The organism is Flavobacterium lindanitolerans, from assembly GCF_002846575.1.
Taxonomy (GTDB): Bacteria; Bacteroidota; Bacteroidia; order Flavobacteriales; family Flavobacteriaceae; genus Flavobacterium; species Flavobacterium lindanitolerans.
The window spans coordinates 1-109,693 of the sequence record NZ_PJND01000011.1; the positions used below are offsets into that span (position 1 = coordinate 1).

The following is a 109,693-nucleotide window of genomic DNA, read 5'->3' on the forward strand; positions in this document are numbered from 1 at the left end:
CGCGGAGCGGCTGCAAAGGTAACACTCTTTTCGAGTCCCGCAAGCCTTTTCGGAAAAAAAATTTTATTTTTTTTGCCGGAGGCCTTACCGTTTTTACGGACGGCAAAGATATGGACCTTTTCCGTTTCACGCAAGCTTTTCGGGAAAATTTTTTTCCTGAAAGCCGGTATCGCATTTTCCCTATGAACGTTGCCCTGATTGCGGGTGCAAAAGTAAAAACCTTTTTTGAAACTCGCAAATTTATTTTTGGAAAAATTTATCCCTTTTTTAAACCTGCTTCCTGCCAGTATTTACCTATGAACTTCGCCTTTATTGCGGGTGCAAAAGTAGCACCTTTTATTCGTTTTGCAAGTTTTTTGGTAACTTTTTTTTGATATTTTCTTAACCCAAAAGCTAACTCCCTGCGAAACACTACTTTGAGTTAAAACTTTTTTTTTGACCGTCGCCTCCAATCCTTAACAAAACCTTATTCAACCATTACTTTCGCCCCTTAATCTCAAAAAACATATCGCACCTATTATATATACGTATATATATTGTATGTATTTTGAGAAACTTCTATATTTGCGGACATAAATTTTATACGATGATAAAGATTACGTTACCCGATGGGTCAGTTAAGGAGTTTGCACAAGGTGTAACTCCGATGGATGTTGCGAAAAGCATTAGTGAAGGATTAGCCAGAAATGTTATTTCTGCTTCTTTTAACGGAACTACTGTTGAAACGACGACATCACTAACGACGGACGGGTCACTCATATTATATACATGGAATGACATAGAAGGCAAAAAAGCGTTCTGGCATTCTACATCCCACGTTATGGCTCAAGCCCTAGAGGAGTTATTCCCTGGAATCAAACTAACTTTAGGACCGGCTATTGATAACGGGTTTTATTATGATGTAGATTTTGGGGACCAAAAGATTACCGATGCTGATTTTAAAAGAATCGAGGATCGTGTTCTTGAAATTTCCCGTGAAAAGCATGAATTCAAAATGCGTTCTGTTTCAAAAGCAGAAGCATTGGCTATATATAAGGACAACGAATACAAGACTGAATTAATCCAGAATCTTGAAGACGGAACAATTACATTCTGCGACCATGCAACTTTCAGCGATTTATGCCGAGGTGGACATATTCCAAATACAGGAATCATCAAGGCCATGAAAATCATGAGCATTGCCGGTGCTTATTGGAGAGGAGACGAGAAAAATAAGCAATTGACCCGCGTTTATGGAATTTCATTCCCTAAACAGAAAGACCTGACTGATTATCTTGAATTGTTAGAAGAAGCCAAAAGACGTGACCATAGAAAACTAGGAAAAGAATTGGAATTGTTTGCTTTTTCACAAAAAGTAGGACAAGGTCTTCCATTGTGGCTACCAAAAGGCGCTGCTTTGAGAGACCGTTTGGAACAGTTCCTGAAAAAGGCACAAAAGAAAGCGGGTTACGAACAAGTAGTAACACCACATATCGGACAAAAAGAATTGTATGTAACTTCAGGCCACTATGAAAAGTATGGCGCTGATAGTTTCCAGCCCATCCACACCCCTGCTGAAGGAGAGGAATTTTTATTGAAACCGATGAACTGCCCTCACCACTGCGAAATCTTCAATGCAAGACCCTGGTCATACAAAGATTTACCTAAGCGTTATGCAGAATTTGGTACAGTATATAGATATGAGCAGTCGGGTGAGCTTCACGGCTTGACTCGTGTTCGCGGGTTTACTCAAGATGATGCGCATATTTTCTGTACTCCGGAGCAATTGGATGAAGAGTTCAAAAAAGTAATCGACCTGGTACTTTATGTATTTGGTTCTTTAGGATTCGAAAACTTTACCGCCCAGATATCTTTAAGAGACAAGGAGAACAGGTCTAAATATATAGGTACGGAAGAAAACTGGGAAAAGGCAGAAAACGCGATTATCAATGCAGCAAGAGACAAAGGGTTGAATACTGTTGTTGAATATGGCGAAGCGGCTTTCTATGGCCCTAAACTGGATTTCATGGTAAAAGATGCCTTGGGAAGACAGTGGCAGTTAGGAACCATCCAGGTAGACTATAATCTTCCGGAGCGTTTTGACCTGACTTACAAAGGTTCTGACAACGAATTGCACCGTCCTGTAATGATTCACAGAGCACCATTCGGATCGATGGAGCGATTCATTGCTATTTTGCTGGAACATACAGCTGGAAATTTCCCGATTTGGCTAATGCCGGAACAGGCTATTATATTGTCTTTGAGCGAGAAATATGAAAATTATGCGAAAAAAGTTTTAGATTTGCTAGAAAATCACGAAATTCGCGCCCTAATTGATAATAGAAACGAAACAATAGGCAAAAAAATCAGGGAGGCTGAAGTACAGAAATACCCATTTATGCTGATTGTAGGCGAAGAAGAAGAGAAAAACGGAACCGTTTCTGTACGTCGTCACGGACAGGAAGGTAAAGGAAATATCAGCGTTACAATTGAAGAATTTGCCGCTATTGTCGATGAAGAAATAAAAAAGACATTAAAAACATTTGGAGTTTAACTTAAAATTTTAGAGCCATAGCAATAAGAAACAACAGAGGTCAACAACCTCGAGTAGAAAAGAAAGATGCACACAGAATCAACAACCTGATTCGTGTCCCGGAAGTACGCCTTGTAGGAGACAACGTAGAGCCGAAAGTTTATAAGACTTCTGAGGCACTAAGGATGGCAGAAGAGCAGGAACTTGACCTGGTTGAGATTTCTCCGAATGCAGAACCTCCGGTTTGTAAAATCATGGATTATAAGAAATTCCTTTACATGCAAAAAAAGCGCGAAAAGGAATTGAAAGCAAAATCTACTCAAATTACAGTAAAGGAAATTCGTTTCGGTCCGCAAACAGATGAGCACGATTACGAATTCAAAAGAAAGAATGCTGAGAAGTTCCTTAAAGAGGGTTCTAAGCTAAAAGCTTTTGTTTTCTTCAAGGGTCGTTCGATTATCTATAAAGACCAAGGACAAATTCTTTTATTGCGTTTGGCTCAGGATTTAGAGGAATTCGGAAAAGTAGAAGCTTTGCCAATTTTAGAAGGAAAGAGAATGATTATGTTCATTGCTCCTAAGAAAAAGAAATAAGTCAAAAAGTTAAAAGTCACAAAGGAAAAAGTCACAAAGGAAAAAGTAGTAAAGTCGGATATTCAATATTAGCTTATCAACTTTAAGACTTTCAAACCTTAATACTTTGCAACTTTAGACTAAAGAATAAGTAAGTAAGACAATTCAAATACACTAGGAAAAGATGCCTAAAATGAAAACTAAATCTAGCGCCAAAAAACGTTTCAAAGTTACTGGTTCTGGAAAAATCAAAAGAAAGCACGCTTTCAAAAGTCACATTTTGACTAAGAAATCTAAAAAGCGTAAACTAGCGTTAACTCACTCTGCATTGGTTCACCAATCTGACGTGAAAAGCGTTAAAGAACAATTAAGAATTATCTAATACGTCGAAGGTTAGAAAGTCTTAAAGTCATTGACCTTAGATTTTACAACATTTGACTATAAATATTCTTTAGGTTAAAACAATTAAATAACCTTGGAGTACGGCTTATAAGATCCTTTGATTAAATTCAGGACGCCTGCTACAAAAAAACATTAAAATTATGCCAAGATCAGTAAATTCAGTTGCTAAAAGAGCAAGAAGAAAAAAGATAATGAAGCAAGCCAAAGGTTTCTTTGGCAGACGTAAAAACGTTTGGACAGTTGCGAAAAACGCGGTTGAGAAAGCAATGGCTTATGCTTACCGCGACAGAAAACAGAATAAGAGAAATTTCCGCGCTTTGTGGATTCAACGTATCAACGCTGGAGCCAGATTGGAAGGAATGTCTTATTCTCAATTCATGGGTAAAGTAAAAGCTAACGGAATCGAATTGAACAGAAAAGTTCTTGCAGATTTGGCTATGAACCACCCTGAAGCTTTCAAAGCTATACTTAACAAAGTAAAATAAACGTTTTATAAATCTATTTGTCTTACTTACTTATAAAGAAACCATCTCGAAAGAGGTGGTTTTTTTGTTATTGCTATATTTGCCTTATGAATCCTTTACTCCAACATATACGAAAGTTTATTGCTTTAGACAATTGGGAAGCAGAAACCGTACTATCGTATTTTGAAACCGAAAGTTTCAGGAAGAAGCAGATTATGTTGGAAGAAGGGCAAATCTGCAACAAACAATATTTCATCACAAAAGGATGCGTGCGCTTTTATATCAACAACCGTAAAGGTGTTGAACAGACCTTGCAATTTGGAATTGAGAATTGGTGGATTGCTGATTATTTGAGTTTCCAGGAACAAATCCCTTCTCATTTTTACATACAGGCCATAGAACCCATTGAGACACTTTCTATAGATCGCAAATCGTTTGAAGCCTTATTACTGGAATTGCCTAAACTCGAAAGATACTTCCGGTTAATCATTCAAAAATCATTTGGCGCTTCGCAAACCCGAATCAAATATCTCTTTACGATGTCTGCCGAAGAACGCTACCATCACATGAATTCAAGATTTCCTGAATTTATACAGCGCGTTCCACAATATATGCTTGCCTCCTATCTTGATTTTTCTCCTGAATTTCTGAGTAAAATCAGAGCCGGTAAAGTCTAATCTGTTTTCTTGAAGTACTTCAAGTTTTTTCCAATCCATCTTACGGAACTTTGTTGTGAACTTTAAAACACATCAAAATGGAAACCAGAGTAAATATTTTAAAAACGGCTCCTGAGGCCTATAAAGCAATGATGGGGTTAGAGAAATTCCTTGCTTCTACTTCATTAACCCCAATCCACAAAGAACTCATCAAAATCCGCGCTTCGCAAATTAACGGTTGTGCCTACTGTATTAATATGCATACGAGAGACGCCCGTAAAATGGGTGAAACCGAGCAAAGAATCTATCTGTTGAATGCCTGGAGAGAAACCCAACTCTATACAGAAGAAGAGCAGGCAATTTTAGCCATGACCGAAGAGATTACCCTAATCCAGAATCACTTGTCAAAAGCTACCTACGACAATGCCCGAAGATTATTTGACGAAGAATATATTGCTGCTATTATTATGATGATTACGACAATCAATGCGTGGAACCGCATCGCAATTTCTACAGAAATGGCATTAGACTAAATGATAAAAAAGCCCGGCAATTGCCGGGCTTTTTTATAGTTTCTATTGAAAAACTTCTTCTGTAGTTCCATCGTAACTGGCAAACACCATACTCGGATGTGAATCCTGATGGCAGATTGTTCCATCTTTATCAATGGCAATTGCACCGGCAAAACCGTCAAAAGGTTTCAGTTCCTTAAATGTTTTTTCAAAGGCCTGTTTTAAAGAAAATCCATCGGTTACACGGGTTACGATTTTAGCTGCGACTGCTCCGCTTACAATATCTTCGCCAACACCGGTGAGGCTTACACCACAAAATTCATTGGCATAATTTCCTGCAACGGTAGCCGAATCCGATATCCTTCCCGGAATTTCAAAGCCTTTGCCTCCGGTTGATGTCGCAACAGCTATTTTTCCTTCACCGTCTAAAGCAACACAGCCAACAGTTCCGGTTCCGGTAGCTTTTACTTTTGCCTCATACTCTGTCCTTCTTTGAGGAATTTCTGTAGAAAACACTTCAAAACCGTGCTTTCGGGCAAAGTTTGTTGCTCCACTCCCACCCAAAACCTTATCGTCATAATCCTGCAAAATCCGGGCAACCTGGATTGGGTTTTTTACTTCCTCAATATTAATGACTCCGCTCATCTTGTGTGTTGAACCATCCATTAAAGAGGCGCTCATCCTGATTTTCCCATCACTTTGTATCTGGGAACCTATTCCGGCATTGAACAGTTCATCATCTTCCAGAAGAGAAACCGCATACACCACTGTTTCTAAAGCAGAATGCGTCTTTAGAAATTCATACGAATCTTTTACGATACGCAACAAAGCATTTTGCTTGGCTACTTTGGTTTCCTGGCTGGTGGATGACTCCGAAAAGAATCCTCCGTGGATTATAATTTTCATTCCTAAACGTATTGAGAGGATTGGATGTGCATTTTATTCGTTTTGAGGTCATAGGTATCATATTTGCTCATCACGTGTACAATCAGGTTGTTGATTGAGATTGGCTGTCCGAGTTCAACCTGCGTAAGATTGGTATCTTTTATTTGATGTCCGTCAACCAGAATAACCAATCCTGAACCTATAGCTTCCATTTTGTCATCTATAATCAGCAGTCCTGTATCTTCTCCCAATCCTACTCCCAGCACCTTAGGATTTCCTACAACTGCCTGAAACAGTCTTCCAATTCTTCCCCTTTGAACAAAATGCGTGTCAATAATAACATCGTCAATAAGTCCAAGTCCGCTCGTAATTTTTACCTCTCCTTTTAATAATGCTTCAGAACTGCTTCCCTGATAAATCATATTGTTAGAAGCTGCTGCGGCTCCTGCTGATGTTCCGGCATACACAAAATCTTCATTTTTGTATTTATCAAGAAGTATATCGTGGAATTCTGTTCCACCTAAAATAGAGGTCAATCTTAACTGATCGCCTCCTGTAAACATGACAACATCTGCATCCCTGAGTCTTTTCAGTATTTCAGGATCTGTTGCCTGTTCTCTCTTTTCAATATGAAGAACGTCAACATTGGTTGCATTCAGATATTGCAATGCTTTTACATATTCAGGACCTACTTCTCTGGGTATTTTTGAAGCCGTAGTGATGACTTCTATTCTTGATTTTTCTTTGTGTTTTGATTCGGTCAAAAGCCTTTTTAAAATTCCTGTTTCAAAGAAATTCAGGTTATTGGCTACATTGGCATCAAAACTGGCTTCTGTAAAACTTCCTTTATCTACAGCACCTCCAATGATCATTAATTTTCCTTTTATATTCATTTCAAATGGTATGTGAATTCCGTAAAAATAACCAAAAACTTAAAAAACGCAATTAAACGCGTAATATTTATTTAAACTTTTGACAATTTAGCCCAAACAATAGTTTTATAGTAAAAATTTAAAAAAATTTTGATTGATATTTTAAAAAAATTATTTTAGTAGAAATTTATTTTAATTTTTTTAACGAAATCCGTATACAATAGCTACTATCCTGTAGCAAACGGCACACAATAACCTATAATTCCTTACATGCTAAACAATTACACTTTTAATTAACTTACTTAACCCATCCGTTTATGAAAATACTTAAAATACAAGCCTTACGCGGGCCAAATATTTGGAGCGTCCGCAGAAAAAAATTAATCCAGATGCGTTTGGATCTTGAAGAAATGGAGCAATATCCAACGAATAAGATCGACGGATTTAAAGAGAGAATCGAAGCCATGTTTCCCACCATGTATGAACACCGATGTTCAGAAGGTGTACCCGGAGGTTTTTTCATGCGAATTGAAAGAGGGACATGGATGGGACATGTTATTGAACATATTGCTTTGGAAATCCAGACATTGGCCGGAATGGAAACCGGATTTGGAAGAACCCGTGAAACCAAAACTCCCGGTGTCTATAATGTGGTTTTCAGTTATACCGAAGAAAACGTTGGTCTTTTTGCCGCTGAATCTGCCGTAGCAATTGCTGAATCACTGATAGCCGGCACAGATTATGACCTGGAAGCCGATATTCAAAAAATGCGTGAAATCAGAGAACGCGACCGTTTAGGACCAAGTACCGGAAGTATTGTCGAAGAGGCCGTTGCCAGAGATATTCCGTGGATTCGTCTGGGAACTAATTCTTTGGTGCAGTTGGGTTATGGCATTAATCAGATGCGTTTTCAGGCAACAATTACCTGCAAAACAAGTAGTATTGCAGTAGATATTGCCTGTAATAAGGAGGAAACCAAAAGGATGCTGGACAATGCCTCTATTCCTGTGGCCAAAGGTTCTATTTGTGTAGACGAAGAAGACTTGCAAAATACGATTGATAAAATAGGTTATCCTATTGTTATAAAACCTTTGGATGGCAATCATGGAAAAGGGGCTTCTATTAATGTGACGAATTATGAAGATGCAAAAGCCGGACTGGCCTATGCCCAAAAATACAGTCGCAGGGTTATTGTGGAAAAATTTATCACCGGATTTGATTTCAGGGTATTGGTGATTGACAATAAAGTAGTTGCAGCCGCTCAAAGGGTTCCTGCACACGTTAAAGGAAACGGCACCAATACTATTGAACAGTTGATTGAGATTGAAAATCAGGATCCCCGCAGAGGATACGGACATGAAAACGTACTTACAGAAATTACAGTAGATCGCGATACGACCGATCTTTTGGAAAAGATGAATTATACTTTAGAAACTGTTCCCCGCAAAGGAGAAATAGTCTATCTGAAATCTACTGCCAACCTGAGCACCGGTGGAACTTCTGTTGATGTTACCGATATGATGCATCCCGAAAACATCTTCCTTTCAGAACGAATTTCCAGGGTTATCGGATTGGATATTTGCGGTATTGATATTATGGCCGAAAATCTGACGCAACCTTTGAACGAAAACGGCGGTGTTATTTTAGAGGTTAATGCAGCTCCCGGTTTCAGGATGCACCTTGCTCCTTCTGAAGGATTGCCAAGAAATGTTGCTTCGCCTGTAATTGACATGCTCTATCCGCCAGGAAAGCCAAGCCGTATTCCTATTATTGCCGTTACCGGTACAAACGGGAAGACTACAACAACCCGACTCCTTGCCCATATCGTTAAGAATAACGGATATAAAGTTGGATTCACTACTTCCGACGGTATCTACATCCAAAACCATATGCTGGAAAAAGGTGACACAACCGGGCCTATCAGTACCGAATATATTCTTAAAGACCCTACTGTAGAGTTTGCCGTATTAGAAACTGCCCGTGGCGGAATACTCCGTTCCGGCCTTGGTTTTAGCCGTTGTGACATTGGCATCATTACCAATATTTCTGCCGACCATTTAGGATTGAGTGATATCGATACGCTTTCGGATTTGGCACGTGTAAAGAAAGTTGTTGTCCGAAGCGTAAAAAAAGACGGCTGGGCTATCTTAAATGCCGATGATGAAGAGTGTGTAAAAATTGCTTCTGAATTGGAATGTAATGTGGCTTATTTCAGTATGGATGAAGAGAATCCGCTGATTAAAAAGTTAGGAAAAGAAGGAAGAATTGTAGCTGTTTATGAAAACGGATATATTACGATAAAGAAAGGCGATTGGAAAATACGTGTTGAAAAAGCCGCGCATATTCCGCTTACGTTAGGCGGAAAGGCAAAATTCATGATTGCCAATGTACTTGCAGCTACCCTCGCATCTTATTTATGGGGCTTTAAGACAGAGGATATCAGCCTTTCACTTCAAACCTTTATTCCCAGCGTTGCCCAAACTCCGGGACGTATGAACATTTTTGAATTCAAAAAATTCAAAGTCATGATTGATTTCGCCCATAATCCATCAGGATATATGGCTATTGAAGATTTACTGAATAACATCGAGGCTTCCCGAAAAATAGGAATTATTGCAGGTGTGGGCGACAGACGTGATGAAGACATCAAGGAATGTGGAATGATTGCAGGCAGAATGTTTGACCATATTATTATCCGACAGGAAAAACATCTCAGAGGAAGAACGGAAGAAGAAATCATCAATTTGATTTTGGAAGGAATCGAAGAATCCGGAAGAGATATCACTTACGAAATCATACCTAAAGAAACCGAAGCTATTAAACATGCCATCAATAGTGCCGATGAAGGAACTTTTATCACCGCATTAAGCGATGTCGTAACCAATGCCATCGAAATTGTCCAGCAATATCTCGATAAAGAAAATGAGGATGGACTAATTTAAATCATAAAAAGCTGTTTAGTGAAAATTCATTAAACAGCTTTCTTTTTTATAATTATTTTAATTAATTAGTATATTTACATCCACATACCTAACTAATCCCTAAAATAATTATGAATAAAACTACATTACTGTTCTTTTTATTAAGTTTTTCTATCTATGCTCAAGATTCAGATTGGAGTTGGGCCAAGGGTTATGAAAATTTAAATGCCGGTACTATTACCGGTTCTTTTATGGACAATCAGAAAAACATCTACCAAATTGGATCCTTCAGTTCTACTTCAGTAACAATCGGAGAAACCGTGATTGCAAATTCCAGCGAGGCACCAGTCAATCCAAACGTGAAATATATGGATGCGTATATCTCTAAACACGATTCTGAAGGAAACCTTTTATTTGTCAAGCATTTTACCGGATCAAAATTTGAAAACCTGACTTCTATCGCTTACGACAACAATAACAGTTTTTATGTTACCGGACATTATAACGGTAACATAACGATTGGCAATAGTACTTACGAAGCCACAGACAATATGACCAAGAGTTTTCTCGCAAAATTAGACTTAAACGGCAATGTTATCTGGAGCAAGCCGCTTAATTTTAGTGGGAGTACACTCCTAAAATTCAAAGACAATAATCTATATATGGCAGGAATCCATTCCGGCGACACCTATTCGATTGACAATCTTACGACTCCAAGTGTTGGATATACGGCAGTAGTCAACAATATGGACAAAATATTTGTTGCCAAACTCGATTTATCCGGAAATGCAATTTGGTTAAAATCGTCTACTTATACAGGAACTGCTTCAATTAGCGACTTTCATAGATTAGGCACACAGATAAAAGGATTAGCAATAGACAATTTAGGTAATGTATATGTTGCAGGAGTTATTTTTTCACGCTCGTCAACTTTTGGTTCTATTACTATTACGAAAACAGTAACCAATAACAATTCAAATTTATTTATAACCAAATATGACAATGCGGGCAATGTAGCCTGGGCCAATACGGCACCAACAAATTCTTCAGCCAATAGTGTCGTTTCTGATCTTGCCACTGATAGCAATAATAACATCTATCTTCTGGGATATATCTATAGCTCTGCAACCAACTTTGGTGGAGTATCTCTTAATTTCCCTAGTAATTATGGGTCATTCCTAGTAAAATATGCTACAAACGGTAGTGTTCTTTGGGCAAAATCAGGAAAATTAGCTACAGACGCACAACCTAGTACAGGATTAGGATACAACTTTTTCGATCGTATGTATATTGACAGTACCAATAATGTGTATGTAACAGGAGTTTTTGCAAATTACATAAATTTTGGAAACAATATAACTTTTCAAACTAATAACTGGACGCCTAATCTTTTTTCTATAAAATATGATAGCAGCGGGAATGCCAGCGATTATTATAAAATAACAGAGGCGATTATCTCCAGATATCCTATAATTCTCGATATCACAGGGGATGTTTTTTATTATAGCGGACAAGTAAGCGATTCTAATTTTGTTTTGGGAAATACTACTATTAGTAATCCTACAACTAATCCATTTACATTTATAGCAAAAAGAGATAAAAGACTTAGTATTGAAGAACATTCTGGAAACAATTTTACTATCTATCCTAATCCATCCCAAGAGCAAATTTATGTTTCCGGATTAGATTCTGCAGAAAATAAGATATTCTCTGTATTCGATATGACAGGAAAAAAAATAAAATCTTTAGAATTTACAAATAATGATACGATTGCGATTGATGTAAAAGATTTAGCTTCAGGCACTTATGTTCTAAAGATAGAAAACGGTACTATCCAAAAAAACATCAAGTTTGTAAAAAACTAAAGCTACACTATTCGTAGAAACTAGAAAATCCCAAGTTTAGCTTGGGATTTTTTTTATTAGAATACAGACATTCCTGTTTTGGTTGTAAACAACTCTAAGGCGTTCATGCCTAATTCCGAATTTCCTTTTTCATTTAGTCGCGGACTCCAAGTCACTATTGTAAAGTGTTTTGGAAACAAAGCTGCGATTCCTCCACCTATTCCGCTTTTGCCAGGAAGGCCAACCTTATAGGTAAATTCTCCTGATTCATCATAAAAACCACAAGTTTGCATCAGGGCATTTAGTCGTTTGACATTACTTTTTGATAAAATCTGCTTTCCATCCATCGTTTTTCCTTCGTTGGCAAAAAAATAAAATGAATGTGCCAGTTCCTTACAGGTCATTTCTATGGAGCACTGGTGGAAATAAAAATCCAAAACTGTTTCAACATCGTTTTCAATATTGCCAAACGATTTCAAAAAGTTAGCCAAAGCAGCATTTCTGTAACCTGTCTCTTTTTCGGATTGTGCCACTTTTAAATTGAAGTCTATTTCCTGTGTACCCGAAATGGTCCTTATAAAAGCCAAAAAATCTTCTTTAGGATGTTTTAAATGCGAAACCAGCATGTCTGCTATGACTAAAGCTCCTGCATTTATAAATGGATTTCGGGGAATTCCTTTTTCAAATTCCAATTGTACCAGAGAATTAAAAGCCGTTCCAGAAGGCTCAACTCCTACTCTTTTCCAAATTTCTTCACCCATAAAAGAAAAAGCCAGGGCTACGGTTAACGCTTTGGAAACACTCTGTATCGAAAATTTTTCATTGCTGTCGCCTATTCCGAAGTCTTGCCCCTTAATTGTTGTGAGATGAATTCCGAATTTATCAGGATTTACTTTTGATAATTGCGGAATTGTTTGAGCAACATTCCCTATTTGCGGAAGCGATTTGGCCTCAAGGTAAACCTCTTGCAGTATTTTTTGATAATTCATTCCGTTAAAAAGATTGGAAAGATTATGTTTTCAGTTTTTTCTTTCTTGCTGCCGGGAACAGTACATTATTAAGTATCAGCCTATATCCGGGAGAATTAGGATGCAGGTCTAAAACCGTTGGAGCGTCACCCACTCTATGCTGGTAGTCTTCCGGGTCATGTCCGCCAAAATAAGTAAACATTCCTTTCCCTTTTGTGCCATGAATATATCTTGCTTCGTTGTTTACCTTATTTTCACCCATAACCAGAACACTCGATTTGATTCGATTGCTATCAAAAGATGTGGTTTGTCCCATAAAACCCTTAACCAATTGCGTATGGTTCTGGCAGAGCATACTTGGAATTGGATCCCATTTGGCAGAATATTCCATGAGCGTAAAATAATCCTTTTCAGGCAGTACGTTTCTTTTCATTGTCATGTCAATATCTGAAAATTCATAAATAATAGGATTTCTTTCCAGAATATAGTCCTTAAAGGCAAAGCTGTTTTCATATTTTATCTTCGCCTGATAATTTGCCTCACTTTCATCACCGTCAAACATAGGTTCGCAAATATCCACTCCGTCGGCAGCCAGAGCAATATCAAAACTGTCAGTGGCAGAGCACATCGCAAACATAAATCCACCTCCTATTACAAAATCGCGGATTTTTTTTGCAACAGCCAATTTTTCATCAGAAACCTTACTGTAGCCTAACTTTTTAGCCAATGCTTCCGCTTCTTTCTTTTGTTCAATATACCAGGGTGCATTTCTGTATGCCCCATAAAATTTGCCATACTGTCCTGTAAAATCTTCATGATGCAGGTGAAGCCAGTCATATAGAAGCAGACCATCTGCCAAAACTTCTTCATCATAAACCGGCGTAAAAGGAATTTCCGCATAGGTGAGTACCAATGTCACTGCATCGTCCCAGGGCTGTTTCCCTTTTGGTGTATATACTGCAATTTTAGGCGCCTTTTCCAAAACTACCGTTTCCATATTTTGCGAAGGGCTGCTGATTTCATCCAAAATCTGATTGGCCTGACTGTCAGAAAGCAGTTCAAAACTGACCCCGCGAATCTGGCATTCTTTTCTGATTTCAGGAGCATCCGGAAGTAAAAATGAACCTCCCCTGTAATTCAAAAGCCAACTTACCTTGTACTGTTTATCTAATGACCAATACGTTATCCCATAAGCTTTCAGGTGATTTTTTTGCGTAGTTTCATCCATAGGAAGCAAAATGAATGAGGCCCAGGAAGGAACTGAGAGCAAGAAAAAAAGAAATAAAAAGGCTGTTTTTTTAAGCATTCCAAAGATTTTACTTCAAAGATAACGGTTTAGGGAAGCAAATTATAAAAAAATCCGCCTCATTGGGCGGATTTAACTCTATTTTAGAATGGCACATCGCTGTCGTCGTCAACATTGTTCATGTTACTACCAAATGCTTCATTGGCAGATGGCAGATTTTTGGTCAGGAATGGCGCATCCTGCATATTCATTTTTGATGGGAGGTCATCGAAACCACCTCCAAATTCATCAAGATTGTCAAATTTACCCAAACTTCCAATAAATTTAAGCCTCACGTTTTCCAAGCTACCATTTCTGTGTTTTGCAATGATAAATTCTGCCTGTCCTTCTGTTGGAGAATGCTCATCGTCGTCCCATTCGTCAATTTTATAATATTCCGGACGATAGATAAACGAAACGATATCGGCATCCTGCTCGATTGCTCCCGATTCCCTAAGATCCGAAAGCAAAGGCCTTTTACTCGAACCACGAGTTTCAACGGCACGGGAAAGCTGCGAAAGTGCAATTACCGGAACGTTCAATTCTTTAGCTAAGGCTTTCAGGTTTCGGGAAATTGTAGAAATTTCCTGTTCACGGTTTCCTCCTCCTTTTCCACCACCACCGGCTGTCATCAACTGGAGGTAATCAATAATTATCAGTTTAATTCCATATTGCGAAGCCAGACGACGCGCCTTGGCACGTAAATCAAAGATGGATAGCGATGGTGTATCATCAATATATAATGGTGCCTTTTCAAGGTTTTTCACCTTGATACTAAGCTGTTCCCATTCGTGTTTTTCTAATTTTCCGGTACGTAATTTTTCGGATGATAGTCCTGTTTCAGAAGAAATAAGACGGGTAATCAACTGTACGGATGACATCTCCAGAGAGAAAACCGCTACGGCATGGTTAAAATCTATGGCAATATTTCTCGCCATCGACAAAACGAAAGCCGTCTTACCCATACCCGGACGTGCCGCAATAATAATCAAGTCACTTGGCTGCCATCCTGAAGTTACTTTGTCCAACTTTTCAAAACCGGTAGCAACACCACTCAGACCTTCCTTATTGGCAATTTCTTCAATTCTTTTCTTTGCCTGGATTACCAAACTCTGGGCTGTTTCAGAACTTCTCTTTATATTTCCCTGAGTAACTTCATATAGTTTTGATTCTGCCTTGTCCAGCAAATCAAATACGTCTGTAGTCTCATCATAGGATTCTTCAATAATTTCGGAAGAAATTTTTATCAGGCTTCGCTGGATAAATTTTTGAAGAATAATTCTGGAATGGAACTCGATATGTGCTGAAGATGATATTTTCTGCGTTAGTTGAATCAGATAGAAATCACCTCCTGAAAGATCCAGTTTTGCATTCTTTTTAAGCTGAGCCGAAACTGTTAATAAGTCAATGGGCTGTGAATCGTTGAAAAGCTGTACAATTGCTTCAAAAATATACTTGTGGGCTTCTTTATAGAAAGCATCGGGCTGGAGAATATCAATAACCTCATCCACCCCTTTTTTATCAATCATCATAGCCCCCAAAACGGCTTCTTCCAATTCGACAGCCTGTGGCGGGAGCTTACCTTTTTCAAGATTGATTATGGTAGTTTTATCTACTCTAACCGGGTTTATATTTCTGAGATTTTCCATAATGCGAATGTAGCCAAAATTAAAAGAAATAGCCTTTTGATTTGTTAGCCACTTTTGTTTATAAGTATTAAAATTGTGTTGATAACCAAAAAAAAATCCGAAACCACGGGGCCTCGGATTTAGTTTCGATTTTAGTAAGGTTTACTCTTTAAATTCGCCCATTTTGCTGTATTTGTCCATTCTTTGGGCCACTAATTCAGCTGTTGATAAGTCTTTTAATTCGTTATATCCTTTCAATATGTATTTTTCAACAGATTTAAACGTTGTTTCCCTGTCATAGTGGGCTCCACCCAGCGGTTCCGGAATAATATCGTCAATCAGTTTTTGTTTTTTCATATCAAATGAAGTCAGTTTTAAAGCTTCAGCTGCCTGCTCTTTAAATTCCCAGCTTCTCCATAAAATAGAAGAGCAGGATTCCGGAGAAATTACAGAATACCAGGTATTTTCTAACATATAAACTTTATCTCCAACACCTATTCCTAAAGCACCTCCAGACGCTCCTTCACCAACAATAATGGTGATAATTGGAACTTTAAGACGAATCATTTCAAGAATGTTTCTTGCAATTGCTTCTCCCTGTCCTCTTTCTTCCGCTTCTAATCCAGGGTATGCTCCGGGAGTGTCTACCAAAGTAATTACCGGAATACCGAATTTCTCTGCCATTTTCATTAAACGCAATGCTTTACGGTAGCCTTCCGGATTTGCCATACCAAAATTACGGTACTGGCGTGTTTTTGTATTGTATCCTTTTTGCTGTCCGACAATCATAAATGACTGCCCTCCAATTTTACCCAAACCTCCAATCATCGCTTTGTCATCCTTGAAACTTCTGTCTCCAAAAAGTTCCAGAAAAGTATCACCGCATAATGCATGCACGTGATCCATAGTATAAGGACGGTTAGGATGTCTTGACAACTGAACGCGCTGCCAGGCAGTTAGGTTTTTGTATATATTTTTTTTAGTTTCTTCAAGTTTTTTTTCAATCTGCTTGCAAGTATTCGATACGTCAACGTCTGATTCTTGGCCAATTACCTGGCATTTGTCTAGTTGGTCTTCAAGTTCTTTTATTGGGAGCTCAAAATCTAAATATTCCATAGGACTTGTGCATTTTTTGTTTAGTTCGAACTGCAAAGATAGGATTTTCATTTAAGAACAAAAGCTAATTTCTGAAAAGATTTAGCCTCTTTTTGTCTTAAAAAATCAAATCAGCAGTCCTTATGAATTGCTTTGTTTATCGACCAAAAGCGATTTTTTAGCTGTATAATTTTTTAAAATTCCATTCAAAATAACTGTTGCCAGAATGATGACCGCACCAATATAAAAGGCAGGACTCATCTTTTCCTTATCACCTAAAATAATGTAAGCCAGCATAATGCCATAAACAGGTTCCATATTAGTAGTAAGCATTACGGTATAGGGTGTAAGTTTTTTCATGACATTTACCGATGCTGTAAAGGCATAGGCCGTGCAAACGGAAGAAAGTACCAGCAGTAAAATCCAGTCATGTTGAGATACGGAAAAGAATTCAGCCGTAAATTGCCCATCATATAACAAATAGAGCGACACAAAAAAGACACCGGCAAAAAATTCATAAAGCGTAATTACGGAAGGGTCATATTTTTGTATCAGCTTGCCATTAAAAAGTGTAAAAGTAACACCCAGAAAAACGGAAATCAGCGCATAAACCATTCCCAAAACATAATGCGTTTCTACCTGCATAATCATTAATAGTCCGCCAATTATAATTAGACCGAAGAACACTTCATACCACAACATTTTTCTATTAAAAAATATCGGTTCCATGATAGATGCAAAAAAAGCTCCGGTTGAAAAAACAGCTAGCGTAATCGAAACATTCGAAACGTTAATTGCCTTGAAGAAAAATATCCAATGCAAGGCTATAATCAGGCCTACACTAATAAGATGGAAAAATGATTTTCCCGGAATGCGCCATGGTTTTTTGGTTACCAAAACGTAGATAAGCATAAAAATTCCCGCAAGAAGCATTCTATACCATACTACGGGCGCTTCTTTTATGGTAATGAGTTCGCCAAGGATTGCTGTAAATCCCCAGATAAAAACAATCAGGTGGAGATTCAGGTAGCTTTTGAGATTGTTATCTTTTTGCATTTCGAAGCAGGTAAATCGCTAAAATTCCAAAGACAAAATTTGGAAGCCATACGGCTATAAATGGAGGTATGCTTGATTTTTCAGCCAGAGTTCCGAAAATCTTGTCAAAAAAGATAAATGTAAAAGCAAGACCAATACCAATAGCCAGATTCATTCCCATTCCTCCTCTTCTTTTCATAGAAGATACAGCAACCGCAATAATAGTCAGGATGAAAGCCGAAACGGGAAGGCTGTATTTTTTATACAATACAACAAGATAGGTGTTGATATTTGACGAGCCCCGTTCTCTTTCTTTATCGATAAAGTCATTCAACTCTCCTAAAGTCAGTGTTTCTGCGATGTAAATTACCGGTGTCAAATCTTCAAGGTCAAATTTAAAAACAGTATCTTTTTTCGCAGATGTCTCTAACCTATCATCAAATTCGCCAACTATTCTTTTTTTATAGTTGTACAAAGAGTAAGTAGTATCTTTTTGGTTAAAATGAATACGAGATGCATTTATAGCAAAATCGAGCTTGTTATCTTTAAATTTCTTCAGTGAAAAATCAAAAGCTGTCTTAGAATTGATATTGAAATTACTTACATAGATAAACTCTCCCGGGCTGATTTCACGGTAAACGTTTGTGGTTTCCCTTGTTTTATTATTGCCTTTGAGATAAGTATATCTGAAATCGTTAAAACCCTGGCTTGCCTTCGGAACAATAAAAAAACCCATCAATAAGGCAAAAACTGATACAATTGTGGCTCCAATCAGGTAAGGACGTAAGAATCGCTGAAAGGATATTCCGGAGCTTAAAATCGCAATAATTTCCGTATTGTTAGCCAGTTTGGAAGTAAACCAAATCACGGAAAGAAACAAGAAAATAGGAAAAAGAAGATTGGCAAAATAAACCGTAAAATCGACATAATATAGCGCCACTTTTCCGAAAGGCACCTTATTCTGGATAATTTTATTGACCTTTTCCGACACGTCAATTACAATCCCAATTGGGATAAACAGAAACAGCATCACAAAAAATGTGGCCAGATACCTTTTCAGGATATACTTGTCGATTATCTTCATTTTTCTACCAGATTCTAATCTTATTTTGGATTTCTTATAGTCTTTGGTCCATTTGTTTCACCATCATTTCTTTCCATACGCGGAAATCTCCCGCTAAGATATGTTTTCTTGCTTCACGAACCAACCACATATAGAATCCTAAGTTATGAATTGTAGCGATTTGCTTTCCAAGATATTCATTTGCGGCAAAAAGATGGCGTAAATAGGCTTTTGTATATTCTGTATCGACAAAAGTGTGTCCCATTTCATCAAGGGGTGAAAAATCAGACTCCCACTTTTTATTTTTAATATTGATTGTACCATGGGCCGTGAAAAGCATTCCGTTTCTGGCATTTCTGGTTGGCATCACACAATCAAACATATCTATTCCAAGTGCAATGTTTTCCAGAATATTGATAGGAGTACCTACTCCCATCAGGTATCTAGGCTTGTCTTTTGGCAGGATTTCTGTAACAACTTCGGTCATTGCGTACATTTCTTCAGCAGGCTCACCTACTGAAAGTCCTCCAATAGCATTTCCTTCTGCTCCGGCATTTGCTATATATTCAGCTGACTGCTGTCTCAAATCTTTATAGGTACTTCCCTGAACAATTGGGAAAAAAGTCTGTTCGTAGCCATATTTATATGGCACTTTGTCCAAATGGCTGATACATCTGTCAAGCCATCTGTGCGTCATGTGCATCGAACGCTGGGCGTAGCGGTAATCACAAGGATATGGAGTACATTCATCAAATGCCATAATAATGTCCGCCCCTATTGTTCGTTGAATTTCCATTACATTCTCAGGTGTAAAGACATGATAGGAACCATCAATATGCGATTTGAACTTCACACCTTCTTCTTTAATTTTTCTGTTGGAAGAAAGAGAATACACCTGATAACCGCCTGAATCTGTAAGTATATTTCTGTCCCAATTCATAAATTTGTGGAGTCCGCCTGCTTTTTCAAGAATATCGGTCTGCGGTCTTAAGTACAGGTGATAGGTATTTCCTAAAATAATATCGGGGTTGATATCATTCTTCAATTCTCTCTGGTGCACGCCTTTTACGGAAGCCACAGTTCCTACAGGCATAAAAATAGGCGTTTCAATAACACCGTGATCCGTTGTTATTTTTCCAGCCCTTGCCTTTGAATTCGGATCATTTTGTAATAGTTCAAATTTCATTCTTTTCTCTTTATCCCAAACTTTGGGAGGCAAAGATAATTTATTTAAGATTTATCATTTTAGATTTATGATTTAATTTAACATCCTATCTGATAAGCGTGCCGTATGTATGTTTTTGAAGCCTATAAAAATGTTACTATCAGTTTTTTAAGCTAGTGAAAACTCATTTGCTTTAAGAAAAAAATTTATTGTTATTTTTAGACCGAAATGTAATTACCCCCAAAGCATTTTTCTTGCCAAATCCTGATAGACATGAAAACACAATTGATGGCTGAATTGCTTGCTATATTTTTAATCTCCAGACCTTTTCTTACGGTCTTCCACGAACTTGGCCATGCAATTCCTGTTATCTTAATGACCGGCGAACGCGCTACTATCTTTCTTGGCTCCTATGGCGACACCGATAAAAGTTTTCGGTTAGCGATTGGCAAGCTCGAAATCTGGATAAAGTACAATCTTTTTAAATGGAGAGGAGGTCTGTGCGTTCCTCATGCCAGTAATATTTCTATCAACAAAAAAATTATTTATACGCTTACCGGTCCATTGGCTTCTCTTTTCATTGCATTAATTTCCTGCTACATTGCTTTTACTTTCAGGCTAAAAGACTTCCTATCGTTTCTTTTTCTGATTTTCTTACTGCTTTCTATTTTTGATTTCTTAAAGAACATTATCCCAAGCAACCAATCCATTACGCTCCATGATGGCAAGATTGGACATAATGACGGCACTTCCCTGGTGAGGCTCTTTCGCCATAAAAAGTATCCCAAACAATATTTTGATGCTATTGATTTATACAATAACAAGCAATATACTGAAGCCGCTACTGTTTTTGACACCATACTTTCCAATGGACTAAAAGACCAGGACACCTATCGCTGGGCTATTTACTGCCATCTTCTAATTAAAAACTACCGCAAGGCCAAAAGTTATTTTGATGAGTTCCGAAAACGGTTCCAAATGAATTCAGAAGACTATTCCAATCTGGGACTTATCTACACCCATTATGAAAACCATGAAAAGGCAATGAAACTTTATGGCATATCCCTGAAACTGAACCCCATGAACAGCTACTCGCTAAACAACAAGGGCTATACGCTTAACATTCTTGAAAAATATGAAGAGGCAATTACTTTTTTTGATAAAGCATTGGAAATTGACAAATCTTTTGCCTACTCCTACAACAACAGGGGTTTTTCAAAAATAAAGCTTGGTCGTATGGAAGAAGGACTTCATGACCTCAATCAATCGTATGAGTTGGATCCATACAATCCTTATTATTTTAGAAATCTCGGAATTTATTATCAGGAGAGAGGCGACTATCAAAAAGCACTGGAATTATTCCTGGAAAGCAAATCTTTAGACAATTATACTTACAACATTGATGCATTGATTATAGAAACCCGGAAATATGTGAACCAAAAAGCCTACTGACAGAATTTATGCCTTGTTCTTTATGAAATTCTAAAAATTCAGATGTCAAAAAATCCAAATATCTGATTATCTTTGCGCCAGTTTAAATTTATCCTATAAGAATGAAACCTAACACACAACAATTAAACAACTTAACTATTCAAGTACGCAGAGATATTCTCAGAATGGTTCATGCTGTAAACTCAGGACACCCGGGCGGTTCGCTAGGCTGTGCAGAATTTCTTGTCGCACTTTATCAAAATTTAATGGATCGCAAACCAGGTTTCGATATGGATGGAAAGAATGAAGATATCTTCTTTTTGTCGAACGGACATATTTCTCCTGTTTTCTATAGCGTATTGGCAAGAAGCGGTTATTTTCCGGTATCTGAGCTGGCTACATTCCGCCACATCAATTCCAGATTACAAGGACATCCAACAACGCACGAAGGTCTTCCGGGAATCCGAATGGCTTCAGGTTCTTTAGGACAAGGAATGTCTGTTGCTATTGGTGCTGCACTGACAAAAAAACTGAATAAGGATTCTCATCTGGTTTATAGCCTTCATGGTGACGGTGAATTGCAGGAAGGGCAAAATTGGGAGGCAATGATGTATGCTTCTGCTTACAAAGTCGATAATTATATCGCTACAATCGATTTAAACGGAAAACAAATTGATGGTCCTACTGACGAAGTTTTAAACATGGGAAGCATCAGAGCTAAATTTGAGGCTTTTGGCTGGGATGTTTTAGATATCGAAAAAGGAAATGATATTGAAGCCATTATTGCCGGTATGACCGATGCCAAATCAAGAACAGGAAAAGGAAAACCTGTTTGCGTATTGCTGCATACCGAAATGGGTAATGGTGTAGATTATATGATGTATAGCCACGCCTGGCATGGAAAAGCTCCAAATGATGAGCAGCTGGCCAATGCTTTGGCTCAAAACTATTGTGAAGGCGAAAGCGATTATTAAAAGGCAGTAGGCTTTAAGCAGTAAGCTTCAAGTTATTGCCAACAGCCTATTCGTATATCAAAAAGACAAAAATGAAAAAATATATCAATACAGGAAATAAAGACACCCGCTCCGGTTTTGGTGCGGGACTGACCGAGCTTGGTCAAAAAAACGAAAATGTTGTTGCCCTTTGCGCTGACTTGATTGGTTCATTAAAAATGGACGATTTCAAAAAGAACCACCCGGAACGTTTCTTTCAGGTTGGAATAGCGGAAGCAAACATGATTGGAATTGCTGCAGGTATGACTATTGGCGGAAAGATTCCTTTTACAGGAACATTTGCCAACTTTTCTACAGGAAGAGTATACGACCAGATCCGCCAATCTGTTGCTTATTCTGATAAAAATGTAAAAATATGTGCTTCACACGCGGGACTTACCCTGGGAGAAGACGGTGCTACCCACCAAATCCTTGAAGACATAGGATTGATGAAAATGCTACCAGGCATGACCGTAATCAATACCTGCGATTACAACCAGACCAAGGCAGCTACAATTGCTATTGCAGAACACCACGGACCTGTTTATCTTCGTTTTGGACGTCCATCGGTTCCAAATTTCACTCCGGAAAACGGAACGTTTGAAATAGGAAAAGCAGTATTGCTTAATGAAGGAACGGATGTAACTATTGTGGCTACAGGACATTTAGTATGGGAAGCATTGGTAGCTGCCGAAGCATTAGAAGCTAAAGGCATATCTGCTGAAGTAATCAATATCCACACGATTAAGCCTCTTGACGAAGAAGCTATCTTGAAATCACTTGCAAAAACAAAATGTGTTGTTACTGCTGAAGAACATAACATTCTTGGTGGTTTGGGAGAAAGCGTAGCAAGAGTATTGGCATTGAACAATCCTGCTCCACAGGAATTCGTTGCCGTAAACGACAGCTTTGGAGAGTCCGGAACTCCGGATCAATTGATGCAGAAATACAAACTAAACAATCAGGCAATTGTTGAAGCTGCTGAAAGAGCTATCAAAAGAAAATAAAAAGCTTTAGCTTTATAAAAATAAAAGCCCGTTCGTTTGAACGGGCTTTTTATATTACTTCAAAGTAAACCATTATTAATGGCAACTCGGATCCAAATGTTTCTTTAAACCTCCTGTTGTTCCGGAGCAGTTTGGTATCAGATCAAACGGATAGATATTTCCAAAAGCATCTTTAATCTCAGTTCTTGTTTTTGTGCGGTCTCCATCATCATCAACATCTAAAAAGTTGGGTATACCGTCTCCATCTGTATCATCATCATAATAATCACCGTTTCCATTTAAATCTTCTAAATACGACAAGATTCCATCTCCATCATTATCAGCATATTTTACCATATGCAGATTTATTGTAAATACCAAAGGCGAATAGGAAGACAATCCTGAACCCGCTGGAGCTCCATTAAAATAACCTAAACCAGAAGGCACAAATACAATTCCTACTCCATAATCTGTCAATAATGTTCCACCCGGATTAGACGGATCGTCAACCGCATTTCCTGATTTAAATTCTGTCATTATATTTCTCCATCCGGAAACGACACTTTCCTGAGAAAACCAAACCGGATTTGGCCTGTAGTCAAATTGTGTTCCGTCTAAAGCATTACCTCTGTAAGTTACCAAAGTAGAATCTACTCTCGTTGGCGATTGCCCCACTCCTTCTCTTAATTTTATATAATACAATTTATATTCAACCGGATCATTAATTGGCTTCCCTACTATAGGATCTGCATTCGTATAGGTTCTTCCATCATTTCTAACCATCTTAGTTTTCAACGGATAATCCTGCTGGTCCCAGATAGAAACCTGTGTACCTCCCTCAGGAATCTGAATAATGGTAGGTACCGGATTATTATTGGCATCCATAGTAACGGTAAGATAATGCGTCTTTAAGTAGGTTTCGATATCCTGTATGTCTGATGCATATTGTGTCGCTCTGTCTCTTGGAGGAGCTACTTTTGAAGAATCATCGTCTTTTTTACAGGAAAAAAGAACCGTACTTGAAACTATAGCTATTAAAAAAAGCTTAATTCTGGTCATTATTATTGATTTTAGAGGCGCAAGATACAATTTTGATTTATTTTTGTAAATAAATTAACGTAGATTTTAGTTTTAAAATGAGAGTAGACAAATACCTCTGGTGCGTTCGATATTACAAAACACGCAACATGGTTACCGAAGCTTGCAAAAAGAACCATATTACTGTAAACGGGCAGGTTGCAAAGCCTTCGAAAGAAGTATTTGCCACTGATAAAATTACCTTCAGGAAAGATCAGATTACACATACGATTACCGTGTTAGACATTCCCCAAAACCGTGTGGGTGCCAAACTTGTTGATATTTACAGAAAAGACGAAACTCCCATTGAAGCTTTCCAGCATTTGGAACTTTTGAAATTATCAAAGGAGCATTACAGAAAACATGGCGAAGGCAGACCTACAAAAAAAGACCGCAGAGATATTGATGACTTTAACCTGGACTTTGAAAATGACGAGGACGAGACCGACTATTAAAATATAAACCGTCATATAGCACAAACAAACAAAGCGTTTTTTATCTTTGAAAAAAATAAACAAAATGAGCAAAAATATCATCCTCAACAATCAGGAAATAGAGCACAAAATCCTGCGAATCGCTTATCAGATATACGAAACTTTTGTTGATGAAGAAGAAATTGTTATTGCAGGAATAGCTAAAAACGGTTTTATTTTTGCTGAAAAAATCGCCAAAAAAGTCACGCAGATATCACCTTTGAAAGTAGCCCTTTGCGAGGTCTTTATCGACAAGCAGAATCCGCACAATGAGGTTACAACTTCATTAGAAAAAAAACAATACGAAAATAAAGGGCTTGTTCTTGTAGACGATGTATTAAACTCCGGCACTACGTTGGCGTATGGCGTTAAGCATTTTTTAGATGTTCCTTTGAAAAAATTCAAAACAGCGGTACTTGTAGATAGAAATCATAAAAAATATCCTGTAAAGGCAGATTTTAAAGGAATTTCACTTTCCACCTCTCTACAAGAGCATGTACAGGTAGTTTTTGAAGCTCAGGAAGACTACGCCTATTTAAGCTAGGATACGGCTTATTTCTGCTGTAACTTCTTCGGGAGTCTTCTTATCTACAGACACAATATGAGTAGCTTGATTGTAATAATAACTACGATCAAAAAGATGCTTTGCGATATATTCTTTCATTTCCTCTTTTTCCTGCTCTGCAATTAACGGGCGATTATCCCTGACAGAAAGCAACCTTTCATACAGTGTTTCTATAGAAGCTTTCAAATAAAAAGAAACCACTCCACCGCCATTAAGTAATTCGTGATTGTTGGCATAGCAAGGCGTACCACCGCCCAAACTTAGAATCATATCTTTTTCGGAAGAAATAAATTCCTTAAAAATTTGATTTTCCAATTTCCGGAAAAAGACTTCTCCTTTCTGCTCGAAGATATTTTTTATAGACAATCCTGCTCTTTCTTCGATAATTTTATCCAAATCAAAAGCTTCGATTTGAGTTTTTTCAGACAACAGATGGGCAATTGTTGACTTTCCTGAACCCATATACCCCAATAAAACAATTTTTATCATTAAAGTAAAACCTTATAAATTAAGGCATTATAAAAGATTAGTAAAAAAAGACAAATTTAAAACAAAATTGCTTTGAAAAATAAATAATAAGAACGTATATTTGCACCCGCATTCAAGAAATTAATGACTCGATAGCTCAGTCGGTAGAGCACATCACTTTTAATGATGGGGTCCTGGGTTCGAGCCCCAGTCGGGTCACTACAAAATTTTGAAATTTCATGAATGCAATGACTCGATAGCTCAGTCGGTAGAGCACATCACTTTTAATGATGGGGTCCTGGGTTCGAGCCCCAGTCGGGTCACAAAAGTTATTCGCCAAGCGGGTAACTTTTTTTGTTTACGGCCACGTGGAGAAATTGGTAGACTCGCCATCTTGAGGGGGTGGTGCTGCAAGGCGTATGGGTTCGAATCCCATCGTGGTCACATCTTGGGACAAGTCAGAAAACTTCTGGATTGTCCCATTTTTTTTACCCCGCAATCCCTTATCAAACAGCAACATAAGCCTTAGCGCTTCGTTTACCCTGGCGGTTCGATATCCGAATCCGTCAAATATCAGTTTTTCAGGGAACATCGTTCTTTTTGACGACACAAAAAATTCAAATACAACAGAATTGGATACTCAACTAACCAACAAAACATTTGCCAAAACAGTACTAATTAATTCTCCAACATCACTCTTAGGGCATGAATTTATACATACATTTGGGTGGAAAAATGATGCTAAAGGTTATTTGGCAAGGAGAAAAGATATAACTGACAGAAAAATACGCCTTATTTTCGAAACGCTGAGGAAAAAAGGCAACAACCTTATCTAGTCAGATAAATACGAATCTTCAAGAAAATCCAAGAAATAATTACATGGGGCTAGATGTAGCTACCCAAGGAGCTCTATCAAATAAATTAAAATTATAACATGAAAATAAAAATTATATTAATACTGTCAGTGTTTTGTTTTTTTGGCTGTAAAACCAGAAATAATATTACAATCCAAAATAATCCTATAGAAGTAACAAAATTCATGGGATCAATTACTACACAACCCTATTCAATTAACGAGAAAACATTTTGGAATTCTAAAGATGAACATGCTAAATTATTGATCAAAAACAATGTGTTTATTGAAGATGTTAAGAGCCTAAAAAATCATTCATCACAAAATTTTAAAGAATACAACTATGCTTTTATTATGAGACACGGTAAAAGTACCGACACATTATATAGCGATTCTAGTTTACAAAGTTGGATTCTAAAAGAAAATAACACAACATCGTATTTTTATGATGAAGAAGGAATAATAGCTGAAAAATTGAGAACAAGTTATTCCTTTTTTTATGATTGTTGGTAGGTAATACATTGAAGATGTCAGCCCTAAATAATTAATATTATGTCTTGAAAAAAAATTAGAGCATTTATTTGCCGACCTTTTAAGTAACCATTAATTGATGAGGGTCGTAAGGCCCTTAAGTAAAAGCCAATCCTTTCGGATTGGCTTATTATTTTTCCATTTATTAATTTAAAAGAATCCTTTGTAAATAAATTATTCCCTTTGTAAATGAAGAACTTAAAAGTTCATGTTTTGACTTTAGCTAATAAAGCAGCAAAGCGTTAGTTCCCATCTTCGTTGCAATCAAATATGCTAATCCTTCGTGTAAAACCCTCTGCTCCATTCTGTCCACTTCATTCCAAAACCAAATCCGAAATCAACTTTAAATCATAGATGAAATGGTTCAAGTTTTGCACCAGCATGTTCACTTTCAAAAACCTGTATTCACTTACTTATCAGAGCGTTGCAGGTTTTTAATGTTAGTTTCCCAATATTTTCACAGCAATATATCTTTACTCTTCACTTTCTTTCTGATTTACAGCATAGATAATCAAATGAATAGATTGTTAGAATAAATACCAACAATCGGTGGTTATATTCTATGGATTGAGTATATGACAAATCTGAAATTGAAACAAAATGGTCAGCAACCTGGTAATTCTATCCGGAAAAATCAGCAAGCATATCCAATGAAGGAACAAAAAACAATGTTCCTGTTTTGGCAGTACTGAAATCCAGAATACGATCATAATTTCCCGGAGGATCACCTACAAACATATTAGTCAGCATTTTCTCTACCGTACTGAAAGTACTTGTATAGCATATAAAATAAGTCCCCATTTCATTTGTAGCTACATTCCCAAAAGGCATATTATCGCGGACAACCTTGAAATCATCTCCAATATTAGCTAAGGCTATATGTGAATTCTGAGGTTTTACATCATCATCCATTTCTATATCATGCTCTTTCGATCTGCCTATTACTTTTTCCTGTTCTTCTACAGAAAGTAATTTCCAGGCATTAAGATTATGGACATACTTCTGAACAAAGAGGTAGCTTCCTCCCCTATAATCCAAATCCTGCTCATTAATTACTGAAAAATAATCCCTATCCGTTCCATGAGGATTTTCCGTTCCGTCTACGAAACCCAAAATAGATCGGCTGTCCCAATAACGGAATCCCTGAACTTCTACAACACAGTCTCCAATGACTTTCATAGTGTCCGAAATCACCGAAGACATATCATAGGCAAGACTTTTTTGATCCGAACGGATATGAAAATGTAAATCTCCTTTAGTAGCCACGGCAATATGCTTATCACCCATAACAGGCTCAAATGGCTTCAATTCTTTAGGCAGCGGTTTTGGCAAATCGAGTTTTAGCCATGCTTCATAGCCTATTCCCATAACGCAGCTTGCTTTAGAATCCGGAAATCGGTCAAGGCCAGAATTATTCAGGTTTATTACCAAAGCACATATTCTTTGGAAGCAGGATTTTATCTTTTCTATCGGAATCTGTTCCTTGAAATTCCAAACCAGAAAATAAGTATTGTTATTAGGATAATCGGTTACATTTTGAGGAGTACTATGCATAGTAAATTTATTTATTATCACGTTTGTCCTTTATTCGGATCCTTCAAGATTTTACAAGAAAGCAGGTTCTAAGATACTTTATTATTAACCGTTAAACAATTTTCTTCGCTTTATTGCTCTCCCTTTTCTAAGTTGTACCGCATGATATAATGAAGGAACATCATTTGTCCATTCTTTTAGCGTTAAGATAATGCCTATAATTTCAATTCGTGTAATCATTCCAACCCAAAAACACATTTGGAACAGATAAACCGATTGGCATTCCACTATTACCTGAATCAACGTGCAAAATAATAGTAATGTCCAAAATTTTGCCCCAAGTGAATGGGTTGCTATTTCTTTTCTAAATTTTAAAAAACTGACTGCATAAGTCAGAATTTCAGTTCCAATAAGAATAGAAACCAATAATATATTATTTTTAAAAAACTCCGGACACTGGATAAAGGTTGCCAACGCAACACAAATAAAAAAAATCTGGTCAATAGTAGAATCCAGCCTTCTTAGCAATTGTGTTGAAATATTTAATTTTCTTGCTATGATTCCGTCAAATATATCTGTCAACAGACCGATTGTTAGTAGAGACACAGCTATTGGCTTATAATTTTGAATATTTATATAGCTTACTATAACAATCAAAAATCCGATTACTAATCTGGAGAATATTAAAATTTTGGGAATTTGATTTTTCATTGATTGATATAAAAGTTAGCTTTCAATAATTTTCTCTTTATGAACTTTGTGCCTCAGCGTCTATGAGAATAATTATTTTCTCGCAAAGACGCAGAGGCGCAAAATAATAAACTTATCAGAATTGGCTTTTGCTTTCTATTTTAGTTTTGTTAGTGCTTTAGAGTTTCTCAGCAAAAACACATATTGAAAATAATCTGTCGTAAAAATACCTTCCTCAGGAACAATATTTTCTCCAAAAATTCTCGATTTCACATTGATCAGTTGTTGTGATGTAAGGTATGGTGAATTTGGCGAATCAATTTTGAAAAGTGTAATTGTATTAGGTTTACTCAATTCTTTGAGGTCTTTTATCCCTTTAACTAACTGCAATGGTCCATCTGCATTTACCCAATCAATTTTTTCATCCTCAGGTGTTGGAAATTGAGGGTTTTTAGGAAGATACATTTCACTGTCAATCGTATAACTAACAAAACTGGCGGTTTTAATACCTGATTTTTTTAACCCGGAAGCAAATGTTTCTTTTCCGTTTTCGGTTTTACTTTGTAGTACATGGAAATATCCAAAAAGTCCGTAAAATTTTTCATTCTCAAGTTTCATTTTCTTGATTGAATTTTTGAAATTCACTACCATAGCAGCATCTCTCGATACTTTTGAGTCATCATCAAAATTCTTGTCTATCCCGATTACGGTAATTTTTAAAGAATCGGCTAACTTTTGATTGTAATCGTAGATTTCATTCCATTTGTCAAATAATTCCTGACTGGACTGCTGCGGGATTCTTTGCTTTATGTCCACTACAACTTCTTTTAATTTTGCTTGATTTTTTGAGCTGTCTTTTAAAAAAGCATTTAGTTTTTTGGCCGTCAAGCTATCCATCTCTGCAATATAATATTTAACGCCTGCCTTTTTGTTTAGGAAAAACAGCAGCTCCTTGTCTAGTTTTTGATTATCGGCATAACCGTGAATTTCCCCTAAAAGAAAAACCTGCGATTTGTAAAAATCTTCATCAAAAAGTTCTTCATTAATTGAACCCTTAATTTCAGTTTTATTTTTTGTCAGATAGCTAATGTTATTTTCATTTTTGGAACCCAGAAATAATTTATTACTTATAAAAAAATATAAGAATAAAAGTAAAAAGATGCTTACAATAGCTGTAAATGTGAATTTGATAATTTTTAAAAATTTCTTCATGGTTTGATTATTTTGATACAAAAGTATCTGTGAGAAAATCAATACTCAATTTTTAATTACTGAACTGTTGTTTTTTTATGATGAACCGTTGTATAGCCCAAATAACACTACGTTTCAACTGAACTAAAAATAATAAAATTCAACAACTTACACCATTACAAAGATCTCAAATTCATAAAATTTCACAAATCAAATAAGGAATACTATAATAGCACACCATTTCCAAATTCTGAATTTTGACAACAAAATATTTATCCATGTTACTATTAATCAAAGGAATGGTTTGCAATAGATGTGTCTATGTCCTGGAACAAGAGTTCACCAACCTTGGTTTCACGGAAGCAGATATTCAACTAGGACGTGTTATACTTAATACTAGTGACATTCAAACCTCAGACTTAACCATTATACGGTCAATGCTCATAAAAAATGGTTTTGACCTTCTATACAGCAGAAATCAGATAATAGTCGAAAAAATAAAAGTGCTGGTTGAAAATGGAATCAACATACAGCTTACTACCAATACTTCTCTAAAGTTTTCAACATACATCAGCAATAAACTGAATAAAAATTACGATACCTTAAGTGCTATATTTTCCTCAATAGAAGGAAATACGCTTGAGAAACATATCATTCTTCAGAAGATTGAAAAAGTTAAGGAATTATTGGTTTATACAGACCAATCGTTATCCGATATCGCCTTCACTCTTGGATATAGCAGTCCCTCCCATCTTTCCAACCAACTAAAAAAATATACCGGCTTTACTTCTTCCTATTACAAACAAATCAGGCAAGATAAAATTATTATTCAGAAACAGGCAAGTAAAAATTAAGCTTCCTTTCCTTCGATATTATCAACTATATTTCAATGAGTTACACTATTACTATAACAACAATACTCCCATGTAAATTTCGCAATTCTTAGCTGTAATTGTGCTAAAGCCACCTTCATTTCCTCTTCTAAATTTGCCAATAAAATCAATTGTTTGTTACATAATTTTAAAAAAGGCCATGTACAGAAACCATACACACAAATTAGGAATCCTGATTCCATTAGTAAGCATTTTGCTTACAGCATGCCAGAACAAACCTAAGGAAGCCGCGACGCCGGCTGTAGCCAACAAACTGCCCGTTGACATTATCGTTGCGCAGGAAAAAGCACTCGACCAAAGAGAAATATTTGTAGGCACCATCATGCCTCTTCGTGAAGTGGCGATTGTCAGTGAAACAGCACAAAAAATAACTAAAGTAGCTTTTCAAGACGGCAGTTATGTCAGTCAGGGAGCTGTACTTTATACACTCAATGATGCCGACATCAAATCCAAACTCCGACAGGTACAGGCTGAACTGCAACTGGCCCGATTAAACAAAGACAGGATGGCCAACCTACTAAAAACCGAAACCGTGAAGCAATCAGAGTATGACGAGGCGCTCATGCGTTTTACCTCGCTCGAAGCACAACAAGACTATTTGCAGACAGAATTGGCCAAAACGGTCATCAGAGCACCTTTCTCAGGCAAAATAGGTATTTCTCAGGTGCATCTGGGAGCCTATGTCTCACCTGGTACTCCACTCGTTAATCTGCAGGACCAGAGCAATATAAAAATCAACTTTACGCTTCCCGAAAGATACCTGCCATTACTAACAACCGGTACTCCAATTAAATTCAGTACAGGACTATCAGAAGAATATTATAATGCCAACGTTACTGCTACCGAACCCGGACTTGATGCCCAAGGCAGAAGCCTACAGGTACAAGCTACTACTAGTAATAACAGCGGTAAACTCCGTGCCGGACAGTCTGTCAAAGTCTACTTCAGTACGGAACAAAAAGGCGCAACAGGTGTCATGATACCTACCGAAGCATTGATGCCCGGCGAAAAAGGTTATAATGCCTTTGTCATAAAAGGCGGTATGGCCAAACCCGTACCTGTAACTATTAGTAACAGGACCGAAACAGAAGCCATTATCACTTCAGGCATAAAATCCGGCGACAGCATTATTGTGTCCAATATGTTACGTATTGGTGACGGAACTCCGGTACAAACTGTCACGAAAAAATAATCCATCTCAATTTGCAATATTATGAGCATATCCTCTTTAAGCATAAAAAAGCCGGTTTTGGCCGGTGTGTTTTCCCTTCTTATTGTAATTTTGGGCATTGTTGGATGGAAACAGCTCGGAATTCGGGAATTCCCACTCACCGAACCACCTGTAATATCCGTTATTACCTTCTATCCCGGCGCCAGTCCTGATGTAATAGCGTCCAAACTCACCCGCCCAATGGAAGAATCCATTGCTGAGGCAAGTGGTATACGTACCATATCGTCCGAATCCAGAGAGCAGGTAAGTGTTATTTCTATAGAATTTAACCGTGAAATAGATATTGAAGATGCCCTGAACGATGTCAGAGACAAAGTATCCAAAGCCCGGAAACAGCTTCCGGCAGACGTTGATCCGCCAATTGTACAGAAAGCATCCTCTGCAGACAATCTTGTAGCCTTTCTTGAAGTAGAAAGCGATACTAAAGATATTAAAGAAGTAAGCCACATCGCTTCTACCGTCATCAAAGACCGTGTACAATCCATTCCCGGTATTAACAACGTAGCTATTGTAGGCGAACACAAATATGCCATGCGATTGCGCTTTGACCCGGTAAAACTGGCAGCCTATAAGCTGACTCCGGAAGACATTCGGCAGGCTCTACTCCGGGAAAACATTGACCTTCCATCCGGACGTATAGACGGTAACAGCAGCGAACTAAGCATACGAACGCTGGGAAGGCTGACTACTGTAAACGATTTTGAGGAAATGCTCATCAAACAAACCGGCAATACTGTTATCCGACTCAAAGATGTAGGCTCGGCAGAACTGGGTGAAATGAATGAACGTACCGCTATCATTAACGAAACCGGAAACCTCAACCGTGTTGGTGTTGGTGTAGCCATACAAATACAACGCGGAGCCAACGCTATTGAAGTAGTCGACGAATTTTACAAACGTCTCGAGCAGTTACGTAAAGACATTCCGTCAGAATACCGACTTATCGTAGGATTCGACTTTACACAATCTGTCCGCGAGTCTATAAAAGAAGTAGAAGAAACTCTTTTTATTGCCTTTGGTCTTGTGGTTATTATTATCTTCCTGTTCCTGCGTGACTGGCGTTCTACCATCATACCTGTAATCGCAATTCCGGTATCCATATTATCGGCCTTTTTCATTATGTATATTGCGGGCTTTTCTATCAATGTACTTACCCTTTTGGGGTTGGTACTTGCCATAGGACTGGTGGTGGATGATGCTATTGTGGTGCTTGAAAATATTTATAAAAAAATAGAAGAAGGTATGCCTCCGGTACAGGCCGCCTTTAAAGGTTCCAAAGAAATTTATTTTGCCGTAATCTCAACTACCATAACACTGGCAGCCGTATTTCTACCTATTGTATTTATGGGTGGTATTAGCGGACAGCTATTTAAAGAATTTGCCATCGTCGTGTCTGGTTCTGTATTGGTTTCGGCATTCGTTGCCCTTACGCTTACGCCTATGCTCAGCGCTTATTTCCTTAAAAAGAAACAAGGACCAGGTTGGTTTCATAGGGTTACCGAACCTTTCTTTGTTCATATGAACAATGGGTATGCCCGTCTGCTAACAACCTTTATGCGCTTCAGATGGATGGCATGGGTATTTCTGCTCATAACCTCCGGACTCATTTACTTTGTAGGCCAAAAACTGCCTTCGGAACTGGCACCGGTAGAAGACCGTTCCAATATGAGCCTTATTGCCGTGGCTCCGGAAGGTGTCTCTTTCGATTATATGAAAAAACACATGATGGAAGTCGGTAAATATGTTAATGACTCAACAGACGGACTGTATCAGACTTACTCCATGGTAGCTATTTCCTTTATTCCTGCCCCGGCTCCCGTCAATGTTGCCGTACAGAGTATTTATCTGAAAGATCCTAAAGAAAGAAAAGCCAGTATACAGGATTTGTATAACCAATATGGTGCTGCATCTGCCAATTTCAGAGGATTCCTTCTGTTTCCTTATCTGCCGCCAACCATTGGTACGCGCTATGGTGGAGGGATGCCGGTACAGTTTGTATTGCAGAGCCAAAATCTGGATACCCTTACCGCTGCGCTTCCTAAATTCCTGAATGCCGTACGACAGAGTAAAAAATTAATGTTTGCTGATGCCGACCTCAAAATCAACAAACCCGAAATAAAAATAAACATCGACAGGCAAAAAGCAGCCTTAATGGGAGTTTCTATAGAAGAAGTTGCCAGAACATTGCAATTAGCCCTTTCAGGACAACGTTATGGATATTTTCTGCGTAATGACAGACAGTATGAAGTCATTGGACAAATGGAACGTGAATATCGAAACGACATCACAGACCTTAATTCCATATATGTACGTTCCACAACAGGACAATTGATTCCGCTAAACAACCTCATTGCTACAGAAGAAGCCGTAAGTCCGGCAGCCATATATCGTTATGACCAGTATACTTCTGCCACCATATCTGCAGCTCCGGCTCCGAGTGTGAGTCTTGCCGAAGGCATAGAAGAAATAGAACGGATAAAAACCGAAGTACTGGGTGATAACTTCAAAACGTCATTAGCCGGCCAGTCTCGTGATTATAGAGAAAGTCAGGGCAATATCCTCTTTACTCTTATCCTCGCTCTGGTGATTATTTACATGATTCTGGCCGCACAATTTGAAAGTCTGCGCGACCCGCTGACTATTATGCTTACCGTTCCAATGGCGGTTACAGGAGCCATCCTCAGCCTCCATTGGTTTGGTCAAAGCCTTAATGTATTCAGTCAGATTGGCATCATCACTCTCGTAGGACTCATTACAAAAAACGGAATTCTGATTGTGGAGTTTGCCAACCACCTGAAAGACACCGGACTCTCCAAATATGAAGCAGCTATACAAGCGGCAGAACAGCGATTCCGTCCTATTCTGATGACCTCACTTGCTATGATATTTGGTGCCTTACCTATCGCATTAACTGCCAACAGTCGTCAATCACTGGGTATTGTTATCGCAGGTGGACTAGTATTTTCAGGAATACTTACACTGTTCATCATTCCTGCAGTATACTCCTACCTGTCCAGTAACAAACGTAGAAAAGAAGTTATGGAAATAGATGACAGCGAAATAGCAACGAACCATGAATAATGACAGATATAAAAAAGCCCATTTATCGCCCCGCAGTTGTCCCCATCCAACTGCACGGGTGATAAAAATGAAATTAGAAACAAAATTTCGGCTAACCTTATATGATTATAAATATTTTACGATGAAAAAAGCATCACATATACTCATAATAACGCTACTGCTTTTCATAGGAAGCAGTCCATTATTCGCCCAGAAAAAAGAGCTTTCGCTACAGGAAGCACTAAGTATGGCAAAACAAGGAAACAAAACACTACAGGTGCAGGTATTGGAAGAAAAGCATGCCAGAGAACAGACAAAAGAAAGCAGAGGCAAGCTTTTACCTGATATTTCAGCAGGGATGGCTTTTTCGCATTACTTTGACCGACAAAATATCTTTCTTCCGGGGTCGTTTGCCGGAACCAATAAAGCCGTTCAGGAAGTAGCCGTTGGTGGGAGAAATGCCTTTAACGGATTTGTATCCCTATACCAACCCGTTCTGGATATTGCTTCAAACAGATTAACAAAAGCATCCAAAATCAATGAAAAAATTCAAACTGAAAAGACAGAAGACCTAAAAAGCCAGGTGGCATTATGGGTTTCAACGCGTTATCTTGACATACTGATGATGAAACGCCAGCTCATTCTTTTACAACAAAGTCATGAGCGAAACGTACGTGCCTTAAAAGACTCCCGTGCTTTATTAGCTCAGGGCAAGGGACTGAAATCCGACACATTGCGGAGTTTTATAGCTGTAGAAAACTTAAAATCTTCTGTTTCCTATCTGAAAAACAGCATTGAAGTGTCTGGTATGGAACTCAAAAGACTGATTGGCCTGGAAGATGCTCAAGAGTTGGAACTAACCGATGAACTTGAATCCGAAATTCAGGCTAAACAAACCGAATTTCTGACCGTTAGTAAAGCACTGGAAATTGCCGAAACCAATCGCAACGACCTTAATGTACAGGAATTAACCCTCGAACTGCAACAGCAAAAATTATCAGCAGCCAAAGCAGCATTACTGCCCAAGCTTTCGTTAATCGGGCAATATCAGATACAGGCACAGGCAGACGATTTAAAACTTAATGACTATGTCTGGCCGAGGACTTCTTTCCTGGGTTTACAGGTTAGTATACCCATATTGAATGGCGGGCAAAACAAATCAAGAATTGGTCAGGCTAGAATTGTAGCACAACAGGAACAGATACGGCTGAAGGGCCTGAAGGACGAAGTAAAAACAACCCTGGCAAGTATCATCAGTAAATGGAAAGAAGCCACTTCTCAATTGGAAATCCAGATAACAACCGTACAATCTGCGGAACTAAATCACCAGATGACCGAAGACCGTTTCAAAAACGGATTAGGCTCCCGACTGGAACTGACTGATGCCGAACTGGCACTCACCCAGGCTAAAATCAACTATCTGCAGGCCATATACAATCTGCGTAGACTACATACAGAATTACAATATGCTTTGGGTGTGTTGGAGTTGTAGCAAATGTTTTCATTATTAAAAATGATTAACCCCGAAAAATTAAATCTTTCGGGGTCTCCTAAAAAAAAGCAAACCAGATTGTATTGAAAATCTTTATCGCATTAAGATTATAATGACTGAAGGTTATAATTCAATCAAAATAAACTCATTATTTTCCGGCATGTATATCATGCTGTTTTTACAGATAGTACTACAGCCGTCATCTTCAAGACAGTCATAAATCAAGGAACCACATGAAAACTTACCATCACATTCTTTAGTCCAAATGTCTTTACCTCCCTTAGTACAGGTTATCTTATATTTTTTCCCAGGAGTTATTAAATCCGGGTTTGTTGGATTTTCTTTACTTAACAATCTTTCAGATATTGGAAAAAAATCAAGTTCTTTTTCTACTTGAAACCATCTCTTCTAATATTATTTTTTTCAATTCCTTTTCAGCCAACCTTTTCTTGGAGTAAAAATCAAAGCAAGACCATTGTAATTTCCTTTGATTGTATAAACTCCCGTTTTTGTCTGATTGTTATCTAAATAAAATTCATAAACCCCTGTTTTAGGATAGGATAAAAGTTGTGAATTATTAAAAAGCTCTATCTGAAACAAGCCAATGTTAGTTTTATAATTCACTCCTAACGAAACATCCAACGAACCTGTTACTTGCTGTTCTGTTGAATTTACATTAAAGAAAATCCGTTCTTTTTGCTTACTATAATCAAATACAACAGCTGATAATTCATCATCCCCTCCTCCTGTTCTAATATCCAAACTCATACCTAAACCAACCGCAAAGTTTAAATTATTGTTTATGGGTATAAAGTATTCTGTCTTTACTGTTTGTGAAAAAATGAATTGGTTTGCTATCTCAAAGCCACTTAAATATTCAGAATAATCGTATCCTGCATTTAAATCCTCATTTGAAATTTTAATATTGAAGGTGGGATTAAATGTTTTTACTATAACCCCAGCCTTAAAGTTAAAATTATTCTTTTGGTAAAAGTTATAAAGAAAACCAAATTGAGCCGAGAAATCCTTATTAAATGAGATACTGGGCGAGTTCCCTTCATAGCCAGCACCAACTTCATATCCTTTCAGTAAGGAGGGCTGTAAAACCAAACTAATTTTAGATAAATTTTCTCCAAATAATTTTTCGGCAGTTTGGGAATGTATTTTAGTAGGAATACATAATATAGAAATCAAAACGCTAATAATCCTAGTACATATCATAATAATCTAATCTTAAATTTATAGAACCTTGTTTATCATAACACAGAAATTCTCTTCTTTTGATTTTTTCAAAATTATTTTTTAAGAAACAAATAACTGCTACACAAAAGGATAGAATTTAGTCTTAAGCTTAAAACCCTACCCTTTTGTGTAGCAACAGAGCGTATCTTCAAAATCCATTTTTAATTCTTAATGCTCTTACAGCAACCACTCTAATTATGTTTTTGAATTTCAAATAAATTTTACAATACATAGCCGTAATTATGCATAAACCTTAAATACAAGCACTTATACATTTGCCTATACAATCAATTGTTTTCAGCCTGCAAATTATTTCAGGCAACTAACAATTAACAGACAAATTAAAACACTAACTAAAATAAATATGGAAACTAGTACTGCAACAGCACAGTCAACACCTTATAGCAAACGATGGGCGGCTCTTTTCTTATTATGCACCGCCGAGTTCTTAGTAATCATGGACACCTCAATTATTGGAGTAGCATTACCGGCAATAAAAGAAGATTTGGGCTACTCGCAAACCGGCCTGCAGTGGATTTTTAACGCCTATGTTATTCTGTTTGGTGGTTTTTTATTACTCGGCGGACGCCTATCGGATTTGTTTGGGGCTCGTAAAATATTTATGTGGGGCTTTGTCATATTGACCGCAGCTTCATTGCTGGCAGGTATGGCCTGGTCTGAATCCGCACTCAATACCGGAAGAGCCCTTCAGGGATTAGGTTCTGCATTCATTGCACCGGCAGCATTAACCTTAGTTATCTCCAAATTTACAGACCCAAAAGAACTGAACAAGGCACTGGGATTTTGGGGAGCATCTGCCGCAGCAGGCGGTTCTGCCGGAGTTTTCCTTGGTGGTGCTATCACTGAATGGCTTTCATGGCATTGGATATTCCTTATTAATATTCCAATAGGCATTATTGTGCTGCTTCGCAGCCGGAGTCTGCTATTTACCGGCGATACCCGAAAGGGAAAAGTGGATATGGCAGGTGCAATTCTGGCTACAGCCGCTCTTATACTAATGGTATATGCTATAGTAGCGTCAGAAACTGCAGGTTGGGACTCGGTTCAGACTATTGGTCTTTTAATTGTATCACTGGCATTGCTATTTGCCTTTTATTTAACTCAAAAACATAAAAGCGAACCTTTGGTGTCGATGTCGATTTTCAAAGTTCAAAATCTTTCAGCAGGTAACATCGTGATGGCCTTACTGGCAGCAGCATGGATACCGTTATGGTTTTTTCTCAATCTGTATTTACAGCAAACCTTACATTATTCAGCATTCAACAGCGGACTTGCACTATTGCCGATGACATTGGCTATTATGTTCCTGATGGTTGGTGTTACAGGAAAACTGGTCGCGAAGTTTGGCTTTAAATCTAATATGATTGTAGGATTGCTGGTACTTGCCGCATCACTGTTTTTATTTAGTATAGCCCCAACAAACGGAAACTTTATAGCCCATGTATTGCCTGCATCATTGCTTGGTGCGATAGGCATGTCACTTACCTATATTCCCGGAACAATAGCCTCCATGTCTGGTGCAAAACCAGAAGAAACAGGATTGGCATCAGGGTTAGTCAACACAAGCTATCAGGTAGGTTCGGCTCTGGGATTGGCAATCATAGTAACCATTTCTGCCGCTAAAACGAATGCTCTTAAAATGGCCGGGGAAGTAGAAACCACAGCTCTCAATTCCGGTTTTCAAACGGCGTTTTTCTCTGCGGGAGTGGTTTGTATTGTCGCTGCTCTTATTGCTATGGCATATATACGTACGCCAAAACAGTAACCTGTACTGTTCTATATTTCAATCACCCTCACCATCTTAAGTTGCAAAACCCGCCTTGTATGGCGGGTTTTGTAGTTAATGCAAAGGATTTGCTATATAGTTTGAATTTTCGCCTAAATAAAATAAGCGATAACAGTTTACAAATTGATAGTAACAAAAATGCATAATTATTTAATTAAGGCATCTACTAATTACTCTACATATCATAAAAATCCTTGTTTACAGTTATATTATACAATCTATGATAACTATATAACTTATTATCCCGTATTCCAAAATATTGTAAAGAAAAAAGAGGATTAGTTGTTTTAACGGATACTAAACGCCTTCTTTTCTCCTTAAAAAGATGAAGGGTCCGTGCCTGATTACAATTGGCATATGCTGTACCTGAAGTATTTGAACTTTGTCCATTAATTCCAACCGTAATCAATAACCTCCTTGGTCTCCATACTCCATTTATCTTTTTATAACCTCTGGTTTTAGATATAATCTTACTTGGGGAAAACCAATGAGGATGTTGTACCCTACTGCTTCTTTTTATTGCATAAAGACTCGAAAATTCATATGTGTCTTCATAAACCATAGTTTTGCACCCATATGATGCTCTTGTTGTTCCAGGGGTAACCACTATTACATTTGGATTATCTGTTGGAATTTTTCCCTGACTTACCTGGGAAATCGCTTTTAAATCATTATTGATAACTTCAATCCTGTTTCCTTTATCATTCAAGAATTTATAATATACATAACCTCTTTTTTCATCATTAACAATGACTTCGCCATTAGAGCTTAATAAAGCTCTTTCAGACTGATCCTGAATAAAATGATTATCAGGATCTGCATTTGCATCCCAACCCCTATCACCTTGTCGGCTCAGCCAAACTCTTTCTAACGATTCAATTTTACTTCTTAAAGAGCAAAAAGCCAAATCTTCTTCAAATCTGCGCAGTACGTTATCTTCATCAAAACCTGCAGCATCAGCTAAAGTATTATACCTGTCTTCAGATATATTATTTGGAAGATTTGAGTCAAATACATCACAATCCCTCTCTACCATCTGGTCTAATCCCTCAACTGTTTCCCAATAGTGATTCCAACTTGGAAAAATTAAAATGTTGTTTTCACAATTAACCCCATTATCAATCCGTGTTGATTGAATGTAGTTAAACATTGAACTTTGCCGCTGTCTTCGCATTAATGAATTGTCATTGTTTGCATTTTGTTCCTGTGGCAAATCCGCTCGTTCACAAGAAACAGCCATTAATCCAACTAGAATTGATAGGCTTAAAATAATTTTCTTCATAAGTGTTTAATTAAATTTTGATAAAATTATTCGTAAAAGAGTTAATAGCTGCTACACAAAAAGGCAGAATTTACTTTCAAAATTGAATTCTATCCTTTTGTGTAGTATAACTGATTAACAAAAATTAAGAAAAAAAAAGGACGTCTTATAGACGTCTTTTCTTTGATTTTAATTACCTGGCATATCATAATAATCCTTGTTTATAATTAAATTTCCTCTTTTATGATAACTAAATAATTTATTATCCTGTAATGAAAAATTATATCTCCTTGGAGTCCCAATAGGAGCTATATTAGTCGTACTTTTTGCTACAACTCTTATTTTACGCCTTTTTCTCTCTTCAAAAAGACGAATACCTCTTTCCTCAATACAATCAACATATGTTAAACCTGGTATATTTTGTCCTGGACCATTGATTCCAGCAGCTATCAACATTTTTCTGGATCTCCATTTTCCATTTTTCTTTTTATAGCCTTTGGTTATAGCAATAACTTTACTTGGAAAAATACTTGTACAAGGATTATTTAAACAATTTGTACCCCAGGCACGCCTTACCTTACTTTTTCTCTTAAACCTATCTGCCCCAGAGACTTCATAAGTAATCTGTGTCACTTTATTTTTACATTTATTGGAATCACTTTCTTTGTCCGGACGAACAACCACAACATTTGGATTCCCTGTTGGGATTCTTCCACGACTCACCTGAGAAATCGCATCCCTATCATTATTGAGAACTTCGATACGGCTTCCTTCATCGTCTAAAAATTTATAATAGACATAACCTCTTCTCTCGTCTCCAACAATAACTTCGGCATTAGGGCTTAGTAAAGTTCTTTCAGCCTGGTCATCAATAAAATGGTTATCCGGATCTGAATTAGCATCCCATTCCCTATCACCCTGACGATCCAGCCAAGCTGTTTCCAACAATTCAATTTTACTTCTTAACGAACAAAAGGCCAAGTCTGTTTCAAATCTGCGCAATACGTTATCTTCATCAAAACCTGCTGCGTCAGCTAGGATATCATACCTTTCTTCAGATATATTATTAGGAACAGTTGAGTCAAACGCATTACAATCCCTCTCTACCATCTGGTCTAATCTGTCGATAGTTTCCCAATAATGTCTCCAGCTCGGAAAAATTAAGATGTTGTTTTCACAATTAACATCACTTTCGATTCTTGTAGATTGGATGTAGTTAAACATCGAACTTTGTCGCTGTCTTCGCATTAATGAATTATCATTGTTTGCATTTTGCTCTTGCGGCTGGTCTGCACTTTCACAAGAAACAAGTACCAAACCAGCTAGAAATGATAGGCTCAAAATAATTTTCTTCATAATTTGTTTAATTAAATTTTGATAAAATTATTCGTAAAAGAATTAAAAACCACTACACAAAAAGGCAGAATTTACTTTCAAATTCAAATTCCACCCTTTTGTGTAGTATATTGATTGACAAACTATTAAAACTATTTTCTATTTTTGTAAAAAGCCCATACAAAATTCTCTACTCAAGCAGTAGAAAAATATATGCACTTAACTTTTGAGCCATGCAAAATACCTATACTAAACATTCAGAACAACCCTATGCGTCACATACGGCTTATCTCGAAATAGCCAAGGCTTTTGACAGACTCACTTATAAAAGCATTTATATTTTTGATTGCATTCAACGAAAAATCGAATATATATCGAATCATCGCTTTTTCTTACACAACCACACACCGGAAGAAATTATAGAAATGGGCGAAGGTTTTTTCCACACCTTTATCAAGACGGAAGACCAACCCATCGTAAATCAGGCAAATGAAGCGGGTTTTGCTTTTTATGCTGCATTACCCGAATCAGAACGTAAAAGCTATACATTGGCATACAATTTTCATCTGGTTGATAAAAACCAAAACACCTTACTTGTTAACCACAGGCTTACCCCATTATTAATAACCAACGAAGGTAAGATATGGAAAACTTTAGGTATGATTTCATTGGCCACAAATAATTCGTCAGGAAACATCACTCTTACCAAAGATGGAGACAATTCCATTCTGAAATATGATATCGAAGCAGACCAATGGATAGGCCATAGCAAAATAGCGCTTTCTGAAAGAGAAATCCAGATTCTTCGCTTTTATGCCCAGGGGCTTACAATCAATGGAATTGCTTCCGTCCTAAACCTCTCTGCCGATACTATCAAATTTCATCGCAGAAACCTGCTCCAAAAACTGGAAGTAAACAATATTAATAAAGCACTGGCATATGCAACAGCCTGTAAGCTTATATGAAGATTAAAGTAATTAATCCCGAATGGGGTGTCTTGATTTATGTAAAATTAATTGTTACTGTTTGGAGAATGTAGCTTTTGAGTACGTTTAAAAATTCTTTTCTTAATGAGAAGAAATCAGTAAAAAGAATTTTACATCAAACAGTAAATATTACAAATCTAATTAGCAATAGCGTAAAGGTAAAAATTCATGATTTCGGAAATTTGACTATACAAAAAATATCAAATCATGAATACACATCAGCACGCAGTCAAACCGATAGTAAAAATTACTTATGAGCCACAAAACATAGCCGCTGACGAACCGGCATTCTTTGTTATTTCGGTTACCGAAAATTATAAAAATATTCCTTTGGAAGAAGTACACACCAAGAAAATGCATCTCTTGCTGGTGAACGACGAATTAACATGGTTTGACCATATTCATCCGGAAGAACAGGCAGACGGTACTTATTATGTTTCTGAAATTTTTCCGTCATCCGGAAAATATCTTTTGTTTATTGACTACAAACCCATAGACCATCCGGCAACTATTGCAAAGCACACTATTGAGGTGGACGGCAAGTATCTTTACAAAAAACCGGAATCGGATACAAAATTGGCATCCGTTATTGATGGCTATACGGTAATTTTAGTCAACGGAAAAGATTTAAAAACAAATGCCAAACAAAGCCTGCAATTTTCAATCGAAAAAGACAGCATCCTTCTTGAAGAAAAAGATATGCAACCTTATCTTGGAGCCAATGCGCATATTGTAATGATAGGCAAAGCGGATAAAGATTTCCTTCACATACATCCCATGTCAGACAATCGTTTTCCTGTCTATGCTGAAACCTATATTAAAAAAGCCGGTTTATACAGAATGTGGGTACAGTTTAAAATAGATGGAAAAATCCATACCACAGATTTTACTGTAGAAGTTTCAGAAAATGAGGAAATGGGAGAAAATCATAACGGTCATGGTGGTCATCATTAAGGAAAAACAAAGTGAAATCCTCCAAAAAAAGTATCAACCCATTGGTGTACAAATTTCAATTAAAAAGCCATCAAGGTCTCTTAGATAGGCAACGATTTGTCCCCACGGTTTTGTTTTTGGATTTTCAACAACAGTGGCACCTGCATTTACAGCTTTTAAAATAGTTTCCTCTACATTTTCTGTAGTAAAACCTATTTAAATTCCAAATGGTTTGGTTGCTATATTGCTTTCTATAAAACCATCTGTCAAGTTTGATTTTGCTAATACTGTTGAAGCAAACGAAAGTGTCGTTTCTCCAACTAAAAGTTCCCCATAATCATTTTCAGGTGACACAAATTTTCTTGAAAAGCCGAATGCGTATTCATAAAACTCAATGGCTTTTGTCACGTCCTGAACATATAAAATGGTGTAAGCAAATTTTATCATTTGTCGTTTTTATTATTTTTATTCGTTAATGTCAAAGCTCTGTATTGGTAGTTTGGTTGGTTAAAATTGCGACTAATGGTTGTGCCTTTGATGTAATAAATTTAGTATTGATTTTGATGAAATCCTACTTTCTAATTTGTACAGATGTTTTATAGGAGCATTCCTAAAATCGTGTTTATTATTGATTCAATTGCCCTAATTTCTTTAGTATTTCGGTTAATTCATCGGGTTTATTTGTTCCTATGAGCAATTTCTTATTATCTGTAAATTTAAGTTGCAGGCCTTTGTTACCAGAAACATTAAGAGCCTTTCCTTTTCCCATAAAATCGTAACGCAAACCCCATCCTCCATACTCAGCAATGGGAGCATATTGTCTTACATAAGATTTTGTCAATGTCTTCCAGGCATAATGCCGAAATTTTAAATGAAAAGGAAAAAAACGAACATAAATCCCGTCTTTCCTTATTATGGTCTCAAGCCGGAAGCTAACAAACAGAAAGGTAAGGAATACCGTTAGTGCCGTTGTTATTATAAGTCCTGTATTGCTCATTGGTTTGTCTCCATAAGGTTCTCCGCCAACAACCTGCTTAATTACACCAAACAAAAAAAGTCCGTTAATGCCTAACAGGATGAACCAAAGCCACCATTGCTTGAACCTTTGTCTTTCTGTAAATAGGATTTCGTTATCCATTTTTTTATTTGCTGTTTAATGTCTCATCCACAAATTTTATCCAATTGTATTCTGATACTGAACCGTCAATAAAATAATCAGGTTGTAAACCGATATCGTCTATGGCAAAATCCGGAATTCTGTAACTTCTTGACAAACCATAGTAAAGTTCAAAATCTTTACAAGGTGATTCAATAATGTTGACATTAGAAATATCCAGCATCCCACGGGTAGTCTTTCCGTATAGCTTGACCTTCTTGCTTTGTTTTGCGGTCAATAAAAACTGTTCGGTCGTACTTCCATTTTTTTCATTAATTACAATACCGATGTTTTCCGGGTATCTTGTTATTTCTTTACGAGTCTGTATAAAAACGTCTTTATTAAAAATATCTACAAATTTTCCAAGCGATGCGTTTAAAGTCTCATAATATTTTTTGAAGCCTTCCTGTGATTCTTTGTCAAAGTCAGGATTTTGGGAAAGCTCCAGCATTCTCTGGTTATTAAGAGGCGTAGAATAAAACAGGGTACCCACTGTTCTTATTGGGTTGGTGTATAAAAATGGGATTAACGAACTGTAACTTGCATCGCTACCTCCCGGATTATTACGGACATCAATAATCAGGTTTTTCGTTGCCAAAATTATATCCTTGTTTTTCTCAATAATGCTGTCGATGTGCTTCTTTTCTGAAATTTCAAAATCAGGAATTCTCAAATAAGCAGTATTCTCATTTAATTTTTCAAACAGCGGCTTGGCAGTATCCAACCATTGGATTTCTTTTGAAATAGTAGCATCTTCCTTAATTTCAGGATACTTCTTTTGTAAAATAGTACTATTAAGTTTTAGATAAGTATTTCCTATAGTTGTAATTTTACTAATCTTTTGGGGAGACTTGTTTCCTAAATAAAGAGTTCCATCATTTTCAGTAAAAACAGTTTTTACATCACCAACTTTCCAGTTTTTATTGGTGGAAGAAAGGATTGTGCCTACATATTCGTTGTTTCTGCGTTTTATTGCGATAACATAACTGCCAAAACTCCAAATTCCTTCATATTTATCCTGTGTCTTCTTTTTACTCAAATATTTTTTAAAATCTTTTTCATTAACCGGGATGTTCTCAACCGTGAAATTGGTTTCCTGAACAGGCTCTTTTAAATATTTAATCCCGATATGTCCGTCACGAAAAAACCGAACCCATTTATCTATTACTATGGCACATTCTTTATCATTAGGAAGCTGTTTTGCTTTTTCCAAATACATTTGGCTATGAAGTTCATAAGCATCTCTTCCTTTTTTGCTGATTATATATTCAAATCCTGCGTCGTTTTCTTCAAATGTTTTTTTCACCCAATTAAAATTGCTTTCACAATCACAGTTTTGGGCATAACTAAAGGTGGAAAAAGTTAATAACAGGAGTGGTAGAATTTTTCTTTTCATTATGATAGTATGTAATTTTTATATTCTGAACATGAATCTGTCTGATACAATGGTAGGATTGCATTACAGTGAAATTCATGGGGGTATTTTATTGTCTTTTTTGATTGTTTTTATAGTTTCTCACCAGGACATAGACTGAAAATAGAAAAGTAATGCTATAAATAACAGCTAAGCCTGTATGCTCAAATTTTAGTGTTTTAAAATCGAACTGTTTAAATAAGACACTTCCCAGAATGATTGCTATTATACCAAAAATAAACGATGACGCTTTGTTTTTTTCCATGATTTTCAATGTTTTATCAAATACCAATCAGGTACTCCGATTTTGTGTCTAAAATACTTATTTTTAGCTATATTTTATTTCCGTTCTTATCAAAACTATCGGAACAATAAATGTTGCTGACTACAGTAAACCGGCTCTATTTCTGCACTGTGTTGTAGCTAGCTTCTCTTTCTGTATATTTTGACTCCTAACCAAATAGTAATGCTGATGATTAATAGCAGTATAATTACCAAACCTGTCAGGTACCCTAAACCGTAATCGGTTAGGCGATTGTAATCACATATAAATATTCTCCCTATTTTATAAGTCAAGATTAGTCCTATTATCAATAGAAGGAAAAAAAGTATTTTTCTCATTATTATTTTGGGTTTTATTTTAAAAATCGCAGAGAGGGGAAATATTTCATCCCACTCTCTGCTGGAATTTTCAGCTTACTTTTGAACTGTTGTAGTTGTTGGTGTGTAAATACCAAAAGTCAAACCAGCAATTAAACCGTTAATAAACGAATGTTTTGTAGTAACAGTATAGTCAGTTGCTCCTTCAGCCATTGCTTTAGCATCCGAAACTCCAACCGGAGCCAAACCATAAATTACATAGTGATTCCATTTTGAAACTTTTTGCTCTCCTTTAGCTCCTTTTCCTACCACAGTAGTGTAAGTATAGCATGAAGTAAATAGTGTTGAGCATAGCAAAGCTCCAACTGCCAGAGTGAAAACTCTTTTTTTCATAAATTATCTTTTAAGTTAAATTTCCTTACTCATAAGGCTTTTCAGTAACGCCCCGTTTTTTGAGTGGTTTCTGGTCTCCACTATATTTTAATTTATTACACACTTCGTTTTTCACAGATTTTTGATTACTGCCACTCCAATCTGATAACAAATTCATCCGAAAGAGAATAATTTTTGAACTTTTTTTACCTTGAACCTTTATTGAAATATGTTCATTTCTTCATTATAGACAGGACTCTGTATACCCAGGAAATTCAATACACTGTGAAACACATGGTGTTGCGTTAGTGACTTGTTGGGCTTGAGTTGTTTTGAGCCGTCAGACACCCAAACCAGAAAAGGAATTTCATACTGTTCTTTTGGAGCAATGCTCATAGGCATTCCATGCATGTACAGGTTTTTCTCTCCCAAAGATTCACCGTGGTCTGAAACAAAAATCATCGAACTTTTATACTCTTTCAACTGTTTCAGGTTTTCTATCACACTGTTCAGAATATAGTCCGTATAGACGATGGTGTTATCGTAGGCATTGATAAGTTCATCCTTTGAACAGTTACCCAATTCGACACTGTTGCATACGGGCTTGAAATTCTCAAACCGGGACGGATACTTTTTACTATAAGTAGGCCCGTGACTTGTACTTGTGTGTAATACCACCAACACCTTATCTTTTTTGCTGGCAAGTATCTGTTCTTTCAACCCTGACAATAAAACTTCGTCATAGCCACATCCTTCACCCTGGCAGTCCGGCAGGAGAGCATCACGCTTCTGGTAGTTTTTTATATGAACCGGAGGTTCTCCCCAATTAGTTGTTCTCCAGATGACCTCTGCATTATTCCTGTAAAGGTAGTTGGGCAGTATCTCATACAGCTTTCCCGTATCGGCATGCTCCAGAATACATTTCACTCCCGCGGTAGTATAGGTGGCACAGGAAGTTGCTTCAAAATGGGACAGGTTTTCCACTTTGGAAAGCAGCGGATTAGTGTTTCTCGCATACCCATAGAGTGAAAAATTCTGCTTCCTTGCTGATTCTCCGATAACCAAAACCACAACCGATTTTTCGGTATCTTTTATAGTAGCATCCGGTAACAGAATTTCTTTCTTGTTCTTCTGGTATTTGTGAATATAAAACAAAGAGGTGTTTACAGTATAAGACCAGGGCATTGCAAGTCCTCCTAATTGTTTTGAGTTTTTATCAATCCACAGCCAGTTACTGGCATTGGCAAATGCCATACCTACTATAAACAACAGTGTAAGAGACAAAGTGGTTAAAAATTTCTTCAGCGGCACACTTGTTATTTTTGTTTTGACAATAAAGACAGCGGGAATAATTCCTAGAAAGATGACATATAGCACCAATTTAAAAGAAAAAAAGCTGCTGGATTCTTCATAATTGGTATTGAGGACATTGCCAATCATACTTTCGTCTATAATGACACTGTAGGTATTGACAAAATACACTGCAACTGCGCTAATGATAAAAAATAAAACCAATAAAAATTTCCCGACCGGACGAGAGAGATAAAGTATCAGGTAGAAAGCAAAGGCATTGGCGACCAGCATCAGCACCACGAGACTTACAATCAGAAGAATGCCGTTTCCACTTTTGTAGTCAACATTATTAAAGACATAGCCATAGAATGGAAAATGGAAAAACACAAAGTTCAATAAACTCATCAGTAAGGCAAAATGGGCTAACTTCAGTTTATTTTTTATCTTTAACATAGACCGTGAAAATTTTATACAATGAGACAACTAAGCTAAGGAATGCGAGGTAAAACACTATCAAATTTTCATTAATTATTTTGGTAATTAATAAAATAGCACTAACCAGAAATAGAAGAAGAATGACGTGATAATATTTTTTATTGCCAATCCAGGACAGAATTTTATATTTCCGACTGATAAAAATACCTAAAAGCCCGCAAATATATCCCACAATACTACCTACAATGACATCAATCGGGTAATGGGCTCCTACTCCAACTCTGGTAAAAGCAAGCCCAAAGCCTATAAGGATTAAGAAAAAAATCCATCCCATTTTGTACCATAATCTTTTAGGCATAAGGGCAAACATCAGCACGGTTAGAACTGTAAATACTGTAATGGAATGTCCGGAAGGCAGGCTGGTACATCCGGAGAGCCTTTTGCCAATGATAGAAAAACCTTCATTATCAAATACTGCTGCTGGCCTTGGTACTGCAAATATATTTTTTAGCAGGCTGCAAAATACTAGTGAAACCAATGAACCGGATAGTAAGGCTTCCCACATTTTAGGAGCATATAGAACAAAAAGACCCAGAAGCGATAAAAAGACCAATGCATCCCCAAATTGAGTAAAATTATGCAGCAGGTTTGGGTATGGTGCCAGTTTACGATTAATAAAAAGAAAGCTATTTTTCTGTATTTCCGCATATTCATTAATACACAAAGCATTCTGTGCATACAGAAACAAAACAATCAAAATCAGTAAGAAGAAAGGTAACAGGAATACAGGTATTTTGAGCCTGGAATAATTATCAATAACTTTTGCGTTCATATGCCCTATTATTTAGATACATGCCTTACTAAAGCTCACTTCAGCAGGTATGGAATTAAAATTTAATTGGGCTTTTGAACGATTTGACTCTTAAAGTGTCAAATACGCTTTTTGGTAAAACACTACATAGGAGTATCTTACCGATTTCTTTTATCGTGTTCTTTTATTCTATAAGTTTTTTATTTGGATTTTTATTTATAAGATAGGTTCTCATTTTTAGGAAAAAGAATCTGCCTAAAAGAGAAACGAAAAAAATAATTGCAGTAAGAAACAATAACAAAAATTGCTTTTCCATAAGTTTTTTTAATTGGCGTTTAAATTTGAAATGGTATAATTACCATAACTGTGTTTTCGGCAAACATAAAAATTTTTTAAACATCTACATAACCAAAATTTATATTTTACTTAAAATTATTTTTTTTATAACATTTATTTATCATTAAATTATTTATGCTATTTTTATAAAATTAAAACTACATTATATTCTATATAAGCCACTTAATTCAATACTTATGGACCAGTTAAAATCAAGAATCAAGAAATTTAATGAAATAATTGACCGCACATTTGATGATGAGGAAGGCGAGTCAGAATACAGAATAGAACAGGCGGAAGTTGCAAGTACAGAAGAACTAAAAGAATTATCAACTTTTTTAGACGCTGAAATACCCAAGGAATTATTGGCATTTTATCTACAGATTGGTGGCATACGAAACCATGCATTTGATGTTTACGGTTTAAATATTCCGTCTGCTAATAGTTTATTGAAACAACTAAAATCCGAACGGCGTTACGAAAAGCGACAATCTATGGGGCTTATTGATGGTATTAAGCATTCCTGGAGCAATGACCGTCCGGAATTTAGCCATATACCCGAATCCAAAATCAACTACATTAATACTAATTATAAATGCATTGGTTTGCATCATTACGATTGGCAATTTGAAGAAGCTTTTTATATTTATTTTGACAAAAACCACCAGTTTGGGCTGTTGCGTTACCATCAGGATAAATTTGACACTTTATGGCAGGAACATCTTACTCCCCTACTCACGGAAAGCCAGGCCAATCAAACTCTGGAACAATTGCTCATACAGGTTTTAGACCGGTTGGAAGAAGGAATACTTAATGATTTCAATGGGAATTAACAGTAAACTTTATATGGTTTTATTCAATTTTATACATCTGGTTTCTACAATCCAAAATCATTTTTCGGTTTAGAAACAGTTTATTTCCAATCATTCCCTGCATGCCTGAAAACTTCATCAAAAAGTTTTGCGCCTTGGATGTGCCTTCAATGTAAGTCACTTCTGAAAGTTGTAACGTTTTGCTTCCAAATCTTATTTTTTGATGGGACGATGCTGTCATTACCGTTAGTATTTTTCCCCATGAATTTCCTTTATCAATTTTTACTTCACCGCCTTTTCTGTACTTTTCCCATTTATCCTTATTCATAATAAGTTCATAGCCACTTGTTCCGGAATCATACATCAGCTTCAGGTTTTCATTACCAATCACTGCCGGAATGAGAATCCTTCGTTTCTTAAATTCAAATCTTTCAAAACCACTACCTTCTCTTTTTTTAGAAAAGGAGCAGCGGCTGTTTTTAAAGTCCAATGTGACAATCCTTTTTTCCAACAAATCCGTTCCAAGGGTTCCTATTATATTTTGGGCATCGGGATTTTCAAAATCGGCCTTAGTTCCATAATCTAATACTTCAAAAAACTTTGATGAAACCTTCATATCCCGAAGCGAAAAATCCAGTGCTATTTTTCCTTTTTCTGTCTCTTCCGGAATCCTGTCAGGAAACCTGGCCTTAACAGATTGCAAAGAGTTCTTATAAAATACCGTTACGGGCGAACCCAAATCCAACTGCATATAAAACAACTTATCAATTCCATCAATTCTGACAGGTAAAAGAATGGCCCCATATGGATTTTCATCATTTCCCTGCCACACCATAGGAATACCTTCAGATAGGCCCGAAACGGTAAGATAATTTTGAGGTGGCGAGAATCTCTTTTCAAAATAGAAATAACCTCCAATTAACGATAAGGCAATAAGCGCCAATAGGCCCAACAGGATTTTTTTTAAAGTTTTCATTCTGATTTCTTTTTCGTGCAAGATTCGGAATCAAAGTTGAATTTAACCCTAAAATCAATACGCCATTATTGTGACAATTTTACGACACAATCATAACATTCTTTATTTCAAATAAATACAAACCCTTTTCTTTCAAACACAAGACTCAAAAATTATCTATTATTTAATGTGATAGTCGCGGCTCTTCTTTATTTTAGTACTTTTATAAAGATTTTTTCTTACAATAAATAATCCTGACAGACTATTCGCGTTTTATATCCTGATGAAACCCTATTTCTTCCTTCTCTTCTTTTTTATGACGTCCTTTTCGTGGGCACAACGCGACAGCACCTATATCAGACCTTATGAGCATAATTTCTCGATAAGGACCTATCTGGCGATTAATTTTCTGTCGATGGAGCAACAGACAGGCACCGAGGAATATAAAAAATTCATGCCCAATAATCCTCCCAATATTGGTTTGGGATTCTCAATGAACAATACGATTGTAAATGTCAGTTACGGACAGGGATTCAATTTTATGAGAGATAAGGAAAAGGGAAGAACCAAGGCGCTGGACCTGCAAATACACAATTACGGAAAGAAATTCACCTTTGATATTTTTATACAGCGATACCGCGGATTCTATGCAGAAGACGAATCGGGTAATGTGCTTGCCCTTTATCCTGACCTGAAAATCCGGCAATATGGCGCTTACGGACAATACATCTTCAACAATAAAAAATTTTCATACAGGGCTGCCTTTAACCAAAATGAAAAACAGTTAAAATCGGCAGGAAGCTTTCTGATTGGCGGAGGTGTTTATTTTTCAAAGATTGAATCAGACAGTTCATTTGTACACAAAAAAAGAAATTCGCTGCATAATTTCCAATTTGGCGTAAGTGGTGGTTATGCTTATCTATGGGCAATCAACAAAAAATGGTTTGCGAGTATCTCGACTACTGTTGGTGTCAATATTGGTTCCGAAAAATTCAACACCTTTGGTAAAGAAAAAATCGAGGTCTATCCTACTTTATTTCCGCGCGTAGCTTTAGGTTATGATACTGAAAACTGGTCGGCGGGACTTTCATTTGTCAGCAATACCGTATTTTCGGCCTTTTCAGATAATGAGCATTCAAATGTCAGCCTGTTTTCCGGAAATTTTAAACTTTCCTATATCCGAAGATTCGATTCTTTCGACTTTCTAAAAAAGAAGAAAAAACAGATTGATTGATAGTAATGTCCTACTATAATAAGGCCTGGCGTCTTTGCAAGGAAATAATTCCCCGCAAAGACGCCAGGCCACAAAGAGAAAGTAATTTGAAAAATCTTAAATCTTAAATCTTAAATCTTAAATCTTAAATCTTAAATTTTTTATTCACACGAAACAACCTTCACAGGCTCTGCTTCTAATTCCTGTTCTACTTCCTTATGCTTCTTCTCCAGTGTAATAAACGTAAATCCAAAAGCCAACAGCAATAACGGAACACTCAACCAAATAACTTCGTGCACGCCATACTGTGCTATGACAAAACCGCCAAGCAAAGTTCCCAATGTGATACCGGCATTAAAAAAAGAAGGCATCAGACCATTTACACTTTCAAGTGCCTGTTCCGGAACACCATTTATGATGTGGATATTCGCAGCCAGGAAGCCTCCCGTGTGGATAAAGCCCCATATCGACAGAATAATAACCATCGGAACAAAAGCACCACCAAATTGATACGCCAATAAATGGATTCCTATCAGGGACAGTAAAAACAATCGGTTAGTTAGCATTACGTTTTTGCTGAGTGCGATTCCCATAAGCCAGTTTCCAACAATACCGGTCACACCAAAAACAAGCAGCATAATGCTGATTTCCGTACCATTCATATGCGAAATCTTATCCATATACTCGGCCAGATAACCATAAGTTGCAAACATTCCCGCCACTATAATCAAAGACGTAAAAAGCTTGAACCATACCTGAGGTTTGTCTAATACTTTTACCTGATTTTCTGTAGGCAGTTTTTCTTCCACAGGCATTGAAGGAACAAAAAGAGCCAGGGCTATAAAAGCGATAAGGTTAATGATTCCCGCCAAAGCGAAGGAAGCCCTCCAATCAAACAAATCTGCCATGTAAGTTGTTATTGGAACACCTAATACGGTTGCCACACTAAGGCCGGCCATCACAACAGAAATTGCTTTTGGAGCATCTTTAGGTCCGGCCTGTTTTGCTGCTGCAGACATAGATACTGCCCAAAAAACAGGATGCAAAAAAGCTGGAACGATGCGGGCAATCATTAGCATTGTGAAATTAGGAGAAATAACAGAAAGCAGATTCGATATTACAAATACAGCCAAAACGGCACACATTATGGTCTTGCGGTTAATCTTAGCCGTTAGCATTGTAGTAAACGGACCCGCTACAGCAACAGTCAGTGCAAAAGCACTTAACAGCCAGCCTGCCGTATCGATTGAAACCTGAAATTCTTTTGCCAGCGTTGGCAAAATACCTATAACTCCAAATTCTGTGGTAATAATACCGAAGGCTCCCAAAGCCATTATATAGATTGACTTATTCATTAATTCAAATATTTAAATGTTTCTATTAATAATAAAGGTTAAAAAATTTTGTAAGCAGGCAAAGCTAGCCTTTCAGGTTGTTGAGGCTGGCGATATACTCGTCAAGTACTTTTTGGTTGAGCGAATATTTTAGGTTTCTTCCTTCTTTTTCAGGAATAAGAAGGTCAGCATCTACCAATTGCTTGAGGTGGTGCGAAACAGAAGGCTGTGTAAGGTCGAGCATATCATTAAACTCGGCACAGTAAACACCATCATGCTTTTTTTTGAATTGCTGCAAAATAGCAATTCTGCTCACATCGCTCAGGGCTTTAGATATTTTCTCTATTTTTTTGTTATCCATCATAGCAATTATGATAACTATCATTTGGTAAATCTGTTACAAAATTACAAAACATATAGAAACATATAAATATATACATGGATAAATTTGATTTAAATATCAACAATATCTATTCTGTAAGGTCAAGCCCGCGGAAAAGCTACCTTTTCCACTGATCTACAAACAGTTGATTACGGAACTTTCTTTAATGCTCCTGATAACAAAAGCACTTTTGATATTGGAAATAATTTCAAGTTTTGAGATTTTATGTACGGCGAAATTCTGATAATCTTCCATATCATCCAGTAAAAGTTTTAGGAGAAAATCATAAGTACCGGCTATATAGGATGCTTCCAAAACCTCATCAAGTCCTAAAACATACGATTCAAATTCTTCAAAAAGCGATTCCTGATGCCTCACAAGCGTTACCTGGCAATACACCAATAATTTTTTTCCCAAAGCTTTGGGGTCGATTACGGCAGCATAATTCTGAATGACACCTGCAGATTCCAACTTTTTGATTCGCTCATGAACCGGAGTAATTGACAGGTTTACCTTCTCTGCCAGCTGTTTTATAGATTGTTTTGCATCTTTTTGGAGTTCCAGCAGCAATTTTCTGTCGGTTGCATCTAATGTTATCATAGTATGATTTTCTATTTTGGATAAAAAGTCCAATACAAAACTATACAAAAATACTATTAAAAATAGATTAAAAAGAAAAACATACTGATTTTGATGTGTTTTACAGAATTAAAGTGTTTTATTAAATACATTTGCCACAGAAATACGGACTAAAAATTTGATACCAATCAAATAATAAAATCTACCCAATGAATCAGTTTACAAACATCAGCAAAAACCCAACTTCAAAATCTAAAAACTTTTTTGGCTTTTTAGAATGCATGATGCTATGTAAAAATTGTTGGCATAAAGCCACAACCTGCTGTACAAACAGTACTTCAATGTATAGCGCATCAATGAATTATTGGTGCATGAATATTTCATAAAATCGTAAGACCTCGACTTTGTATAAAACAAAGGAGGCTTGTGCGAGCCTCCTTTTTTTGTGCCGTTTTTTATAGCAGCTAAAAAACGATACGTATAAGTGTATGCTGCTAAAATTAATCAAATCTTTTAAAAATGAAGAGTAAACTATCAAAAATTCTATTCGGATTTTTGCTTCTCAATGCGCTAATAGCAGCAGCGCAGGAAAAGGAAATTTCCGGATATGTTACTGATGCGAACAGTCTTTCGCTGCCCGGCGTTACCATAGCGGTAAAAAATACGACACTGGGAACCCAAACCGATTTCGATGGAAAATTCACCATCAAAGCGACCCCGGAAGACATTCTTGTTTTCACCTTCCTGGGATACAAAACCCGAGAAATTAAAGTAGGCAGCCAATCCAATCTGACGGTACAGCTTTTGGACGAAAGTGTTGGTTTGGACGAAATTGTAATCGTTGCCTACGGAACCCAAAAACAACGTGCGGTTGTGGGTGCCATTGGAAAAGTGAGCAGTGAGGTTTTAGAAAAGCAGCAGGCCACTTCTGTAATTTCTGCCTTACAAGGTTCTGTTCCGGGTGTCAGCGTTATTAATTCCAGCGGTCAGCCGGGTGAAAGTCCAACAATACGCGTGAGGGGAATCGGCTCAATAAACGCCTCCGCTTCTCCGCTGATTATTGTAGACGGTGTTCCTTTTAACGGAAACATCAATTCCATCAGTTCCGACCAGATTGAATCTATGAACGTCCTGAAAGATGCAGCGTCAACCGCTTTATACGGTTCCCGTGGAGCCAACGGCGTTATTGTCATCAAGACAAAATCAGGCAAGAGAAATTCCCTGCCGCAGGTAAGTTTCAGGGTTTCTTCGGGAATCTCCGGTGATGCGGTAAAAACCCATGAAGTTTTAGGCACTAATGACTATGTAAAATATTTATGGGAAGCCCGAAAAAACACCTATCAGTATGTTCAGGGGCAAACTCCTGAAAATGCAGCCAGCAATGCGGCTTCAGGATTGGTTAGCGCTTTGGGATACAATCCATACAATGTTTCAAACATTATCGATTCGAACGGACAATTAAATCCGAATGCCCAATTAAACTGGGAAACGAATTGGAAGGACGAACTGTTCCGGAACCAAAGCTTTAGGAATGAGTACAATTTCAATGTGAGCGGCGGTAGTGAAAATACCACCTACTTCTTATCCGGAAATTACCTGAATCAGGACGGATTGGTCAAAACCTCGAAGTTTGAACGTTCCACATTCCGATTAAATGTTGATACTAAAGTAAACGACTGGCTTGAAGTGGGAAGCAATGTTGCCTATTCGGCCTCACGACAAAACTTTCCTGTGCAATCCGGCACTTCCTTTACCAGCGCCATGAGTTGGATTTATGCCATGCCAAGCGTATACCCTGTCTACAGACGAAATCCAGACGGCAGTCTTGTATCAGGAAATATTTTTGACTACGGAAACACAACGCAATTGGTGAACGGAGTACGTCCTTTAATGAGTGGCGACAATGCTGTAGGTTCGCTTTATAAAGACCAGAACCGCAACAACAGAAGCAATGTAAATCTTAACGGATATGCCAAGTTTTTACTGACGGATAAGCTTTCCTTCAAAACCAATCTGGCGTATGAGGATTATAATTATGATGCCAAAGAATATATGAACTCTGTTTACGGGCAGGCATCAAGCGTCAATGGAAGAGTGAGCCGTGAAAAGACCAGCACAAAAACCATAAATTTCATCAATGCATTACGCTATGACAATAATTTTGGAGACCATTCTGTTGGTGTTGACGTAATTTACGAAGCCTATCAATCCAAAAATGACCTGTTTGCAGCTTCATCGACCGGATTTTTGCCGGGCGTAACGGTTATAGGCGGCGGAACTACTCCTGAATCTGTAGATGGTTATGTTTTGGAAGACCGTTTAAACAGTTTCTTAGGAAGAGTGAGTTACGATTTTGCAAACAAATACTTTCTGGAAGCTTCCTATAGAAGAGACGGTTCTTCCCGATTTTCACAGGAGGTGCGTTGGGGTAATTTCTATTCAGTTGGAGCTTCCTGGATTATTTCGGATGAGAATTTCTTAAAAGACAGTAACGTGGTCAATCTTCTGAAATTAAGAGGTTCTTATGGTGAATTGGGTAATAACCAGACTTCTTCCTATTTCCCGTATATCCAGAGTTTTGAAACAGGTTTCAGCCAACTGGAAAATCCCGGCGTTTTGCTAGGCGACCGTGTTGATAAAAACCTGACCTGGGAAAAAACGGCATCGTTCAACATTGGACTGGATTTCAGCCTTTTCAACAGCCAACTGGAAGGTTCTGTAGATTATTACAACAAGAGTTCAATCGACCTTTTGTACAATGTTCCGATTCCGTCATCAACCGGAAATACAAGCGTATTGACCAATGCAGGTTCTCTAAGAAATTACGGTCTGGAGGTTAGCCTTACATCACATAACATCAAAACCGATAACTTCTCGTGGGATACGAATCTGAATTTTTCTTTAGACCGAAACAAGATTACGGAACTGACGCAGGATTCTTTTATCACAGGCCTGAATCGTTGGGAAGTAGGACGCTCGCTTTATGATTTTTATCTGAGAGACTATGCCGGTGTCGACCCGAATGACGGTTATGCTATGTGGTATAAGGATGTGGTTGATGCCAACGGAAATGTTACCGGAAAAGAAACGACTAAAAATTATGACGAAGCAACAAGATATTACAACAAATCGGCCCTTCCTGCAATCATTGGAGGTATTACGAATTCAGTACAGTTCAAAAGATTTGATGTAAGTGCCTTGTTCAATTTCAGTTTGGGCTCCTATGTCTATGATTCCGATTATGCAGCCCTGATGGGTGGTATTTCAAGAGGAAGGCAAAGCTCACCCGATATTGAAAACCGCTGGACAAAACCGGGTGATATTACCAATATTCCGGTATTGCTCAACTCGACCAATAATTTTGCGGCGGCTTCCACCCGATTCCTGTACAAAAATGATTATGTGAGATTGAAAGCGCTGACGTTAGGATACAGCCTTCCAATTGAAAGTATTCATAAACTGAAAATTAATCAGGCAAGGATTTATCTTCAGGCAGACAACCTGCTGACATTCCAATCGCATAAAGGAATCGACCCGGAACAAAGCATTAACGGAACAACCAATTTCAGGTCGCCGCTTTCAAGAACCGTGACATTAGGATTCAACCTTAATTTTTAACACCTAAAGACATGAAAAAAACATATATTTTACTCGTTCTTCTATCTGCAAGTCTTTTGCAGACCGGATGTTCTTCCGATTTCTTAGATGAGCCTAAACCTACAAATAATGTCACTCCTGATGTTATTTTCAGCAATCGCGCAGGTGTCGATGCTTTTATTGCAGGAATCCTTCGATTGAACCGCGGCCAGTTTCTAAACAATGAAGCAGCCGGCTTGCAGTCTGTTTATTTTGCAAGAAGCGTTAGGGGCGAATCGTTAATCCAGAAACAGATTTGGTTTGGCGACGACTACGATTTCCAAAACCGGGAAGCAACTTACACACGCCCCAATTTCACCTGGAGATTTTCGTATAAGATTATTGACCAATTGAACAATCTGATTAAAGGAATAGAATCAAGCAGCCAGCTTTCGGAACAGGACAAAAGGGAAACCAAATCGCAGGCATTAGCATTGAGAGGATTTTATTATTTCCAACTGGCCCTGGAATTTGGCGATGCCTACCAGTCACCTAAAAACCTGCAATTCCCTCCTATTTATACAGAGCCTACTTCTGAAGGAAAAGGAATGTCGACAAAAGCTGAATTTTTCGGTCAGATTTTATCCGATTTAGAAACGGCAGTCGCCGGCTTGTCTGAAGAACGAATTGACAAATCGTATATTAATAAACAGGTTGCACAGGCTTTTTTGGCCCAGGTATATCAATATACCGGAGATTGGAATAATGCAAAAACAACTGCCCATGAAGCCTATGGTGGAAACACCAGTGCCGTTTTGGATGCGGCAAGCTATTCCAAAGGTTTTAATGATTTTAATGCCAGAGAATGGTTATGGGCATTGCCACAAACCGCAGACCAGAGCGCTTATTACATGTCACACCCGCATGCTATGATGGACCATGTTGCCGTAGCCTATCACGGAACATTTATTAATGATGATTTTGTCAACCTGTTTTCCGGAACAGATGTCAGAAATTTATTTTCAAATCTTTATAATGCGCCTGTTGGCGACTGGCAGGAATTTGTAACTTCAAAATTCAAGTTTACGTTTGATGCCGATATCCCTGTCATCCGTTATCCGGAATTGATTTTGATTGAAGCCGAAGCCGAATATCATTTGGGGAACGAAAGCAGGGCACGCGAACTGCTGGATGCCATCCGTTTAAACAGAGATAATCAGGCGCAAGCTTCAACAGCTTCAGGTAATGCTCTTTTTGAACTTATCCTAACGGAACGAAGAAAAGAATTTTACGGGGAGAACGGTATCGAATGGTTTGATGCAAAACGTCTGCTGCGTGGCATTACACGTACCGGAAACCACAGAACACATATCAATCTGACCGCAGACGATAAAAGGTTTGAGCTTAAAATTCCGCAAGAGGAAATTGACGCGAACCCGAATATCACAAATTCCGTAAACAGTAACCGATAAATCATCGCAGCAGAAATCCTAAAAACGCAATCTAAAACATAGGTTGCGTTTTTTTATATCCTTTATCGTATTTCCAATGCTGATTTATTTCATTATTTTTGTTTAATCAACTCTAAAAAACGATGAACAGCAGTAAAAGTACTTTTAGCATTAAGGACCTGGAAAATTTATCCGGCATAAAAGCCCATACCATACGTATCTGGGAAAAAAGGTATAATATACTGAAACCCATGCGTACCGTATCAAATATCAGGCTATACGATACTGAAAACCTACAGAAACTGCTCAACATTACGCTTCTGCACAGCCACGGCTATAAAATATCCAAAATCTCAAAATTCCCTCCTGAAAAGATTCCGCAGCTTGTGAGTGAAATCATTTCCGACAAAAATATTAACAGTCAGGTTATCAGCTCCTTCAAGATGGCCATGATGGATTTTGACCAAAGACTGTTTAATACCACCTATGAAAACCTTCTTGTAACAAAATCGTTCGGAGAAATTTTTAAAGAATTGTTCATTCCGCTGCTAAATGAAATTGGAATGCTTTGGCAAACCGGAACAATTACACCTGCCCACGAACATTTCATCAGTTATCTAATCAGGCAAAAACTATTAAGCAACACCGAACAGTTACAATTGCCGGACCCGTCCAAAAATGAAAAAATCTTTGTACTGTATCTGCCGCAAAATGAAATCCAGGAACTCGGACTGATGTATCTCAACTATGAAATCCTTTCACGCGGTTATCAGACCGTTTATCTGGGACAATCTATCGCTATTGAAAACTTAAAAGGATTGGCTACCCATTTTGATACTATAGTGTTCCTGTCTTATTGGACTACGTTCCCCGAAGCAGACACCATTCCGGAATATCTTGAGAAAATACAACAAGAAATTTTGAGCAGCGGTCATTCAGAATTTTGGGTTTTGGGAAAAATGACGCACTATATCCCTACGGAAAACCTTAATCAAAAAATTTCCGTATTTACTACTTTACAACACGCCCTAAACAAACTATAATTATTTCTTAAAAACTAAATTTTGTTTATCATTTTACTATATTTGTTAAACAATATGAGCAAAAACATCAAAATCATAGGTTCCGGCTTTTCTGCCCTGGCAGCATCCTGCTATTTGGCAAAACAGGGCCACTCTGTTACCATTTATGAAAAGAATGCGACAACAGGAGGACGTGCAAGGCAATTAATAAAAGACGGTTTTACATTTGACATGGGACCAACATGGTATTGGATGCCCGATGTTTTTGAGAGGTTCTTTGCAGATTTTGGAAAAAAGCCTTCAGACTATTATGAATTGTCGAAGCTATCACCTGCCTATAAAGTATATTTTGGAGAGAAAGACAGCATTACCATTGCCGACAATCTCGATGAAATAGCCGCAACGTTTGAAAATACAGAAAAAGGCAGTTCGCAAAAACTAAAGGAATTTATTTCTGAGGCTCAGAGCAATTATGACATAGCCATAAAAAATTTGGTCTACCGTCCCGGAGTTTCACCTTTGGAACTGATAACTCCCGAAACCATGATGAAAGTGGGGCAATTTTTTGGCAATATTTCAAAAGATGTCAGGAAGCGTTTTAAAAACAGAAAACTTGTACAGATACTCGAATTTCCTGTTTTGTTTTTAGGAGCCAAGCCTTCAGACACGCCATCGTTCTATAGTTTTATGAATTTTGCAGATTTCGGGCTTGGAACCTGGCATCCAAAAAATGGAATGTATGCCGTAGTCGAAGCCATGCAAAAACTGGCAGAAGAACTAGGTGTAATAATAAAGACGGACGCTGTTATAGATGAAATTATTGTTAAAGACGGAATAGCAGAAGGGCTTATTTTAAACGGAACTAAAACAGAAGCCGACATCATTGTAAGTGGTGCCGATTACCATCATACAGAAACCCTTTTGCCTCAAAAATACCGGGTTTATACTGAAGAATATTGGAATAAGAAAACATTTGCCCCATCCAGTCTGCTGTTTTATGTAGGGTTTGACAAAAAAATAGCCAATGTAGAACACCATACGCTGTTTTTTGATGTGAATTTTGACAAACATGCAGAAGCTATATATGATGACCCGAAATGGCCGGAAGAGCCTTTGTTTTATGCCAGCTTCCCATCAAAAACCGACAAGAATGCGGCACCTGACGGAAAAGAAGCCGGAATATTCCTGATTCCTCTGGCTCCCGGAATAACTGATACTGAGGAGTTAAGAAATGTTTATTTTAATAAAATCATGGAACGTTTTGAAAGGATTACCGGACAAAGCATCCAAAATAATGTTATATTTAAGGAATCCTTTTGCATCAATGATTTTGTAAAAGAGTACAATTCCTTTAAAGGAAACGCATATGGACTGGCTAATACGCTTTTACAGACCGCTTTTTTAAGGCCCAAACTTAAAAGCAAAAAAGTCAATAATCTATATTTTACAGGCCAACTGACGGTTCCGGGTCCCGGTGTTCCTCCTGCTTTAATTTCAGGAAAATTGGTTTCGGAACTGATTCAGAAGAACAAATCTTAAAATTGCTAAAAACCTTACCCCTATGAAAGCTATTTTTGACCAAATTTCCTTTGATTCCAGTAAGTGTGTGACCAAAGCTTACAGCACTTCCTTTTCTTCTGCCGTAAAAATGCTTTCGCCAACTATACGACAGGATATCTACAATATTTATGGTTTTGTACGATTTGCGGATGAAATTGTAGACAGCTTTCATGACTATGACAAGGAAAAACTATTTGATTCTTTTGAGCAGGATTTTTATCGTGCGTTGCAAGACGGCATCAGCCTTAACCCGATATTAAACTCATTTCAGCATACGGTCAGAAAATACGATATCCCAGTTGACCTTGTCAAAACTTTTTTGGAAAGCATGCGATGGGACCTAACCAAAACAGGATGCGATAACAAGGACGAATACCACAACTATATTTATGGGTCTGCGGATGTTGTAGGACTAATGTGTTTAAAGGTATTCGTAAAAGGAGATACTTCAAAATATGAAGAATTAAAGCAGAGTGCAATGAGACTGGGTTCTGCCTTTCAAAAAGTAAATTTTCTGCGGGACCTGAAAGACGATTTTGAAAACCTGAACCGTACCTACTTCCCTAATGCCAATCTGGAAAAACTGGATGAAGCATCAAAAAAACAAATCATAGAAGAAATCGAAGCCGATTTTAAAGATGGTTACGAAGGCATTATAAAATTGCCTATCGAAGCCAAACTGGGTGTTTATACTGCTTATGTCTATTATAAAAAGTTACTGCACAAGCTAAAGAAAACACCTTCGGCTAAAATCCGAACTACACGCATACGGGTTCCCGATTATGAAAAGCTGAGCCTTTTTGCCAGATGCTATTTCAATTATAAGTTAAACATTTTATAACCTGTAGTATGTGGCTCCACCTGATTGTTTTTGTCCTTACTTTCTGCATCATGGAATTCATGGCCTGGTTTAGCCATAAATACATCATGCACGGTTTTTTATGGAAACTGCATGCAGACCATCATAAAAAAGACCACGATTCGTGGTTTGAGAGGAATGATGCTTTTTTTATCATCTATGCAGTTATCAGCATTATCTTTTTTCTTTTATGGCAAAACGATATTCTTGAAATAGGACTGGCTATAGGGTTAGGAATTTTTGTTTACGGCTGTGCTTATTTTTTGGTACATGACATTTTTATCCACCAAAGATTTAAACTTTTCCGAAACACAGATAATCCCTATGCCAGAGCTGTAAGGCGGGCACATAAAATGCACCACAAGCACATCGGTAAAGAAGATGGGGAATGTTTCGGAATGCTGTTGGTTCCTTTTAAATATTTCCGGCAGGAATTCCGTAAAAAATAAAAGCGCCCAAAACCGGACGCTTTTATAACTAACTGTAACAACCTAATCTAATTCGGAATCATTTTTTGTAACGGCTTTAACTGTTCAATATCCAGATTTGCCTTATTCAATACAGAAAGCATTGTCATTATGGAGTTTGGTGACATGTTTTTGCCCAATACTCTGACTATTGCAAATCCTGCATCGTTTTTATTCGCGAAAAGCACAAACTCATCAATCTTATCTTCTTCACCTACAAAATAGACGGCACCGCCTTCTTTCCCGGAATTGACCTTAATAAGCTCCTGATATTTCTCGTTCTTCAGGATATTCTTGATTTTAGCACGTTCTGCTTCAAACTTCGCCGGATTTTTTGCATCTGCCTGATAGGCCAGAATGTTCATCTTTTTTAAAGTTTCCAGCGCTGCGTTTTCTTCTGCAGAAATCTCGGACTTGTTCAGTCTCAATATATCCGTCGTAAGGTCAAGGGCAATAAAATCTTTCGATTCTGAGTTTTTAACAAAATACTGCTGTAAGGTCGGTTCTGAATTGCAGCTCCATAACATAAGGCACAAGGCCGCTACTATTGCAAGTTTTTTCATGGCTTTCATCTTATTTTGGGCCTTTCGGTCCTTTTGGTCCCTTAGGACCTTTTAATCCTTTTTTCAATGCATCTCCACCCGGAAGATTGTCTGTCAATGCTGATACGTCGTTAAGGTCAAAATCCCCTTTTAAAGACATCAGGACTGTCTCATCCTTGCCGCCGCCTTCAATGAACATTAACAGTTCTTTTACTCTGGTGGAAGAACCTCCGGACTTGACATAAATCTTGATATTTTTTCCTCCATCGTTAACTCTCATGAGTTCTTCCAGGGCTGCAGATTTAAGATACTTGTCAGAAGTCAGTTTCATATCAGACGTTACCTTTGGACTCGAGGTAACGAATACCCTCAGGTTGTCAAGCTTTTTGACCAGATTCATATATTGTTGAGCCTCTTTGTCATTCGACTTGACGTTTCCCATCATCTCAAACATCTTTTTGTTTACGATGACTGCTGTTACTCCTTCAAGGCCGTCATACTTGTCAAAAGCGGACTGCGCAAAAAAGCTAAGCGGCATTATTGCTAGGATTGCTGTTATTAAAAACTTCTTCATTTTAGTTGTATTTATTGATTTTTGTATGCATTTCTTATTTTGACAAACCGTCCAGACTTGCCAGATCAATGTCTCCTATTAGGGAAATCAAGACTGTTTCGTCGCCTTTTTTATCTCCTCCGTCGATAAACATAAGCAATTCTTTTACTTTAGAGGAACTTTTCCCTGATTTCATGTAAATCATTACATTCTTTCCTTCATCGTTTACTCTTACCAGTTCTTCCAGACCTTCTTTTTTACGGTATGAATCGAATGCAGATTTCATTTCTGCAGCTTTTTTAATACTTGAAGTAGAAAACAATTTGAAGTTATCAATATTGTTGGCCATCTTCATATATTTTGCTGCATCTTTTTGTTTTACGTCCGGTTTGATTTCTCCCAGCATTTCAAATGCTTTTTTGTTTATCACTACAGAAGTGATATCATCTTGTCCGTCAAATTTGTCAAAGGCTGATTGTCCAAAAAATAAAGTTGGAACTAAGGCTAAAGCCAGGGTAATTATAAGTCTTGTCATTTTTTCTAATTTTTAAATATTAAGTTTTTTGATTGTTGGTACTCATTAACATATTGCATACTTTCAACGCCTACATTCACATTCTTTGACAACAGGTTCAGGGCTTTTTGCGTTTCTTCAAACGCTTTTTCAGGATCATTATAGGTACCTAAATCCTCGCTCTGACTGATGTTTCGGTTGTAAAATGTAAACATGCCCAACAAAATCACAACTGATGCTGCAACCGACAGCCACGCTACCTGTAGTTTTTTAGATTTTAGCGGTATCTGCTGCTCAAACTTTTGCTCTTTTGCTGAAGAGAAATAACCAAACATTGCCTTGTAATGCTCCAAATGCTGCGCAACATCTGCAGATGAAAAATAAGCTTTTAACTCGTTTTCTTCGGCAATAGAGGTTTCTCCCTCAAAGTATTTTTCTAATAATATTTCTATTCTATCCAATTCCATAATTGTGTGTTTTTGTCATAAATTCTCTAATCGTCTTCCTTGCTCTTGAAAGCGCAACTCGCACTGCGGTTTCATTCATATCCATCATTTTGGCAATTTCTTCAAATTCATATTGTTCGACATCTCTAAACTGAACTATCATTCGTTGTTGTTCCGGAAGTCCGTTGATAATTTTCTCGACCCATCCTAAACTATCCCGGTCTTCAAGCTGTTTTTGCATTCCGGCCTGTCCGTCTGTATAATTATTATGTACAATCTGCAGATTTCCGGCTCTTTTCGATTTTAGCTGGTCCAGACAATAATTTTTTGTAATTGTCATGGCAAAAGCTTCAACACTGTTATACTTATCCAACCCGTTTTTTTTGTCCCAAAGCTTGACCAAAACTTCCTGAGTTGCATCTTCTGCTTCCTCCGTACTAACAAGCAGACGCTTGGCCAGCCTAAAGACTTTATCCTTAAACGGAGTTATTATTTTTACAAACTCAGATTGGTTCATTTTTGACTTTTAATTGGTCGGTTATATAATCAAGACGAGTCACTTTATTTTTTGTTACAAGAAAAAATTGAAATTAAGACTAAAACCTCTAAATTTACGTTAATTATATTGCTATCCCTATAAGATATTCTGTTTATGAAAAAGACTTTTATTTTCGCAATCCTTTTATTCATCGGAATTTCAAGCTTCTTTGCTTGTCAGGATGACCTTGATGACATTGAAGTTCCAAAAGAATTAAAAATTAACGATTTTATTTGGAAAGGCCTTAATTTATATTATTACTGGCAGGCAGATGTAACGGATTTATCAGATAGCCGATTTGCCAATCAGGGTGAATTAAACGCATATCTTAATGGTTTTAGCTCACCGGAAGATTTATTCTACAGTCTATTAAACAATTATCCGAATACCGACAGGTTTAGCGTAATTTTTAGCGATTATACCGTTTTGGAAGGTGTTCTTAGCGGAAATACGGCAAACAACGGAGTCGATTACCAACTGTTGCGAAAAGCAGAAGGTTCTGATGAAGTTTTTGGCTGGGTACGCTATATCATTCCTAATTCTGATGCTTCTTCTAAAGACATCCGACGCGGCGATATTTTTTATGCCGTAAACGGAACTCCGTTAAATGTCAATAACTACAGAGAACTGCTTGCAGGGCAGAATTATACTTTAAATTTAGCCGATTATGATAGCGGAAACATTACTCCAAACTCCCGTTCGGTAGCATTGACAAAAACAGACCTGGCTGAAAACCCAATCCTCATCAATAAGGTTTTAACTTATGATACGCACAAAATAGGCTATTTGATGTACAATGGTTTTTATGGCGAATATGACAATAACCTGAATGCTGTTTTCGGTCAATTCAGAGCCGAAGGTGTAACTGATTTGGTTTTGGATTTGAGATACAATTCCGGAGGTGCCGTAAAATCTGCAACTTATCTGGCGAGTATGATTACAGGCCAATTTAACGGACAGGTTTTTGCAAAACAGCAATGGAACGCCAAGATTGAAGATTATTTTAATGACAATGACCCGGAACAGCTCATCAACCGATTCTCAAACAGTATTGGAGGTAACGCTATAAACAGCCTGAACCTGACCAAAGTGTATATACTCACCTCAAAAAGCACCGCTTCTTCCAGTGAATTGGTCATCAACGGGCTGAAACCTTACATTGAGGTTGTTCAGATTGGAGACGTTACGGTTGGAAAAAATGTGGGTTCCGTGACCTTGTATGATTCGCCTTCGTTTGGAAAGCAAGGGCGTTCAAACCGCCATAAATATGCCATGCAGCCTATCTGTTTCAAAATTGTAAACTCGGCAGGATTCGGAGAATATCAAAATGGAATATCTCCTCCTACACCTCAGCCTGAAAACCTGGGTGACCTTGGAGTTTTGGGCGAACCTACCGAACCTCTTTTGAGCATGGCAATCTCACAGATTACAAACGCAGGAAGAAGAAGAATGCAACAGCCGGATAAAACATTCGAACCTTTCAAAGACCGCAAGTCGATGCAGCGATTTGGTACTGAAATGTATATAGATAAGGTTCCGGATGGAATTAAAGATTTTTTCAAATTTTAATCGATACAAAAAAAGGCTTCCAGATTGGAAGCCTTTTTTATTTGCAAACGATGGTGATTATTTAACAACCAACCGTTCATTAACCTTTTTTGTTCCTGTGGCTATTTCGACAATATAAATGCCCGAATTTAATTCCGAAACAGAAATAGCTTCTGCCTCCTGAATGTTGTTTTCAAAAACAATCCTGCCAGACAGGTCATAGATTGTTATTCTGGCGGTTTCTTTCAAATTTTGGATATAGAATTTTTCTGAAGCCGGATTGGGATAGAGCGCTATTCTCTTTTTGGCACTATCGCCAATACCCAATGTTACCTGATGGATTACGCCAACAGCATCCAGATCAAATCCTCCCGAATTAAACGGCGTAGGAAAAGAATCGTTTACCGCATTACCGTAGCTGTCATAAGTAGCATATAGCGGGTCTATCGAGCCTACTACATCTATTACTTTTATATGCGTGATTTTGTTCTTGTCCAACAGCTCATTATCAGGGATGTCTGTCAAATCAAAAGGCACTCCTTTGCTTCCGTATTTCCCTGCAAGGTTATTCAGGTAAGGTGCAGACGGTGTTCCAAATGTTCCTATCTGGGTGGCGGTTTGCGTTTGGCTATGGGCCGGAAATCTAAAAAAATGGATCCCGTCAGAACTTACTTCCACAAACCCTAACTCTAAAAAAGAAGGACCACCGTTTTCAAAAACAGCAAAATCAAATCCCGGTCCGTTAATGATGGGCAATTCAAATGTAAGGATTGCACTGCCTTCATCTCCCAGACACACGACGCTTCCGTTGGCAGGCCCTAGCGCGTTTTGAGGAACGCCTGCTGAAGCCCTGTTGCTTCCGGAAACAACAAGGCTCGGATTAGCCTTGTTGACATAGCCTCTTTCAACCGTAATGCCAGTAGCCCAGGCTACAAAAAGCGGGCTGTCTGGCTCCATAGCTGTGGAGCCCGCCACACCTGCTTCCGGAGCATACGATTGTCCCAAAACAGGAGAAAGAACCATGATAGACATCAGGGATAAGATTCTTTTCATCAGGTCTTATCTTTTTATTATTTTCTGAACGCTTGTCGCATTATCAATTGTGATTTCAACAACATACATACCCGGATTTAATTCCGAAATACCAACTCCGGACGTTGTATAAGACTGGTTTTTTATCAACCTTCCTGCCATATCATACATTTTTACCATAGCCTGCTTGTCTGTATTTACATATAAATAGTCGGTTGCCGGATTAGGATAAAGCACAATATTCTGTTTTGTATGTTCTCCGGTTCCCAGATTACTGTCAACAGCCTTAACAAAACCATTTGGCAACTTTCCTACCGTATAGGTATTCGACAAAGTGCCGTCTGTTGTTGTGTAAACATATACTTTACCATCTGAAACATAATTAACGGCATCGCCAACATATATTTTGTTGTTTATAACTTCCATGCCGTAAATTCCGTATTGGTTTTGCGGAGGCAATGTAAAGAAAGGTGTAGCTGGCACGGCTGTATCTGCTATTGATGCTTTGAAAACGTCTGCATTAATACTATAATACACATTGCTGCCATCAATTTTCAAATTCGATGGATGCTTCTGAGGAAAATCAACCTGTCCGATAACCGTTTGGGTTTCGGTATTTATTTTAACTAAAGCACCAAATGTTTCAGTTCCTGCCCAACTTGGTTTTCCTCCGCAAAGCACATATAAAATCCCGTCTTTTTCAACCATCGAATTTGGAACATCACCTACCTGAATGTTGCGTTCCAATGTATTTGATGTTGGGTCAATTACAGAAACTGTATTTCCGTAACCATAACCTCCCTGGTGGGCCACATAAATTTTTCCGTTTATTTCAAGAATTCTTTCAACACCTTCAGCCAAAGCAATATTCGTTTCGATTGTATTGGTAGAAAGATTAATTACTGCCACATAATCATCTGTTGTACTTCCTCCACTTCCCCAGTTGGTTACATAGGCTTTTCCGTTACTAAAAGCAATATATCTTGGGTTATTAAGTCCTGTATTGATGGTGGCTACATGCTGAAATGTCTGGTTATTGACAATCTTAATCGTGTTCGAAATATTCAAAACAATATAAGCATAGTCGCCATGAATAGCCATATTCTGGGCTGTATCTCCAAGGGCCCCTACTGTAGGATTTACAGTTGCATAAATATTATTTTGCAGGTTTCCAGTATTAGAAAGAAAAGAAACCGAAGCGTTGTTAGAACCGGCGCCACCTTCGTTCAGGATAAAAACACCATCATTAAAAGATTGTCCAAAAACCGGCAATGCGGTAAAAGATAATAAGCTGGCTGCAAGGAAGCCGTAAAGTTGTTTCATGGAATTGAGTTAAAAAAAAATTGATATTTAATTGAAATAAAAGCTGTTTGGTCCTACTCCTACTGTAATTGTGCTTAATAAACTTCCTGTTGTTGAATAAATATAAGCCTTGCTGTCTGAAGAAAAATCTCCTCCATCAGCAATATAAATCTTACCATCGTTTACTGCAAAACCGTACATTCTTCCGTATTCTGACTGGGATTCATACGTTAGCAATGGAGCAGACGGAGCTACAGTTGCATTAAGCGCCATGGCGTAAACAGCTGTATCAACGGTATAATAAATTTTATTGTCTTCAACATTCAGGTTTTTGGCTCCTGCTGAAGTTGATGCTGCCACAGTAATTGGGATTCCAACAACCATATTGGTAGCCAGATTGATTTTTGCAAGTTTTTCAGAACCCAAAACATATAAGATACCATCTTCTTCTTCAAAAGAATTAGGATTGAATCCTAACTGAATAGTAGCCTCTACATTATTGGTTGCCGGATTGAAAACAGTAACAGAAGTAGCATCACCATAAGCATAGCCGTTAGTGATATACAGCTTATTATTTTCTTCAATAATACGTTCAGACCACACCCCAAGGGTTTTAGTACTCGTAGAATAATCCGAAAGATTAATTACCGTTAAGTAATCGTCTGTTCCTGTCATCCAGTCTGCAGCATTGGTTACATAGGCTTTGCCATTGGCTACAGCTCCAAATCGAGGATTTTGCAGGTTGGTACTGATAGTTGCAATATATTCAAAAGTATAACGGTTAACGACCGTAATTTTATTGGCCGAACCGGAAATGATAAAAGCTCTGGTATTATCAAAGAACATTGGCTGAAGGTAGGTTCCTAACTCCGCTGCTCCCGGATTGACATTTCTGAATACATCCTGTTCAACAGCACCTGAATTACTGATAAAAGTGATAGAACTGGTAGTAATGGTTGAATTTCCTTCATTTACCACAAATACTCCATTGTCATACTGCCCTAATGACACATTTGGAGAATTGTCATCGCTGCTACAGGAAGCCAAAAAAAGTGAACTTGCAAACAGCATTAAAAAAAACTTATTTAGCTTTTTCATATTTTAAAAATTTAAAGTTAGATACATATTAAAATTTCTTCCGGGTAGAAACCTGCTTTCCACACTGGCATAGTTTTCATTCAAAAGATTCAGCACCTGAAAACCTACAATCCGGGAATTCTTATTTCCAAAATCGTAACTGACAGAGGCATTGCTTACAAAATAAGCATCGATATTATATCTTGAATTATTGTCAGACCTTGTAAAGACTTCACCGTTATATAGGCATTGGTAATCCACAGCCAGTTTCTTCCATGAATAACTCAATGACGATGTAGCCTTATGGTAAGGAACATAAATCAATTGCTTCTTTTTTTCCATGTCTTCCGAAACGGTATAGGCATATGTCCCATTGAACAGCAAGTGATGATTTCCAAAATTTTTAGACCATGTAAGCAGTGCTTCACCTCCATAGGTACGTACTTTGTCGGTGTTTTGAGGCGACCAGACAGAACCGTTTGGAATCCAGCGCAGCATGTCTTTAATATCGATATAATAACCGGTTAATGTAAGTTCGAAACCTGCAAAACGAAACTCATTCCCTATTTCTGCCTGATAGGAAGATTCTGGTTTTAGGTTTTCATTTCCGCCCGGTTGCCAATATAAGTCATTAAAAGTGGGCACCCTGAAGTTTTTGGAACCATTTAATTTTAAGGTATAAAAATCAGAAGCAGCCCATTTCGTCCCTAAAGAAAATAAGAACGGACTTTTGTAATTATTGGTTAACTCTTTTCTGACACTGAGTTCATAAAGTATTTTTTGTGTCAGCTTGTGCTTAAACAGCAGGCTGGCAGAACCAATGTTTCTCTGTTCATTTTTAATATCAGAACCTTCTCCCTTGTTCTGTGTAAAATCGACAACCGCATTCAACTTAATGGCATTACCGGCATCAAAAGCAAGGTCATATTTCCCGATATAGGTTCTAACCTGCCCAAAGGTGTAGGCATTGGAACTGATATTGCTAAAATATTTATATTTTTCACTTAAGGCTGCAAATTTTACTTTGGAAACAAATTTGCCAAAGAAACTATCCCATTCCAGTAAATTTCGGGTATTCAGGTCCTGGTATTTGGTCCTGATTTCAGAGGGAAAAATCAGCGAAAAATGCCTCTCGCCTTCAAACACCTGACTATATAGTTTTAAAAAATTGGCATCATTAATCTTGTAGCCAATCGCCGCATTCAGGCTGGTATTATAATATTGGCCGTTCAGGTTTTTGCCATCAGCATCTACATAATCATAATCGTTATCCGAACTATTTCTGGAAAGACTTACCTGAACGCTGAATTTTCCATCAGAAGCATCAATCTTGTAGTTTCCACCATAGGTGTTGAAACTCCCGTAATTCAACCGAAGTGTATTGGAAAAATGCTCTTCAAAATTAATCGTGTTATTGAGATGGATACTCCCGCCAATTGCACTACTTCCATAAATTGAACTTCCTCCTCCGGCACGAACAGCAATCGAATTAAAATCTCTTGTGGTAATAGTATTGAAATCAGTCTGCCCGTTCAATTGCGAATTGATATTGATTCCGTTCCAGACAACGGCAGTTTGTTGCGCAGTTGTTCCCCTGAAAGAAGGAGAAGAAACCATACCAAGACCGTTTTCTTTAAAATAGATTACGGAATTGTAATTCAGTAATGAAGTAAGCGAAGATTGGTTTTTGTTGATAATCGAATCCGTTAATTTCAATACAGACTGCGAATCCGAATAATCCTTAAGCTGTAAATCTGAAATCTCTACAACTTTTAAATTATGGATGCTGTCATATTGTGCCAATGCAGATTGGCAGATACAGAAAAACAAAAACAGGTATAGCTTTCTAAAAATCATAATTTTCGAAACCTTTTTCCCGAAGGTTTGATAATTGTTAAGAAGAAAGGCAGGTCTCCTGGCTTGCGTCTTGCTGTTTACCTTCCCATCCATGAGGACAGTGGTTTGTAGATAACAGCGAGCTAAATAGCTTACAGTTGCGGGAACAGCTTTGGTTTTACACCAAATTCCCTTTTAATGTGATTTGTAACATTTCAATCACAACCTTAATTCGAATGCAAATATAAAGCATTTGATTTTATTTTTTCAAAAAACCGTAATGGAATGCGTTTTTGAGTGGTATTTTTTGTTTTATTTTTATTTTTTCATTCGATTACAAAGCATTTTTACAATGCAGATTTTTTTATTAATCAATTATCTTATCCCAAGAACAAACACCAATAAGTTTTATATTTTTATTGCTTTGCGGCTCTGAGTTTTGCGTGAAATAGATGCCTGCAGAGCCGTAAAGTTCCTCCCAGGATTGAAAAATCAAAAAACTGCTGTCGGTTCAATACAATAACTTTTATCTTTGCGGTCTTCACAAAAACTTTTTTATGAAATCATTTCTTTCAAAATATTCTTTGTTCCTGTTATTGCTTTTTGCCGTTGCATGTAAAAAAAATGAACCTGTCAGTTCCGGCATTTCTGAAGTAAAAACCCAAAATAGCATACGTTACGCCAAAGGATTTGAAATTTACAAATATGAAAATTTTTCTATCGTAAAAGTTTCAAATCCCTGGCCGGAGGCAAATAAAACCTTTACCTATGTACTTCATAAAAAAGGAGTTTCATTGCCGGATAGTTTAAAAAATTATACTTCACTTCAAGTCCCTGTCAAGAGCATTGTGGTGACTTCAACAACGCACATCCCCTCTTTAGAGATGTTGGGAGTTGAAAATACTTTGCTTGGTTTTCCTGACACCAACCTCATTTCGTCAGAAAAGACCAGAAAACTTATTGATGCCGGTAAGGTTACCGAAATTGGAGCCAACCAGAGCCTCAATACGGAAAGGCTGATTGACCTTGACCCGGATGTCCTTGTAGGTTACAGTAGTGGCAGTGATACCAAAACATATGACAATTTGCAGAAAAGCGGACTGAAAGTTTTTTTTAATGGAGATTGGATGGAAGAATCACCTTTGGGCAAAGCCGAATGGATTAAGTTTTTTGGTGCCTTATATGGAATGGACGAAAAAGCGGACCTCTTGTTTACAGAAGTAGAAACAGCCTATAAAGAAGCGACAGAATTGGCCAAAAAGGCAAAAACCAAACCTACAGTTCTGAGCGGTGCCATTTATAAAGAGCAATGGTATATGCCACGGGGCAACAGTTGGGCAGCATCATTCCTTAAAGATGCTAATGCGGCTTATCTTTGGGCTGATAGTGAAGGAACAGGAAGTCTTGCACTTTCTTTTGAAACCGTTATGGAAAAAGCCGAAAATGTTGATTTCTGGATTGGTCCGGCCCAATTTACCACGTTTAAGGAAATGGTAGAAAGCAATCCTAATTATGCGCATTTCAAAGCTTTTAAAGATAAAAACATCTATTCTTTTAGCAGTAAAAAAGGGAAAACAGGAGGCATATTGTATTATGAACTGGCGTCCAATCGTCCTGACCTCATCCTGAAAGACCTCATCAGGATTTTACATCCTGAACTCCTTCCCGACTACGAACTGTATATTTTTGAAAAATTAAAATAAAATCAACGATTTTGCAGCAAGATAACCGAAATAGGATTCTTTTCACAGCTTTGCTTGTCTGTCTGGCTGTTTGTTTTTTGCTGAACATCAGTTTAGGTTCCGTCCATATTCCTGTTGCCGACATTGCCAGTTCTCTTTCCGGCGGGCAAGCCAGTAAAAATTCATGGGAAATCATTATCTGGAACTACAGATTGCCTAAGGCCATAACAGCTATATTAGTGGGTATGGGCTTATCAATAAGCGGCTTGCTGATGCAGACATTATTCCGAAATCCGCTGGCTGGCCCTTATGTTTTAGGATTGAGTTCCGGAGCGAGTCTTGGTGTTGCCTTTATAATATTAGGTTCGGGCTTGCTTCCCTCTTTTTTAAGCGTATTTTTTCTTTCTTCCTACGGAATTGTTTTGGCCTCCTGCTTGGGCAGCCTTATGGTATTGTTAGCGGTATTGGTTGTTTCGCAAAGGCTTCGCGACACGATGGCTATTCTTATCGTAGGCTTAATGTTTGGAAGTTTTACCAGTGCAATTATTGGTGTACTCTCTTATTTCAGCACAGCAGAAGAACTGCAAAAATTTACTTTCTGGTCATTGGGCAGCCTTGGTAATCTGTCATGGACTAACATTCTGATTCTATCCGTATGCTGCTTAATCGGGCTTCTATTGAGCGCCTTGTGCATCAAACCTTTAAATGCCCTGCTTTTGGGTGAGCGTTATGCCAAAAGCCTCGGTATTAATTTCAAAAAAACACGACTGATTATTATTATAGCTACAAGCCTGCTGGCAGGTAGCATTACTGCCTTTGCAGGTCCAATTGCTTTTATTGGGCTTGCTGTTCCGCATATCTCAAAAATGGTTTTTCAAACCAGCAGCCATTATATACTATTTTGGGGCACGCTCCTTTTTGGCGCCATTATCCTGTTAGTCTGCGACACGGTTTCACAAATGCCGGGAAACGACTTTACTCTACCCATCAATGCGATAACGTCTATTGTAGGCGCACCAATCGTAGTGTGGCTTTTAGTTCGTAAACGAAAATTTATGATTTGATGAATAAAGGGAAGACTATACTAAAAGCGGGAGAATTGAGCATTGGATATATCTCAAAAAAGGAGAAAAAAACCATTGCTTCTCATATCGATTTGGATTTAAAAGCAGGAAAACTGATTTCTTTAATTGGAGCTAACGGCATAGGAAAATCGACTTTACTCCGTACGATAACCGGAATCCAGAAAGCGCTTTCAGGCCATGTGATACTGAACGAAAAAGATATCAGGAACTACAGTCCGTCGGCTTTAGCGCAACAGCTTAGTATTGTATTGACTGAGAGCCTGCCCCCTAGCAATCTTACCGTTTTTGAGTTGGTCGCTTTGGGCAGACAGCCCTATACTAACTGGATTGGAAAACTAACAGCATACGACAGGGAAAAAATAAGGGAAGCCATGGAACTGACACAGGTCAGCCATCTGGCTCATAAAAAACATTATGAAATCAGTGACGGACAATTACAAAAAGTTCTGGTAGCTAGAGCACTGGCTCAAGGCACTCCCCTGATTATTCTGGATGAGCCAACAACACATTTAGACCTTCTTCACAAAGTTTCTTTATTAAAACTGCTCAAAAAACTGGCTATAGAAACGCAAAAATGCATCTTGTTTTCAACCCACGATTTAGACCTTGCCCTACAACTGAGTGATGAAATGATTGTAATGATTCCTGAAAAGACGTTGCAGGGAACACCTGAATTCTTAATCCGGACAGGAATACTGAATTCTCTATTTAAAGACGAAAACATCATTTTTGATACAGAAAAGGCAAAATTTATTCTTAAAAATCTATAAAATCATCGCCGTATAGCCTATCTTTGATAAGACACTAAAAGCAGATTCGATGAAATTTTGTCTTTCTATCATATTCCTCTTCACCTCAATTATAACCAATTCCCAGGTTCGGCTGGAATTGACTCCAAAAGGATTTGAACCCAATCCGCTAAGGGGAAAACTTCCTGCTATGACTAATGAGAAATTTATTGAAGGTACACAGCTTTGGATACAGGAGTTCAGCCGTGGTGAGGCAGATATTTCAGAAGTAACTGAAAATTCACTGACAATTGATGCTTTCAGAGACAATGCCTTTTTTTACAGAAGCCTTGGAGACACTTTTTTTCAAAAAGTAAAATACCGCATCAAAGTTGCCAAAGAAGGAAATGAGTATGTACTCTCTTTTCAGATTACTGAAATTTATTCCAAAAAAACATTATTGAAATCAGGCATTACTGATTATCTCACCTCCGATGGAAAAACAAAAGATGGCTTTCAGGATGTAAAACCATCCATTGAGAAAACCGTAGGCATCATATTGGATTCTTACTTCAGGTATATGAATTATTTTGCCAGGACTTAATTTCCTTTCAGGAGGTTAATGCTTACCGTAGCTATATCCGAATCAGGAAATTTTCTAAAAACAGCCTTGTCCGGAAACAAGCCTGCTTCTGCCGCTATTTTATTAAACACGTCTATTTCTACAATATATTGGTCGGAAAATCCATGTGTGGCATCATAAGCAGTTGCTGCCGTTTTTCCAATGTTTTTAGCCGCAAGTGCCGGGTTGATGGTATGAAGTTCTATTAACAAAAGCCCAAATTTCTTAACGTAAGGTGACCATTTTTGCAGATGTTCCAAAAGATTATCTTCCACTTTGTTGTTCGGGATTTTGGCTCCCCTGAAGGCAAAAGCCCCGGTAGAGCTACTTACTCTGTCTTTTGAAATATGCCTGGGTTCTTCCCAAATACGGTTATGGTCAAGAAAGGTCCTGACATTGAGTAAATCTTTCAGGTCGATGGCATAATTTTCCATTAAATCCTGCGACAACAGGTCGGGTCTACCGATATCACCCCAAATTACCTTAGCCCAGATATCAGCCTTAATCAGGTTGGCCCGGGTTACTTTCAAGGCCGCTTGATTATAGTCGGCTCCCACAAGAAACAACGGATATTCATCAAGCATTTTTCCTCGTAATGTTTGCCTGTCAATGACTTCAAAAATATGCTGTAAAAAAGCACCGTTTCCGCAGCCCATATCTAAAATTCCCTTAGGCTGTTCTTCAATCGGGCGATTGAAAAGCTGTATGATGATTTCATCTACAATTTTAAAATAAGTATCATGTGCCCCACCGCTTCCCCAAACATTCATTTCGCGGTCAACATGAATTTCATTTTCACCATCGCCTATCATTCGCAATATGTTCGGGTCACCAAAAATCAGCTCTTCAATTTTGGCAAATGTAGGCAGGTATGAAACCGTAACGCCATAAGCACTCGCTCTTTTGGCAAAAAACAGTCCGGTTTCCGTAAATTGATAGTTCCCGTTCTTTTCCCGAAACCAATCCAAATAGGTAAAAAAGTTTAATATTTTTTTAAAGCTTTCGGGGTTCTTATGAAATTCTTCCGGCCTGAAAGAAGTTTCCATAAAATATTTGTGAAACATGCCGTTCATGGCCAACCGCACAATTGTTGGCCCTATGAGGTAGCCTTCAATATGTTTGAGGATTTGTTTCTGTACCTCATTTTCCAGAACATCATCAGAAAAATCAATTCCATAATTAAGCTTAAATTTTTCAAAAATCTGGTCCAATCTCTCAAATGGGGCATCTTCAAAAATTCTCGGATGGAATTGTGTTGAAAATTGCAAAAGGTCAACCGCATCCTGATAAAGAGGTACCATTGAAAATGCTGTTGGTGTTTTATCATTTATAGTAAAATGAATGCCATCCGTAGCATTGTCAATATGATAATCCAGAAAACCCTGCGAGCACAATACGCGCAAACCAACATTCAGGTAACCTTCATTGGCTTTGAATCTGGTTTTTAATTCGGTCAGGTTGGCCTGCCTGTTCTCCAATATATATTCGAGAACTCCCTTATTTTTTAAAGCAATAGCAACAGGAGCGACAGCCAGGCCGTCGAGATGTCTGAAAATAGAACTGCGAAGGTAGGATTTGTCAATCATAGATATTTGAAAAAGCTTCCTCCAAATATACTGTTTTTAGATGGAAATCTGTCTTTTGGCTTCACCTATTGCAAAGGCTACTGAGTTTGCAAGGTTATAGCTCCTTACCAAAGGCGATATAGGAATAGTCAGATGGTTTTCGAATTTATCCAGAACCTCTTTACTTAACCCGACTGATTCTTTTCCAAAAACCAGCCAATCGCCATCCTGAAAAGATTCCTTCAGATATGATTTTTCACTATGGGAACTAAACAGAAAAACCCTGGACATGTCTGGTATTTGCTGCATCCATTCTTCAACAGACTGGTATTCTTTCCAATCCAGGTGTACCCAATAATCAAGACCGGAGCGTTTCAGATTTTTATCCGTAATCTGAAAGCCAAAAGGATGGATAAGGTGGAGGCGACTGCCTGTGCCAACGCACAAACGACCTATGTTGCCCGTGTTGTTGGGTATTTCTGGTTCTACAAGAACAATATTCAGCATATTTCAATTTTTAATTATAGTGAGAATTGGTTGACTTCTTTGACTTCTCCCGACTTTAGATTGTCGAGATACACATTGCCTACCCTAATCCTTATCAATCTGAGTGTTGGAAATCCTACGGCTGATGTCATTTTTCTGACCTGGCGAAACTTTCCTTCATTTAACGTAATGGAAATCCAACTGGTAGGGCCGTGGCGTTCGTCTCTTATTTTTTTAGAGCGGGGTTCAAAGCCGGGATCCTCTATTTTAAAAGCATCACAGGGATTGGTGACATATCGTATTCCGTCAAAACCTATCTCAACTCCTTTTTTAAGCTGTTCGATGGCTTCTTCTGTTATTAACCCGTCAACCTGTGCATAATATTCTTTGGTTACTTTTTTGCTTCTCACCAATTCACTCATCAATCCGTCTGTTGTCAAGAGCAGTAATCCTTCGGAATCTTCATCCAGCCTGCCAATTGCCATTGTGCCTTCCGGAAAATCATACAGTTCTCCCAACAGTTTTTTCTTTCGTTTTAACTCATAGATGAACTGGCTGAGATAGCCATAAGGCTTATGCAATAAAAAATGCTTGTGGGCGGACATAAAATATTTTTGCTGCAAATTTACTATTAACTGCAAATTAAAGCAATGTTAAAGCTGTGGCTTTTGTTTTTATATCGTCGTAAATTAACAAGTAGAACCAAAAAATCAAGTTATGGCAACATCAGGCAAAGACATCGGAAATAAAAAATGGAACGGTGAACAGGAAAAACAAAAAGGAGAAATCAACGAAGGTTTTAGCGGAGAAAATCTTCCGGAAAATTATAACCCCTCCAAAGGGAAATTAAAAACAGAAATAGAAAAAGATGCGGATGGCAATACTGATATTGTACAAAGAGCCCGTCCTGGAAAAAACCTCAAAACAGATAAAGACCTGAAAAACAAAAAAAATCCGGAGAACCGGGATAAAAACTCGGATATTGATCCTAACCGTTATCCTTCGTCACATCCGGAAAACAAGAGAAATCGGGGCAATATGAAATAAAGCCCTGATTAATCTTCTTCTTTGTCAAATTCAATATTGGCATGGATTTTTAATTCCTCGCCTATTATCAAATGTCCGCTTTCAGTCACATCATCGGCCAAAATCCCGAAATCTTTTCTGTCAAGCTTTCCACTGATTTCAAATCCGGCTTTCATTTTACCAAAACCATCTTTTGCCTGTCCGCCAAAAACAGCATCCAGGACAATTTCTCTGGTTACAGATTTAATGGTTATGTTTCCTGTAAGCTTATAATGGTCACCTTCTATTTTTTTGAGGCTTGTTGAGCTAAAATTAATTTCAGGAAACTGGTCGGCGTCTAAAAAATCTTTTGACTTGATATGTTCATCTCTTTCGATGTTGTTCGTATCAAAACTATAAACATCAATAGACAGCGCTATTTCAGCCGTTTCGAAATCATCATTTTTCGTTGTCATCTTTCCATTAAAAATCTTGAAAGCTCCTGAAATATGCGAAATCAGCAAATGTCTGATTCGAAATTCTATGTTGGAATGATCGGGATCAATAAACCAGTGTGTAGTAAAATTCATAATTATATTCTTTAGTGTGAAAATGGCTAAGTATAAATTTACGCATAGGCATTTTCATTTTATAAAAATAAATCGTGAATTGTTTGTTAAAGTTTATACCCGGTGATAGTCAGGCTTCCAGTTGATTATGCTTTTTTTGATGGCATCACCTGAAAGATTTTCCTGTAACGCCCTTTTTAAAAGACCCGGCAATTCATCATCTGGTGCAAATCTGAGCGCAAACAGCTGACTTTGGGATAATTGATTTTCGAACAATTCAAGTCTTTCACCCGTCAATGCAAAATACCGATAGCGCAATTCCAGCCTGACAATCCTGTCTTGTAATGTAAGGGCATAATGCTGCCGCAGCATAAAAGCCAGCCAGGAAATCAGGAACAATCCAATACTGATAAAAATCCAGATTGCCCTTTCTGCTTCTCTGCTAAAAATAAAATAAATCGCTGTCCCCAACAAAATCAGAAGCAGGGGATACAAAACGAAATGGTGCGGGGCATAGTAACGGATATGATTGGAATAGCTTTGCGTTTTCATAGGATAGTGAATTGGTTACATCCTATAAAAATAATTAATTCCGGGAATAATTCCGAGATACTTTTAGCCTAAAACCGGATTCTCAAAATCCTGACGGGATGACTTTTTCAATTCAACACAGAAAGTACTGCTATCAATATATTCTGCAGCCGAAAAATCCAGCAGGTACATTTTTTTCCTAAAAAAACCGTAAACAGTAAGTACAATTTTTTGCGGCATCTCCGGCTTTTCAAGCAGGAAGTGTCTTTTTTCAGTAATCTTGTCTCCTACTTTATACCATAAGGCATTTCGGAAACGGTAGTCTAATATGATAAATTTATCTCCAAAGAAGTGTTTGTTGGAATAATTGGAGTAAATCAGCCTGATGGTTTTATCGGTTCTAAAAAAGATTTTGATAATACGCGTGGCAACGTTAGTTACAAATTCATAATTAATAGGGGAATCTGTAACTTTTTCTAAAGTCAAATTTTGTGGTTTCATTGATAAGAACTTAGGGGGTAGACCACAATAATAAGAACTATTTCTTAAAAATTAATTAAAAAATCGACAAAATACCAAAATAAACCCCCAAATAGCACAATTGTTCTAAAAGATACAGTTCGTCTTTAAATTATCCTAAGATTTATATTACAAAAAAAAACCGCCTACAGGAGGCGGTTTAGTATTTAGAATTCCGGAAAAACTAATTTTTAACCAAACGTTTAACTATTGTTCCGTTTTCACCTTCCAGTTTCATAATATAAACACCGGTAGCCGCTTTTTGTAAATCAACAGTATAGCTGTCTGATGCCGTGTTAAATTGCTTAGAATAAACCAACTGGCCAGAAACAGAATATACATTAATTGCATCAACTGCCGTTTGGGTAGCAAATTGAACATTCACCAATCCGTTTGTTGGGTTTGGATATACAGAAACCGAAGCATTTTCAAATGCTGGAGTTGAAAGGGACGGAGCTATAGTTACCGTATAATCTTCCATTTCACCATAATTATTGTTAGCCGCTACAGGCCCGCAAGCAAATTGATGTCCGAAAGATTCTGCAGCAGATGCCGCAACAACAACTCTCATTCTGGTATTACCTACTACCGCTGTTGCAGGAATTGTTATGCTACCGGTAACAGCCTGATTCAAACCAGTACCAATATAGTTATACTCTGCTTCATCAAAAACTCCGTTTTTGTTATAATCAATCCAAACGCCAACTGACTCATATAACCAGCCATCGCCTGATGGTCCTACAGAAACAGAAACCGGGATAGTTGCTCCAATATTAAATACCGGAGGTGTAACCGAACCGCTATAATTGGTATATCCTGTTGTTGCATTGCCACAAGTTGTACTATTATTTATGGTTCCAACAGTAACGTTAGTAATTACGTCCCCATCTGTACAATTAAAGTTGATCGTATTTATGCAATAGCAGGTATCAACCGCATTTTGTCCTACAGAAACTGCTGTTGAAGTTCCACTCAAACCGCTTCCTGTACAAGTTATGACAACTCTATAGAAAGTAGCCTGCGTTTGGCCTGTTCTGGTGTAACTTAGAGAATTTTGTGCAGCACCCAAATTAGTCCATTGGTCTGTTCCTGTTGGAGACGATTGCCACTGGTAAGAATATCCCGCTGCCGGAGTGACACCAGATGCACTCAAAACAAAAGAAGTCTGACCGCATACAGAAGTTTGTGTAGAAGTTGCCGCACCTACTGCCGGAGTACCCGTACATGCTGTTCCAGCAGTAACATTTACAGCATAATCCTCATATTCTCCATATCCCAGATAAGGTTCAGCACAAGAACTTGTTGGTGCGATTGCTTGTGCATACTGTGCCTTAACTCTCATTCTGATATTTCCTGCCGGAGCCGAAACCGGAATTGCGATAGAAGCTGTCACCACAGAGCCTGCAGCCGGTGAAGTTCCTATTGTAAAAAATTCTGACGCATCAAAAACACCATCATCATTAAAATCGAGCCATGCAGCCACATATTGGGTTCCAATGTGTGGAGGAATTGTTACCGAAATATTATACGATTGTCCTGCAACAACGCTAGCTGCTGTTCCGGCAGTATAATCTCCATATCCAAATTCTGAGCAGGCAGAAGAGTTGTTAATCCCGGCAAAAGTAACATTTACAATTTCATCGCCATCGGTGCAGTCTCCTTCCTCCGGCGTACAATAAGATTGTGATTGAGCTGTAATTGACGCCAATAAAAATGCGCCAAAAAATAAACCTTTGATTTGTGTAAAGTCTTGTCTTACACCTGACAGTAATGTAGTTTTTTTCATGAAAAATTATTTTCATGCAAATAACATCTTAATACGTGGACTAAGATTTGTATTAAATATTATTTACATCGTTATACTTCACTAAGATATGAATTTTATTATTAAAACAAAATCCTAAAAGCCAAAACAGGGAACAAATTCGTGAATTTTAACAATTATCAGAAATTACAGGTCAGCGAATAAGGGCAATGAAAGCTGATAATTTATTCTTACTTTTATCGCTACAAAAAATTTAAAATGAACGATACAATCATCACTATCATTGCTTTCATAATTGCCTTAGCCATAGGTCTTTTTATTGGAAAAGCATTGTTTTCAGCCAACGCAAAATCAGAAAAAGCAAGCCTTGAAGAAAGGGTAAACGGACTGATGTCACAGATGGAACAATTAAGACAACAGCATCAGCACGAAATCAGAAATACAGAAAATCAATTGCAGCAAACTGCAATGGAAAGAGAAAACCTCCGTGCTGAGAAAGAAGCCCTCGCTATTCAGCTTTCTAAAAAAGAAGTTGATTTCGAAAACTTATGGGAGCGAAACAAGGAACAAAAACAGGAGGTAGAGCAATTACAGGAAAAATTCACAAAGGAGTTTGAAAACCTTGCCAACAAAATACTGGAAGAGAAATCTTCAAAATTCACAGAACAAAATAAGGAGAACTTAAAAAACATTCTCTCCCCTCTTCAGGACAAAATCCAGCTTTTTGAGAAAAAAGTAGAAGATACACATAAAGAAAGCATTGACTATCATGCCGCACTTCGTCAGCAAATATTGGGTCTTCGTGAAATGAACGAACAGATGAGCAAGGAAACACTCAACCTTACAAAAGCCTTAAAAGGTGACAGCAAAATGCAAGGAAACTGGGGCGAGCTGATTCTGGAAAGAGTACTTGAAAAATCAGGTCTTGAAAAAGGGAGAGAATATGAAGTACAGCAAAGTTTTATAACCGAAGACGGAACACGTGTTTTTCCTGACGTTGTAATCAATCTTCCCGACGGAAAGAAAATGGTTGTGGATTCGAAAGTATCACTGATTTCCTATGAAAAATACATCAATGAGGAAGATGATATCCTGAAAGCTTCTTTTTTAAAAGAGCATCTAAATTCCATAAGGAGACACGTAGAGCAACTGGGCGCTAAAAATTACCACGACCTTTACCAAATAGAAAGCCCGGATTTTGTCCTGCTCTTTATCCCTATGGAACCCGCATTTGCCATAGCCCTAAACGAGGATGCCACGTTATACAACAAAGCTTTCGAGAAAAACATCGTGATTGTAACGCCTTCTACCCTTTTGGCAACCTTACGCACTATTGATAGCATGTGGACGAACCAGAAGCAACAGGAAAACGCTTTTGAAATAGCCCGACAAGCCGGAGCTCTCTATGACAAATTTGAAGGATTTGTGAGCGATCTGGTAAAGATTGGCAAAAAAATGGACGAAGCAAAAACAGAATATCAGGGTGCAATGAACAAACTTTTTGACGGAAAGGGCAACCTTATCAACAGCGTAGAACGATTGAAAAAAATGGGAGCCAAAGCCAAAAAATCACTTCCTGAAAATATATTGAGAAGAGCAGAAACTGACGAAACTGAAAATTAATTCCTTTTTATCATGAACAAGATTTACAAAACCCCAAAATCTTCGCGAATCACGATTTCCGAATTGATGTTACCTTCACATTCCAACTTTAGCGGCAAGATTCATGGCGGCTATATTTTGTCTCTGATGGACCAGATTGCGTTTGCCTGCGCCTCAAAATTTTCCGGAACCTATTGCGTTACCGCTTCCGTAGATACTGTAGATTTTCTTAATCCCATAGAAATTGGCGAACTGGTCACACTAAAAGCTTCTGTTAATTATGTTGGCAACAGTTCGATGGTAATTGGCATTCGTGTTACAGCAGAAAACATACAGACCCGAAAAGTAAAACATTGCAATTCGTCCTACTTCACTATGGTCGCAAAAGATGATTCGGGCAAAAATGTATCCGTACCAAGATTAACGCTTACAACAGCAGAAGAAGTGCGTCGTTTTTGCGATTCCCTCAGGAGAATCCGATCCAAAAAAGAGCACAGGGAACAGGAGGTTTTATTTGACCATACTTCGCTGGATATGCTACAGGAAATTCAAAACATGGACATCAAAATCCATTTATAAAAGGGTTTCAAATATTTTAGTATCAAGGCCATAACTTTTTTATTATAAAATTATTTTCTTTATAGTTTTATTATATATTTGCTATATTATTTCCTAATTTTTTGACAGCAAATCTATGAAACAAAACTATTTTTTAAAGAAATCACTATTATTACTACTTTTCTTTGCCTTTCTTTCATGCGGTTCCGATAACGATTATGTGCCTATACCAGAACCCACCTCACCGGTTGTAGTTGATCTTGCTGCCGTTCCTTATTCAAAATTATCAGACTACAAATTCTTTGAAGGAACGATGAAAAATCAGGTTCCGTCACTTGACGTATTACCCTATGAGCCAGCCAGCCAACTTTTCACAGATTATGCTCACAAAAAGAGATTTGTATGGATGCCAAAAAACAAAAAAGCTGTTTATGACGGCGACGGAAAAACATTGGTTTTCCCTGTTGGCACGGCATTAATAAAGACCTTTTATTATGATAATGTACAGCCTAACAATACCATCCGTATTATTGAAACCCGGGTAATGATCCGAAAAGAAGAAGGCTGGATTTTTGCCAATTATGTATGGAATGCAGAACAAACCGAAGCCACGCTCGATCCTAACGGCAGTTTCACAGAAATTACCTGGAGAGAGGGAGCAACTATAAAAACTGCGAATTATCGCATTCCGTCCTCTGCAGGAGGTGAATGCCTGACCTGTCATAAATCAGTTGACAAGGCTATTCCAATTGGACCAAAACCTCAAAACTTGAACTTCGCGATAAATTATGGTTCAGGCAGTAAAAATCAATTGGAAAAATGGGCCGAAGTAGGCTATCTGGATAATAATTATCCTAGAAATATTGTATCGACTGTAAGATGGAACGATACATCACAACCATTAGAAAAAAGAGTACGATCCTATATTGACATTAATTGCGCCCACTGCCATCAAGAGGGCAGCCATTGCTCCTATCGTGATATGCGTTTTGCCTTCAGTGAAACTTCTGACATATCTAATATGGGGGTTTGTATGGTTCCCGTTGACAATGTCGGCAGTGGATTATCACACATTGTAGCGCCGGGAAGCCCTGGAAGATCTGTAATGTCTTTCCGACTGGAATCTGTAAACGAGTCAACACGAATGCCTTTACTCGGAAGAACGATTGTACATGAAGAAGCTGTCGAAATGATTAACCAATGGATTAGCTCTTTAGACACAAGATGTAACTAATAAACAAACAACAAATTATGAAAAAAAAATTACCCCTAATTATCCTTGCCTTTTCCGCATTTTTTGCTCAGGCACAAGATAATTGTCAATCTGCCCTGACTATTACTGCGGGAAGATACAGAGTTGATCAGATCAACGGAAGTGCCAACACCTATGGTATATGTGCAGGAAATGGAACCGCACCAAATTCTGAATGGTACAAATACACACCAACTACCAGTACTTCTGTGACCGTAACAACAGACCTGTTGGTCAATATTGGTGGTGACACCCGATTTCACATTTACAGAGGCACATGCGGAGCCTTGACTTGCGCCGGTGGAGATGATGATAGTGGAAATTTAGGAAACGGATATTTATCTGCTCACACTTTTAACGTTACGGCCGGAACCACCTATTATATCGTTTTTGATAACAAATGGCAAAGCACCGGTTTTGATTTTGTTCTTGCAGAAGGCCCTTATACTCCGGAACAGCCGGAAGTTCCCGGGCAGATTGTTAGATTTAATGCTCAATCTATTACCCTTATTGGAAGTTATAAAAATTGTGTGGTAGACATGAATGGTGATTATTTAGATGACATTGTTGGTATCAGCAGTACCAATCTCAATATCCTTTACCAAAACGCTGCCGGCGGATTTACTTCTGCAACCGTACCTACTACAAATGCCACTTTTATGCCTTCATGGAGCGTAACAGCTGGTGATTTTGACAAAAATGGTTATAATGACTTATTATTTGGTGCCGGTAATGGTGTGACTTTCCTTAAAGCGAACAGCACAGGAACAGCCTACACTGCAATATCAGGTCCTCAATCTATTTTCAGTCAGCGTTCCAATTTTGTAGACATTAATAATGACGGTCATCTTGATGCTTTTGTCTGCCATGATGTTAACCCTAACGTTTATTACCTCAACGACGGAAACGGAAACCTTATCTTCCACCAGGGAGGTATGGGCGATTATCCAAACGGAGGAAATTACGGTTCAATATTCGTAGATTATGACAACGATGGTGATCAGGACCTTTTCATTGCAAAATGTAGAGGCGGTAACCCGGCAGCAAGTACTGATGAGCTTCACAGAAACAACGGAAACGGAACTTTTACCAATGTAGCCGCTGAAGCCGGATTAGCGGATCCTGATCAATCATGGTCAAGTGCTTTCGGAGATTTTGACAATGATGGCTATATGGATGTCTTAATTGGTTCAAATGCTGGAGGAACAGCACAAAAACTGATGCGTAATAATAAAAATGGTACATTCACTAACGTAACTGCGGGTTCTGGTTTTGACACATACAATAACATGGGAAGAGAATATATTGCCCGTGATTTTAACAACGACGGATTTATTGATGTATATGGTCCGGGTGGTATTATTATGATTAACAATGGTGACTGGACCTTTACAAAATCTGGTGGTGCGCCACCTAATGGTTCCATTGGAGACTTAAATAACGACGGTTTCCTTGACGTACAATCAGAAAATACCATTTACCTCAACCAGGGAAATGACAATAACTGGATTACAATAAACCTTAAAGGTGTTCAAAGCAACGGAAATGGTATTGGAGCCAGGGTAGAACTTTATGGAGAATGGGGCAAACAAATCCGTGATGTTAGAAGTGGCGAAGGTTTTGAATTTGCCAATACCCTAAATACTCATTTTGGAATAGGAACAGCTACAGCTATTGAAAAAGTAATTATAAAATGGCCTTCAGGATTGATAGATGTAATCTCAAATCCAACTAAAAATTCCAGGTTGCTTGTTACTGAAGGTTCAACTTTAGGCGTAACCGAAGCAAGCAGCGCTATGTTTGTAATCTATCCGAATCCGGCATCCAATCAAATCCGAATTCAATTGAACGAAATGAAATATGACATTACCGATGCAAAAATTTATGACTATAACGGAAGAATGGTTTCTGATGTAAAAATCAAAGACAATACTATCGATATCCAGTCATTATCTGTAGGAAACTATATGATGGTTCTACAGAACAGCAACGGTGAAAAATTCTCCCAGAAATTCGTTAAAAAATAAACACACATTAATCAATAAAAAAAATCCCGAATGATGTTCGGGATTTTTTTTATTCCTTATAATCAGTCTATCCTGTTTAAACTTACGAATTGGACTTTTAAATTATTCCACTATCAAGGTTTTAGTTGCGTTTCCATAATCTGTCCTCACAACCACCATATACGATCCTGTAGTCAAATCTGAGGTATTTATTGTAACTTGAGATTCCGAAATTGCCTGTACTCTTACTACTCTTCCTAAATTGTCATACACTTTAATTTCACCGCCTGACACAAAATCAGGAAGCTCCAATGTTGTAAAACCTTTGGCAGGATTGGGATACATCTTAAACGATTCAGCAGTAAAATTTTCTGTACCCAATGTAAAATTAGCTGCAGTGGCACCACTATTTCCAGGACCATGATAGCCCATTGCCAAACTTCCCGGTCTGTGTGCCCAAGCCAGATTGAGTGGCTGTGCCGAAGTGCTAAAAGTATAATCGTTAGAATCGCCGGTATCACGGGCACGTGTAGCTGTTACGGTCCTTACACCGGCATTAATCACATTTGAAGTTACCGTCCAGTTTTGACTGGCATCCAATGGCGGCGTAGCTCCTATTCCGGCAAATGTTCTGTCTGTCATAGCGGTTCCGTCAAAAATCACTACATCACTTCCGTTGTCATTCATAGACGTAGCATTAAAAGACAAGCCGAGCCAATCAGTAGACGGCCCTACAAGAGTAAGCGTAACTAAACTGCTGTTTACTTCTATGGTAGCAGTAAATCCGGAGGTCAAAGTCACGGTTCCCGTGCTGTAAGTCTGGGCACTCAAAGCGAAACCCGAAAGTAGTGTTGTAAAAAAGGCCAAAGTAGTTTTTCTCATATTATTTTGTTTTTAGGATTTGTATCAGCTTGTCATCATTAGACAGTATAGCATAATCAAGTGCGGAGTTTCCTCTGTTGTCCTTAGCATACGGGTCTGCTTCCGCTTTTATCAGGAAAGCGGCAATTTCATAGTTCTTAAAAATCGAAGCGTATATCAAGGCTGTAGTTCCGTTAGAATCCGGGATATTCGGATTTGCTTTTTTTTCAAGCAGCTTTTTTACTATTGCTACATTTCCTTTTACGGAAGCCGCCATCAGGGCTGTACCCATACCGCTAACAGCATTAATATCTTTGACGTGTTGTATCAAAAAATCTGCAACCGACGTATTGCCTCTGTAACAGGCCAAAATTAACGGGGAATAGCCTTCGGGCGATAAGTCATTTATACAATCAGGGCTATGTTTCATCAATGTCTTTACCTCATCAACTGTTCCGGTTCGGGCCACATTGAAAATATCTTTCTGGGAAAAGACAGTTGTGGATAAAAAGAAAAGAAAAAGAAGAAAAGTAGTTTTTTTCATAAGCGGCTTATTTAAATCCGGAACAGATATTCTTAAAAATTTATCCTTTGAATTTAATATTGTTTTACAAATCAGTTAAATACAAAAGAAAGATAAGTATTTTTAATAAAAATATATTCGGTTTTAGAATAATTTTAAAACAATAAAAATATTTAAAAATTAAAAAGCCCCCAATCCGGGGGCTCACTCATTACGATTCAGCAACTATTATTTTGAATTCTTTAGTGTTTCCAAATACAATAAAACATCGTCTTTATAACTGGCTCCAATAGGAATTTCAATACCGCCAACTTCAATTTCATTTAATGTAAAGGCAGTAATTTTTGAAGTATTTATAATAAAGGAGCGATGAATTCGCAAAAAATTATCCTGATTTAATTCCTGCTGAATGTCTCCTATTTTATATTTTGAGGTAATATTCTTATCGCCCGTCATATTGATTTTTATATAATCCTTCAGGCTTTCAATATAGATAATATCGTTGGTATTAATTTTATAGTTTTTAATTCCCGATTTCACCAAAATAAATTCATCCGGAACAGATTCTTTGGTTTTTACTTCAATGTTAGCAGTATTTGTGCTTAAAAATTTGTCAACAGCTTTGAAAAAACGCTCAAAAGTAATTGGCTTTAGCAAATAATCCACAACTCCCAAATCATAGCCTTCGAGGGCATAATCCCGGTAAGCGGTGGTTAGTATGGTTTTGGGCGGATTTTTTAGATTTTTTAAAAATTCTATTCCCGTAATGTTAGGCATTTTTATATCCAGAAACATCAAATCAATCTTTTGCAAATTTAATATCTCAAAGGCTTTCAATGCCGTATTACAGGTGGCAACAACTTCTAAATTGTCTATTTTTGCGATATGCTTTTCGATTAACCGAATTGCCAGCGGTTCGTCATCAACTACCAGACATTTAATCTTCATATGCTATTATTTTGATTGATTTGTAAAACTACTGAAAACAAATTTGAAGCCTGTTTTATATCCAATGAATAATTACCGGCATAGATCAGGTCAAGTTGTTTCTTTATGTTGTTCAACCCTATTTTTTCTCTGTCCTTGCTTACATAATCGCTTGAAACCGTGTTTGAAATTTCAAATGAAAAATGATTCCCTTTTTGAGTAATAGAAATCCCTATTTTTGGAGAACCACTATCTTCTCCCGCACCATGTTTAAAGGCATTTTCCACCAATGACAAAAGCAACAATGGCGGTATTTCAATATTATTTTCAATAGCAGTATCAAAAGTAATTTCTAACCTATCGTCATATCTCAATTTCTCCAGTTCGATATAGTTTTTTATCAGTTCTATTTCGTTTGACAAGGAAACGAATTGACCATTGCATTTGTACAAAACATGATCCAGAATATCAGAGAGCTTTCCAATAGCACTGGCTGTCTTAGGGGAATTATCTAAAGAAAGCGAATAAATATTGTTCAGCGTATTAAACAGAAAGTGCGGGTTCAATTGTGCCTTCAGCATTTTTAGTTCCGATTCTGTTTTTTTTTGCTCTAATTGCCTTGCCTCGTTTTTTTTCTGCTCGTTATTGACAAAATATTTCACAAATAAAAACTGAAAGGAGATTGAAAAAACGGCAGGAAAATATTTAGCCACCAACGAATGGATGTCTGTAAGAATTTCATAAACTGATTCCTGTTCAAAAGGTCGTGTTCTGACCAGTTCCTCTCCTACATGAACTGTCAAAATTCTGGCAAGGGCAGAAAATAAATAAAACGAAAGCAGAAATAAAATTACGGACAGGAAATATTTCTTTTTCAATATAAATTTTGGAAGCAAATAATACGCAAGAAAATAAGCTGCCAGCATTTGCGGAATATGAATGCAAAAATTGAATAACAAAATTACTCCCAGCGGATCGTGACTCTCATCTAACAAACCCACCGGAATGTAGGTTATTACTATAATAAACCAGAATAGGAGATGCTGTGCTAATCTGTGAGTCCGGACATATTCCGATATTTTTTTAAAATTATCCATCGCTAAAAAGAAATAAAGATAATCAAGAACCTTTTAATTTCAACCGCTGTCGACAAAAACGCCATTTTCACTCCTGAATACTGTTTTTTTGCTCCTAAAGACCATTTTAGCGCTATAAACCGGGTATTTACCTGCAAAAAACCTGTTTCTGTCTTATGTCACTTTTACGCTTCATAAAACATCCAATCTTTGCCCTGTAATTGTAAACAAAATCATCATGAAAAAAATAGTATTCATAGCAATCCTGCTTTCTTTTACGGCCCTCTATTCTCAGGAGATACAAAAAACCATAACTGTTAGCGGAAAAGTAATTGAGAAAAAGACCGCTGTCGCACTGGAATTTGCAACGGTTACTTTTACAAGTAGTCCGGGCGGTGAATCGGTTGCAGGGTCAATAACAGATGACAAGGGAAATTTCAGTCTTAAAATAGTACCCGGAAAATACCATATTAAAGCGGAGTTTATTGGTTTGGAAAGCAGTATCATAGAAAACATTGACCTGCAAGCCGATCAGGTATTGCCAACATTTTTGCTGGACGAGATTCCAACTCAATTGGAGACCGTAGAAATCCAGACCGAAAAAACAACCATAGAACATAAACTGGACAAAAAGGTGTTTAATGTGGGCAGCGATTTGGTTTCAAAAGGAGGCAATGCAACCGACATTTTAAACAATGTACCATCAGTAAGTGTTAACTATAATGGTACTGTTAGTTTACGAGGCAATACCGGTGTCCGAATCCTTATTAATGGGAAACCTTCCGTTTTGACTGCCAATAACGGATTGGAACAAATTCCGGCAGAGAATATCGAAAAAATAGAAGTCATCACCAATCCATCCTCCAAATATGACTCTGAAGGAACAGCCGGAATTATCAATATCGTATTAAAGAAAAACAAAAGCAAAGGATTTGGAAGTTCCGTTCAGGTTACGACAGGAATTCCTGACAATCATGCCTTAGGTTACAACGTAAATTATAAAAACAAAAAAATCAATATTTTTTCAGATTTGAGATACCGATACATCTACTTTCCGGGCAACGAATCTACCTCAAGAACCATTTATGACGGTAATGCTATTGATTCGTATTTGGACGGAACTGTGGACAGGGAAAGAACAAACAGAACATTTACGGCTTACATGGGTGGTGATTATTATTTCAACGACAAAAACATGATTACGCTGAGCTATTTTTACAGAAACAACACCAGCAGAAGAACCGTTGACTATGCTTTTAATTATTTGGACGAAAACCGTAATCCCGAACGGAATGTCAATGCTAAAGAAGCTTACAGAGAACCGCAAACTGCCAATCAGATTGAATTGAACTACATCAAAACATTTGCTAAAGAAGGTCAAAAGTTCACAATCAACCTGCAATATGATTTTTGGAATGATGACGAAAACGAATCGATTGCCGAGCAGGAATTTTTTCCGGTTGCCTTGCCGGTGAGGGCGTTAAAAAGCAGAAACATTGAAAGCAGCAAAGACTTTCTGTTTCAATCGGATTACAGCTTACCGATTAACGAAAAGTCTAAAATCGAATTTGGATTAAAAGGTGAAATCAGACGAATCAACAGCGATTATCAGGCCTACGACAATAATGTTGCTATTGACAGCCTAAACAACTTATTGCATTATGATGAAAGAATCATCGGGGCCTATGTGCAATACGGAAGCAGCATCAAAAAGTTCAGCTATTTATTAGGACTTAGAATTGAAGATTCAAAAACAGGAAGCAACGACAGAATCAATTTGTTCAACATTGATAAAAAATATACCGATTTCTTCCCGACAGCCCACTTTACCTATGAAATCAATGATGTTTTCAATGTTCAGCTAAGTTATAGCCGCCGCATCAGCCGTCCCGGTTTTTGGCAACTCAATCCGTTTGGCGGAATTGCAGATCGAAGAAACATCCGAATCGGAAATCCTGATTTAGATCCGGTATATACCAATTCGTATGAACTCGAAACTTTAATTAAATGGGGAAAAGTAACCATCAATCCTAGTATATACCATCAATATTCAAAGAACATTTTTGAAGATATCCGCTTTACAAATTCTGATGGCTTTTTAGTAGAACAGGCTATAAATTCCGGAACAGAAAGCAGAATTGGAGCCGAAATCAGTTTTACTTATTCTCCTTTAAAATGGCTGACACTTACCGGAGAGGCAAACTATTATACTTTTGAACAAAAAGGAATGTTTCATGTTTCGGATAAAAATTTTCTATCCAAACAAAGCACGCGCATCAAATTTTCAACCTGGAATTTCCAGACCAACCTGAATTATCTTGGAGCTACAAGCAGCGGCCAATACAGTTCGAAATCGCAATATTGGTTTGATTTGGGAATGGGAAAAGATATCTGGAATGAAAGAGCTACCATAACCTTAAAAGCAGATAATATTTTCGACTCCCGGATTTCAAAAGGTTCTGCCAGAGGAGATGATTATGCCCTTAATTATAGTTACAGAAGTCCCGGCCCAAGAGTATATGCCACATTTACGTATCGATTGAACAGAAAAAAGAGCGATAGAGAACGTTTGCCTGACTAGCGAAAACAAAAATCCCGACTCATGGTCGGGATTTTTTATTATTTACTCAAGTACATTTTGCGTCGGCTGTACAGCTCATAGAACTGATCGTCTTTCAGGTCATCGATAAACAAAATGCTTTCTCCTGTAGATTTCATCTCCGGACCAAGCGCCTTGTTAACTCCTGAAAATTTGCTGAAAGAGAAAACCGGCTGTTTTATAGCAAATCCTTTTAAGTGAGGATTAAAGTCAAAGTCCGTCACTTTATTATGCCCTAACATTACTTTAGTCGCATAATTTACATAAGGCTCACCATATGCTTTTGCAATAAACGGAACCGTTCTGGATGCTCTTGGGTTAGCCTCGATGATATAAACCATATCATCTTTAATCGCAAACTGGATATTAATCAGACCTACCGTTTTCAAGGCTAAAGCGATTTTCTTCGTATGGTCTTTAATCTGCTGCATCACGAACTCACCCAAATTGAATGGTGGCAACGTTGCATTTGAATCTCCCGAATGCACTCCGCAAGGTTCAATATGCTCCATGATTCCGATGATGTAGACATTTTCACCGTCACAGATGGCATCTGCTTCTGCCTCAATTGCTCCATCCAGATAATGGTCTAACAACAGCTTATTTCCAGGAATACTACGCAACAAATCGATTACGTGCTCTTCCAGTTCTTTTTTATTGATAACGATTTTCATTCCTTGTCCGCCAAGCACATAAGATGGTCTGACCAGCAAAGGAAAATCTAATTTATCTGCCAAAGCCGAAGCTTCATCAGCAGTTTCGGCAATCCCAAATTTAGGGAACGGGATATTCAATTCTGTCAGGAGTTCTGAAAAACGTCCTCTGTCTTCTGCCAAATCCAGGGCATCAAAGCTGGTTCCTATAATCTTGATTCCGTATTTGGAAAGCTTTTCTGCCAGTTTTAATGCGGTCTGTCCTCCTAACTGTACGATTACACCTTCCGGTTTTTCATGCTGGATAATATCATAGATATGCTCCCAGAAAACTGGCTCGAAGTATAATTTGTCTGCCGTATCAAAATCGGTAGAAACGGTTTCAGGATTACAGTTAATCATTATCGTTTCATAACCGCATTCTTTAGCCGCCAAAACACCATGTACGCAGGAATAGTCAAACTCAATTCCCTGACCGATTCGGTTTGGACCTGAACCAAGCACAACCACTTTCTTTCTATCGGTTACGGCACTTTCGTTATGGACATATCGTTTACCATCAGCCGTTTCAATTTCGGCTTCAAAAGTTGAATAGTAATACGGTGTTTTTGCTTTAAACTCTGCAGCACAGGTATCAACCAGTTTATAAACGCGGTTGATGTTCATTTCTTCACGTAGCTTGTGCACCTGACTTTCAAGACAGCCCATCATGTGAGCAATCTGCCTGTCGGCAAAACCTTTCTGTTTGGCTTCCAACAATAATTCTTTTGGAAGCGTATCTATTTTAAAGTTGGAAATTTCTTTTTCCAACGTATATAATTCTTCGTATTGTTTCAGGAACCACATGTCAATTTTAGTGATTTCATGAATCCTGCTCAACGGAATACCCATTTGGATGGCATCATAAATCACGAAAACGCGATCCCAACTTGCAAAAGTCAGCTTTTCGATAATCTGCTCATAGTTTGTATAGCCTTTGCCGTCAGCACCCAGACCATTTCTTTTGATTTCTAAAGATTGTGTAGCTTTATGCAAAGCCTCCTGGAAGGAACGGCCAATACCCATCACCTCTCCTACTGATTTCATCTGAAGCCCTAACGTTCTGTCTGCACCTTCAAACTTGTCAAAGTTCCAACGTGGTATTTTTACGATTACATAATCCAAAGTAGGCTCAAATAAGGCCGAAGTCGACTTGGTAATCTGGTTTTGCAATTCGTCCAGGTGATATCCCAAAGCCAGTTTTGAAGCAATCTTGGCAATAGGATAACCTGTTGCTTTTGATGCCAGGGCCGAAGAACGGGAAACACGCGGATTGATTTCGATGGCTACAATATCTTCTCTTTCATCCGGAGATACTGCAAACTGCACGTTACATCCACCTGCAAAATTTCCAATGCTTCGCATCATCTTGATGGCCATGTCACGCATCTTTTGGAAAGTGGCATCAGATAATGTCATTGCCGGAGCTACCGTAATAGAATCACCTGTATGGATACCCATCGGATCCATATTTTCAATAGAACAGATGATTACGACATTATCATTTTTATCTCTTAAAAGTTCTAGTTCATATTCTTTCCAACCAAACAATGCCTTATCGATAAGTACTTCGTGTATTGGAGAAGCTTCCAATCCTTTGGTAAGCAAATCATCAAAATCTTCTTTTTTATGTACGAAAGCAGCTCCGGTTCCTCCTAAGGTAAACGAAGGGCGTATTACCAACGGAAAACCAAATTCCTGAGCGATTTCTTTTCCCTGAAGGAAAGAAGTAGCTGTTTTTGCAGGTGCTGCCGGAATATCAATTTTCTGAAGCAATTGCTTGAACTGTTCACGGTCTTCGGTAATATTAATGGCATTGATATCCACACCAATTAATTTCACGCCAAAATCTGCCCAGATTCCTTTTTCATCGGCTTCCAGACATAAATTCAAGGCAGTCTGTCCTCCCATTGTTGGCAAAACGGCATCAATCTGCGGATGTTCTTTAAGGATTTCGATGATAGACTTGGTTGTCAGTGGCTTCAAATAAACATGGTCGGCCATTGACGGGTCTGTCATAATTGTAGCGGGATTGGAATTGATTAAGATAACTTCAATTCCTTCTTCTCTGATAGATCGTGCGGATTGCGAACCAGCATAATCAAACTCGCAGGCCTGTCCGATAACGATTGGACCTGAACCGATGATTAAAACTGATTTAATTGAATTGTCTTTCGGCATGTTGTTGTGTGTTGTTGTAGTTAATCCTGGCAGGGCTGACACCCTGAACCTATTTAAAATTTAGCGACAAGGTATAAAAAAAGGCGGTACTGAAATTAAGTAACGCCTTTATCGATGTTTATCTAAACATTATTTTTTGTGTCTTGGTTCAGAAGAAACAGTAAGTTTATGTCTTCCTTTAGCTCTTCTACGAGCAAGCACTTTTCTTCCATTGGCTGTAGCCATTCTTTCCATAAAACCGTGCTTATTTCTTCTTTTTCTTTTCGATGGTTGAAACGTTCTTTTGCTCATTGCTTTATATCTTTAAAAATCTTAATTAAATATCTTTTTATAGGTTCGAAATCAATAGCTGTTCCAAAACCGAGTGCAAATATACGAAGTCTTTTTTTTCTGGCAAGTAGTTTTATAAAAATATTTTTAATTGATTTTATTACCTTTGCGACTCAAATATACAAAATTATGTTCCATAGAAATATTAAACTCATCTTAGCCGGACTAATTATCGCTACCGGAATTTGGCAATTTACAGAAAACAACATCGGAAACGGGATTTTCCTTATCCTGTTATCACTGGTCTTTATATTACTTTATTTTAAAAATGAATTTATCCTTCTGGCTTTCCTTAAATTGAGAAAACAGGATTTTGCCGGAGCTCAAAAATGGCTGGCCTATATCAAAAATCCTGAAACGGCTTTGGTCAGAAAACAGCAAGGATATTACAACTACCTTCACGGACTGATGCTTTCGCAAACCAACCTGATGCAGGCTGAAAAGCATTTCAAAAAAGCGGTGGAATTAGGATTGTCAATGGATATGGACCTTGCCGTTGCCAAATTAAACCTTGCCGGTGTTGCTATGTCAAGACGAAGAAAAATCGAAGCTACGAACCTGTTGAACGAAGTCAAAAGATTAGACAAGCAGAACATGCTTAAAGACCAGGTGAAGATGATGAAGGAACAATTGAAGAAAATCTAAAAAGAAATACCTACCATAAAAAAGCCATACTTTTCAGTATGGCTTTTTTATTTAATATCCCTCTGTCGGAATTTCTATTACATATTTCTTTTTCGCCGGATTCGTCAACTTCCTGTCGCGAAGCCATGGATTATGGATTTTCAAAATCTTATAATTGATTCCCTGTGATTTTGCGAAAGAAGCCAGGTCAGTAATCGAGCTGTCTATTTCCAGCTTTCGGGTTGGAATTGCCTGATATAATTCTGCCGGCGCCACATTGAATCCGTATTGTACCGGGTTTTGCATAATTTGCTTCAAGGCCAGAATCCTGAAAACATAACGCGCTGTCTCATCCGTCAAAAGGAGGTCATAATAATTTGTAACTCCCTGAATCGTTATTTGCTTATTGACTCCGCCAAAACCTCCATTATAAGAAGCCGCAGCCAATGTCCAGCTACCAAACTTTTTATAGGCATCCAACAGGTATTTGCAGGCTGCTTCTGTCGATTTTTCAAGATGGTATCTCTCGTCAACAACATCATTTACTTCCATACCTCTTTCTTTTGCCGTGTCTGCCATAAACTGCCAGAATCCTTTGGCTCCCGCAGAAGAGGTAGCATTCATCAATGCACTTTCTGCTACGGCAAGATATTTAAAATCATCCGGGACCCCATTTTTTTTGAGGATGGGTTCTATAACCGGAAAAAAGCGGTTGGCCCTTTTTATAATCAAAAGCGTAGAAGCGTCCAGGTTTGCATTAACCAGTAACTCCCTATCAAAGCGTTCTTTTACGTCAACAATATTCAGGGGTGTTTTTTCTCCGGCAAAATCAATTTCTGCAGGAAAAAAATAGCCTTTTTCTACCGGAGCCTTATCTCCTATTTTTTCGTCGGAAACCGCATGGATTAAAATGCCGCTCACCAAAACAACCGAGGCTATCAAGCCAGTCTTCTTCATCAATTTCATAGTCTTAGTCTTTAGTCTTTGAGTGTATTTTGTAAACCTACAAACATTTTTTTAATTTTTACGTTCCTAATATAATTTTAGGAAGGTGTTCGTTCAGCCATTTAAACTTGTTAATAATCATAATATGTGTTCCGCCTTTTACAGGAATAAATCCCTTAATGTATTTAGGAGGAAAAACCTCATCCGCATCTCCATGAATATGAACCACTTGCTCATCCGGTATTGCCCTATCCCATAGAATAATCTGCTCCAGAGCCCAATCCAGATATTTTTTGTCTCTCATGGAAAGAAATTTTTCATAAAGCTTCAGCTTTTTGTTCATCTTATCGTTTCCAAAAGAAAATTTCGCAAAGGCTTCAACGTTCTGCATCAGTCCGGTAGGGAAAAACTTGTAGGCTCTTATTGATTTTGCAACTTTCATCCTTCTCGGAAACTCTGCATTGCATTTGACACTTGAAATAATAATCACTTTTCTTGCCTTTACAAATCGGGCCATTTCCTGCACTAAAACTCCGCCAAAAGACACACCAATAAGTACGGGATTTTCATGTTTTATTTCTTTCGCCATTCGTTCTGCATAACCTGCAAGACTTTCTCCTTCAAGCGGAATCGTCCATTCTAAAAGATGGGTTTCGAACTGGTCTTCAGGCAGATGAATCCTTTCAAAAATTGTGGAGCTAGCGGCCATACCCGGCATAAAATATACTGGAATTTTTTCCATCAGAATTGTTTTAACGGTATCATAACAGCAACAAAAGGTTTTTATTACGAAATTTGTATAAAATTATGGTTTTTATCCCAAACACCTCTTCTCAACATTTTAAATAATCGATAAGTTATAAAACGACAATGTTTTCAAAATCAAAACCCATGCCGTTTAAACCATCGATACCACTACAATATCTTTATTTGAATTATGGAAATTAAAGACAACACTTTTTCAAGACAGTTTGAAGCCCATAGTGACGGAAAACTAATTGCGGTTGAATACTCTTTTCAGGAGAAAAAAATTTTTCTCACTAAAATACTCACTCCTGAACAATTTGAGAATGACGATTTTATAAATGACTTCCTAAAAGAAATCATGTCTATTGCAGAACAACGGAAATTAAAAGTAGTACCTATACATCCGAAAATAGCAGCCTTTTTCAGAAAAAATCCTGCTTACAAAGAATTGCTTCCTCCGGGAATCCGCATTTAATTTGATTCGTCTGGCAAAGTTTTAGCCACAGATTAGAATAATTACACTGATTTAAGTTTGCCCTAATTAAACTTTAAATTTCAATGATTTTCTCTTTGCGGCTCTGCGTCTTTGCGAGCAATTATTTTCGCGTAAAGACGCAGAGCCGCAAAACTTTTGTTGTAAAGTTTCCCGCAATCCATTATTTTTATCGAATGACAGAAGAAAACCTTAAAATTCTTAGCTTCTTCGAAAACATCGAAAAATATTACGGATGTAAAACCGAAATCACGGAAGGATTGTATAGTCTCCAGGAAAGTTTTGACAACCACTCAACTACCTGGAATTTGTCAGAGTTTACACTTACCCGTTCCGGCTACAGGAAAAGCGGCGGACGGATGATGATGGAAGGCGAAAAGATGTATTTTGAAATTTCTGCCGCCCTGATTGTAAGCTTTAAGCAAACAGGCAGGAATTCTTTTGAGTTTATAGAAAAATATGGTGAATCCGTTTTCAGAATTACTAAAATCCGATTCCACTACAGGTATTAAAACTATCTATTACGAATTAGGCTTCTACATTTAAAAACTCCATCCTAACCAAACCGTCTTCATCAATTTTGGTCAGGTTGATTTCATGTAACGTATTTACCAATTCCGGATTCCATGGCGTTTTTACCTTTACATAATTCTCGGTAAAACCATGAATGTAGCCTTCTTTGTTTTCTCCTTCAAACAAAACTGTCCTGTTGGTTCCTAACTGACTTTCATAAAAGGCCCTTCTCTTCTTAACAGATAATCCTCTCAACATCTTGCTTCTTTTGGCACGTATGTTGGCAGGAACAGGATTTGGCATTGCCGCTGCTTCTGTATTGTCTCTTTCTGAATAGGTAAAAACATGCAGGTAGGAAATATCCAGGTCATTCAGAAAATGATAGGTTTCCAGGAAATGCTCATCGGTTTCACCGGGAAATCCTACAATAACGTCAACCCCTATACAGGCATGCGGCATTACTTCGCGGATTTTATTGACCCTGTTGGTATATACTTCTCTCAGATAGCGGCGCTTCATCTTTTTCAGAATATCGTTGCTTCCGGATTGTAACGGAATATGAAAATGCGGTACAAATGTTCTTGATTTTGAAACAAATTCGATAGTTTCATCGCGAAGCAGGTTTGGTTCTATAGACGAAATTCTCAAACGCTCAATTCCTTCTACCTTGTCCAATTCCTGAACCAGTTCGTAAAAAGTGTGCTCGTGCTTCTTATTTCCGAATTCTCCTTTTCCATAATCTCCGATATTGACTCCGGTAAGGACAATTTCCTTGATGTTTTGCTGTGAAATTTCTTTGGCATTTTTCAATACGTTTTCCATCGTATCGCTTCTTGAAATTCCTCTTGCCAAAGGAATCGTGCAGTAAGTACACTTGTAATCACAACCGTCCTGTACTTTCAAAAAGGCACGAGTCCTGTCACCAATAGAATAACTGCCCACATAAAAATCTGCTTCGGCTATTTCGCAGGAATGTACTTCGCCAAAATCATTTTTCGACAAATCGTTTATATAATCTGTAATCTTGAACTTTTCTGTAGCACCCAAAACCAAATCCACACCATCAACCGCAGCCAATTCTTCCGGTTTCAATTGCGCATAACAGCCAACTGCCGCTACAAATGCCTTTTCATTGAGTTTCATCGCTTTTTTTACGACCTGCTTGAATTGCTTGTCCGCATTTTCTGTTACCGAGCATGTGTTTATAACATAAATATCGGCAACTTCTTCAAATTCGACACGGTCAAAACCTTCATCCTGAAAGTTTCGGGCAATAGTAGATGTTTCTGAAAAATTCAGCTTACATCCCAGCGTATAAAAAGCAACTTTTTTTCTGTTCTCTGTCATTATAAATTTTCCCGGAAATTGGGGAATTGGTATCTTTAGTTATATTTACATTTTGCAAATAGCCTGCAAATTTACATACAATATTTTTCAAAATGAAATCAATAATATACTACATATCAATATTTTGGATAACGTTAACTTTATGTTCCTGCGGAAAAAGAGCAGAAGAAAATCGCGACCATGAAGTTTTTCGCTTTAACCAGGATGCCAATGTCAGTTCTCTTGACCCTGCTTTTGCAAAATCGCAGGACAATATCTGGATGTGTAATCAGCTTTATAATGGCCTGATACAATTGGACGATAGCCTGAATATTAAACCAGACCTTGCCAAATCCTGGACGATTTCTGAAGATGGGAAAACCTATAATTTCAATTTGAGAAAAGATGTTTTCTTTCATAAAAGCGGTGTATTTGCCAACAGTAAAGATTCAACCCGTACCGTAAATGCCCATGATTTTGAATACAGCTTTAACCGACTTTTAGATGAAAAAATAGCATCGCCCGGAGGATGGATTATGCAGAATGTAGAAAATTTCAAGGCTAAGAATGATACTGTGTTTGAAATCCGGCTAAAGAAACCTTTTCCGGCCTTTTTAGGACTACTTTCCATGAAATATGCTTCGGTAGTTCCAAAAGAAGCTTTTGCTGTTCCCGGTTATGACTTTAGGACAAAACCTATTGGCACTGGTCCTTTTCAGTTCAAATTATGGGAAGAAAATGTGAAACTGGTCCTGAGAAAAAATCCGCTGTATTTTGAAAAAGACGAAAACGGAAAGCAATTGCCGTATCTGGAAGCCGTAGCGGTAACTTTTCTGCCTGATAAACAGAGCGGTTTCCTTTTATTCGCACAGGGTAAAATCGATTTTGTGTCCGGACTCCATCCGTCTTATAAAGATGAAATTCTGACACAAAGCGGGGAACTTCAGGAAAAGTACAAAAAAGATGTTACCATGATTACGGGACCTTATCTCAATACGGAATATCTTGGTTTCCGCATGGATGGAAATGACAAGATATTACTCGACAAAAGAATACGACAGGCAATGAATTATGGGTTTGACAGGCAAAAGCTGATAACCTATCTCCGAAACGGAATGGGAACTCCGGCCATAAACGGAATGATTCCTGCCGGACTCCCGAGTTTTGATGCCTCGAAAATTGGCTATGATTATGATATCCAAAAAGCAAGAGATTTGGTTGCTGCTTATAAAAAGGCTACGGGCGACAAAAATCCGAAAATCGCCTTGAGTACCAATGCTACCTATCTTGATATTTCAGAATACCTCCAACGGGAATGGAAAAAAATAGGTCTTGACGTTGCCATAGACGTCAATCCTCCGGCTACTTTAAGGCAAGCCATTTCTACAGGAAAAGTTTCTTTTTTCAGGGCAAGCTGGATTGCAGATTATCCGGATGCAGAAAACTACCTTTCATTGTTCTATAGCAAGAATTTTGCTCCAAACGGCCCTAATTACACACACTTTAAGAGTGATGAGTTTGACAGGCTCTATGAAAATGCTTTCTTAGAAACCGATAATGCCAAACGTTTCGAATTGTATCAAAAAATGGATGATTTAATTATCAAAGAAGCCCCGGTTATTCCCTTATTTTATGATAAGGTTGCCCGTTTTACGCGAAAAAACGTTACCGGTCTTGGCATAAATCCTTTAAATATGCTGGATTTACGCCGGGTTAAAAAAAGTAAGGTATAGCAAATTCTCCTATTCCTAATTGTTTCCAAAATCTGATTCTATTTTGGCCGCCAATTCATACATTTAAGCTATAAAATCGGAAAGCATGAAAATCTTAATCATTGAAGATGAGGCCGGACTCCGGGAAGTAATCCAACAATCTTTAGAAAAGGAAAAATACATTGTGGAAACTGCCCATGATTTTATTTCCGGACTGGACAAACTCGGTTCCTATGATTATGACTGTGTCCTGATTGACATTATGCTGCCTAACGGAAGCGGTCTGGATTTGCTGGCTGAAATAAAAAAACAACGAAAACAGGAAGCCATCATTATCATATCGGCAAAAGATGCGGTAGACGATAAAGTAAAAGGACTTGACCTGGGTGCCGATGATTACCTTAGTAAGCCGTTCCATCTTGCGGAATTGCACGCGCGCATCAAATCAGCCATCCGTAGGAAAAGCCACAATGGCGACAATCATATCGTATGGAAAAACCTAACCCTGTCACCGGAACAGAGAAGCGTAACGGTTAATAATGAAAATCTGGTCTTAAACCGAAAGGAATTCGACTTATTGTATTATTTTGTTATCAATCCCAATCGGCTAATCAATAAAACTGCGCTCGCAGAATATGTCTGGGGCGACCATACCGACCAGGCTGATAATCTTGATTTTGTATATTCGCAGATAAAGAATCTTCGTAAAAAACTGAAGGATGCCGATGCCGAAATGGACATACAGGCAGTATATGGTATTGGTTATAAAATGAGCTGATGAAATTACAAAATTATACGCTTCGCTATCTGGCAATAACGCTTCTTGCTGTCATCCCAATCTGGGCCGGCTTGTTTTATATGCTTATTCTGGACGAAGTGTATGACAATATTGATGATGACCTTAAAAATTCCAAAATCATTATTATCAGGCAGGCTTTTGCTGATGAAAAACTATTGAATACTCCGGAATTCGGCATTAACAAATTCACCATAAAACCACTCCCAAAAGGAAATTATTCCTATAAAGACGAATTTTCTTCCTCGTCTGAATTTATGGAATATGACGATGATGATGAGCCTATCCGAACCCTGACCACCGTTTTTAATGATAAAGAAGGCAATCCGCATGAACTCATCATAAAAGCTTCTATTGTTGAAGAAGACGAATTGCTCGAAGACCTGGCTCTGGCTCTTTTGGGACTGTATGTCATGCTAGTTATCAGTATTTTGGTTGTAAACCATTTTCTTTTAAAAAGAATCTGGAAATCGTTTCATGCGATTCTGGACAACCTTAAAAAATTTAGATTGGGAACCGGAATGCAGCCAAAACCCATCAATTCTCCAATTAATGAATTTAAGACACTTGCCAAAGAAGTGGAAGAAATGTTGCAGCGCAACGAAATCATCTATTCCAGCCAGAAACAATTTATTGAGAATGCTTCCCACGAATTGCAGACTCCATTAGCCATCAGCATCAACAAGCTGGAACTATTTGCAGAAAACAATACATTGCCGGAAGAACAGATGTCCGAGATTGGAAAAATTACAGATACTTTAAACCGATTGGTTCGCCTAAATAAATCCTTGCTCATGCTTTCAAAAATTGAAAACCAACAATTTGCAGAAGAAGAACAGGTTCATTTTAATGAGCTGATTCACCAACTGGCAGACGATTTTTCTGATTTGGCTGCCTATAAAGAAATCACTATTTCAGTTACTGAAAACACTTCGCTATCCTTCAGCATGAACAAAGGACTTGCCACCGCATTAATTAGCAATCTTCTTAAAAATGCTTTGGTCCACAATCATCAGGGTGGAAAGGTTACTTTTGAAATTGATGAAAATAGCATTACGATTTCCAATAGCGGGGCAACAACTCCTTTAAACCCGGAAATTATTTTCAACCGATTCTACAGGCATACCAACACCAACGAATCAACCGGATTAGGCCTTGCCATTGTAAAATCGATTGCCAATACTTATTCTCTTTCGATTAAGTATAGTTTTGTTGACAGCCATCAGTTTAAAATAATTTTTCCGAAAAAATAAACCTTTTTTTATTATTCCTAATTGTTTCCAAATTCTGCTTGTAATCTTGTAGTAGAAATTTAAAACAATTAGCCATGAAAGTACAATTTATCCTGGGATTGATAGCCAGCACATTTTTCAGCCTATCAGTTTCCGCACAAAAAACTACAATTACAACTGCTGAGCTTCCTGCCAATGCACAGACATTTTTAAAGAAACATTTTCCAAACGAAACTCCTTCTTATATCGTTAAGGAAAAGGAAATTTTTTCTACAGAATACAAAGTGCAGTTTTCCAATGCTACCGAAATTGAATTTGATGGCAAGGGAAATTGGGAGGAAATAGACGGAAACCATAATGCAATTCCGGTTACAGCCATTCCAGCCAAGATTGCTGCCTATGTCAAAGCAAATTATAAAGACGCAAATGTTACAAAAATAGACAAGAGTCGTTGGGGTTATGAAGTTGACCTTAGTAACGGTTTGGAATTGGAATTTGATTCCAACGAAAAGTTTTTAAGAATAGACTACTAATTTAAAATTTTAGAACTATGAAAAGTATCAGAAATTTACTGGCAACTGCATTTTTAGCATCCATCACAGCAATTTTACTGGTCTCATGCTCTAATGATGACAACAATGACGGCAATACTTCAACAGTAATAGAATTTAGCGCACTTCCTGAAAACGCAAGAACTTTTTTAACGACCCATTTTCCCGGTGTTGAATCCAGAATGATAAAACAAAATGCCATAGCAGATGATGATGGTTCCATTTATGACGTTTATCTTACCAATGGTTTTGAAATCGATTTTGATAGTAATGGAAACTGGACCGATGTCGACGGCAATACCCAGGCAGTTCCTACCGCAATTGTTCCGGAAGCCATCACAACCTATGTTACTGCAAATTATGCCGGACAAACTATCAACACTATTGAAATTGAAAGAACAGGTTATGACATAGAACTTTCTAATGGACTGGACCTGGTTTTTGACAGCCAGGGACAGTTTATCAGAATTGACAGCTAATTACATTCTTTTTTTATAAAAATCCAAAGGGAGCTCCATAAATAAAACGGAAGCTCCCTTTTTCAATCAAAATAACCTAAACAAAAATATCTTTATCTCTTCAGCGAGAAGTGAGCCTTGAACTCCTTGCTCGCGTTGTTCTCCTTGTAGAGTACCTTGAACCAGTAGTCGGTCGAAGGAAGCGGGC

At 37.7% G+C, this 109,693-nt stretch carries 101 protein-coding genes, 3 tRNA genes, 1 pseudogene and 1 riboswitch; of the genes and pseudogenes, 52 read left to right on the forward strand and 53 right to left on the reverse strand.

Translation table 11 applies throughout. The features are described 5' to 3' along the window. Positions 1–586: 586 nt before the first annotated feature. From thrS to B0G92_RS15470, 6 genes are all read left to right on the forward strand, one after another. Positions 587–2,533 carry a threonine--tRNA ligase gene (gene thrS, locus B0G92_RS15445; RefSeq protein ID WP_056072562.1) on the forward strand — a complete coding sequence of 649 codons (1,947 nt, stop codon included), beginning with the start codon at positions 587–589 and terminating at the stop codon, positions 2,531–2,533. A gap of 23 nt (positions 2,534–2,556) precedes the next feature. Next, positions 2,557–3,105, forward strand: a complete 549-nt coding sequence (gene infC / locus B0G92_RS15450; RefSeq protein WP_082482234.1) for a translation initiation factor IF-3 — start codon at positions 2,557–2,559, stop codon at positions 3,103–3,105. A 163-nt stretch (positions 3,106–3,268) separates the two neighbouring features. After that, entirely contained in the window at positions 3,269–3,466 is a 198-nt protein-coding gene (gene rpmI / locus B0G92_RS15455; RefSeq protein ID WP_014164268.1) for a 50S ribosomal protein L35, read from the forward strand. Positions 3,467–3,626: 160 nt separating this feature from the next. Further along, a complete protein-coding gene (gene rplT / locus B0G92_RS15460; RefSeq protein WP_056072568.1) occupies positions 3,627–3,971 on the forward strand; it encodes a 50S ribosomal protein L20 in 345 nt (114 codons plus the stop codon). Between the two features lie 86 nt (positions 3,972–4,057). Next, complete coding sequence (locus B0G92_RS15465) at positions 4,058–4,627, forward strand: Crp/Fnr family transcriptional regulator (protein ID WP_056072571.1); 570 nt, start codon at positions 4,058–4,060, stop codon at positions 4,625–4,627. Between the two features lie 77 nt (positions 4,628–4,704). Further along, complete coding sequence (locus B0G92_RS15470; RefSeq protein ID WP_101472909.1) at positions 4,705–5,139, forward strand: carboxymuconolactone decarboxylase family protein; 435 nt, start codon at positions 4,705–4,707, stop codon at positions 5,137–5,139. Positions 5,140–5,181: 42 nt separating this feature from the next. Here B0G92_RS15470 and B0G92_RS15475 read toward each other — a convergent pair whose 3' ends face one another. Together B0G92_RS15475 and B0G92_RS15480 are read right to left on the reverse strand one after the other, a co-directional pair. Beyond that, on the reverse strand, positions 5,182–6,024 hold the full coding sequence (locus B0G92_RS15475; protein WP_101472910.1) for an isoaspartyl peptidase/L-asparaginase: 843 nt from the start codon (positions 6,022–6,024) through the stop codon (positions 5,182–5,184). 2 nt (positions 6,025–6,026) lie between these two features. Continuing rightward, entirely contained in the window at positions 6,027–6,896 is an 870-nt protein-coding gene (locus B0G92_RS15480) for a cyanophycinase (RefSeq protein WP_056072581.1), read from the reverse strand. Between the two features lie 296 nt (positions 6,897–7,192). Here B0G92_RS15480 and cphA point away from each other — a divergent pair, with 296 nt between their 5' ends. Both cphA and B0G92_RS15490 read left to right on the forward strand, forming a co-directional pair. Next, positions 7,193–9,817, forward strand: a complete 2,625-nt coding sequence (gene cphA / locus B0G92_RS15485; RefSeq protein ID WP_056072583.1) for a cyanophycin synthetase — start codon at positions 7,193–7,195, stop codon at positions 9,815–9,817. A gap of 110 nt (positions 9,818–9,927) precedes the next feature. Further along, positions 9,928–11,661: a T9SS type A sorting domain-containing protein gene (locus tag B0G92_RS15490; protein ID WP_101472911.1), complete on the forward strand. Its 1,734-nt coding sequence runs from the start codon at positions 9,928–9,930 to the stop codon at positions 11,659–11,661. Between the two features lie 56 nt (positions 11,662–11,717). Here B0G92_RS15490 and B0G92_RS15495 read toward each other — a convergent pair whose 3' ends face one another. The 7 genes from B0G92_RS15495 to tgt form a co-directional block, all read right to left on the reverse strand. Further along, positions 11,718–12,629 (reverse strand): glutaminase, encoded by a 912-nt coding sequence (locus B0G92_RS15495; protein WP_101472912.1) that lies wholly within the window; start codon positions 12,627–12,629, stop codon positions 11,718–11,720. Positions 12,630–12,651: 22 nt separating this feature from the next. Then, positions 12,652–13,914, reverse strand: a complete 1,263-nt coding sequence (locus B0G92_RS15500; RefSeq protein ID WP_056072596.1) for a hypothetical protein — start codon at positions 13,912–13,914, stop codon at positions 12,652–12,654. An 83-nt stretch (positions 13,915–13,997) separates the two neighbouring features. Continuing rightward, positions 13,998–15,542 (reverse strand): replicative DNA helicase, encoded by a 1,545-nt coding sequence (dnaB, locus tag B0G92_RS15505; RefSeq protein ID WP_056073019.1) that lies wholly within the window; start codon positions 15,540–15,542, stop codon positions 13,998–14,000. Between the two features lie 141 nt (positions 15,543–15,683). Continuing rightward, positions 15,684–16,637: an acetyl-CoA carboxylase carboxyltransferase subunit alpha gene (locus B0G92_RS15510; protein WP_101472913.1), complete on the reverse strand. Its 954-nt coding sequence runs from the start codon at positions 16,635–16,637 to the stop codon at positions 15,684–15,686. A gap of 120 nt (positions 16,638–16,757) precedes the next feature. Further along, a complete protein-coding gene (locus tag B0G92_RS15515) occupies positions 16,758–17,672 on the reverse strand; it encodes a DMT family transporter (protein WP_101472914.1) in 915 nt (304 codons plus the stop codon). After that, on the reverse strand, positions 17,659–18,735 hold the full coding sequence (locus B0G92_RS15520) for an LptF/LptG family permease (protein ID WP_101472915.1): 1,077 nt from the start codon (positions 18,733–18,735) through the stop codon (positions 17,659–17,661). The genes B0G92_RS15515 and B0G92_RS15520 overlap by 14 nt, the downstream gene beginning before the upstream one ends. A gap of 34 nt (positions 18,736–18,769) precedes the next feature. Further along, positions 18,770–19,900: a tRNA guanosine(34) transglycosylase Tgt gene (gene tgt, locus B0G92_RS15525; RefSeq protein ID WP_056072607.1), complete on the reverse strand. Its 1,131-nt coding sequence runs from the start codon at positions 19,898–19,900 to the stop codon at positions 18,770–18,772. A gap of 252 nt (positions 19,901–20,152) precedes the next feature. On the opposite strand from tgt, the gene B0G92_RS15530 reads away from it, so the two are divergent. The 3 genes from B0G92_RS15530 to B0G92_RS15540 all read left to right on the forward strand — a co-directional run bounded on the left by B0G92_RS15530 (position 20,153) and on the right by B0G92_RS15540 (position 23,309). Further along, positions 20,153–21,331: a tetratricopeptide repeat protein gene (locus B0G92_RS15530; protein ID WP_101472916.1), complete on the forward strand. Its 1,179-nt coding sequence runs from the start codon at positions 20,153–20,155 to the stop codon at positions 21,329–21,331. Positions 21,332–21,432: 101 nt separating this feature from the next. Continuing rightward, entirely contained in the window at positions 21,433–22,284 is an 852-nt protein-coding gene (locus B0G92_RS15535; RefSeq protein ID WP_101472917.1) for a transketolase, read from the forward strand. A 71-nt stretch (positions 22,285–22,355) separates the two neighbouring features. Then, positions 22,356–23,309, forward strand: a complete 954-nt coding sequence (locus tag B0G92_RS15540; protein ID WP_056072615.1) for a transketolase family protein — start codon at positions 22,356–22,358, stop codon at positions 23,307–23,309. A 75-nt stretch (positions 23,310–23,384) separates the two neighbouring features. Here the strand turns inward: B0G92_RS15540 and B0G92_RS15545 are convergent, their stop codons facing one another. Next, positions 23,385–24,347 (reverse strand): FKBP-type peptidyl-prolyl cis-trans isomerase, encoded by a 963-nt coding sequence (locus B0G92_RS15545; protein WP_101472918.1) that lies wholly within the window; start codon positions 24,345–24,347, stop codon positions 23,385–23,387. Positions 24,348–24,424: 77 nt separating this feature from the next. Here B0G92_RS15545 and B0G92_RS15550 point away from each other — a divergent pair, with 77 nt between their 5' ends. Together B0G92_RS15550 and B0G92_RS15555 are read left to right on the forward strand one after the other, a co-directional pair. Further along, entirely contained in the window at positions 24,425–24,820 is a 396-nt protein-coding gene (locus B0G92_RS15550) for an RNA-binding S4 domain-containing protein (RefSeq protein ID WP_056072620.1), read from the forward strand. A gap of 64 nt (positions 24,821–24,884) precedes the next feature. After that, a complete protein-coding gene (locus B0G92_RS15555; protein WP_101472919.1) occupies positions 24,885–25,382 on the forward strand; it encodes a phosphoribosyltransferase family protein in 498 nt (165 codons plus the stop codon). On the opposite strand, the gene B0G92_RS15560 is transcribed toward B0G92_RS15555, so the two are convergent. Continuing rightward, on the reverse strand, positions 25,374–25,892 hold the full coding sequence (locus B0G92_RS15560; RefSeq protein WP_101472920.1) for a shikimate kinase: 519 nt from the start codon (positions 25,890–25,892) through the stop codon (positions 25,374–25,376). The two genes, B0G92_RS15555 and B0G92_RS15560, sit on opposite strands and share 9 nt — an antisense overlap. Positions 25,893–26,017: 125 nt before the next feature. On the opposite strand from B0G92_RS15560, the gene B0G92_RS15565 reads away from it, so the two are divergent. The 5 genes from B0G92_RS15565 (at position 26,018) to B0G92_RS15585 (ending at position 27,237) form a co-directional block, all read left to right on the forward strand. Next, positions 26,018–26,090: transfer RNA gene (locus tag B0G92_RS15565), tRNA-Lys, on the forward strand. Positions 26,091–26,121: 31 nt separating this feature from the next. Beyond that, positions 26,122–26,194: transfer RNA gene (locus tag B0G92_RS15570), tRNA-Lys, on the forward strand. Between the two features lie 39 nt (positions 26,195–26,233). Beyond that, positions 26,234–26,315, forward strand: a tRNA-Leu gene (locus B0G92_RS15575). Further along, the gene (locus B0G92_RS15580; protein ID WP_101472921.1) at positions 26,291–26,707 is read left to right on the forward strand and encodes a hypothetical protein; all 417 of its coding nucleotides are present in this window, start codon (positions 26,291–26,293) and stop codon (positions 26,705–26,707) included. The genes B0G92_RS15575 and B0G92_RS15580 overlap by 25 nt, the downstream gene beginning before the upstream one ends. 98 nt (positions 26,708–26,805) lie before the next feature. After that, positions 26,806–27,237, forward strand: a complete 432-nt coding sequence (locus tag B0G92_RS15585; protein ID WP_101472922.1) for a hypothetical protein — start codon at positions 26,806–26,808, stop codon at positions 27,235–27,237. Positions 27,238–27,876: 639 nt separating this feature from the next. Here B0G92_RS15585 and B0G92_RS15590 read toward each other — a convergent pair. From B0G92_RS15590 to B0G92_RS15600, 3 genes are all read right to left on the reverse strand, one after another. Then, a complete protein-coding gene (locus B0G92_RS15590) occupies positions 27,877–28,809 on the reverse strand; it encodes a Dyp-type peroxidase (protein WP_101472923.1) in 933 nt (310 codons plus the stop codon). Positions 28,810–28,893: 84 nt separating this feature from the next. Further along, positions 28,894–29,499, reverse strand: coding sequence for a CDP-alcohol phosphatidyltransferase family protein (locus B0G92_RS15595; protein WP_101472924.1), 606 nt, complete (start codon positions 29,497–29,499; stop codon positions 28,894–28,896). A 135-nt stretch (positions 29,500–29,634) separates the two neighbouring features. Further along, positions 29,635–30,690: a hypothetical protein gene (locus B0G92_RS15600; protein ID WP_101472925.1), complete on the reverse strand. Its 1,056-nt coding sequence runs from the start codon at positions 30,688–30,690 to the stop codon at positions 29,635–29,637. A gap of 257 nt (positions 30,691–30,947) precedes the next feature. Between B0G92_RS15600 and B0G92_RS15605 the strand changes: the two genes are divergently transcribed. The 4 genes from B0G92_RS15605 (at position 30,948) to B0G92_RS15620 (ending at position 37,345) form a co-directional block, all read left to right on the forward strand. Beyond that, positions 30,948–31,523, forward strand: a complete 576-nt coding sequence (locus B0G92_RS15605; protein WP_101472926.1) for a helix-turn-helix domain-containing protein — start codon at positions 30,948–30,950, stop codon at positions 31,521–31,523. 178 nt (positions 31,524–31,701) lie between these two features. Next, positions 31,702–32,754 (forward strand): efflux RND transporter periplasmic adaptor subunit, encoded by a 1,053-nt coding sequence (locus tag B0G92_RS15610; protein WP_101472927.1) that lies wholly within the window; start codon positions 31,702–31,704, stop codon positions 32,752–32,754. Positions 32,755–32,775: 21 nt separating this feature from the next. Further along, positions 32,776–35,874, forward strand: a complete 3,099-nt coding sequence (locus tag B0G92_RS15615; RefSeq protein WP_101472928.1) for an efflux RND transporter permease subunit — start codon at positions 32,776–32,778, stop codon at positions 35,872–35,874. Between the two features lie 121 nt (positions 35,875–35,995). Continuing rightward, the gene (locus tag B0G92_RS15620; RefSeq protein ID WP_101472929.1) at positions 35,996–37,345 is read left to right on the forward strand and encodes a TolC family protein; all 1,350 of its coding nucleotides are present in this window, start codon (positions 35,996–35,998) and stop codon (positions 37,343–37,345) included. 123 nt (positions 37,346–37,468) lie between these two features. Here the strand turns inward: B0G92_RS15620 and B0G92_RS15625 are convergent, their stop codons facing one another. Then, the gene (locus B0G92_RS15625; protein WP_101472930.1) at positions 37,469–37,699 is read right to left on the reverse strand and encodes a hypothetical protein; all 231 of its coding nucleotides are present in this window, start codon (positions 37,697–37,699) and stop codon (positions 37,469–37,471) included. Between the two features lie 69 nt (positions 37,700–37,768). After that, positions 37,769–38,566 (reverse strand): hypothetical protein, encoded by a 798-nt coding sequence (locus tag B0G92_RS15630; RefSeq protein ID WP_143395058.1) that lies wholly within the window; start codon positions 38,564–38,566, stop codon positions 37,769–37,771. Between the two features lie 385 nt (positions 38,567–38,951). Between B0G92_RS15630 and B0G92_RS15635 the strand changes: the two genes are divergently transcribed. Next, complete coding sequence (locus B0G92_RS15635; protein WP_101472932.1) at positions 38,952–40,373, forward strand: MFS transporter; 1,422 nt, start codon at positions 38,952–38,954, stop codon at positions 40,371–40,373. A 196-nt stretch (positions 40,374–40,569) separates the two neighbouring features. Here B0G92_RS15635 and B0G92_RS15640 read toward each other — a convergent pair whose 3' ends face one another. Together B0G92_RS15640 and B0G92_RS15645 are read right to left on the reverse strand one after the other, a co-directional pair. Next, positions 40,570–41,676 (reverse strand): hypothetical protein, encoded by a 1,107-nt coding sequence (locus B0G92_RS15640; RefSeq protein WP_101472933.1) that lies wholly within the window; start codon positions 41,674–41,676, stop codon positions 40,570–40,572. Positions 41,677–41,844: 168 nt separating this feature from the next. Further along, positions 41,845–43,011 (reverse strand): hypothetical protein, encoded by a 1,167-nt coding sequence (locus tag B0G92_RS15645; protein ID WP_101472934.1) that lies wholly within the window; start codon positions 43,009–43,011, stop codon positions 41,845–41,847. A 212-nt stretch (positions 43,012–43,223) separates the two neighbouring features. Between B0G92_RS15645 and B0G92_RS15650 the strand changes: the two genes are divergently transcribed. Both B0G92_RS15650 and B0G92_RS15655 read left to right on the forward strand, forming a co-directional pair. Then, a complete protein-coding gene (locus B0G92_RS15650) occupies positions 43,224–43,955 on the forward strand; it encodes a response regulator transcription factor (RefSeq protein WP_101472935.1) in 732 nt (243 codons plus the stop codon). A 228-nt stretch (positions 43,956–44,183) separates the two neighbouring features. Then, the gene (locus tag B0G92_RS15655) at positions 44,184–44,930 is read left to right on the forward strand and encodes a hypothetical protein (protein ID WP_101472936.1); all 747 of its coding nucleotides are present in this window, start codon (positions 44,184–44,186) and stop codon (positions 44,928–44,930) included. 33 nt (positions 44,931–44,963) lie between these two features. On the opposite strand, the pseudogene B0G92_RS15660 reads toward B0G92_RS15655, so the two are convergent. The 6 genes and pseudogenes from B0G92_RS15660 to B0G92_RS15690 all read right to left on the reverse strand — a co-directional run bounded on the left by B0G92_RS15660 (position 44,964) and on the right by B0G92_RS15690 (position 51,011). Beyond that, positions 44,964–45,356, reverse strand: a pseudogene (locus B0G92_RS15660) (VOC family protein). 178 nt (positions 45,357–45,534) lie between these two features. Continuing rightward, entirely contained in the window at positions 45,535–46,047 is a 513-nt protein-coding gene (locus B0G92_RS15665) for a hypothetical protein (RefSeq protein ID WP_101472937.1), read from the reverse strand. A gap of 4 nt (positions 46,048–46,051) precedes the next feature. Next, the gene (locus tag B0G92_RS15670; protein ID WP_101472938.1) at positions 46,052–47,461 is read right to left on the reverse strand and encodes a S41 family peptidase; all 1,410 of its coding nucleotides are present in this window, start codon (positions 47,459–47,461) and stop codon (positions 46,052–46,054) included. Positions 47,462–48,175: 714 nt separating this feature from the next. Further along, on the reverse strand, positions 48,176–48,472 hold the full coding sequence (locus tag B0G92_RS15680) for a Bor family protein (RefSeq protein ID WP_056072690.1): 297 nt from the start codon (positions 48,470–48,472) through the stop codon (positions 48,176–48,178). A 198-nt stretch (positions 48,473–48,670) separates the two neighbouring features. Continuing rightward, a complete protein-coding gene (gene eptA, locus B0G92_RS15685) occupies positions 48,671–50,197 on the reverse strand; it encodes a phosphoethanolamine--lipid A transferase EptA (RefSeq protein WP_101472939.1) in 1,527 nt (508 codons plus the stop codon). Then, positions 50,178–51,011 carry a phosphatase PAP2 family protein gene (locus tag B0G92_RS15690; RefSeq protein WP_101472940.1) on the reverse strand — a complete coding sequence of 278 codons (834 nt, stop codon included), beginning with the start codon at positions 51,009–51,011 and terminating at the stop codon, positions 50,178–50,180. Before B0G92_RS15690 ends, eptA begins: the two co-directional genes overlap by 20 nt. A gap of 512 nt (positions 51,012–51,523) precedes the next feature. Here B0G92_RS15690 and B0G92_RS15695 point away from each other — a divergent pair. Further along, complete coding sequence (locus B0G92_RS15695) at positions 51,524–52,159, forward strand: hypothetical protein (RefSeq protein ID WP_101472941.1); 636 nt, start codon at positions 51,524–51,526, stop codon at positions 52,157–52,159. Positions 52,160–52,178: 19 nt separating this feature from the next. Here B0G92_RS15695 and B0G92_RS15700 read toward each other — a convergent pair whose 3' ends face one another. Then, positions 52,179–53,114, reverse strand: a complete 936-nt coding sequence (locus B0G92_RS15700) for a hypothetical protein (protein ID WP_101472942.1) — start codon at positions 53,112–53,114, stop codon at positions 52,179–52,181. Positions 53,115–53,376: 262 nt separating this feature from the next. On the opposite strand from B0G92_RS15700, the gene B0G92_RS15705 reads away from it, so the two are divergent. Then, a complete protein-coding gene (locus B0G92_RS15705; protein ID WP_101472943.1) occupies positions 53,377–54,327 on the forward strand; it encodes a DUF4421 family protein in 951 nt (316 codons plus the stop codon). Between the two features lie 140 nt (positions 54,328–54,467). Here the strand turns inward: B0G92_RS15705 and B0G92_RS15710 are convergent, their stop codons facing one another. The 3 genes from B0G92_RS15710 to B0G92_RS15720 all read right to left on the reverse strand — a co-directional run bounded on the left by B0G92_RS15710 (position 54,468) and on the right by B0G92_RS15720 (position 56,622). Further along, on the reverse strand, positions 54,468–55,661 hold the full coding sequence (locus tag B0G92_RS15710) for an MFS transporter (protein ID WP_101472944.1): 1,194 nt from the start codon (positions 55,659–55,661) through the stop codon (positions 54,468–54,470). A 64-nt stretch (positions 55,662–55,725) separates the two neighbouring features. After that, entirely contained in the window at positions 55,726–56,025 is a 300-nt protein-coding gene (locus tag B0G92_RS15715; protein WP_245867914.1) for an ArsR/SmtB family transcription factor, read from the reverse strand. A 132-nt stretch (positions 56,026–56,157) separates the two neighbouring features. Next, complete coding sequence (locus tag B0G92_RS15720) at positions 56,158–56,622, reverse strand: Lrp/AsnC family transcriptional regulator (protein ID WP_101472945.1); 465 nt, start codon at positions 56,620–56,622, stop codon at positions 56,158–56,160. Positions 56,623–57,120: 498 nt separating this feature from the next. Here B0G92_RS15720 and B0G92_RS15725 point away from each other — a divergent pair, with 498 nt between their 5' ends. The 6 genes from B0G92_RS15725 to B0G92_RS15750 all read left to right on the forward strand — a co-directional run bounded on the left by B0G92_RS15725 (position 57,121) and on the right by B0G92_RS15750 (position 65,518). Continuing rightward, positions 57,121–60,219 (forward strand): SusC/RagA family TonB-linked outer membrane protein, encoded by a 3,099-nt coding sequence (locus B0G92_RS15725; protein WP_101472946.1) that lies wholly within the window; start codon positions 57,121–57,123, stop codon positions 60,217–60,219. Positions 60,220–60,230: 11 nt separating this feature from the next. Continuing rightward, positions 60,231–61,649, forward strand: coding sequence for a RagB/SusD family nutrient uptake outer membrane protein (locus B0G92_RS15730; protein WP_101472947.1), 1,419 nt, complete (start codon positions 60,231–60,233; stop codon positions 61,647–61,649). Between the two features lie 122 nt (positions 61,650–61,771). Continuing rightward, positions 61,772–62,671, forward strand: coding sequence for a MerR family transcriptional regulator (locus B0G92_RS15735; protein WP_101472948.1), 900 nt, complete (start codon positions 61,772–61,774; stop codon positions 62,669–62,671). 54 nt (positions 62,672–62,725) lie between these two features. Further along, positions 62,726–64,189 carry a phytoene desaturase family protein gene (locus tag B0G92_RS15740; protein ID WP_101472949.1) on the forward strand — a complete coding sequence of 488 codons (1,464 nt, stop codon included), beginning with the start codon at positions 62,726–62,728 and terminating at the stop codon, positions 64,187–64,189. 22 nt (positions 64,190–64,211) lie between these two features. Beyond that, positions 64,212–65,051: a phytoene/squalene synthase family protein gene (locus B0G92_RS15745; protein WP_101472950.1), complete on the forward strand. Its 840-nt coding sequence runs from the start codon at positions 64,212–64,214 to the stop codon at positions 65,049–65,051. A gap of 8 nt (positions 65,052–65,059) precedes the next feature. Then, positions 65,060–65,518 carry a sterol desaturase family protein gene (locus B0G92_RS15750; RefSeq protein ID WP_056072726.1) on the forward strand — a complete coding sequence of 153 codons (459 nt, stop codon included), beginning with the start codon at positions 65,060–65,062 and terminating at the stop codon, positions 65,516–65,518. Between the two features lie 47 nt (positions 65,519–65,565). Here B0G92_RS15750 and B0G92_RS15755 read toward each other — a convergent pair whose 3' ends face one another. The 5 genes from B0G92_RS15755 to B0G92_RS15775 are packed head-to-tail and all read right to left on the reverse strand — an operon-like array spanning position 65,566 to position 68,108. Further along, positions 65,566–66,099 (reverse strand): DUF4252 domain-containing protein, encoded by a 534-nt coding sequence (locus B0G92_RS15755; protein WP_101472983.1) that lies wholly within the window; start codon positions 66,097–66,099, stop codon positions 65,566–65,568. Positions 66,100–66,109: 10 nt separating this feature from the next. After that, positions 66,110–66,652, reverse strand: coding sequence for a DUF4252 domain-containing protein (locus B0G92_RS15760; protein ID WP_101472951.1), 543 nt, complete (start codon positions 66,650–66,652; stop codon positions 66,110–66,112). 34 nt (positions 66,653–66,686) lie between these two features. After that, positions 66,687–67,166 (reverse strand): DUF4252 domain-containing protein, encoded by a 480-nt coding sequence (locus B0G92_RS15765; protein WP_056072735.1) that lies wholly within the window; start codon positions 67,164–67,166, stop codon positions 66,687–66,689. Between the two features lie 5 nt (positions 67,167–67,171). Beyond that, positions 67,172–67,612, reverse strand: a complete 441-nt coding sequence (locus B0G92_RS15770; RefSeq protein ID WP_056072737.1) for a hypothetical protein — start codon at positions 67,610–67,612, stop codon at positions 67,172–67,174. Continuing rightward, positions 67,599–68,108 carry an RNA polymerase sigma factor gene (locus tag B0G92_RS15775; protein WP_101472952.1) on the reverse strand — a complete coding sequence of 170 codons (510 nt, stop codon included), beginning with the start codon at positions 68,106–68,108 and terminating at the stop codon, positions 67,599–67,601. The genes B0G92_RS15770 and B0G92_RS15775 overlap by 14 nt, the downstream gene beginning before the upstream one ends. A gap of 135 nt (positions 68,109–68,243) precedes the next feature. Between B0G92_RS15775 and B0G92_RS15780 the strand changes: the two genes are divergently transcribed. After that, positions 68,244–69,698 carry a S41 family peptidase gene (locus B0G92_RS15780; protein ID WP_101472953.1) on the forward strand — a complete coding sequence of 485 codons (1,455 nt, stop codon included), beginning with the start codon at positions 68,244–68,246 and terminating at the stop codon, positions 69,696–69,698. 57 nt (positions 69,699–69,755) lie between these two features. Here B0G92_RS15780 and B0G92_RS15785 read toward each other — a convergent pair whose 3' ends face one another. From B0G92_RS15785 to B0G92_RS15800, 4 genes are read right to left on the reverse strand one after another with little or no spacing between them, the layout of a single operon-like run. Then, positions 69,756–70,730: a T9SS type A sorting domain-containing protein gene (locus tag B0G92_RS15785; protein WP_101472954.1), complete on the reverse strand. Its 975-nt coding sequence runs from the start codon at positions 70,728–70,730 to the stop codon at positions 69,756–69,758. Positions 70,731–70,736: 6 nt separating this feature from the next. Then, on the reverse strand, positions 70,737–72,032 hold the full coding sequence (locus B0G92_RS15790) for a T9SS type A sorting domain-containing protein (protein WP_101472955.1): 1,296 nt from the start codon (positions 72,030–72,032) through the stop codon (positions 70,737–70,739). A gap of 27 nt (positions 72,033–72,059) precedes the next feature. Further along, positions 72,060–73,109 (reverse strand): YncE family protein, encoded by a 1,050-nt coding sequence (locus tag B0G92_RS15795; RefSeq protein ID WP_245867918.1) that lies wholly within the window; start codon positions 73,107–73,109, stop codon positions 72,060–72,062. 3 nt (positions 73,110–73,112) lie between these two features. Beyond that, on the reverse strand, positions 73,113–74,945 hold the full coding sequence (locus tag B0G92_RS15800; protein WP_101472985.1) for a TonB-dependent receptor plug domain-containing protein: 1,833 nt from the start codon (positions 74,943–74,945) through the stop codon (positions 73,113–73,115). 31 nt (positions 74,946–74,976) lie between these two features. Continuing rightward, positions 74,977–75,169: riboswitch (cobalamin riboswitch) on the reverse strand. Positions 75,170–75,481: 312 nt separating this feature from the next. Here B0G92_RS15800 and B0G92_RS15805 point away from each other — a divergent pair. The 4 genes from B0G92_RS15805 to B0G92_RS15820 are packed head-to-tail and all read left to right on the forward strand — an operon-like array spanning position 75,482 to position 79,023. After that, entirely contained in the window at positions 75,482–76,627 is a 1,146-nt protein-coding gene (locus tag B0G92_RS15805; protein ID WP_101472956.1) for an ABC transporter substrate-binding protein, read from the forward strand. Positions 76,628–76,638: 11 nt separating this feature from the next. Beyond that, positions 76,639–77,670: an iron ABC transporter permease gene (locus B0G92_RS15810; protein WP_101472957.1), complete on the forward strand. Its 1,032-nt coding sequence runs from the start codon at positions 76,639–76,641 to the stop codon at positions 77,668–77,670. Next, positions 77,670–78,461: an ABC transporter ATP-binding protein gene (locus tag B0G92_RS15815; RefSeq protein ID WP_101472958.1), complete on the forward strand. Its 792-nt coding sequence runs from the start codon at positions 77,670–77,672 to the stop codon at positions 78,459–78,461. The genes B0G92_RS15810 and B0G92_RS15815 overlap by 1 nt, the downstream gene beginning before the upstream one ends. Positions 78,462–78,510: 49 nt before the next feature. Then, positions 78,511–79,023, forward strand: coding sequence for a hypothetical protein (locus tag B0G92_RS15820; protein ID WP_101472959.1), 513 nt, complete (start codon positions 78,511–78,513; stop codon positions 79,021–79,023). Here the strand turns inward: B0G92_RS15820 and B0G92_RS15825 are convergent. The 3 genes from B0G92_RS15825 to B0G92_RS15835 are packed head-to-tail and all read right to left on the reverse strand — an operon-like array spanning position 79,020 to position 81,697. Then, positions 79,020–80,627, reverse strand: coding sequence for a class I SAM-dependent methyltransferase (locus B0G92_RS15825; protein ID WP_101472960.1), 1,608 nt, complete (start codon positions 80,625–80,627; stop codon positions 79,020–79,022). The two genes, B0G92_RS15820 and B0G92_RS15825, sit on opposite strands and share 4 nt — an antisense overlap. Positions 80,628–80,663: 36 nt before the next feature. Further along, complete coding sequence (locus tag B0G92_RS15830) at positions 80,664–81,113, reverse strand: tRNA (cytidine(34)-2'-O)-methyltransferase (protein ID WP_101472961.1); 450 nt, start codon at positions 81,111–81,113, stop codon at positions 80,664–80,666. 14 nt (positions 81,114–81,127) lie between these two features. Further along, the gene (locus tag B0G92_RS15835) at positions 81,128–81,697 is read right to left on the reverse strand and encodes a pseudouridine synthase (RefSeq protein WP_101472962.1); all 570 of its coding nucleotides are present in this window, start codon (positions 81,695–81,697) and stop codon (positions 81,128–81,130) included. 112 nt (positions 81,698–81,809) lie between these two features. Between B0G92_RS15835 and B0G92_RS15840 the strand changes: the two genes are divergently transcribed. Continuing rightward, positions 81,810–82,139 (forward strand): hypothetical protein, encoded by a 330-nt coding sequence (locus tag B0G92_RS15840; protein ID WP_101472963.1) that lies wholly within the window; start codon positions 81,810–81,812, stop codon positions 82,137–82,139. Positions 82,140–82,147: 8 nt separating this feature from the next. Here B0G92_RS15840 and B0G92_RS15845 read toward each other — a convergent pair whose 3' ends face one another. The 4 genes from B0G92_RS15845 to B0G92_RS15860 form a co-directional block, all read right to left on the reverse strand. Then, complete coding sequence (locus B0G92_RS15845; protein ID WP_056072783.1) at positions 82,148–82,687, reverse strand: YceI family protein; 540 nt, start codon at positions 82,685–82,687, stop codon at positions 82,148–82,150. Positions 82,688–82,780: 93 nt separating this feature from the next. Then, entirely contained in the window at positions 82,781–83,218 is a 438-nt protein-coding gene (locus B0G92_RS15850; protein ID WP_101472964.1) for a DUF6526 family protein, read from the reverse strand. Between the two features lie 63 nt (positions 83,219–83,281). Further along, positions 83,282–83,698, reverse strand: coding sequence for a hypothetical protein (locus B0G92_RS15855; RefSeq protein WP_101472965.1), 417 nt, complete (start codon positions 83,696–83,698; stop codon positions 83,282–83,284). A 202-nt stretch (positions 83,699–83,900) separates the two neighbouring features. After that, a complete protein-coding gene (locus B0G92_RS15860) occupies positions 83,901–85,502 on the reverse strand; it encodes a T9SS type A sorting domain-containing protein (protein ID WP_101472966.1) in 1,602 nt (533 codons plus the stop codon). Between the two features lie 237 nt (positions 85,503–85,739). Here B0G92_RS15860 and B0G92_RS15865 point away from each other — a divergent pair, with 237 nt between their 5' ends. From B0G92_RS15865 to B0G92_RS15880, 4 genes are all read left to right on the forward strand, one after another. Next, a complete protein-coding gene (locus B0G92_RS15865) occupies positions 85,740–87,104 on the forward strand; it encodes a DNA recombination protein RmuC (protein ID WP_056072795.1) in 1,365 nt (454 codons plus the stop codon). Positions 87,105–87,116: 12 nt separating this feature from the next. Beyond that, complete coding sequence (locus B0G92_RS15870) at positions 87,117–87,662, forward strand: acyl-CoA thioesterase (RefSeq protein WP_101472967.1); 546 nt, start codon at positions 87,117–87,119, stop codon at positions 87,660–87,662. A gap of 115 nt (positions 87,663–87,777) precedes the next feature. Beyond that, complete coding sequence (locus B0G92_RS15875; RefSeq protein ID WP_101472968.1) at positions 87,778–88,875, forward strand: hypothetical protein; 1,098 nt, start codon at positions 87,778–87,780, stop codon at positions 88,873–88,875. A 17-nt stretch (positions 88,876–88,892) separates the two neighbouring features. Further along, entirely contained in the window at positions 88,893–90,920 is a 2,028-nt protein-coding gene (locus B0G92_RS15880; RefSeq protein ID WP_101472969.1) for a T9SS type A sorting domain-containing protein, read from the forward strand. A gap of 102 nt (positions 90,921–91,022) precedes the next feature. On the opposite strand, the gene B0G92_RS15885 is transcribed toward B0G92_RS15880, so the two are convergent. From B0G92_RS15885 to B0G92_RS15900, 4 genes are all read right to left on the reverse strand, one after another. Next, positions 91,023–91,781 (reverse strand): T9SS type A sorting domain-containing protein, encoded by a 759-nt coding sequence (locus B0G92_RS15885; RefSeq protein WP_101472970.1) that lies wholly within the window; start codon positions 91,779–91,781, stop codon positions 91,023–91,025. A 1-nt stretch (position 91,782) separates the two neighbouring features. Beyond that, entirely contained in the window at positions 91,783–92,304 is a 522-nt protein-coding gene (locus tag B0G92_RS15890) for an ankyrin repeat domain-containing protein (RefSeq protein WP_101472971.1), read from the reverse strand. Between the two features lie 207 nt (positions 92,305–92,511). Then, positions 92,512–93,231 carry a LytR/AlgR family response regulator transcription factor gene (locus B0G92_RS15895; protein ID WP_101472972.1) on the reverse strand — a complete coding sequence of 240 codons (720 nt, stop codon included), beginning with the start codon at positions 93,229–93,231 and terminating at the stop codon, positions 92,512–92,514. Beyond that, a complete protein-coding gene (locus B0G92_RS15900; RefSeq protein ID WP_245867920.1) occupies positions 93,228–94,307 on the reverse strand; it encodes a sensor histidine kinase in 1,080 nt (359 codons plus the stop codon). The genes B0G92_RS15895 and B0G92_RS15900 overlap by 4 nt, the downstream gene beginning before the upstream one ends. Positions 94,308–94,524: 217 nt before the next feature. On the opposite strand from B0G92_RS15900, the gene B0G92_RS15905 reads away from it, so the two are divergent. Next, the gene (locus B0G92_RS15905) at positions 94,525–96,867 is read left to right on the forward strand and encodes a TonB-dependent receptor (protein WP_101472973.1); all 2,343 of its coding nucleotides are present in this window, start codon (positions 94,525–94,527) and stop codon (positions 96,865–96,867) included. Positions 96,868–96,905: 38 nt separating this feature from the next. Here the strand turns inward: B0G92_RS15905 and carB are convergent, their stop codons facing one another. Further along, on the reverse strand, positions 96,906–99,758 hold the full coding sequence (gene carB, locus B0G92_RS15910) for a carbamoyl-phosphate synthase large subunit (protein ID WP_101472987.1): 2,853 nt from the start codon (positions 99,756–99,758) through the stop codon (positions 96,906–96,908). 129 nt (positions 99,759–99,887) lie between these two features. Then, a complete protein-coding gene (rpmH, locus tag B0G92_RS15915) occupies positions 99,888–100,049 on the reverse strand; it encodes a 50S ribosomal protein L34 (protein WP_056072822.1) in 162 nt (53 codons plus the stop codon). Positions 100,050–100,217: 168 nt separating this feature from the next. On the opposite strand from rpmH, the gene B0G92_RS15920 reads away from it, so the two are divergent. After that, positions 100,218–100,733 (forward strand): hypothetical protein, encoded by a 516-nt coding sequence (locus tag B0G92_RS15920; protein WP_056072824.1) that lies wholly within the window; start codon positions 100,218–100,220, stop codon positions 100,731–100,733. Positions 100,734–100,784: 51 nt separating this feature from the next. Here the strand turns inward: B0G92_RS15920 and B0G92_RS15925 are convergent, their stop codons facing one another. Both B0G92_RS15925 and B0G92_RS15930 read right to left on the reverse strand, forming a co-directional pair. Beyond that, positions 100,785–101,678, reverse strand: coding sequence for a lytic transglycosylase domain-containing protein (locus B0G92_RS15925; RefSeq protein WP_056072827.1), 894 nt, complete (start codon positions 101,676–101,678; stop codon positions 100,785–100,787). A 58-nt stretch (positions 101,679–101,736) separates the two neighbouring features. Continuing rightward, positions 101,737–102,399 (reverse strand): alpha/beta fold hydrolase, encoded by a 663-nt coding sequence (locus B0G92_RS15930; protein ID WP_056072831.1) that lies wholly within the window; start codon positions 102,397–102,399, stop codon positions 101,737–101,739. Between the two features lie 195 nt (positions 102,400–102,594). Here B0G92_RS15930 and B0G92_RS15935 point away from each other — a divergent pair, with 195 nt between their 5' ends. Both B0G92_RS15935 and B0G92_RS15940 read left to right on the forward strand, forming a co-directional pair. Continuing rightward, entirely contained in the window at positions 102,595–102,879 is a 285-nt protein-coding gene (locus tag B0G92_RS15935) for a GNAT family N-acetyltransferase (RefSeq protein ID WP_101472974.1), read from the forward strand. 194 nt (positions 102,880–103,073) lie between these two features. Further along, positions 103,074–103,409, forward strand: a complete 336-nt coding sequence (locus tag B0G92_RS15940) for a hypothetical protein (RefSeq protein WP_101472975.1) — start codon at positions 103,074–103,076, stop codon at positions 103,407–103,409. 16 nt (positions 103,410–103,425) lie between these two features. Here B0G92_RS15940 and mtaB read toward each other — a convergent pair whose 3' ends face one another. After that, positions 103,426–104,757 carry a tRNA (N(6)-L-threonylcarbamoyladenosine(37)-C(2))-methylthiotransferase MtaB gene (gene mtaB / locus B0G92_RS15945; protein ID WP_101472976.1) on the reverse strand — a complete coding sequence of 444 codons (1,332 nt, stop codon included), beginning with the start codon at positions 104,755–104,757 and terminating at the stop codon, positions 103,426–103,428. A 92-nt stretch (positions 104,758–104,849) separates the two neighbouring features. On the opposite strand from mtaB, the gene B0G92_RS15950 reads away from it, so the two are divergent. The 5 genes from B0G92_RS15950 to B0G92_RS15970 all read left to right on the forward strand — a co-directional run bounded on the left by B0G92_RS15950 (position 104,850) and on the right by B0G92_RS15970 (position 109,506). After that, entirely contained in the window at positions 104,850–106,469 is a 1,620-nt protein-coding gene (locus tag B0G92_RS15950) for an ABC transporter substrate-binding protein (protein ID WP_101472977.1), read from the forward strand. A gap of 85 nt (positions 106,470–106,554) precedes the next feature. Continuing rightward, complete coding sequence (locus B0G92_RS15955) at positions 106,555–107,226, forward strand: response regulator transcription factor (protein WP_101472978.1); 672 nt, start codon at positions 106,555–106,557, stop codon at positions 107,224–107,226. Continuing rightward, positions 107,226–108,497, forward strand: a complete 1,272-nt coding sequence (locus B0G92_RS15960; RefSeq protein ID WP_101472979.1) for a sensor histidine kinase — start codon at positions 107,226–107,228, stop codon at positions 108,495–108,497. Before B0G92_RS15955 ends, B0G92_RS15960 begins: the two co-directional genes overlap by 1 nt. A gap of 74 nt (positions 108,498–108,571) precedes the next feature. After that, positions 108,572–109,009, forward strand: a complete 438-nt coding sequence (locus B0G92_RS15965; RefSeq protein WP_101472980.1) for a PepSY-like domain-containing protein — start codon at positions 108,572–108,574, stop codon at positions 109,007–109,009. A gap of 17 nt (positions 109,010–109,026) precedes the next feature. Then, positions 109,027–109,506: a PepSY-like domain-containing protein gene (locus B0G92_RS15970; RefSeq protein ID WP_101472981.1), complete on the forward strand. Its 480-nt coding sequence runs from the start codon at positions 109,027–109,029 to the stop codon at positions 109,504–109,506. The last annotated feature ends 187 nt before the right edge of the window (positions 109,507–109,693 follow it).

What these genes read in the sequence shown, in the direction of transcription:
- thrS (WP_056072562.1), top strand. Translation starts at nt 587, where the DNA reads ATGATAAAGATTACGTTACCCGATGGGTCAGTTAAGGAGTTTGCACAA.
- rpmI (WP_014164268.1), top strand. Translation starts at nt 3,269, where the DNA reads ATGCCTAAAATGAAAACTAAATCTAGCGCCAAAAAACGTTTCAAAGTT.
- rplT (WP_056072568.1), top strand. Translation starts at nt 3,627, where the DNA reads ATGCCAAGATCAGTAAATTCAGTTGCTAAAAGAGCAAGAAGAAAAAAG.
- B0G92_RS15465 (WP_056072571.1), top strand. Translation starts at nt 4,058, where the DNA reads ATGAATCCTTTACTCCAACATATACGAAAGTTTATTGCTTTAGACAAT.
- B0G92_RS15470 (WP_101472909.1), top strand. Translation starts at nt 4,705, where the DNA reads ATGGAAACCAGAGTAAATATTTTAAAAACGGCTCCTGAGGCCTATAAA.
- B0G92_RS15475 (WP_101472910.1), bottom strand. Translation starts at nt 6,024, where the DNA reads ATGAAAATTATAATCCACGGAGGATTCTTTTCGGAGTCATCCACCAGC.
- B0G92_RS15480 (WP_056072581.1), bottom strand. Translation starts at nt 6,896, where the DNA reads ATGAATATAAAAGGAAAATTAATGATCATTGGAGGTGCTGTAGATAAA.
- cphA (WP_056072583.1), top strand. Translation starts at nt 7,193, where the DNA reads ATGAAAATACTTAAAATACAAGCCTTACGCGGGCCAAATATTTGGAGC.
- B0G92_RS15490 (WP_101472911.1), top strand. Translation starts at nt 9,928, where the DNA reads ATGAATAAAACTACATTACTGTTCTTTTTATTAAGTTTTTCTATCTAT.
- B0G92_RS15495 (WP_101472912.1), bottom strand. Translation starts at nt 12,629, where the DNA reads ATGAATTATCAAAAAATACTGCAAGAGGTTTACCTTGAGGCCAAATCG.
- B0G92_RS15500 (WP_056072596.1), bottom strand. Translation starts at nt 13,914, where the DNA reads ATGCTTAAAAAAACAGCCTTTTTATTTCTTTTTTTCTTGCTCTCAGTT.
- dnaB (WP_056073019.1), bottom strand. Translation starts at nt 15,542, where the DNA reads ATGGAAAATCTCAGAAATATAAACCCGGTTAGAGTAGATAAAACTACC.
- B0G92_RS15510 (WP_101472913.1), bottom strand. Translation starts at nt 16,637, where the DNA reads ATGGAATATTTAGATTTTGAGCTCCCAATAAAAGAACTTGAAGACCAA.
- B0G92_RS15515 (WP_101472914.1), bottom strand. Translation starts at nt 17,672, where the DNA reads ATGCAAAAAGATAACAATCTCAAAAGCTACCTGAATCTCCACCTGATT.
- B0G92_RS15520 (WP_101472915.1), bottom strand. Translation starts at nt 18,735, where the DNA reads ATGAAGATAATCGACAAGTATATCCTGAAAAGGTATCTGGCCACATTT.
- tgt (WP_056072607.1), bottom strand. Translation starts at nt 19,900, where the DNA reads ATGAAATTTGAACTATTACAAAATGATCCGAATTCAAAGGCAAGGGCT.
- B0G92_RS15530 (WP_101472916.1), top strand. Translation starts at nt 20,153, where the DNA reads ATGAAAACACAATTGATGGCTGAATTGCTTGCTATATTTTTAATCTCC.
- B0G92_RS15535 (WP_101472917.1), top strand. Translation starts at nt 21,433, where the DNA reads ATGAAACCTAACACACAACAATTAAACAACTTAACTATTCAAGTACGC.
- B0G92_RS15540 (WP_056072615.1), top strand. Translation starts at nt 22,356, where the DNA reads ATGAAAAAATATATCAATACAGGAAATAAAGACACCCGCTCCGGTTTT.
- B0G92_RS15545 (WP_101472918.1), bottom strand. Translation starts at nt 24,347, where the DNA reads ATGACCAGAATTAAGCTTTTTTTAATAGCTATAGTTTCAAGTACGGTT.
- B0G92_RS15550 (WP_056072620.1), top strand. Translation starts at nt 24,425, where the DNA reads ATGAGAGTAGACAAATACCTCTGGTGCGTTCGATATTACAAAACACGC.
- B0G92_RS15555 (WP_101472919.1), top strand. Translation starts at nt 24,885, where the DNA reads ATGAGCAAAAATATCATCCTCAACAATCAGGAAATAGAGCACAAAATC.
- B0G92_RS15560 (WP_101472920.1), bottom strand. Translation starts at nt 25,892, where the DNA reads ATGATAAAAATTGTTTTATTGGGGTATATGGGTTCAGGAAAGTCAACA.
- B0G92_RS15580 (WP_101472921.1), top strand. Translation starts at nt 26,291, where the DNA reads ATGGGTTCGAATCCCATCGTGGTCACATCTTGGGACAAGTCAGAAAAC.
- B0G92_RS15585 (WP_101472922.1), top strand. Translation starts at nt 26,806, where the DNA reads ATGAAAATAAAAATTATATTAATACTGTCAGTGTTTTGTTTTTTTGGC.
- B0G92_RS15590 (WP_101472923.1), bottom strand. Translation starts at nt 28,809, where the DNA reads ATGCATAGTACTCCTCAAAATGTAACCGATTATCCTAATAACAATACT.
- B0G92_RS15595 (WP_101472924.1), bottom strand. Translation starts at nt 29,499, where the DNA reads ATGAAAAATCAAATTCCCAAAATTTTAATATTCTCCAGATTAGTAATC.
- B0G92_RS15600 (WP_101472925.1), bottom strand. Translation starts at nt 30,690, where the DNA reads ATGAAGAAATTTTTAAAAATTATCAAATTCACATTTACAGCTATTGTA.
- B0G92_RS15605 (WP_101472926.1), top strand. Translation starts at nt 30,948, where the DNA reads ATGTTACTATTAATCAAAGGAATGGTTTGCAATAGATGTGTCTATGTC.
- B0G92_RS15610 (WP_101472927.1), top strand. Translation starts at nt 31,702, where the DNA reads ATGTACAGAAACCATACACACAAATTAGGAATCCTGATTCCATTAGTA.
- B0G92_RS15615 (WP_101472928.1), top strand. Translation starts at nt 32,776, where the DNA reads ATGAGCATATCCTCTTTAAGCATAAAAAAGCCGGTTTTGGCCGGTGTG.
- B0G92_RS15620 (WP_101472929.1), top strand. Translation starts at nt 35,996, where the DNA reads ATGAAAAAAGCATCACATATACTCATAATAACGCTACTGCTTTTCATA.
- B0G92_RS15630 (WP_143395058.1), bottom strand. Translation starts at nt 38,566, where the DNA reads ATGATATGTACTAGGATTATTAGCGTTTTGATTTCTATATTATGTATT.
- B0G92_RS15635 (WP_101472932.1), top strand. Translation starts at nt 38,952, where the DNA reads ATGGAAACTAGTACTGCAACAGCACAGTCAACACCTTATAGCAAACGA.
- B0G92_RS15640 (WP_101472933.1), bottom strand. Translation starts at nt 41,676, where the DNA reads ATGAAGAAAATTATTTTAAGCCTATCAATTCTAGTTGGATTAATGGCT.
- B0G92_RS15645 (WP_101472934.1), bottom strand. Translation starts at nt 43,011, where the DNA reads ATGAAGAAAATTATTTTGAGCCTATCATTTCTAGCTGGTTTGGTACTT.
- B0G92_RS15650 (WP_101472935.1), top strand. Translation starts at nt 43,224, where the DNA reads ATGCAAAATACCTATACTAAACATTCAGAACAACCCTATGCGTCACAT.
- B0G92_RS15655 (WP_101472936.1), top strand. Translation starts at nt 44,184, where the DNA reads ATGAATACACATCAGCACGCAGTCAAACCGATAGTAAAAATTACTTAT.
- B0G92_RS15665 (WP_101472937.1), bottom strand. Translation starts at nt 46,047, where the DNA reads ATGGATAACGAAATCCTATTTACAGAAAGACAAAGGTTCAAGCAATGG.
- B0G92_RS15670 (WP_101472938.1), bottom strand. Translation starts at nt 47,461, where the DNA reads ATGAAAAGAAAAATTCTACCACTCCTGTTATTAACTTTTTCCACCTTT.
- B0G92_RS15680 (WP_056072690.1), bottom strand. Translation starts at nt 48,472, where the DNA reads ATGAAAAAAAGAGTTTTCACTCTGGCAGTTGGAGCTTTGCTATGCTCA.
- eptA (WP_101472939.1), bottom strand. Translation starts at nt 50,197, where the DNA reads ATGTTAAAGATAAAAAATAAACTGAAGTTAGCCCATTTTGCCTTACTG.
- B0G92_RS15690 (WP_101472940.1), bottom strand. Translation starts at nt 51,011, where the DNA reads ATGAACGCAAAAGTTATTGATAATTATTCCAGGCTCAAAATACCTGTA.
- B0G92_RS15695 (WP_101472941.1), top strand. Translation starts at nt 51,524, where the DNA reads ATGGACCAGTTAAAATCAAGAATCAAGAAATTTAATGAAATAATTGAC.
- B0G92_RS15700 (WP_101472942.1), bottom strand. Translation starts at nt 53,114, where the DNA reads ATGAAAACTTTAAAAAAAATCCTGTTGGGCCTATTGGCGCTTATTGCC.
- B0G92_RS15705 (WP_101472943.1), top strand. Translation starts at nt 53,377, where the DNA reads ATGAAACCCTATTTCTTCCTTCTCTTCTTTTTTATGACGTCCTTTTCG.
- B0G92_RS15710 (WP_101472944.1), bottom strand. Translation starts at nt 55,661, where the DNA reads ATGAATAAGTCAATCTATATAATGGCTTTGGGAGCCTTCGGTATTATT.
- B0G92_RS15715 (WP_245867914.1), bottom strand. Translation starts at nt 56,025, where the DNA reads ATGATAGTTATCATAATTGCTATGATGGATAACAAAAAAATAGAGAAA.
- B0G92_RS15720 (WP_101472945.1), bottom strand. Translation starts at nt 56,622, where the DNA reads ATGATAACATTAGATGCAACCGACAGAAAATTGCTGCTGGAACTCCAA.
- B0G92_RS15725 (WP_101472946.1), top strand. Translation starts at nt 57,121, where the DNA reads ATGAAGAGTAAACTATCAAAAATTCTATTCGGATTTTTGCTTCTCAAT.
- B0G92_RS15730 (WP_101472947.1), top strand. Translation starts at nt 60,231, where the DNA reads ATGAAAAAAACATATATTTTACTCGTTCTTCTATCTGCAAGTCTTTTG.
- B0G92_RS15735 (WP_101472948.1), top strand. Translation starts at nt 61,772, where the DNA reads ATGAACAGCAGTAAAAGTACTTTTAGCATTAAGGACCTGGAAAATTTA.
- B0G92_RS15740 (WP_101472949.1), top strand. Translation starts at nt 62,726, where the DNA reads ATGAGCAAAAACATCAAAATCATAGGTTCCGGCTTTTCTGCCCTGGCA.
- B0G92_RS15745 (WP_101472950.1), top strand. Translation starts at nt 64,212, where the DNA reads ATGAAAGCTATTTTTGACCAAATTTCCTTTGATTCCAGTAAGTGTGTG.
- B0G92_RS15750 (WP_056072726.1), top strand. Translation starts at nt 65,060, where the DNA reads ATGTGGCTCCACCTGATTGTTTTTGTCCTTACTTTCTGCATCATGGAA.
- B0G92_RS15755 (WP_101472983.1), bottom strand. Translation starts at nt 66,099, where the DNA reads ATGAAAAAACTTGCAATAGTAGCGGCCTTGTGCCTTATGTTATGGAGC.
- B0G92_RS15760 (WP_101472951.1), bottom strand. Translation starts at nt 66,652, where the DNA reads ATGAAGAAGTTTTTAATAACAGCAATCCTAGCAATAATGCCGCTTAGC.
- B0G92_RS15765 (WP_056072735.1), bottom strand. Translation starts at nt 67,166, where the DNA reads ATGACAAGACTTATAATTACCCTGGCTTTAGCCTTAGTTCCAACTTTA.
- B0G92_RS15770 (WP_056072737.1), bottom strand. Translation starts at nt 67,612, where the DNA reads ATGGAATTGGATAGAATAGAAATATTATTAGAAAAATACTTTGAGGGA.
- B0G92_RS15775 (WP_101472952.1), bottom strand. Translation starts at nt 68,108, where the DNA reads ATGAACCAATCTGAGTTTGTAAAAATAATAACTCCGTTTAAGGATAAA.
- B0G92_RS15780 (WP_101472953.1), top strand. Translation starts at nt 68,244, where the DNA reads ATGAAAAAGACTTTTATTTTCGCAATCCTTTTATTCATCGGAATTTCA.
- B0G92_RS15785 (WP_101472954.1), bottom strand. Translation starts at nt 70,730, where the DNA reads ATGAAAAGAATCTTATCCCTGATGTCTATCATGGTTCTTTCTCCTGTT.
- B0G92_RS15790 (WP_101472955.1), bottom strand. Translation starts at nt 72,032, where the DNA reads ATGAAACAACTTTACGGCTTCCTTGCAGCCAGCTTATTATCTTTTACC.
- B0G92_RS15795 (WP_245867918.1), bottom strand. Translation starts at nt 73,109, where the DNA reads ATGAAAAAGCTAAATAAGTTTTTTTTAATGCTGTTTGCAAGTTCACTT.
- B0G92_RS15800 (WP_101472985.1), bottom strand. Translation starts at nt 74,945, where the DNA reads ATGATTTTTAGAAAGCTATACCTGTTTTTGTTTTTCTGTATCTGCCAA.
- B0G92_RS15805 (WP_101472956.1), top strand. Translation starts at nt 75,482, where the DNA reads ATGAAATCATTTCTTTCAAAATATTCTTTGTTCCTGTTATTGCTTTTT.
- B0G92_RS15815 (WP_101472958.1), top strand. Translation starts at nt 77,670, where the DNA reads ATGAATAAAGGGAAGACTATACTAAAAGCGGGAGAATTGAGCATTGGA.
- B0G92_RS15820 (WP_101472959.1), top strand. Translation starts at nt 78,511, where the DNA reads ATGAAATTTTGTCTTTCTATCATATTCCTCTTCACCTCAATTATAACC.
- B0G92_RS15825 (WP_101472960.1), bottom strand. Translation starts at nt 80,627, where the DNA reads ATGATTGACAAATCCTACCTTCGCAGTTCTATTTTCAGACATCTCGAC.
- B0G92_RS15830 (WP_101472961.1), bottom strand. Translation starts at nt 81,113, where the DNA reads ATGCTGAATATTGTTCTTGTAGAACCAGAAATACCCAACAACACGGGC.
- B0G92_RS15835 (WP_101472962.1), bottom strand. Translation starts at nt 81,697, where the DNA reads ATGTCCGCCCACAAGCATTTTTTATTGCATAAGCCTTATGGCTATCTC.
- B0G92_RS15840 (WP_101472963.1), top strand. Translation starts at nt 81,810, where the DNA reads ATGGCAACATCAGGCAAAGACATCGGAAATAAAAAATGGAACGGTGAA.
- B0G92_RS15845 (WP_056072783.1), bottom strand. Translation starts at nt 82,687, where the DNA reads ATGAATTTTACTACACACTGGTTTATTGATCCCGATCATTCCAACATA.
- B0G92_RS15850 (WP_101472964.1), bottom strand. Translation starts at nt 83,218, where the DNA reads ATGAAAACGCAAAGCTATTCCAATCATATCCGTTACTATGCCCCGCAC.
- B0G92_RS15855 (WP_101472965.1), bottom strand. Translation starts at nt 83,698, where the DNA reads ATGAAACCACAAAATTTGACTTTAGAAAAAGTTACAGATTCCCCTATT.
- B0G92_RS15860 (WP_101472966.1), bottom strand. Translation starts at nt 85,502, where the DNA reads ATGAAAAAAACTACATTACTGTCAGGTGTAAGACAAGACTTTACACAA.
- B0G92_RS15865 (WP_056072795.1), top strand. Translation starts at nt 85,740, where the DNA reads ATGAACGATACAATCATCACTATCATTGCTTTCATAATTGCCTTAGCC.
- B0G92_RS15870 (WP_101472967.1), top strand. Translation starts at nt 87,117, where the DNA reads ATGAACAAGATTTACAAAACCCCAAAATCTTCGCGAATCACGATTTCC.
- B0G92_RS15875 (WP_101472968.1), top strand. Translation starts at nt 87,778, where the DNA reads ATGAAACAAAACTATTTTTTAAAGAAATCACTATTATTACTACTTTTC.
- B0G92_RS15880 (WP_101472969.1), top strand. Translation starts at nt 88,893, where the DNA reads ATGAAAAAAAAATTACCCCTAATTATCCTTGCCTTTTCCGCATTTTTT.
- B0G92_RS15885 (WP_101472970.1), bottom strand. Translation starts at nt 91,781, where the DNA reads ATGAGAAAAACTACTTTGGCCTTTTTTACAACACTACTTTCGGGTTTC.
- B0G92_RS15890 (WP_101472971.1), bottom strand. Translation starts at nt 92,304, where the DNA reads ATGAAAAAAACTACTTTTCTTCTTTTTCTTTTCTTTTTATCCACAACT.
- B0G92_RS15895 (WP_101472972.1), bottom strand. Translation starts at nt 93,231, where the DNA reads ATGAAGATTAAATGTCTGGTAGTTGATGACGAACCGCTGGCAATTCGG.
- B0G92_RS15900 (WP_245867920.1), bottom strand. Translation starts at nt 94,307, where the DNA reads ATGGATAATTTTAAAAAAATATCGGAATATGTCCGGACTCACAGATTA.
- B0G92_RS15905 (WP_101472973.1), top strand. Translation starts at nt 94,525, where the DNA reads ATGAAAAAAATAGTATTCATAGCAATCCTGCTTTCTTTTACGGCCCTC.
- carB (WP_101472987.1), bottom strand. Translation starts at nt 99,758, where the DNA reads ATGCCGAAAGACAATTCAATTAAATCAGTTTTAATCATCGGTTCAGGT.
- rpmH (WP_056072822.1), bottom strand. Translation starts at nt 100,049, where the DNA reads ATGAGCAAAAGAACGTTTCAACCATCGAAAAGAAAAAGAAGAAATAAG.
- B0G92_RS15920 (WP_056072824.1), top strand. Translation starts at nt 100,218, where the DNA reads ATGTTCCATAGAAATATTAAACTCATCTTAGCCGGACTAATTATCGCT.
- B0G92_RS15925 (WP_056072827.1), bottom strand. Translation starts at nt 101,678, where the DNA reads ATGAAATTGATGAAGAAGACTGGCTTGATAGCCTCGGTTGTTTTGGTG.
- B0G92_RS15930 (WP_056072831.1), bottom strand. Translation starts at nt 102,399, where the DNA reads ATGGAAAAAATTCCAGTATATTTTATGCCGGGTATGGCCGCTAGCTCC.
- B0G92_RS15935 (WP_101472974.1), top strand. Translation starts at nt 102,595, where the DNA reads ATGGAAATTAAAGACAACACTTTTTCAAGACAGTTTGAAGCCCATAGT.
- B0G92_RS15940 (WP_101472975.1), top strand. Translation starts at nt 103,074, where the DNA reads ATGACAGAAGAAAACCTTAAAATTCTTAGCTTCTTCGAAAACATCGAA.
- mtaB (WP_101472976.1), bottom strand. Translation starts at nt 104,757, where the DNA reads ATGACAGAGAACAGAAAAAAAGTTGCTTTTTATACGCTGGGATGTAAG.
- B0G92_RS15950 (WP_101472977.1), top strand. Translation starts at nt 104,850, where the DNA reads ATGAAATCAATAATATACTACATATCAATATTTTGGATAACGTTAACT.
- B0G92_RS15955 (WP_101472978.1), top strand. Translation starts at nt 106,555, where the DNA reads ATGAAAATCTTAATCATTGAAGATGAGGCCGGACTCCGGGAAGTAATC.
- B0G92_RS15960 (WP_101472979.1), top strand. Translation starts at nt 107,226, where the DNA reads ATGAAATTACAAAATTATACGCTTCGCTATCTGGCAATAACGCTTCTT.
- B0G92_RS15965 (WP_101472980.1), top strand. Translation starts at nt 108,572, where the DNA reads ATGAAAGTACAATTTATCCTGGGATTGATAGCCAGCACATTTTTCAGC.
- B0G92_RS15970 (WP_101472981.1), top strand. Translation starts at nt 109,027, where the DNA reads ATGAAAAGTATCAGAAATTTACTGGCAACTGCATTTTTAGCATCCATC.